The following is a 112,068-nucleotide window of genomic DNA, read 5'->3' on the forward strand; positions in this document are numbered from 1 at the left end:
GCGTGGCAAACAGGACCAGCAGCAGCCAACGTGCCAGCTTCACTTGCCACCTGCCGGGGCCGGGCCCTGCAACGGGAACTGGGCGAGCGCGCCGCGCACGGTATCGCCGATGCCGCGGGTGCTGTTCCCGACCGCGCCCAGTGGGCCACCCAGTGCGCCACCGAGGCTGCTGCCGAGCATGCCGTCACTGCTGCGTCCCAGCGTGCCGCCCAGGGCCTGCTGGGCGACCCGTTCGACGGTGGTGCCCGTGGGGGTCGCGGTCGCAGCCGTGTGCCCCGCCCCCATGCCGGCATAGTCCTCATCGCTCAGCTCGTCCATCGCGTTTGCCGGGGTACCCGCACCGAGCGCCGTCGCAATCTCGCGCTGCGGTTTCGGGTCGGCGATCAGCGCCATGCCCGGGGGCGCCATGCGATAGGCCGGTCGCGCGGCCACATCCCGCAACAGGACGATTTCGCCCGGTTGTGCCTTCACGCCCTGGCGGGCACCGGAGGCAGAGGCGCTCGCGCCAATCGACAGCAAGGTCAGGGCCAGCATTGCCAGCAGGCCGCGAATGGGGGTGATGCCGTCCATGCCGATCTCCCGTGATGGGTGCGGCGGAACCACGCATCATCCGTGCCAACCCTGAAAGGCTTGGCAGCCAGGGGGGCGGGCACTGGCAGGCGTGGGGCGTTGCTGCCATGTCGTTACAGCAGCGTGGGAAAAATGTTGGGATTGCGCAGCGCCAAGCGCCGCAGGGCAAGGCGGGCGCCCGACTGTCGCACGGGTGTTACAGGTGCCGCCGCGGACTGTAACGATGCCGCTTCAGCCAGTGCTTTCTTGACGCGCCGCTCATTGCGCCGCCATTTGGCGCAGCGCTAGGATCCGCGCAACAAAGGCCGCCGCGGTGGCCGTAGAGGTCCCGGCGGAGGGGCGGCACGCCGGTGATTGCCTGACAGTCCGCCAACGGTGTCCGGATGCTGGGGGAAGCATGGCAGCGGTCCCGGAGGCTTCTGCGTCACGATGCGTGCTCTGGTTCGGCGAGCCGCTGGCGAACGAGCGCAGCGCGCTGGCGGCCGCAGGCTGGTACGTGCGTCGCATCCATCCCGACCCGGCGATGGCCATCGGCCTGCGCGGGCGCGACCGGCTGCTCGCCGTGCTGGATCTTCGCCATCTGGATGCGCCGGCCCTGCAATTGCTGGCGCCGTGGATCGAACAGCACGCGCATCTGACGTGGCTGGCGGTGCTGCCGCCTGGCGCAGGGCCCACGCCTGCAGCGTGGCTGCCCTTGTTGCAGCGTTGCATCTCGCGGTTCACGCTTCCTTTCGGCCTGCAGGACCTGGTGGCGGCGATGCGCCAGCAGTTCGACGCGGAGGATACGTCTGCCGACGAAGTGTGCGGCGGGCAGGGGCCGCGCGCATTGATCGGCGAGAGTCCTGCGCTGCATGCGGTGCGCACCGTACTGCACAAGTTCGCGCCGGTCGATCTGCCGGTGCTGGTCACCGGCGAGACCGGCACCGGCAAGGAGTTGGCGGCACATGCACTGCACGCGTTGTCCGGCCGTGCAGGCAAGCCGTTCATCGCGGTCAACTGCGGTGCCATCCCTGCGAACCTGGTGCAGTCGGAGCTGTTCGGCCACGAGCGTGGCTCGTTCACCGGTGCTGACAAGCGCCAGATCGGCGTATTCGAGGCCGCATCCGGCGGAACCGTGTTCCTTGACGAGGTGGGCGACCTGCCGGCCGAAGCGCAGACCAGCCTGTTGCGCGTGCTGCAGGAAGGTACGTTCGAGCGGGTCGGCAGCAGCCAGCCGCTGCGGGCGGACGTGCGTGTACTGGCTGCCACCCATGTGGAACTGGAGCACGCGGTGGCGCAGGTGCGGTTCCGCAGCGATCTCTACTATCGCCTCAACGTGCTGCGCCTGCTGATGCCACCGCTGCGCGAGCGCGGCGCTGATGTGCAGCTGCTGGCGGAGCATTTCCTGCGCTGCTTCCGCCTGCGCCACAGCGTGCGGGCACGTGGCTTTGCACCCGCTGCGCTGCAGGCGATGCGGCGTTTCGAATGGCCCGGCAACGTGCGCGAACTGCTGAACCGGGTGCAGCGGGCGGCGATCATGGCCGAAGGCGAGCTGATCAGCGAGCGTGACCTCGAACTGGGAGGGCCCGTGCATGCGCCGCCGGGGGCGATGCTGCACGATGCCCGCGGCCAGGCCGAACGTGATGTGCTGCTGCAGACGCTGCGGCAGACCGGCTACAACGTCTCCGAGTGCGCGCGGCAGATGCAGATCTCGCGGGTGACCGTGTATCGGCTGTGCCGCAAGCATCGGCTGGAGCTGCCGGCGCAGCGCTGATCAGCCGGCCGGCACGTGCTTGAACAGGCGCAGTGGCGTGCCTGGAAGACGCTCGATCACGCCCTTGGCCTCCAGGTCCAGCTGCACGGCTTTCAGCCACCAACCGGCCGTGGCGCCTTGCGGAAACAGCGATGCGGGCAGGTGCGGCAACAGCGCCTGCTTCGCCTGCGCCACCGTCATCCCGGGAGGTTGCCTGGGCAAGGCACGCAGCAGGGCCGCGCGCATGGCCATGTACTTGGCGCGATCCACGCGCTGGATGTGCCCGGGCGTGTGGATGCTCTCGATCTCGATCCGCTCGGGCTCAGGCATGGCTGTCTCCCGTGATCTCGATGCGTGGGCTGCGGAAGCCCATGGAGATCCACGCCTTCAACAGCCGGGCATGGAACCGCAGCGAGTGGGTCTTCAGGTTGGGCACATCGCCGGGAAGGACAGACGCGTCGGGAAGATCGTTGACCATCGTCCGCATCTCCACGGCGGGGCGTATCGCGTCCGGCCACAACAGCCCATACAGGCTCAGCCAATGGCCACCGCTGAACTCCAGGAAGAGCGGCGTATTGCAGCAGCCCGCCACGACGCGGCGGCTGCCGGCCGTGCTGGACAACCGCCACGCGTGCAGCCGGGAATGCCCGGCATCGATGCGGACGCGATCCTTGCGCTGCATTACGAAATGCGTCTGGCCCTGAGGCCCCAGCACCTGCGGTGCGCCGGGCATCGCCTGCATCCGGGCGCCGGCCCTGCGGCAGCTGTCGCAGCAGCATTCGACGCTGGCGATGGGGCTGCCGGTGGTGGTCAGGCAGACCTGGCCGCAGGCGCAGGCAAGGGACTGTTGGGAAGGCATCTGCATTTTCTCCTGGGGTACTCAACCTCTCGACGAACGGGCGCGTGGGAAATCGACACCCACTGCCTTCAGCGCGGCATCATCCGGTAGCGGACGCGGTACAGGTCCAGTCCCTCACCACCGGCGCGTCGCGCCGAGTAGGTCAGCGTGTCACGGCGCGAGCCATCCAGCATCGCGCCGTAGCTGTCGCCGCTGGGCGCGTTCAAGGGCGATGGCAAGGCATGGCCTGCGTCATAGCGGCCTCCACGTTCGTAGGCAATGAACTGGCGCACCGGTGCGCTGCCGAAGTCCTGGGCGCGGGCAAATACCACCGTTCGGCCGTCGCCCAGGAAGGTGGCATCGAACTCCTGCGCTGCGGTATTGAGGTCTCCCGCCAGCGGCCGTGCCGGCTGCGCGACGGCGCCGATCATCGCCGCGCTGTAGAGGTCATGGCCGCCAGCACCGCCCGCACGATCGCTGGAGAACAACAGCGTACGACCGTCTGGCGAGAGCATCGGCGCGAACTCATCGGCCGCGCTGTTCACTGCGGGGCCAAGATTGACTGGCTCCCCGAATCGACCGTCGCTCCCCATGCTGACCCGATACAGATCGTCACCGCCCTGGCCGCCTGCGCGGTCCGAGCAGAAATACACGACGCGCCCATCTGCGGAAAATGCGGGATCGAAGTCGCGCCCCGGCGTGTTGAACGGCACTGGCGTGGCCGGCCGCCAGCGGTCACCTTCGCGGTGCGAGATCCAGATGTCGTAGCCCCCAGACCCCCCCGGCCGGTTGCGGCTGAACCACAGGGCGGTATTGCCGTCCGGACTCAGGGTCAGCCGGATCTCGTCATGCTGTGTGGAGGCAATGCCGGGGGCGAAGCGCTCGGCGGGGCCGATGATCCGCAGCACCACGGGCGGGGAGGGCAGGGGCAATGCCGATGCCAGCAGCATCACGGCCAGCAGCGCCTTCATGCCTGTCGCTCGAAGTCGCTGACCCAGTTGGTTTCCCAACTGCGTCCACCATCGGCGGAGGCCGCCTGTTCCCAGCGCGCCGAACGCGGGGTGATGCGTGACCAGATCACCCGCGTCTGGATCGCCCGTCCCTCGTGCTGGTCCTCGCCGAAGAAGCGGCCGACACCGGCCTCGAATCCCCCACGCAGTGGCGCGCCGATCCGGGTCGGCGCGCGGCCATCCAGCCACCAGCTCAGCCAGTGCCGCTCGGCCGCATTCCAGGCGCGGATGCCCATGCCGCGTAGCGGTGCTCCAGGCACGTCCATCAGGTTGTCGCCCACGTTGCCGAATCCGCCCAGTACCGGCCAGTTGTGCAGGGTGCCGTTGAACGCGTCCCACGCATCGCTGCCTGCCAGCCGAGCGCGCAGGCGGCGATGGCGCACGTTCCAATGGCCCACCAGGAAATCAAAATCGCCCGGTGCATCCGGCAGCTTCGGAAGCGGAGTGGGGATCGCATCAGTGCGGCGGAACCAGTTGCGCCAGTTCACTTCCCAATGGGCACCGGCATCGTCGGAGAACGCCTGCTCCCACCACGGCTCATCGCCGTGGATGTCATGCCAGCGGAACCAGACCTCGATGGGGCTTCCCTTGAAATCATCGCGACCACGGAAGCTGCCGCCATCGCCTGCGAAGGCGCCGCGCACGGGCGCTTCGATATGGGCAGGGGTGCGCCCATCGATCCACCAGATCGACCAGGTGGAAGACACCGGATCGAAGGCACGCACGCCTAGGCCCCTGTAGGGGCCCGAAGGCAGTGCCATGACGTTGTCATCGATGGTGCCGAGCCCGCCCAGGGTGAGCCAGACCGCGCTGGCGCCGGTGAAGGCGTCCCAGCGGGTATCGCCCACCAGGCGCTCCTTCAGGCGTTGGTGCCGGACCTGCCAGTTGCCCTGCAACCATTTCCAGTCTGCGCTGGGGCTGGCCAGGGCCCACCCGGAGGGCAGGGCGGTGGACGCTGCCGTGGCGGCCAGGGTGGCCAGGAACTGCCGTCGATCCATGTGCGTGATCCCGTGCCGGAGGTGCCTCCATCGTTGGGCGTGCGAGGGGGATTGACCACGCGGAAATCGGGGCTCAGGCTAAGCCACACTTATGGTGACCCAACGCCAGCTGCCATCGCTTGTCGCCATCCGCGCCTTCGAGGCGGCGGCACGGCTGGGCAGCTTCGCCCGCGCCGCCGAGGAGCTCGACACCAGTGCGGCATCGGTGAGTTACCACGTGCGCCGGCTGGAGGCCCAGACCGGGACCTGCCTGTTCCTGCGCCACGCCCAGCATGTGGAATTGACCGCCGCCGGTGCGAGCGTCGCAGTGGAGGCCACCCGGGCCTTCGACGCGCTGCGCGCCAGTTTCATGCGCGCCGCTGACATGGATGCAGCACGACTGCGCCTGTCCGTTCTGCCGACGCTGGGCACCAGCTGGTTGACGCCGCGCCTGGGCAGTTTCCGCGCGCGCCATCGAAGCATCGTGCTGGAACTGGACCTGTCGGCAGAGCCGCAGGACCTGGCCGCCGGGCGTTTCGATGCCGCCATCCGCAACGGGCATGGTGCGTGGCCCGGGCTGCAGGCCACGCCCCTGTTCCCCAGCATTTTCACTCCGCTGTGCGCGCCAGCGCTGCTGCCGGCGGCAGACGGGCTCGGTCGGCGGGCGTTGGAGGTTCCACTGCTCGGCAGGCCTGACTGGTGGGCGCTGTGGTTTTCCGCACATGGTGCTGTTCCGCCACCGGACCCGGAGAGCTTCGTCACCCCCTTTGCGATGGAGCATCTGGATGTCGGTGCTGCCATTGCCGGGCAGGGCATCGCCATCGGCTCGCCGATCCTGTTCCAGGCCGAACTGGACAGCGGGCGGCTGGTGCAGGCACATCCCGGTGTGGCCAGCGACGGGCGTGGTTTCTGGTTCGTGGCACCGACGGCGCGCAGCCGCAGCGCCAAGGTCATCGCATTCGGTGACTGGCTGGGCGAGCAGGCCGCGCAGGCCAGGCGTGCGTCGCGACATCATCTGGCACACGCGGTGACGCCATGAACCAGAGCCCGGAACTGTTGCGGCGCCTGCTGCGTGCCAAGGACCGGATGGACCACGCCAGTCACGAGGACTGGCCGGTGGCCCGCCTGGCCGAGGTCAGTGCGGTATCGCCTGCGCATTTCGCGCGTTCGTTCAAGCAGGCATTCGGCCTGCCGCCGCACCGCTACCTGCTCAGCCGCCGCATCGAACGGGCCGTGGCGATGCTGCGTGACACCGAGCTGCCGGTCACCGAGATCGCCGCGCAGACCGGCTGGAGCAGCCTGGGTACCTTCGGGCGCATCTTTCGTGACATCACCGGCGACAGCCCGGGCAATGTGCGCCAGCGCGAGCGCGCCGGCGAGGCGACGCCAGCCAGCGTGCCGGAATGCCACGCACGTGCCGCGCAGCGACCGGACCTGAACATCGCAGTTTTGGAGAAGCGCCGCCGCGAGGCGGTTGCTAACGTGGATCCCACCTGAGGGAGGTCCCATGACAAACACTGTTAACACGGTCGGCCTGTATGTGCGCAACCAGGATGAGGCGCTCGCGTTCTACGTCGGCACGCTCGGCTTCGAAGTGCATACCGACGTGCGCAATGGCAGCTACCGCTGGCTGACGGTGCGCAGCCCCGGCCAGGACGGATTCCAGCTGGGCCTGTTCGTGCCCGGTCCGCCCACCCACGATGCGGCCACCGCGCAGGCGCTGCAGCAGCTGGTGGCCAAGGGCGCAATGCCGCCGCTGGTGCTGGCCGTGGATGACTGCCAGGCGCGCTACACGCAATGGCTGGCGCAGGGCGTGGAGTTCACCCAGGCGCCGGTCGAACGCTACGGCGCCATCGATGCGGGGTTCCGCGACCCGTCCGGCAATGGCTGGAAGATGATCGAAGCGCGCTCCGAAGCGAGGCGCCGTCAATGAGCCGCGGTGGCTGGGCGCGGCCCGTACATCGCTGGACCTCGATCGTCTTCACCCTGGCGGTGATCGCCAACTTCGTCGTCCGCGGGCTGGGGCAGGGCGAGCCTGCAGCGTGGATCACCTATTCGCCGTTGCCGCCACTGTTCCTGCAGCTGTTCACCGGCCTGTACCTGTTCGTGCTGCATTACGCCGGGAAACGCCGCGGCGCCGCACTGGGCGCTGCGGGCTGAGGCCGCCTCAGGCGGCTGCGTCGGCGGCGTAGGCCGCCAGCACTGCCGGCAGCTGCTCCATGCGCTGGAAGATCACCTTCGCGCCCGCAGCGCGCAGGGCCTCCGGCGTGCTGTGGTGCGGGCCGCCCTCGCTGAAACCAAACACGGTCGCACCTGCCGCGACGCCGGCGGTGGCGCCGGTCACGGTGTCTTCGATCACCGCGCAGCGCGTCGGATCCACGCCCAGCGCTGCGGCGGCGGCCAGATAGACATCCGGGTGAGGCTTGGTGTTCGGCATGTCCTGGCCACTGAACACATGGGCACCGAAGGCATCAAGGATGCCGACCTTGCCCAGCTGCAGCTTCACCTTGAACAGGTCGGCACCGGAGGCGCAGGCAATCCGCCCGCCGGTGGCCGCGGCAATCGCACGCACGGCCTCGGGCGCCCCCTGGATCGCCTCTAGGTCCTGCTCCAGCGCACGGTTGCGCTGCTGGCGGAATTCCTCCAGCCATTGCTCGGTGAACGGCTTGCCGGTGCGCTCTGCGATCAGCCCGGCCAGATGAGCCACGGATTGGCCGAGGAAGACCTCGCCCGCCTGCGCCGGGGTCAGCGGCCAGCCGCGTGCGGTCAGCATTTCCGAGAGCACACGGGCCACCAGCGGCTCGGAATCGACCAGTACGCCGTCGCAGTCGAACAGCACGGCATCGAAGGGGAAACGGGACATCTACTACTCCGGGAACAGCCAAAGGGGCGACGTGCCCGCCATTTTCCCATAGCGGGTCGAGCGGGGCACGCGGGCCACAGGAACGCTAGACTGCCAGGTCAGCCCGCCCAGCGCCTGCACGGGAATACGCCTTGAACCGATTGCGATCATTCTTCAGTGCGTACCCCATCAAGTTCGCGATGGCCGCCAAGCTTTACGTGCTCTGCCTGTATCTGCCCGTAGCCCTCCGCCTGGTCGAATTCGGGCGCCGTCTGGGCCCGCCCGAGGCCTCACGTGAAATCGGCTACGCGCTGGCTGAGCTCGGTTTCAGGCTGAGTCTCTTCGCCGGAGCGGCGGTACTGGTGTCGATGCTGCTGTTCGGGCGTCGCGGCGCGCTGCGGATCCGGCATCCGGTGATCGCTTCGGTCGCCTTTTTCGGGTTGCTGATCGTGCTTGATCGCGCCATGCGCATTCCGATGGCGCAGTTGCCGTTTCCAGTCTACAGCGTCGCAGCCATCGGTCTGATGCCGCTTGCGCATGCACTGGTCCTCACGCTGCTGGCCTTGGTGCCGGCGCTGCTGATGCAGCGGCGCATCCCTGCCGAGGGCGGGCACCATCACCTCATCAGTGCCAGCATCGCCGGCGCGGTGACGCTGGTGGCCGGCAGCTGCCTGCTTCCCATCCTGGTGGCGCAGCTGCCGGTGGGATTCTCGCCCGGCGAGTTCATCATGCCCGTTGCCGACGGCGCCGCGCAGCTGCAGATTGCGAGCCTGATCCTGCTGGTGGCCTACGCGCTGGCCACGTTTGCCGGCCTATGGGCCGGCGCGCCGTCGCCGGAACCCGCATCGACGGCGCGCACGATGGTGGTGTCGCTGATCCTGCTTGCCACGGCGCTGCTGATCATCCCGGCCAGCATGGCTTATCTTCTGCGAGCGCTGTCCGCTGGGGCGCCGACGACAGGTCGCGGGCTTGTCGTTGCCACCGTCGTCGGCGCCGCAGTGCAGTTCCTGCTGGCCAGAGTGCTGGCGTCACGATGGCTGCGCGCACAGGCATCGTGACGTTCCTCTGCCCCCCGATCAGCCCAGGTCACACCCGGCCGGCTGCGGCCAGGTGGTGGCCGGCAGCATGTTCTTCAGCGAGGCCGGCGCGTTGATCGCCACGTAGCTGGCGCCCAGCAGTTCCTCCAGATCCGCAATCGTCACCAGGTAGTTGTCCAGGCTGCCCAGGTTGGCCTCGTTGGGGATGATCCAGCTGATCGCCTTGGCGGTTCCGGTGTTCGGGTCGCGGGTGATGATCGTCTTCCAGAAGAACTCCGGCGTCGGAATGCCATGGCTGGCCAGGAAATAATCGTTGGCGGCATCGCCGTAGACCACGCCACCGTAGACGTCCACCGGCGCGATGTCGCGGTAGCACTCGGCCACGTTCTCGGCCTTCACCCAGATGCCCTGGTTGAAGCTGGACACCTGCGGCACGATGTTGGTCATGTAGTTGGCGCGACGGATGTAGGTCGCGTCGTAATCCATGTGGTTGGACGTCACCAGATGGCCACGGTCATAGCCGGATTTGATGCTGGCGTAGGACGCGGTGCTGGTCTGGCCCAGGCAACCGGCCGGCAGGTCCGGGTCCTTGTAGAAGCTGGACGGCCGTGCGGCCGAACCGGTATCGGCGGTGAGCGTGTACTCGTAACGGGTGGCGCTGTGGATGCCGCAGTCGTAGGTGAGCACGAAGCCGCCCTTGTTGAGGGTGACTACCTGGGCCTGGGCTGCGCCGGCAAAGGCGCTGAGGACGAAGGCAAAGACGAAGCTTGCAAGGCGCATTGCGATTCTCCAGCAAAGAGTTCAGGACGCAGCTGCCCGCCACGACCAGGCCGGGCCTGTGTCATGTGAAGGCGTTGCGGATACGGGTGATGCGGAGTGCAGTAGAGCGAGGCCGCGATGAGGAGGCCCGGAGGGCCGCGCGGTGTCGCAAGCGTCACAAGCTGTCGTCTTTTGGTCAACGACGAGAACGCGAAGCTGTGACCGGGTGCAAGCACTGGTGATGTGTCAGATCACGCGGTCCGTGGCTGACATACGTACGTGCTAAGCACCCTGCAGGTGTGAAGTGCATGCTGGACCGCGCATCCTCCGCGGCCCGGTTCCGCACCGATTGGCTCTACAAGGAAGCCTCTTGCCCAGCATCCGGCGCCAGGCAGGCGGCCCTGCTTTGCTCGCTCGAGTCCGCAATGACCGCCTCGCTGAAACCACTTCGGCTCAAGTACAGGCGATTCCACCGATCCAGGGCATCGCCGTCACGCGCCCAACAGGCGTAGCGCGTAATGGTCTCCAGATTGTCGATGGTCGGGTAGCGCTGTGCGATTTCGTCCAGCCCCTGGCGCATCAGCGGCCAATCGGGTGTCGCCGCGCGGAAGTGATCGGCCGAATACGCGGTGGCTGACCAGTACAGCCGTGCGTAGCGCATGGCCCGCTTTTTCTTCGGGATACTGGCCATCGAGCGCCGTGCGAAGGCTTCCATCTTCTGTGCGCTGCCGCCCCAGGCCGGCGTGAAGTGCTGCAGGGCAATGAAGTGCAGCGGCTCGTAGTCGGGGAAGGCCTTCGCTGCACGGTCGACGAGCGTCAGTAGTTCTTCGTCATCCGCGCCCTCGCGCAGCGCGATCAGCACGCTCATCTCGTGCCAGAACGGGTCGCCGCCGGCAACGCCCTCATGCGATTGCAGGTAGGCCTGCGAAGCCGCGTTGTACTCATGGAACTGAGCCCAGTCTTCGGCATTGACGGTGTTGGCGTAACCATTTCCGCGGTAGCTCCAGGCCAGGTTGAGCGGAATCCGTGCAGTCATCAGGTGGGCTGCCGGCGACTTTGGCGCATGCTGAACCCAGCGCGCCGCCCAGGCCGACCAGCGGTTCCAGGCCTCCACCTCCTGCCGCGCCGTGCCGATTGCACGCGACATGCAGAGGTAGAAACGGCCCAGCCGGGATTCGCCGGCGGCGTTGAGCTCGCCCGTGCGGAGGCGCGCGGCCATCGCGTCCAGTGCCGGAAAGTCGTCGTTGGACATCAACTGCGCGATTTCGCTGCAGTCATCCGTGACGTCAGGGTCCCGGGCCGCCACGACTGAAGGGGCGAACAGACTGGCCACGCTCAAGAGCGTGCCGACGAAGAGCGTCCTGCGCATCGGGGGGCATCCTTGCATTGATGGGAGCCTGCGGAGGACCGCAGTGCCGCGAAGCATACCAAGGTGCGCTTTGCGCCATGCTGCGTCGCAAGGTGCCAGCCACCATTCGCACTGGTACGGTCCGACCCGTTGCACCACCACCGACGGGGAGAGACGACGATGCGCAAGCTTTTGCTGCTGTTGATCCTGCTGACCGGCCTGGCGCCCACCGCCTGGGCCGCCACGGTCAAGACCACCCATCGCACCATTCCCAGCTGGGATGGCACGCCTCTCGGGGCCTTCGTCATCGAGCCGCAGGATGCCGGCAGCGGGCGCTATCCGTTGCTGGTCATGCCCAGCAGCTGGGCGGTGCCCAGCGTGGAGTACGTGGGCGTGGCACAGTCGCTGGCGCAGCGCGGCTATGTGGTCATCAGCTACAGCTCGCGCGGCTTCTGGGAGTCGGGTGGCAGCATCGACATCGCCGGGCCCGCCACGGTCGAGGATGTCAGCGCGCTGATCGACTGGGCGCTGGACAACACCCGCGCCGATCCGGCCAGGATCGGGGTCTCGGGCATCTCCCATGGCGCCGGCACCAGCCTGTTGGCGGCGGCGCGCGACCCCCGCATCAAGGCCGTTGCCGCACTCAGTGGCTGGGCCGACCTGCAGGCGTCGCTGTACAGCCATGACACACCCAGCGCCCAGGGCATCGCCCTACTGGTGGCGGCGGGCCTGGCCACCGGCCGCCCCGGCGCGGAGCTGGCCACCATCAACCGCAATGTGCTGGTCGGCAATTACCAGGGGGCGGTGGACTCGCTGCTGCCGGTGGCCGCACAGCGCAGCCCGGCCAGCAGCCTTGAAGAGATCAACGCCAACCAGCCGGCGGTATTCCTCGCCAATGCCTTCAATGACAGCCTGTTCCCGCCGGGCCAGCTGGTCGATTTCTTCAACCGCCTGAAGGGGCCCAAGCAGCTGCAGTTGCGCCACGGCGACCATGCCCTCAACGAGGCCTTCGGTGCGTTCGGCATTCCCAATGAGGTCTATGCCGCCGTGGGCGACTGGTTCGACCACTACCTGAAGGGCGTGGCCAATGGCATCGATCGCCAGGCAGCGGTGCAGCTGAAGTCGCAGAAGGGCAGCTGGAGCCGCTATCCGGACTGGCAGGCCACCAATGCGGGCGCAGTCAGCTACGGCCTGACCGCACCCTCCGGTTTGCTGCTGCCCACCGGCGGCCTGGCAGAGAACGGTGGCGCTACCGGCTGGAGCTACCGCATCGGCAGCGGGCTGCTGACGGCTGCCAATTCCGGCGTGGTGATGGCCTCCGGTGCACTGCAGATGATCAACCTGCCGCCCGGCGCCTATGTACCGTTCGTCGGCCGCAACGCCGCCGGCGTCTGGCAGGGCCCGATCTACTGGAGCGCACGTCGCCTGGATGGCGCACCGGAAGTGCGGGTGACGGTGACGCCCAGCCGCGCCAATACCACGCTGTATGCCTACCTGTATGCCGAAGACGTGCTGGGCAACGGCCAGCTGGTCAGCCACAAGCCCTACACCCTGCGCGGGGCCACGCCCGGCCAGCCGAAGACAATCGATCTCCGCCTGGAAGCCAGCAGCTGGAACCTCCCGGCCGGCAGCCGCCTGACCCTGGTGGTCGATACCGTGGACCTGCGCTATGCGGGCATCAGCCAGCTGGGCGGTGCGGTGACCTTCAGCTCACCGGCCAACGCGCCTTCGGTGCTGAAGGTGCCCCTGCATTGACGTGGCGCCGCGCCCGTTGCGGCGGGCGCGGCACGACAGACCTGAAAGTTGCCAGACTGGAGCGCAATCCAGTCGAGAGGTGAATCGATGGCGCTCGCATCGTTGCTGGTCGGTGCGGTACTGGCAGCAGGCACCCAAGGCTCTGCCACAGATTGGCCGAGCACGCTGTTGATGGATCTGGAGGCTGCTGACGCGGCCCTGCGCGACGGCCATCCCGGGGTGGTTGACCCGCACAATCCCGGCTTCGTCGCCCAGATGGACGGCGCCCTGTCACTTGCACGGTCGCGCGCGCGCCAGGTCGACAGTTTCGCCGGCTACTGGTGGGCGATGAAGGGCTATGCGGCCACGTTCAACGATGGCCACGTGAGTCTCAATCCATTGGCGGGCGCCCCCATGCTGCCGGCCCGATGGTCCGGGTTCCTGACGGGCTTCGAAGGTGACGCGCAGGTGGTGATGGTCGTGGATGGACGCCCCGGTCGGCCGCCCATGGGCGCGCGATTGCTGTCCTGTGATGGCGTCGATGCACAGGCACTGGCTGAGTGGCGCGTGGGCGACTTCAACGGGCGCTGGAACCTGCAGGCGAGCCGTATCCACGCTGGCGGCGAGGTGCTGCTTGAACAGGGCAACCCGTTCGTGCCGACGTTGCACAGCTGCGTCTTCTGGGTGGATGGGCGCCAGAGCGCCTACACGCTGCAATGGCTTCCGATTGATACGGCAACACGCGAAGCGCGACTGGCCGATACCCGTCGCAGCTTCCGCCCAGCCAATGGCTGGCACACATTGGCCGGTGGCGGCTACTGGATCACCACCAGCAGCTTCAATGCCGATCCAGCCACGCGCAATGCCCAGCAGCTGACCGAGCTTTTGCAGCAACTCACCCCGGTGGCCGACGCACTGCAGCAGGCACCGCGGGTGGTGCTGGACGTGCGCGGCAATACCGGAGGTGCGTCGCACTGGAGCATCGCGCTGGCCCGTTTGATCTGGGGGCCTGCAGCGGTGGATGCATTGCGTGACGAGAGTTGGGCGGAATGGCGGACGTCGGAGGCCAACATCGCGCAGCTGCGCGGCTTCCTGCAGAAGCTGAAGGCAGCACACGACGCGTCGCCCGAACTGCTGCACATGCTGGAAACGGTCACCGCAGGGATGGCCCGTGCCGGTGCGAACGGTGAGGCGCTGTGGCGCGAACCGGCGGACGCGCCGGTTGGGCCGATGCGTCCGCCCGCTGCAGCCGTTCCGGATCGCAGCGGCAGGGTGGTGATCGTGGCGGACGCCTCCTGCGGCTCAGCCTGCCTGGATGCACTGGATCTATGGAAGCGGCTGGGCGCTCTGCAGGTGGGGGTCGAGACGTCCGCCGACAGTGTCTACATGGATATAAGGCCTCAGCCATTGCCCAGTGGGCTGAGCCGGATTTCGGTGCCCATGAAGGTCTACCGCGGTCGCGGGCGCGGTTCGAACGAGCCCTACGTGCCGGATCGCCGCTACGCGGGGGACATGCGGGACACGCAGGCGCTGGAGGCATGGATCCTGGAGGGCAGGGACTGATCGGACCTGATCGGAACCCGCCGCCCGCGCTGCGCTGATGGAGGATCATTCCCCTTGCGGCAACAGCACCCGGATCATCTCGTGCTGCCTGGACAGATTCGCCCGTTGCACGAAACCCTGGACGATCGAGGCTGCTACCTTGCGCTGGTTGTCCATGTCCAGCAACGGTGCGATGGCCTGCCCGGAACCGTCGGGGCTGTCCCGGAACGGGCAACCGACCGGGCCAGCCGTGGTGAATGTCAGGATCGCCTTGGCTAGGCGCGCCGACGGCGAACGCGGCGCATCGAAGATCACCAGCGTTCGCTCGTAACTGATACCCGTCGCACGTACGGTCGAGTGCAGGGAATCCTCGATGGTCATGTGCGCGCCGAGATCCTGGGCAAGCGCATTCAAGCAGTTGGCCGCCGTCGCCCTGCGCAGCGTTGCAGGGTCGGTGCGGATGATCATCGCGCAGTCGACGTCGGAGATCGGCACCTGGGTGACATCCAGGTAGGGGTTCTGCGCCAGCGTCCCGATCAACGCCAGATCGTCGCTGTAGCCACAGGATGCGGCAGATGTCTGCAGGCGTTGCAGCAGCGTTGCGACCCGCTGCGCGACCCACTGCCGCCCCTGCCGCAGGCGATGCGTGTGGGTGGCCGACAGGGCGCCGTGATCGAATCCCGAAGATGACGCCTGCATGCGCATTTTGACCTCACGCATGCAGGCATCGACCTGCTGCATGCAGTCCCTGTCATCGGCGAACACCGGCGCCGCCGAGATGCCATCGATCACCCTGCCGAACGTCGCCAGGTCGCCCTGCTGGTCGCGGTACCAGTCGTGGATGCGCTGCACATTGCGGCGACGCTTCTCCAGCTTGTCCGCACCCGGCCAGCCGGGATAGGCGGCGATCTCGCACAGCATGGTCAGGCCTTCCCACAGGTGGTACTCCATGCTGGGCAGGGGCAGCCGCCAGCGCTCTTCCGCGCCGGCATCCTCGGCAATCACCAGATGGTTGCGGATGATGTCCGACCACACTGTCACGGCCTCCACGGTATCGCGGCGCGGCGTGGTCACATCGATCAGTTCCATCAGGATCGGCCGCGGCGTCACCGGGTCGTCGCCGACAGGCGCCTTCGGATCCTTCACCCATCGCGCGTGCCAGGTGTAGCCCATGCGGTACAGCACGAACGGCTTGATGCCGTCGTTGAGGATGATGCCGGGTGGCGGCGGAGGGGTAGGTGGCGGCTGCACGGGCAGTGGCGGCGGCGGCGGTGGCAGCACGGACGGGCTGGCCAAGGCCGTGGAGGTGCCGATGCCCTTCAGCGGTTCGCTGGTGAACAGATGCAGGCCCGCGCGGTCACGCTGGTAGACCTTCCGGAACGCCTGCGGAGTGTCACAGGTCACCAGACACTGCTGGCCGGGCGGCACATGGATGTCCACCGGTGCAAGATCCACCACTTGGCCGGCCAGCGGATTCTGGTTGGGTGGGAAGACACTGATCTCCAATGCGATGTTGAGGCCGGCGCCGAGCATCACCTCGATCACGATGTCCTCCACGCCGCCGTGCAGGGCGTCCTGGGCCGGGATCGGAATCCAGGGATTGATCACCACCTGCGTATCCCAGTCGGACCGGCCGAAATCGAACAGCGTCGGTGGCGGCTGGGCCGGGCGTTCAAGCAGTGCGTCCAGTGCGTTGCCGCCCTTGACGTAGAAGAACATCAGCGGCTCGTCGGGCTTCAGGCTGTAGTCGCGCCGTACCTTGCTGGACAGGCTGCGCAGCTGGTCCTTGATGTCCGACAGGGCCTTCACCACGACCGAGCGGACGTCGGGATACGCCTGCGCGTTGTTGATCTGCGCGGTGAGCTGCTTGCTGATGTGGCGCCGGGCCTCGCGCTCGGGCGTGCTCTCTTTCATGGAGGGGCCTCGCTGGGGTTGCAGGGGATCACATGGGTTCGCGCTGGAGGCTCAGGCGGGTGACAGCAGAGCGGCGATCTCCCGGTACCAGTCGATCTCCTGGCTACCGGGCCTGGCGCCGGCCAGGGCCTCGTCAACCTCCGGTGTTCCTGCGCCCGGAACCTCCACCCTTGCTCCCAGGATGTTGCGCAGTTCGGTCACCGGCACCCGTCCGATGCTCGCCACCTCCCAGTCGGTCACCAGGCAGGACTGGGGGCGCGCAGGGCTGCTGGCACTGGCCTGGACGTTGTTCTCGGCCTCCTGCGCCATCCGCAGAAGCTCCTCGGCCGTGGTGCGGAAGCGAACCAGGGAGAAGCTGCCTCCCCCATCCGGAAACAGCCGGGCACGCAGATCGCATGCGGCGCGTCCCTGCCCAAGCCAGATGCCGAGCTCCTCCTCGAACTCGCGGCGCGCGGCGCGCTCCTTGCGTTCGTTGTTCAGGCGGCCGCCGCCGGGCAGGGCCCATTGCCCCGCCTGGTTCACCAGCGCCGGGGGCAGGGCATCCGACCACGCTCCGACTTCCGCCACCAGGCGTTGTGCCAGTATCAACGCAGCGGCCCAGTTCGGCGCACCCCGGGTGGGCGGCGGCAACGCGATGGAGAGCTCCCGCAAGGTTGCACGCGCAGCGCTGAACGTGGGAGGGGTTCTTGCGTCCTCGCGGAACAGGCTCTGCAGAGCGGCCAGCGTCTCCATGGCGATGTCATCGGTTTGCGGATGCGTGCGTTCGGCGCTTTCAAGCGCCCGGTCCAGTGCGTCCATGGTGCGGGGCAGCGTGCGTTCGCCGCGGTAGGCGACTGACCCTGCGGCGCGCCAGGCGCCGGAAAGCAGCTTCTTCACCAGATCCCAGTCCTGCTCTGTGCCACCGCCGGACGCGTTGCGGATGGCCAGCACAGCGGCCATCGCCTCGGCAGAAAGCACGACAACGGAATTGCTGCCCCACCAGCTATTGAGCACCCGTTTGCGGACGACCAGATAGTGGGATCCATCCCAGACTGCGACGTAGACCTGGTTCATGGTGCACCCCTCCGTTCAACCTGCGTGGAGGGGGCTGGGCGCATTGCCGCTGTGCCAGCGGTAGTCCGGGAAAGGCATGCCATGTCTCGCTCCTGTGGGCTCGAAAAGTGGGGGCGGCGGCGTTGCCATCGGGGGTGCAGGCCGTGCGTCGCCGCGAATCCACTGTAGGAGCGAGGGGCGAGGGAGGATCGGCGCCAGCCACGATGTATGCGGCGGAACCGACGGAACAGGAGCGCGGGTGCATTGATTTCCCCGCATTGGCGCAGAGCCCGTGGCCGCGCAGGGATCAGCGACTGCCGGCGCCTGCCTCCGGGGCGTGCAGCACGCGCAGCTTCTTCTTGTTGATCTTGCCGACGCTGATCACCTGGCTGTTCCTGAAGCACTACCTGCGTTGAGTGGCAGCCGCTGCAGCGTCAAGCCTGGCGGTCGAGACACCATGCTAGCCTTGCCCTTGGCAGAGGAGTGCCTGACAGGGGGAAGGCATGGACACACGACGCCGCGTTTCCAGCGTATTGACTGCATCCGGCATGCTCGCACTGGCACTGTCCGCCAATGCGCTCGCGCATCCGGGCGGGCTCGACAAGCAGGGGTGCCACACCAACCGGAAAACGGGTGAGTATCACTGCCATCGAGGCGCTCCAACCGCCCCTCGATACGTCGACACTCCGCGCAGCAGTTTCGCCCCCGCGCCCGCGCGCAGTTCCCGGGTGTTTGCCAACTGCGCGGAGGCCCGCGCCGCCGGGGCTGCGCCGGTACGGCGTGGTGATCCGGGCTATGGCCCGCACCTCGATCGCGACAATGATGGCGTGGGCTGCGAACCCTATCGCGGCCGCAGGTAGGGCATGGCCCGCCTGGCTTCAACTCCCGTTTCCCCGCATTCGTCGGCCATCGCCGGGGATCGGTCGCACGATCTCCCCGTATGGCAGGGCCATGCCCTAGGCTGTTGGGATTGAACTGCTGGGATGCAAGCAACCATGAACCGCTGGATTTTCCTGGCATTGGCCACGCTCCCGTTCACTGCCGGTGCCGTGGTCATCCGTGATGATGTGGACGACGCCCGGTATCAGATCGATGCATCGGCCTTCCCCGCGCTGGCCGACATGCCGGGCGAGGGGCACGGCGTCCTGATCGCGCCGCGCTGGGTGCTGACCGCCGCGCATGCCGTGCCGATGGAAGGGAGGGGCGCCACCATCACCATCAATGGGAACGGCTACGGCGTCGAGCGCGTCTTCCTGCACCCCGGCTACCGGAAGATGCCCGAGGCGCTGGGCAAGGAAGCGATGGCAACCGGGAGCGCGTCGAAAATCCACGCGTTCCTGGCAGCATCGGATGACATTGCATTGATCAGACTTGCCGCACCGGTGGGCGATGTGCCGCCGGTCGCACTCTACCGGGGCGCCGACGAGGTCACGCAGGTCGCCGCCCTGATAGGGAGAGGCGCCACCGGCAATGGTGCGACTGGCCTGGTGCCCGGCGGGCCGCATCGTACAACGCTGCGGCGGGCCTGCAACGCGATCACCGGCGGCAACACGCGCTATCTCTGGTACCGGTTTGATCCGCCTCCGCAGGGCCTTCCCCTTGAAGGCGTGCTCGGCAACGGCGACAGCGGCGGCCCGCTGGTGATCGAGAAAGATGGGGCCTGGCAGCTGGTGGGCCTCGGTTCCTGGATCACCGCCGTACCCGAGCATGCGCTGGAAGCGGGTTTCTATGGGCAGGTGGTCTACAACGTGCGCGTGTCCCGCTACATCGAGTGGATCGAAAGCATCATCGAGCGTGACGCGTCACTTTAGTTCTTGTTCCCGTAGCCCGACGGTGCGGAGCAGGCGTAGCGGAAGCAAGCGCGCCTTAACGATTCATGGTCTCGAACAAGCGCACGGTTCGGATCTCAGCCGGTGCGACGGGCGCTCGTATCCTTCCCGGCATGAGTCCTCCCTTCGATCTTCCAGAGTTCATGACGGTCACCCGGCCCTCCGGCTGGGTACAGAGCGGCGAGCGCTGGGACCTGTGGTGGAACGGGCGCTCGGTGGCCAACATCGTGCCGCATGCCGAACTTGGCTTCCGGGTCTACCTGGATGCACGCAGGATGTCCCAGACCAAGGTGGTGGCCGCCACGAATGTGCGGCAGGCCAGGCGCTACGCCGAGCGCTGGTGTGCTGCGCGGCTCTGCCCACAGCTGCGGCTGCGCGAGGCAGTGGCACGCCTGGTGGACGTAGCGCCGGAAACAGGCGCTGCGCCGTTGCCCGCGCTTTCGCGGGAACAACGGCAGCAGGCCCGCCGCCTGGCCGAGGCCGGGGCGGGGGAGGTGGTACGGATCAAGCAGGCACTGGCGCCGCGACAGCCCGCGATGAAGACCCGACCGGAAGTGCAGGGGCGGGGTGGAGCCTGGTCGATACCCGGCCAGGCTCCGTCAAACCGACATTCGAACGGCAATTCCTCCCCAGCCAGGGTTATGCCGAGAGTTCTTCGCGCACGATCCTCGCCCCCGCGCTGAGTGCGCGCAGCTTGCCCCTGGCCACGTCGCGCGCCAGTGGCGCCATGCCACAGTTGGTGCTCGGGTAGAGCTTGTCGGCGTCCACGAACTGCAGCGCCCTGCGCAGGGTGTTGGCCACGTCCTCCGGGGTTTCCACCGTGGTGGAGGCCACGTCGATGGCACCGACCATCACCTTCTTGCCGCGCACCAGCTCGATCAGGTCGATCGGCACATGGGAGTTGTGGCATTCCAGCGAGATGATGTCGAGGCTGGAGGTCTGCAGCTTCGGGAACGACTCCTCGTACTGGCGCCATTCCGAACCCAGCGTCTGCTTCCAGTCGGTGTTGGCCTTGATGCCGTAGCCGTAGCAGATGTGCACCGCCGTCTCGCACTTCAGCCCTTCGATCGCACGCTCCAGGGCGGCCACGCCCCAGTCGTTCACCTCGTCGAAGAACACATTGAAGGCCGGCTCATCGAACTGGATGATGTCAACGCCGGCGGCCTCCAGTTCCTTCGCTTCCTCATTGAGGATCTTCGCGAACTCCCAGGCCAGCTTTTCGCGGCTCCTGTAGTGCGCGTCGTACAGCGTGTCGATCATCGTCATCGGGCCCGGCAGCGCCCACTTGATCGGCTGCGTGGTCTGGCGGCGCAGGAACTTCGCATCCTCCACGAACACCGGCTTCGGGCGGCTCACCGCGCCAACCACGGTCGGCACGCTGGCGTCGTAGCGGTTGCGGATGCGCACGGTTTCGCGCTTCTCGAAGTCGACGCCGCTGAGATGCTCGATGAAGGTGGTGACGAAATGCTGCCGGGTCTGCTCGCCGTCGCTGACGATATCAATGCCGGCGTGCTGCTGTTCCTGCAGGGACAGGCGAAGGGCGTCCTGCTTGCCTTCAAGCAGGGCTTCGTCCTGCAGCTTCCAGGGTGACCAGAGTGTTTCGGGCTCTGCCAGCCAGGAGGGTTTGGGCAGGCTGCCTGCGGTGGAGGTGGGGAGCAGCGTCTTCGTCGGCATTGTGTCGTGTGTCCTGGGGCGGTTGGTAAATCGATGGATCAGCGGGCGGCCCACTGCTCAAGCACGGCACGGTACGGCTTGATGAAGTGCTCTTCGGTGAACCTGCCCTGCTTGACCGCCAGCTGGCTGCGCTCTTCGCGGTCGTAGACGATGCGGGTGGAGGAGTAGTCCTGGTGCTTCAGGCTGGGCTGGTAGACCTTGCCGGCCACGGAATTGGCGTTGTAGATCTCCGGGCGGTAGATCTTCTGGAAGGCTTCCATGGTGCTGATGGTGCCGATCAGTTCCAGGTTCGAGTAATCGCCCAGCAGGTCGCCCTGGAAGTAGAACGCCAGCGGCGCGACGCTGCCCGGTGGCATGAAATAGCGCACCTGCAGGCCCATCTTGTCGAAGTACTGGTCGGTGGGGGAGAACTCACCCTGGCGGTATTCCACGCCCAGGATCGGGTGATGGTTCTCGGTGCGGTGGTAGGTCCTGCTGCTGGAAACACTGATGCAGATCACCGGCCCCTTGCTGAAGTTGGCGCGGTAGGCGTCCGAGCGCAGGAAGTGCTGGAACAGCTTGCCGTGCAGGTCGCCAAAGCCCTCCGGAATGCCGAAGGTGTCCTTGCCCTCGTTGCTGGCCGGCAGCACGACGCTGAAGTCGTAGTCGCGCACGTAGGACGAGAAGTTGTTGCCAACGATGCCCTCGCTGCGCACGCCGGTCTGCGTATCGACGATGGTCGGCCGCAGCACTTCGATCAACGGGAACGGATCGCTGCCGTCGGCGCCGTCGATGTGCATCTCCACGGAGATGATGTCCAGCTCGACCGCATAGCGGTCCGCATTCGGGTTGTCCCAATGTGCCAGGTCGTTGAAGCGGTTGTTGATCATGCTGATCGTGTTGCGCAGGTTCTCCCGCCGCGACGCGCCACGGGCCAGGTTGGCGAAGTTGGTGGTGATGCGCGTGCCCTCGGCCGGCTGGTAATCCTCGTTGAAGGGGATGCGCGTGATGCTGAAGGTGAAGGTATCGGTCGTCATGGCGGCGTTCCGGGTTGCGGGGTGACATCCAGATGCAGGTCGGCGGCGTCTGGCATTCAAAGCGTTGCGGTGGCCTCTGCGGTAGCGGGAGGCGCGGCGCGATGGGACAGCGCCAGCAGGGGCATCGCCCGCTGCACGGCCAGTCGCGCACGCTGGATCAGTGCGTCGTTGTTCACGCGGCCCTCGGCGAAATCGCGGTCGGTGGCGTAGACGCCCAGGGGCAGGGTGCGGGCCTGGAAGAAGCTGAAGAGCGGGCGCAGCTGGTGGTCGATCACGAGGGCATGGCGCTCGCTGCCGCCGGTGGCGGCCAGCAGGATCGGGGTGTCGACCAGCGCATCCTGGTCGATGAAGTCGAAGAAGTGCTTGAACAGGCCGGTATAGGAGCCGCGGTAGACCGGCGTGGCCACCACCAGGACGTCGGCCTGTTCAACCGCAACCAGCTGCCGCTCCACGGCCTCGGGCAGCTGCGAGCGCCACAGCGCACCGGCCAGCTGCGGTGCCAGCTCACCGAGTTCGATCAGCTGCTGTTCGCTGTGGATGTCTTCGCCGATCAGGTCCAGCAGATGCTCGGCCAGGGCGGCGGCCCGGGAGGGGCGTTGCAGTCCGCCGGAAACGGCGACGATACGGAGGGAGCGGGTCATCTGTTCGCTATCAGCGGGGGAGGGGAGCGCCTTCGGGCATCTGCAGGTGCGCAGCCCTGCAGGCCGGCTGGGTCAGCAGGCTGGCAGGCAACCGAAGGCATGACCCGATCCTAGCCATGCCCTTCCATGACGTAAAATGGTATTACTTCACCAATCCATGAATGAGATTCATCGTCATGTTGGAACGGATCCACCTCAGCATCGTGCAGCAGGTCGAACAGCAGGGCTCGCTCACCGCGGCCGCCGGCGTGCTCAACCTGACCCAGTCGGCGCTCAGCCACAGCATGAAAAAGCTGGAGCAGCAGCTGGGCACCGATGTCTGGCTGCGCGAGGGCCGCAGCCTGCGCCTGACCCAGGCCGGGCAGTACCTGCTGGCGGTCGCCAACCGGGTACTGCCGCAGCTGGACCTGGCCGAGGAGCGGTTGGGCCAGTTCGCGCAGGGCGAGCGCGGCGCGCTGCGCATCGGCATGGAATGCCATCCGTGCTACCAGTGGCTGCTGAAGATCGTCTCTCCCTACCTGGCGGCGTGGCCGGACGTGGATGTGGACGTCAAGCAGAAGTTCCAGTTCGGTGGCATCGGCGCATTGTTCGGTTACGAGATCGACCTGCTGGTCACGCCCGATCCACTGCTGAAGCCAGGCCTGAAGTTCATCCCCGTGTTCGATTACGAGCAGGTGCTGGTAGTGGCCAGCAACCACGCCCTGGCCAAGGTGGACCACGTAAAGCCGCGCCAGCTCGGCCAGGAAGTGCTGATCAGCTACCCGGTGCCGTTCGAGCGCCTGGACATCTACAACCAGTTCCTGCTGCCGGCCGGCATCACCCCGCGGCGCCACAAGGCCATCGAAACCACCGACATCATGATGCAGATGGTGGCCAGCGGCCGCGGCGTGGCTGCCATGCCGCGCTGGCTGGTGGAGGAGTACGCCACGCGCATGGACGTGGTGCCCGTACGGCTGGGCGCCAAGGGCATCCCCAAGCAGATCTACCTGGGTGCGCGCGTGGCCGATACCGGTATCGACTACCTGCTGGCCTTCATCGAACTGGCCCGCAACAGCTCGCCGCTTGCCGGCAATGCACGCGAGGCGCGCTGATGCCGGCCGGTACCTCAGCGCACGCGGAAGCCTTCATCAACGCCTTTTCACTGGAAGTCAGCGCGAAGGCCATGCCTGCGCTGCGCGCCGAGGCGGATCGGATCCCGCGCGGTACGGTCATCTCCATTCCCTGGCTGGCCAGCGAGGATGACGACGCCCGCCTGGCCGCCGTGCGCACCGTGCGCGCGCTCGGATTCGAGCCGATGCCGCATCTCTCTGCCCGCCGCATCCGGTCAGCCGCATCGCTTGCGCGCTTCCTGGAGCGTGCGGCCGGCGACGCCGGGGTCGCGCGTTGCCTGCTGATCGCGGGCGACCTGGCCACGCCCGCTGGGCCGTTTGCCGACAGTGCTTCGATCATCCAGACCGGTCTTCTGGAGCACTCCGGGATCAAGGTCGTTGGTATCGGCGGACACCCGGAAGGGCATCCGGTAATGAGCAGTGACGAACGCTGGCAGGCGCTTGAGCGTAAATGCCAGAGCATCGAAGCGCGCGGCATGGCCCCCTTGATCGTCACCCAGTTCGCCTTCGATGCCGATGCCGTGCTGGCCTGGCTGGAGGCACTGCGCGCGCGTGGCATCAGCGTCCTGGTGCTGGTCGGCGTGCCGGGCCCGGCCAGCGTCTCTCGCCTGCTGCGCTACGCCGCGATGTGCGGCGTGGGCGCCAGTGCATCGATGCTGGCCCGGTATGGCATCTCGATCGGCCGGCTGCTCGGCACGGCAGGGCCGGAGGTGTTCGTCGATTGCCTGGTGAAGGGGCTGACCCGCGCCCATGGCCAGGTCAGCCCGCATTTCTTCCCGTTCGGCGGTATTGCGCCGTCGCTGGAGTGGGTGGCGCAGTACCGGCGCCACATTTCCATCAGCCAGCGCCGATGATCTGCGTCATGGCACGGATCGCGTTGTCCGGGTGCCGGGTTGATCCAGCGAAGGCGCCGGCCTGGAAAGCCTCCCATTGCAGCCACGCATGCCCAGGTCGAGGCGCTCTGCAATGCCCTGCGGGTTGATATCTCCGGCGCGATTGATCAGCACGACGAGCGTTCTTCGATCGGTGGGACGGTGCCGGAGATACCCGGTAAAGCCTGCGGTCCCGCCGCCATGGCCGACTACCTTTCCGCCATCGGAAACTTCCCAGCCGGCCCCCCAGCCCGCCTTGCTGCCATTGGCGAGGAGTGTGTCGCACCACATCCGCTTCAGGGCCGACTCGGGCAACAGTCGATGCTGGTCCAGCGCCACAGCAAAGCGCGCCATGTCGTCGATGCTGGCGAGCAGGCCGCCAGCGGCCCATGCCGAGCCCGGAGCAGTGGGTGGCGGTGCGCGCCAGTGGCCATGCTGGAACAGATGCCCCTGGGCAACACGGCGCCGATCGTCGGCACGACGCGGTCCCGCATCGCGCATGCCCAGCGGCGACAGTATCTCCTCCTGCAGAACCCGCCAGTAGTCCATGCCGGTTGCATGCTCGATGGCCAGGCCGAGCAGGATGTAGTTCGTATTGGAATAGGCGTGCCGCGCACCGGGCGCAAACGCCAGCGGCCGCTCGGCCACCTCTGCGAGCAATTCACGGGGGGCTGGATTCGTCGGCATCAACCGCAGGAAGTTGTCTTCATTCAGATAGTTGGGAATGCCTGAGGTATGGCTCAGCAGCTGCAGCAGCGAAGTGGATGCCCATACGGAAGGCAACCCTTCCACGTACTCGCCGATGGGCGCGGTGACGTCGAGCAGATGCCGCTGCTGGAGCCGGAATATCAGCAGGGCCGTGAACAGCTTGGTGATCGACCCCAGTTCGAACACGGTATGGCGATCAATCGGTGCAGGCCGGGTGTCATTGAGCCGCCCGGTCGTGGACAGCGCGGCAATGCGCCCGTGATCGACCAGAACGGCCGCCATGCCAGGCTGCCGTTCGGCCTGCAGCAATGCGGTCAGCGAACCGCATCCCGCCAACGTCGCCCGGCTCGCCAGCGCCGATGGTGCTGACAGGCCGCAGCCGGTAGCCAGCAGCGCCGCACACAGGCGGCGTCGAACAGGGTCGTGGTACATGCACGTGGCTCGCAGCGGCGTCGTGGTGATGGTAGCGCGGACCGAGGGCCGGCCCGCTCAGGGTGAACCGGGTGAATCCACCCCGACAGCTGCCGGGGACGCGCAGCATGCCGGCGGGTCATCCGCGATGGCTGACAGCTGTCACTGGCTGCAACCCGGGCGGAAGCGAATAGTGAGCGCCAAGGCGAGGACACCTCGCCACCACTCAGCCACCACTCACCAGGGGGACCGCTCATGAACATGCTCCAGCAACTCGCCTCGCAGACGCCGATCTGGGTCTGGCTGCTCCTGGCCTTCCTGGTCACCCGTGGCATTGCCGCCATGAAGCCGGCCCAGACCTCGCTGCAGAAGCTGGCGATCGTGCCCGGCCTGTTTGCCGTCTGGGGTGCGTGGTCGATCAGCCATCGTTTCGGCGCGTCGCTGATCGCCTGGAGCGAGTGGCTGGCCGGCATCGCCACGGGGGCCGCGCTTGCCTGGCTGCTGTTGGGTCGATTGAAGCTGACGCTGGACCGCAGCACCGGCAAGCTCTGGCGCAGCGCGGACTTCAGCCTGCTGCCGCTGCTGCTGGTCACCTTCCTGGTGAAGTACGGCTTCGAGGTCGCATTTGCGGTGTCGCCGACGCTGACCGCCAGTGCCGGCTTCAGCGCCGCCTACCTGCTGCTGACCGGCGGGTTCACTGGCGTCTTCGTGGGCAAGTACTGTCGCTACCTGGCCTCGCTGCGGATGGACGCGGCGGGGAAGGGACTGGAAACCGCAGGTTGATTGACCTGGTAGTGCCGGTCGCTGGAGGCTCCGCAGGTCATCGGCAATCGAGTTTGGCGTTACCATCGGAGCGGCTGCACCTCCCGTGAGAGCCCGGGATGGATGGAACCATCTGAGCAGGAATCGATAGTGGAAGCGATATATCCGGTCGGCGTTGCAGGGGGAATGCGGATCATCTGGTTTGCCTGGGTATCAGGTGACCATGATCGGGTGATGTCCAGCAATGGAAGGCCTGTCTGCGATAGCAGCAAGGAAGGGCTGGAGGGTCAGGTTGCCGCGCGCGGCCGAGTCCTGGACTGGGAAGGAGAGTCCGTCATTGACCTCGACTCGCTGATCTCGTCTGTAGATTCAGGGCGGGAGGTCGACCCCGGGGAGGTCGTGGATGCATGGAATTTCATGACGGACCTCTCCAGGGTGATCGACAACGCCCCCAATCAGCTGTTTCATGCCGAGTTGATGGAGACCTATGACATCTTCTTTTCGCAGTGCGAGGTCGCTCAATCGCTTGGTCTGAGATCGATTTCCATTGCAAGGCGCGATCTGGATCGAGCCCTTGTTGTCCTGCGCGACGGAAGGCGAATGGTGCAGGGCATCCAGTTGAACATTGAAAGTCCTGTGCCGTCGCCAACCGTCGGGCGCACGCATGAGATCCATTGATCTGTGGACAATGAAACGGAACGCCAGGAAGGCTGGGTTGCGGGTGGTTGGCAACTTTCTGATTGTTTCGTACACGCGCGATGTGATCTCCGGGTTTGCCATGGACCCAGCGCCGTCCTCCATCTATGTATGGACCTTCGCACTTCCGGTCTATGACGGCCTGCCACACCTGCATATGTCTCTCGGCCAGAGGGTCGCTTGCCCGGAAGATCCAAAGGACTTTTTCCGCGGCACGCACGAGGCTCACCTCGCAATGCTCGAAGGGGTGAGAACAGCTGCGGACCTTCTGATGTATGTTGAAGAGGCCGGTTTCGAGGGCGATTACTGCCAATGGGTGAAGTACCTGTCCACCATTCGCCTGGGCGATTTCCCGGCCGCAGACGCTGCACTGAAGAATCTGCTCGCACTGCCGGTGTCCAGCGCGATCCGCGGAAGACTGGACAGGATGCTGGAGGCAATCGGGCGAGGTGGCGAATCAGGCGCGCGGCAGCTTCTGCAGGAATGGTCGATGCAGACGGCCCGATTGATGGGTGGCAGCAGCACATTCGCCTGGAGTCAGGACAGCACAAGCGCGTGAACCGTGCGGTTGCTCACGCCTCCCCACGCCACTGGCTCATCAGCATCTGAAGGAATCGCTCTGCGGTGGGCGAGAGCAGGGCACCCCGTCGGCGGACGATGCCGATCGTGCGCGACACCACCGGGTTGCCGATCGCGCGCGTCACCAGGGTGGGGTGATCCCCGTCCGGCGTGGCCATCTTCGGTAGCACCGACACGCCGATGCCGGCCTCGACCATGCCCAGTGACGTCGACAGGTGCGTCACCTCGTAGTGCCAGCTCAACTTGAGGTTCTCGCGCGCCAGCGCGCCGTCCAGCAGCGTGCGGTTACCGCTGGTGCGATGCACGGTGATCAGCTGGTGCTCGGCCAGATCAGCCCATTCCACTTTGCGCTTGCGGGCCAGCGGATGATCGCGCCGGCAGGCGAGGACGAAGGGGTCCTCGGCCAGCACGTCGAAGTCGAGATTCGGATCGTTGGCGCCCATGAAGTTGATGCCGAACTCGACTTCACCACGTTCCACTGCCTGCAGACCCTCCGTGGCCGGGATATCCAGAATGCGGAAGCGCACGTTCGGGTGTGCTTCGTGGAAACGCGCCATCACGCTGGGCAGGAAGTAGAACGCCGCCGTCGGCAGGCACGCGATGGTCACGGTGGCGCCGCGGGTGTCTTCGCGGCCGCGCAGCGAGAACAGCGAGCCATCGAATTCCTCCAGCATGCGGCGCACCAGTGGCAGCAGGTTCTCGCCGACAGCGGTGGTACTGACGCTGCGCGTGGTGCGCTCCAGCAGCGGCGAACCCACGGCCTGCTCCAGCTTCTGTATCCGTCGGCTGAGCGCCGGCTGGGAGACGTGCAGGATTTCAGCGGCGCGATGGAAGCTGCGTGTCTCCGATACCAGCAGGAACGCGCGTAGATCCAGGATTTCGCAATTGATGCTCATTGGGTATCAATCATCCAAAAATCAGCAATTCACAGATCAATTAGGGTCATGCCAGTATCGAATCACAGAGGGGTCATTCATCCCCTATACGCATCAATCTAGCACACGTATGTCCAACGATCTGCTCAGCATTCCCTGCGTGCTCATGCGCGGCGGCACCTCCAAGGGCCCGTTCTTCCTGGCCAGCGACCTGCCGGCGGACACCGCCGAACGGGATCGCCTGCTGCTGGAAGTGATGGGCTCGGGCCATCCGTTGCAGATCGACGGCATCGGCGGTGGCAACGCACTGACCAGCAAGGTGGCGATCATCGACCGCTCGAGCCGGGCGGACGCCGACGTGGACTACCTGTTCGCCCAGGTCCGGGTGGAGCAGCAGGTGGTGGATACCTCGCCCAACTGCGGCAACATGCTGGCGGCCGTGGGCCCGTATGCCATCGAGCGTGGGCTGGTGCAGGCGCAGGATCCGCAGACCGAGGTGCGCATCCACAACGTCAACACCGGCAAGCTGATCATCGCCACGGTGGAAACGCCGGGCGGCAATGTGGCCTACCGCGGTGATACGCGCATTGCCGGCGCGCCGGGCGCAGCCGCGCCGGTCAGGCTCTCCTTCCTTGATGCGGCAGGCGCCCGCACCGGCAAGCTGCTGCCCAGCGGGCATGCGCAGGAAACCATCAATGGCGTGCCGGCCAGCCTGGTGGACTGCGCCATGCCGATGATGCTGGTGCGTGCCGAAGACCTGGGCGTGCGCGGTGATGCCTCGCCCGCCGAACTGAACGCGGACGCGGCGTTCATGCGCCGGCTGGAAGCGCTGCGCATCGAAGCGGGCGCCCGCATGGGCATCGCCGACGCCGGCAACAAGGTCATTCCCAAGCCGGTGCTGCTGTCGGCGCCGCAACAGGGCGGCGATCTGCAGGTGCGCTATTTCATGCCGCACCAATGCCACACCGCACTGGCCATTACCGGTGCGGTCGGCCTGGCCACCGCCGCCGTCACGCCGGGCACGCTGGCCCACACTTTGGTCGGATGCCGGTCCGTTCCCGGCAGCATTACCCTCGAACATCCGAGTGGGGCCCTGGAGGTGGGCCTCAGTCGCAGCTCGGGCGATTCGCCGGTGATTGCCAGCGTGGTCCGCACCGCACGTCGCTTGTTCGAGGGGCGCGTGTACGCGACTTCGCCCGCCACGGCCACTGCCACCCAAGCCCGCCAATGGACGTCAGCGGCATGATCTGAACCCGGACGGGCCTGCATAGACGCGCATGCCCGCCATTACAACGTAGATGCTTCACTCCTGGGAGGGATGATGTACAAGCAGTTCTTCTTGGCCGCGCTGTGCGCGGCCGGTCTGGCCGCGGCCGGATGCAGCAACAGCGGGCGCAGCGAAGGCGCATCCGCCGGCGGTGGCGACAATGCCCCGGTTCGCATCAGCGTCGGCTCCTACAACCTCAACAACCTGCCGTTCTTCATCGCCGACGCCAAGGGGTACTTCAAGGACGTCGGCCTGCAGGTGAAGACCGAGAACTTCGCCCAGGGCGGCTCCAAGGTATTGCAGGCGCTGGTGGCCAATTCCACCGACGTGGCCGTCGGCTTCTACGACCACACCATCCAGATGCAGGCCAAGGGCAAGGACGTGGTGGCCTTCGTACTGCTCTCGCGCAACTCCGGCCTGGTGATGGCCGGCCGCGAGGATGCCACCTTCGATCCGGCGCGCCCGGAGACCATCAAGGGCCAGAAGGTCGGGATCACCGCGCCGGGCTCCTCGTCCGACTTCTTCGTCCGTCACTTCCTCGCCCAGCACGATATTCCGGCCGACAGCATCTCGTTGATCGGCGTCGGCTCGGGCGCCGCAGCGGTGGCCGCGCTCGAGCAGGGCAAGATCGACCTGCTCGTCAACTATGATCCTGCCGCCACCCTGATCACCGAGCGCAAGGTCGGCAGGATCATCCTCGACGCGCGCAGCGACGACGGCGCCCGCCAGGTCTATGGCGGCCTGTACCCGACCTCGGTGATGTACGCCAACCAGAGCTTCCTGGACACGCGTCCCGAAGCAGCCGAGAAGATCGCCCGCGCCGAGCAGATGGCCTTGAAGTTCATCGCCGACAACAGTGCTGAAGACATCGTCGCCGCGCTGCCGGACAGCTACGTCTCCGGTGACCGCGCCACCTATGCCCGCGCGGTGGAGAACGCGCGCGCGATCTTCACCCGGGACGGTCACTTCACGCCTGCCGATCTGGAAACACCGCTGAAGGTGCTGCGTGAGTTCAACACGGATGTCGCCAAGGCCGATATCGATCTGTCCCGGACCTATACCAATGCCTTCGTCGAGCGTGCCAACGCTGCGGCGCCGGCTGCCCAACCGTAAGCGGAGGTAAACCATGGCCCTCAATGCCACCGTGCGCCAGTTCAATGGCGCGCCGCAGCTGGAGCCTGCACAGACCATGGTCGCCATCAACAAGGTGACCATGTCCTTCGGCGAATTCACCGCCGTACGCGATGTCGACATCCAGGTGGGTGACGGCGAGTTCCTTGCCATCGTCGGACCCACCGGCTGCGGCAAGAGCACCATCCTCAATTCCGTGGCGGGCCTGCTGAAGCCGTCGTCGGGCCAGGTCAGCATCGATGGCCGTGCCGTCAGCGGCGTGCAGGAGTCGGTCGGCTACCTGTTCCAGCAGGACGCGCTGCTGCCGTGGAAGACCGCGTACCAGAATGTTGAACTCGGCCTGCGCTTCCGCGGTGTGCCCGAGGCCGAACGCAAGGCCAAGGCCAACGCGTGGCTGGCCAAGGTCGGCCTGGCCGGCTTCGAGCATCGCTACCCGCACCAGCTGTCCGGTGGCCAGCGCAAGCGCGTGCAGATGGCCCAGGCGTTGATCGTCGAGCCGAAGGTGATCCTGATGGATGAGCCGTTCTCGGCGCTGGACATCCATACCCGCCACCTCATGCAGAACGAGCTGCTGCGGTTGTGGCAGGAAGACCGGCGCTCGGTGCTCCTGATCACCCACGATCTGGAAGAAGCGATCGCCCTGGGCGACCGCGTGGTGGTGCTGTCCTCCGGCCCGGCCAGCCGCGTGGTGCGCAGTTTCGATGTGGATCTGGAACGGCCGAGGAACGTGGCCGAAATCAAGCTGGATGACCGTTTCACCGACCTGTACCGCGACATCTGGGCCTGCCTGCGCGGCGAAGTGGAGAAGAGCTATGCACGCCAAGACTGACAAGTTCATCCAGCTCGCGCTGGTGGTCGCCGTGTTCGGTGGCTGGGAAGGCGGCATCGCGCTGGGCGTGATCGACCCGTTCTTCTTCCCATCGCCAACCGCCATCGTGCAGCAGGCCTGGACCTGGCTGTCCGATACGTCGTTCTATCAGCATGTCTACATCACGCTGACCGAAACCGCGCTGGGCTACATCATCGGCACCGGCCTGGGTGTGGCCGGCGGCGTCTGGCTCGGCCTGAGCCGCCGCTCGGCACGCATCCTCGATCCCTTCATCAAGGGCTTCAACGCGATTCCGCGCGTGGTGCTGGCGCCGATTTTCGTGCTGTGGCTGGGCCTGGGGCTGTGGTCGAAGGTGGCGCTGGCGGTCACGCTGGTGTTCTTCACCACGTTCTTCAATGCCATGCAGGGCGTGCGCGAGGTGAATCCGGTGGTGCTGGCCAATGCCCGCATCCTGGGGGCGAGCCGCAGTGACCTGCTGCGCCATGTCTACTTCCCCGCAGCGGCGAGCTGGATCCTGTCTTCGCTGCGTACTTCGGTCGGCTTTGCCGTGGTCGGTGCGATCATCGGCGAATACCTCGGCGCCTCGGCGGGCCTGGGCTACCTGATCGCGCAGGCAGAAGGCAACTTCAACGCTGTGGGTGTGTTCGCCGGCATCATCATCCTGGCGGCCTTCGTGCTGGTCATCGACGCGCTGCTGGACGTGGTCGAGAACAAGCTGATCACTTGGCGTCCCAACGCCCAGGCACAGGCCACCAGCTGACCCGGACGGGCTGAGCCCGCCTGCCGCGCCGCCGGGCCGATCCGGCGGCGCGCGCTTCCTTCCCCGATCTTCCCCCGCACCACCGCAACGGGCCAGCGCCAGGCCAGGGGGCCGGCTGGCCGGAGAGAGCCCATGAACCATTCCAACGTGCTGCCGCTGGCAGCGCTGTCGGTCGCGCTCGGCCTGCTGTTGGCCAGTGGCCATGCCGACGCACAGTCCACGTCGTCGCTGCCCGCGCCGCTGAGCCAGGCCGAGCTGTCACGCCTGGTGCAGCAGCAGGCACTGCAGATCCAGCAACTGGAAGCACGCCTCCGCGCCGTCGAGGGCGGGCAGGGCAGTGCGAGGGCACCGTCAACGCCGCCCGCGCCTGCGCTGGAAACGCGGGTGGCCGCACTGGAAACCAGCCAGTCCAAGCTGCCGAAGGTCTCCTGGGCCAAGGGTGCACCGGAGTTCAGCAGTGCCGACGGCACGACGGTGTTCCGCCCCCGTGGCCGCCTGTTCGTCGATGCCTCCAGCACCGACGGTTCGGCGGTCGCCGACCGCAACGTTTCGGGTACCGAGATCCGTTCGGTGCGCCTGGGGGCCGAGGGGCGCTACGGCACCCTGGGCTGGGTCGTGGAGGGCGACTTCGCCGACAACGCGGTGGCGTGGAAGTCGGTCTACGCCACGCTGGACCACACGCTGTTCGGCCTGCCGGCCGATCTCACGATCGGCAACCGCTTGAACGATCGCGGTATCGATGGCTCAAGCAGCACCTCCAACACGCCGTTCCAGGAACGCAACGTGGTCGGCACGCTGCTGCTGCCGCAGCGGGGCCTGTTTGGTGTCGGGCTCACCGAGCGGGTGTATGGAAGGGGCTGGCATGCCAGCCTGTCGGTGGCCGGCAACGACCTCAACAACGCCGGCACCGACAACGACAGCCAGACCTGGGCCACCCGCGTCCACTGGAATCCGCTGGACACCGCCGACGCCACGGTGCATCTGGGCGCATGGGCCTTCCACGAGAAGATTCCCGCCGGGGCCAGCGGCGTGGTGCGCAGTTCGGCCATCGCGGGGCATTTCAACGATCTGGTCAGGATCACACCGGGCACGCTGGTGGGCGCCGAGCGCAGCACCGCCTACGGCGCGGAACTGGCCGGCTTCTTCGGCCCGGCGTGGGCAACCGGCGAGTGGGGTACGCGAAGCCTGCGCGGGGCCGATGCCAGCGGGCGCTATGATCGCGACCACGAAGCGTGGGCGATCTCGGCCGGCTGGTTCCTGGCGGGCGCGCTGCCGTCCTACTCGGGCAAGGCCGGCACGTGGGGCAAGGTAAAGGTGGCCGATCCGGTGACGCGCGGCGGCAGTGGCGCGTGGGAACTGAAGGGCCGCTATGAGGACGTGGACTATGCCGAACTGCCCAGTGGTGGTACCGGTCACGCGTGGACACTGGGCGCGAACTGGTACCTCAACGATTTCAGCCGGGTGATGTTCGAAGCCGTGCGTTGGCAGACCCGCCACCGCAGCGGCAGTGCTGCGGGCAGGGATGAAGGCACCACCTTCAATACCCGTCTGCAGCTGGTCTTCTAGGGCCGGGCCGCCGCCTGCATTCTGGTCACAGCAGCAACAACGCAGCGATGAGTGCAGGCGGCATCACCAGCGCGCCGACGCGCAGGAAGTCGAGCGCGCTGACATGCTCGCCCTCGCGGCGCAGCGCCACCAGCCACAGCATCGTGGCCAGCGAGCCGGTCACCGACAGGTTCGGGCCCAGGTCCACGCCGATCAGCAGTGCGGCACGGGTCTGTGCGGGCAGTTCAGCCATCTGGCCCAGCGAACCGGCGGCCAGGCCGACCGGCAGATTGTTGGCTACGTTGCTCAGCAGTGCAGCGGCGCCACCGGCCAGCCAGCTGGCCTGGTGGGGAGAAGCCTGCGCCATGGCCTGCAGCGCGCTTGCCGCAGCCTGGATGACGCCGGTCTGCGCCACCGCCTCCACCAGCACGAACAGACCGGCCACCAGCGGCAGCACGCCCCAGGCGACATGCCGCAGCAGCGGCAGCGGGCTATGGCGCTGGCGTATCACCACGACCGCCACGCTCAGCGCGCCGGCGCAGAACGTGGCCAGGCCCAGCGGTCCGTTCAGCGCGGACGTCACCAGCAGTACGCTGCCGGTGAACAGCACGCCCAATGCACTCAGTCGGCCACCCTCGGTCAGCGGGCGATGTTCCGGTGCGGCGACCAGCGGCTGCGCGATTTCGCGCCGGTGTACCCAGCGCAGCACCAGGTAGGTGGCACCGATCGCCGCCGCCGACGGCAGCGCGAACTGCGCCAGCCACTGCAGCAGTGGCGGCATGTGCTGGCCGTACACCACCAGGTTGGCCGGGTTGGAGATGGGCAGCACGAAGCTGGCCGCATTGGCAATGAAGGCGCAGACGAACAGGTAGGGCAGGGGATTGGCGCGCGCCGCCTTGCAGGCCGCGTAGACCGCCGGTGTCAGCACCACGGCCGTTGCATCGTTGGACAGGAACACCGTCACCAGCGTGCCGACCAGGAACACCAGGTCGAACAGGCGTCGCCCCGATCCGCCCGCATGCCGCACCGCGTACAACGCCAGCCAATCGAACAGGCCTTCGCGCCGCGCCAGTTCGGCCAGCACCATCATGCCGACCAGGAACAGGTAGACGTCGCGGCCTTCGGCTACCGCGCCCCATGCGGTCTGCAGCGATACCGCGCCCAGCAGTGGCAACAGGGCGGCAGCACCCAGCGCCCACACATACTCGGGGATGCGGAAGGGACGGAACAGCAGGCCGATGGTGGCAACGGCGACCGCTGCCCAGATCACGAGGGGGGAATGGGGGGCGAGCATGGAGTGGGGGCTTCAGCGGCACCGGCAGCGACCCCGGCGCAGGTGCTCCTGGCGCACGCGATCAGCGGATGGGCGGCCGCTGCAATCATCGCAGGTTCCGGGATCGCCGCATCATACCGTGCGCACTGGCATGGCGACTGCTGGGGGGGCCGGGCGCGTTGGTGACGAACCCGGCGTCCGGTGCGGATGGGCAATCAAGCGCGGCGTGACTTCAGGCACTGCAGCGTGACTACATATGTAGTCACACTGGGCGCACACTCACTGGAAGAGAACGCAATGCCAACGTCCTGCTGGTTGTCCTGCGCCCTGGCCCTCGTGATCGGCATCGCGGGGCCCACCCATGCGACGCCGCGTGCCGACGCCCTCGCCACGATCGAGCGCAACGCGCGTGCTTCGCATTCCGATGCGGTGCTCGTGATGCATGACCGGGACACGCTGCTTGAGCTGAAGCCCGCCCCAGCGCAGGAATCCGTGCACCTGATGTCGGCAACCAAGTCCGTCGTCGCGCTGGGCATTGCGTTGCTGCTGGACGAAGGCAAGCTGGCTTCGATCGACGTACCGGTCAGCCAGATCTATCCGGAATGGAAACAGGGCAGGAAGAGCCGCATCACCGTGCGCATGCTGCTGGACCACACCTCCGGCCTGCAGAACGTGGCCAACGCGGGCGCCGAACTGGAAGGGGCCCCGGACCTGGTCAAACTGGCACTGGCAGCCGAGCTGAGTGACGACCCGGGCGCCGTGTTTTCCTACAACAACAAGGCCACCAGCCTGCTGCCCGGCATTGTCGAGCGCCTGGCGGGCGAGCCGCTGGATGCCTACCTGGATGCGCGCCTGTTCAAGCCGCTGGGCATTGCCCACCACACCTGGATGAAGGATGAGGCAGGCACTCCGCTGGGAATGGCGGGCCTGTCCCTGCGCGCCGCCGACCTTGCCGCCATCGGGCAACTGTTGCTGGATGGAGGCGTGGCGCCGGATGGCAAACGACTGTTGAGTGAACGGTCAGTGGCATTGATCACTGCTGAAAGTGCCCGCTCGCCTGAGGTGGGCCTGTTGTGGTGGCGGATACCAGCGTGGGAACGCTATCAGCTCAAACCCCGGCTGGATGACCTGCTGGCCGGGCACGGCGTTGACGATGACGTGCGCCGCGCCGTGCAGGCCAGCGCGGGGCGCACATTCGACAGCCGGGGGCAGTTGATCGCATTCCTCACCGAACGGTTGGGCGCAGACGGGCCGCAGCGTTACGCCAGCCAGATCACCGCGCGCGGCCTGAAGCTCGCCGATCTCTACGACATCACACGGGGACCGGTCGTCGGCTTTGCCGCCAACGGCTACCTGGGCCAATACCTGATCGTCGTTCCGGAACAACGCGTCGTCGCAGTGCGCCTGATCCATCGGCGCGAGAGCCACCGCGCCCCACAGGACGACTACGCGTCCTTCTTCGCCGATGTCCTGCAATTGGCGCGGGCACTGCAGTAGGTGCTGCCATCATCATGTCCACGCGCTCTGAACAACTTCCTGGAGCCTTCTTCACTGTCGTGCCGCCTAAGGTGGGATGACCCCTTGGCCGCCGGGATACTGAAGCATGTTTGATTACCAGGACTGGACCTTCCACGCCAATGGGCGCACGGTGGTGGCGCGCTTGGCGCTGGACGGCGACGGGGGCGGCACCATCAACCGATACCAGCTGATGCCCGGGCCGGCGCAGTCGGGGCTGTGCATCAAGGTCGCCTCCCAGGACGAGGCCGCGCAGAAACTGGAGGTCGAAGTGATGAAGCTGCTGGGACCGGAGTGGTAGCCCCTGCGTAGCACCACGGTGAGCGGCTCATCTGCTCCGTCCACGATCACGGCGTTGGCCGCGAAAACGGCGGAGCCGGACGGAACGAGTACGGCGAGCCGACTGCGGCGACGATGCGCTGGAGAGCGTTCACGGTGCGTTCCTTTCTGGATGACCCGCAGGCGCGGGCATCTTTCCTGCGGCGGGTGAGCGGTGACCGGATGCGGCAGCAGCCCGGTCATCGGTAGCGGGGTGATTCCAGCGCCGCTACGCGCGCTGCCGATTTGCTGCGCTGCATGGTGACAAGCGCGAACCCGGGTGATTACTCTCCGCTGCAACGCGATGGTAGCGCTACCAGTCGGACGGGGATCCAGGGTCCAGGGGCTGCCTTCTTTGCCGCGTGTTTGTCCTGGCAGGCTTGAAAAGCAAGTGTAAGTCGCGGCGTGCTCCAGCAGCCGTGCTGTTCGGTTTGGAATGCGGGCCACGCCCGTGCGTGCCCCTGGGAGGGGGCGGTACATCCATTCGATCGTATGTCAGAGGGGACTTTCATGAGCACTTGCAGTTTCCGTGGCAACCCGGGCCCGAGGTCCGGTTCATGAGCCGCGCGTTGGCGAAGTTCCGGTCCCGGGCCATGTTCACCTTCGTGGGTGGCGCCCTGGTCATCAATCCTGCGTTTGCGCAGGACGCAGCACCGGCGACCGGGCAGCCGCAGAGCCAGTCGCAGCCCACCCAGCTCGATGCAGTGCAGGTCACGGGCATACGCAACAGCCTGAGCCAGGCCATGGACATCAAGCGCGACTCGGCGGGCGTGGTCGACGCGATCAGCGCCGAGGACATCGGCAAGTTCCCCGATACCAATCTTGCCGAGTCGTTGCAGCGCATCACCGGCATCTCCATCGAGCGCCGTGACGGCGAGGGCGCGCAGGTGACCGCGCGTGGCTTTGGTCCGCAGTTCAACATGGTCACGCTCAATGGTCGCCAGATGCCCGGCGCCGATGCATTCGGTGCCTCCGGGCAGGTGGCCATCGGCGGTGTCGACGGCGGCACTCGCGCCTTCAATTTCGCGCAGCTGGCCGCCGAGGCCATCAATGGCATCGAGGTCTACAAGACCAGCCAGGCGCAGGTGCCCAGCGGTGGCATCGGCGCGACGATCAACATCCTGACCTCGCGCCCGCTCGACCACGCCGGCATCGTGGCCAATGCCGGGGCAAAGCTGGTCTCCGACCAGAGCCAGCCGTTCGACAACGACCTGACGCCGGAGCTGTCGGGCATCTTCAGTTACAGCAATCCGGAAAAGACCTTTGGCGTCAGCCTCAGCGCGAGCCAGCAGAAGCGCAAGGGCGGCTCGGTGCAGGCCACGGAGAACTACTGGAACGTGCAGCCCTGGACGGGGTCGATGCCGGGCAACCCGACCGTGGTGAACGCCCCGGCCGTCGGCCAGCTCTATGCGCGGCCCAACGACCTGCGCTACGCGTTCTCCGAATTCGAGCGCGAGCGAGTCAATGGGCAGGCCGTGCTGCAGTTCGCACCGACGGACAGCCTGACCCTGACGATGGATTACACCTACTCGACCAACGAGATCACCGAGAATCGTGGCGAGCAGGGCATGTGGCTGCAGAACAGCAACTACACCAATGTCCAGTTCGACACCTCCGGTGCGGTCGCCACCCCGGTCTACATCCGCGAGATCGCCGGCACCAAGGACTTCGGGCTGGAACAGCAGCGCAGCATGCAGGAGTACAAGCTGGGCTCGCTGGGCTTCAACGCGGTCTGGAATGTCAGCGACCGTTTCAAGCTCAGCTTCGATGCGCACAATTCGAAGAATGAAAGCCGCCCCAATGACCCACTGACCGGCGGCGGCTCCATCTTCATGAGCATTGCCGGCACCAACAACTGCACCCGTGGCCCGCATTGCGGTGGCTCCTGGGTACAGGAGTTGAACTTCAACAATGGCCTGCCGGTCGGCACCCAGGTCTGGTATCCCAGTACTGCCGATGCGATCGCCGGGACCAATGGCGTGGTCAATCCGGGCTTCCAGGAAGGCGAGATCGGCACCCAGGTGCTGCGCGTCAACGCGCAGACCCAGATCAGCAAGATCAAGCAGGCGCGTGTCGACGGCGAATGGAACTTCGACCACGGCCGCTTCCAGTTCGGCGTGGATACGAACAAGTCCACCACCCACCGCATCCAGGCCGCCGAGGCCTATTCGACACTGGGCGACTGGGGCGTGGCCAACGTGGACCGGGATACCGCCGCCGGCCTGATGGACCTGCTGCAGCCAGTCAGCATCGTCGGCCTGTTCGATGACTACAGTGCCAACAGCTGGCCGGCCTGGCGCGGCAATGCCGGGCAGCTCGCGCAATGGGCGTCGCGCGAGTACGGCGTCGGCCTGGGTGTGAACCCGCAACGCGCGGCCGACAACTTCGTGGAAGAGAAGACCAAGGCGGCGTACTTCCAGGTGGAACTGGACGGGGAGCTGGGCGGCATGCGCACCAATACCCGCCTGGGCGTGCGCTATGAAACCACCGACGTGGTGTCGACCTCGGTCATTGCCGTTCCCGAGTCCATCGAGTGGCAGGCCAACAACGATTTCCGCATCGTGCTGTCCGATGAGCAGCAGCCCTTCACCGAGAAGGCGCGGTACAGCTACATCCTGCCCAACCTTGATTTCAGCATCGACCTCACCGAGGAACTGAAGGGCCGCGTTTCGTTCGGCAAGAGCATCGCCCGCGCGCCGTACGGCAACCTGTATGCAGGGCCCGGTGCCCAGCAGCCGTTCGGCTCGGTGCTGATCGATCCGTCGTCGCGCGCCAGCGGCAATTCGCAGAACCCGAGCCTGAAGCCGCTGGAATCGGACAACCTCGACCTGGGGCTGGAGTGGTACTTCGCCGACGCCAGCTATGTGTCATTGACCTACTGGAACAAGTCGGTCAGCAACTTCATCGGCAACACGGTCGTCCAGGAAAGCCTGTACGGCCTCACCGACCCGACCTCCGGGCCGGATGCGCGGGCGGCGTTGGACTTCCTGACCAGCGGCGCCTGCGTGGTCCAGGTCGGGCCGGCCAATGCGGCCGCCTGCTCAGCCAACGACACCTCGCTGTTCACCGCACTGGCGCTGCTGCGCAACAATCCAGCTGGCCTGGGCGCCTACAACGGCACCGATGCGCAGGTGCTGGCCACCGAAGCGGCCTACGATCTGTATGGGCAGGCCAACGACCCGCTGTACCAGTTCAACGTCAATCGCCCGATCAACCAGAACAAATCCAAGCTGCATGGCTGGGAGCTGGGCGGCCAGTACTTCTTCGGTGACACCGGCTTCGGCGTGCTGGCCAACTACACCGTGGTCAAAGGTGATGTCGGCTACAACAATGGCGGCGATCCGGGTATCGACCAGTTCTCGCTCACCGGCCTGAGCGACACTGCCAATGCCATGCTGATGTACGAGAAGTACGGGTGGTCGGTGCGCCTGGCATGGAACTGGCGCGACCAGTACCTGATCCTGGCCAACCAGGGTTCCAGCCGCAATCCGTACTACGTGGAGCCGTACGAGCAGTGGGATCTCAGCGTCAACTACGCGCTGGATGACCACTGGTCCTTCAGCCTGGAGGCGATCAACCTGACCGGCGAGGATGTGCGGTGGCGCTCGCGCACCTCGCAGATGATCGTCAAGCTGGCCGACCAGAGCCCGCGCTACATGCTGGGCGTCCGTTACAAGTTCTGAGCCTGGTTGCCGATGCGTCCGGCACGGCACCGCTGTCCGCGGCGGTGCCGCCCGGGACCATCTCGCCGCACCTGTCGCACGCCTGCGCTACCCTGCTGACCAGCCACCCCGCACTGGACTGGATACCCTGATGGCCCGCTATGAAATGCTCAACAACATCGCGCATCGGGACCTGAAGGTCGCCACCGGATTCGGGCCGCAGTTCGGCGATGCGGTGGGCATGGTGCCGGCCTATCCCAGCGAGTTCGCCGAACTGCAGCGCGAATATCCGATCTTCCTGCGCCGGGAGGCCGGGACCGGGGCGTGGCAGTCGGTGGCCCTGCTGGGTTTCGAGCAGCACGAGAACCTGTACCTGCAGGACGGACGCTGGAATGCCTCCTACCTGCCCGGCGCGGCCGCAAAAGGGCCGTTCCTGATCGGCTTCCAGGAGCACTACGTGGACGGCCTGCTCACCCAGGACGCGGTGATGCACGTCGACCTGGACCATCCGCGTGTCACCTGCGGCGCCGGTGAGCCGGTGTTCCTGCCGCAGGGTGGAAACACGCCTTACCTGGACCACATCGCTGGCGTGCTGCGCGGCATCCACGAGGGCAGTGCCTTCGCGGCCGGCATGTTCACGATGCTCGACGACTGTGGCCTCATCCAGCCGGTCACGCTTGATGTGCAGCTCGCGCCACATCACCGCGTGGGCGTGAGCGGATTGCACGGCATCGACCGCGAGCGCCTGGCGGCGCTGGACAGTTCACGCCTGGCTGCGTTGAACCGCGCCGGTTACCTGGAAGGTGCGTACCTGATGCTTGCCTCGCTGCATAACATGCGCCGCCTGATCGCCGAGAAGCAGCGCCGTCTCCGCGTCCAGGACGGCACCGCGCAGGCGGTCAGGAACTGACCGGTGCAAGCCCGCCTGCCGATACGGAGCCTGGAAGGCATCGATCCTGCCGCCTTGCCATTGGCCGCCCTGGTGGAGGCCGGTGAGCCGGTCGTACTGCGCGGCATCGCCAGCGGTTGGCCACTGGTCCAGGCCGGACTGGGCGGCGTGCGTGACGCGATGGCGTACCTGTGCAGCGTCGATGCGGGTGCGCCCATCCAGTACTCGTTCGGCGGCGCCGAGATCGCGGGCCGCCCGTTCTACAGCGCGGACTTCACCCAGCTGAACTTCGAAGTGCGGCGCGGTGTACTCGCCCAGGTGCTGGAAGAGATCGCCGCGACGCTGCATGCGCCGCGGCCGCCAACCTATTACGTGGCCTCGCTGCCGATCACGCGGGCACTGCTGCCGGCATTCGCGCAGGCCAACGATGCCGGGCTGGCGAAGCACGGCATCGACGCCACCGCCAGCATCTGGATCGGCAACCGGGTGACGGCCTCGTGCCATTTCGACACACCCGACAACCTCGCCTGCTGCGCGGTGGGACAGCGTGAGTTCACGCTGTTCCCGCCCGCCCAGATCGACAACCTGTATCCGGGCCCGCTCGAACCCACGCCGGGGGGGCAGGTGGTCAGCGTGGTGGACTTCGAACACCCCGACTTCGACCGGCATCCACGCTTCCGCGAGGCGCTGGCGCATGCACGCAGCGCGGTACTTGGACCCGGCGATGCGATCTTCATTCCCAGCATGTGGTGGCACCATGTACGCAGCCTGGAGCCGTTCAACGTGCTGGTGAACTACTGGTGGCGAAGCTCGCCGGCCTGGCTGGGGTCGCCGCTGGCGGCGCTGCAGCACGCGATGTGGTCCGTGCGTGACCTGCCAGCGCGTGAGAAGCAGGCCTGGGAAGGGCTCTTCCGTTACTACGTATTCGGCCCCGGCGAGCGCGCCGGGCAACACCTGCCCGACACGGCGCGCGGGGATCTGGCACCGTTCGACGAGCAGCGCGCCCGCCGCATGCGCGCGATGCTGCTGGGCAGGCTCAACCGCTGAGAGAGGGCACCGTGTTGGATACCCAGAGCACGCCTGCAGAGCGCATCCGCAAGGTGGTCATTGCCGGTGGCGGTACGGCGGGATGGCTGGCCGGCTGCGCGCTGGCGCATCAGTTCCGTGACCAGCTGCAGATCACGCTGGTCGAGTCCGAGCAGATCGGCACGGTCGGCGTCGGTGAGTCCACCGTGCCGCCGATCCGCACCTTCCATCGCTTCCTGCAGATCGACGAGCAGGAGTTCCTGCGCGCGGTGGCCGGCACCTTCAAGCTGTCGATCTCATTCGAGAACTGGCGCCTGCCGGGGGAACGCTTCTTCCATCCGTTCGGCACCATCGGCCACGGCACCTGGGCGGCACCCTTCCATCACTTCTGGCTGGACAGCCTGCGCCGCGGCATGCCCTCGGAGCTGGGCGACTTCAGCCTGGAGAGCATCGCATCGCATGGCGACCGCTTCTCGCTGCACACCCAGCCGCAGGCCAGCTATGCGTATCATTTCGATGCCAGCCTGTATGCGCGGTTCCTGCGCCGCAGGGCCGAGGCCCACGGCCTGCACCGGATCGAAGGCAGGATCGCCCAGGTCAGGCAGCACGCGCACGACGGTTCGGTGCAGGCGCTGGTACTGGACGACGGCCAGGTGATCGAGGGTGACCTGTTCATCGACTGCACCGGCTTCCGTGGCCTGCTGATCGAGCAGACGCTGGGCACCGGCTACGAGGACTGGCACGAATGGCTGCCGTGCGACCGCGCCGTGGCGGTGCAGACCGAAGCGGTGGCGCCGCCGGTGCCCTATACCCGGGCGATCGCCCACGAAGCGGGGTGGCGCTGGCACATCGCGCTGCAGCACCGCGTTGGCTGCGGGCTGGTGTATGACAGCCGCCACCTGTCCGATGACGAGGCCGCAGCGAAGCTGCTGCGCGATGCCGGGGCTCCACCTTTGCGCGATCCATGGAAGGTGCCGTTCCGCAGCGGGCGCCGGCTGAAGGCCTGGAACAGGAACGTGGTGTCGCTCGGGCTGGCCAGCGGCTTCATCGAACCGCTGGAGTCGACCAGCATCCATCTGACGATCAGCGCGGTAGTGCGCCTGATCCAGCTGTTCCCGTTCGACGGCATCAGTGCGTCGCTGGTGAAGCTGTACAACGATGTCAGCCGCCAGGAAATGGAGCACGTGCGCGACTTCATCATCCTGCACTACCACGCAACGCAGCGCACCGAACCGATGTGGAAGGCGTGTCGCGAAATGCGCGTGCCCGAATCGCTGCAGCAGCGGCTGAGCGCGTGGCGCGAGCGTGCACATGCGTGGCAGGACCCCGGCGAGGTTTTCCGCGTGGAATCCTGGACCAGCGTGCTGCTCGGGCAGGGCATCGCACCCGGTCCCGCCCACCCGCTGGCGCGGGCCGTGAGCGACGCCGATCTGCGCACCCTGTTGAAGGGCATCCAACAGCCCGTGCAGCAGGCTGCCGCGCAGATGCCGGCGCAGGCGGAGTTCATCGCGCAGTACTGCAGGTCCGGCGTGGACGTGTGGCGTTCGACGGCAGCAAGCGCGTAACAGGGTTTTGCGTTGCAGCACGCTTTTTCCGCTGCAGCTGGTTACAGTGCGGCAACACCGCTGGCGATGACGCGCGCGGTGGCAACGAGGGGGCCGGACACCACGCCCCCTTTTTGAGTCCACGGAATGTTAGCGCTACCTTTTTTGATCGGAGGCGGTTTCGATGGGTCTGGTTGCAGGGATCGATGCAGGGACGCAGAGCCTGAAGGTGCTGGTCTATGACCCGCGGACGCAGGTGGTGGTGGCCTCGGCCAGCGTGCCGCTCGCGATGGACAGCGGTGCCGACGGCAGCCGTGAACAGGCGCCTGCCGACTGGGTGTCGGCCCTGCGCGCCTGCTTTGCCAGGATCGATCCCTCGCTGCGCGCTCGCATCGTCGCGCTGGCGGTATCGGGGCAGCAGCATGGGTTCGTGCCGGTTGATGATGCTGGCGAGGTACTGGCGCCGGCCAAGCTGTGGTGCGACACCAGCACCTCGGCCGAATGCATCCAGATCATGGACGCCGTGGGCGGGTTCCAACGCACCATCGCGCTGGCGGGCAACCCGATCCTGGCCGGCTACACAGCGTCCAAGCTGCCCTGGACCCGGATCCACCGTGCCGACGCCTATGCGCGGCTGGCGACCATCCTGCTGCCACACGACTACCTGAATTTCGTGTTGACCGGGCAACGGTTCTGCGAGCTTGGCGATGCGTCCGGAACCGGCTGGCTGGACGTGCGCACACGCACCTGGTCGCAGGAACTGCTGCGCGCCACCGATCCTGATCGTGATCTTGCTGCCTGCCTGCCGCCGATCGCAGCGCCCGATGCCCTGTTCGATATCGCGCCGAAGGCCGCGGCCGAGTTCGGGCTGCCGGCGGCCGTGAAGATTGCCGTTGGTGGCGGCGACAACATGATGGCGGCAATCGGCACCGGCTGCGTCACGGAAGGTCGGCTGGCGATGAGCCTGGGAACCTCCGGAACGCTGTTCGCCTATTCCGGCTCGCCGGTGATCGATCCGGACGGCGCGTGGGCGGCTTTCTGCTCGTCCACGGGGGGCTGGCTGCCGCTGATCTGCACCATGAACTGCACCGTGGCCACCGAACGCGTGGCCAGCGCCTTCGGTTTCAGCACCCGCGACGGCGATGCGCACCTCCACGCGACGCCGCCGGGCGCAGGGGGGCTGGTGATGCTGCCGTTCCTCAATGGCGAACGTACCCCCGACCTGCCGCTCGGCAAGGGCGTGCTGGCAGGCCTGGACATCGCCAATTTCACCCCGGCGCACCTCTACCGCGCCGCCATGGAGGGCGCGACCTACAGCCTGAAGTACGGCTACGACGCCTTCGTCCGCGCGGGCATGCGGTTCGATCGCATCGTGCTCACCGGCGGCGGCAGCAACAGCGCGGCCTGGCGTCAGCTGGTGGCTGATGTGTTCGGCCTGCCGGTGGACGTCCCGGTGCAGGCCGAAGGCGCGGCGTTTGGTGCGGCACTGCAGGCGCTGTGGGCGCTCGCCCGGGCGCAGGGAGACGCCGCCTCGATCAGCGACATCACCGCGCGCCACGTCACCGTCGATCCGGCGCTGTCCGCACGGCCGGATCCGGCCCGCAGCGATGCCTATGCACGGGCCTACGCACGCTTCCTCAGCCATCTTGATGCCATCACGCCGCTGCAGCGCGGCTGATGACTCCTCCACGACACCCCGTACAACGACAGGAGCACGCACCATGAGCACGCAGCCCTTCATCGGCGCCAAGGAGTACTTCCCCGGCGTCGGCCGCATTCCGTTCGAGGGCAAGGGCTCGGACAATCCGCTTGCCTTCAAGGTCTACGATGCGAACCGGGTCATCGGTGGCAAGACCATGCAGGAGCATCTGCGCTTCGCCGTGTGCTACTGGCACACCTTCTGCAATGCCGGGCACGATCCGTTCGGCCCGGGTACACGGCAGTTCCCGTGGGAGGCAGCCTCGCCACTGGCCACGGCCGAAGCGAAGGTGGACGCGGCGTTCGAGTTCTTCACCAAGCTGGGCGTGCCGTACTGGTGCTTCCACGATATCGACCTGGCGCCGGATGCCGACGACATCGGCCAGTACCAGAAGAACCTCTCGCACATGGTGGCCCTGGCCAAGGCGCGCCAGGAGGCCACCGGCGTCAAGCTGCTGTGGGGCACGGCCAACCTGTTCTCGCACCCGCGTTACATGAACGGCGCATCGACCAACCCCGACTTCGCGGTGGTCGCGCGCGCAGCGGTGCAGGTCAAGGCCGCGCTGGAGGCCACGGTCGAACTCGGCGGCGAGCACTACGTGTTCTGGGGCGGACGCGAAGGTTATGCGTCGCTGGCCAATACCCAGATGAAGCGCGAGATCGAACATTTCGCGCGCTTCCTCACCATGGCCCGCGACTACGGCCGCAGCATCGGCCTGAAGGGCAACTTCCTGATCGAGCCCAAGCCGATGGAGCCGATGAAGCACCAGTATGACTTCGACAGTGCCACGGTGGTGGGCTTCCTGAAGGAGCATGGGCTGGACAAGGACTTCAAGCTCAACATCGAAGCCAACCACGCCACGCTGTCCGGGCACACCTTCGAGCACGATCTGCAGGTTGCGTCCGATCATGGCCTGCTCGGCAGCATCGACGCCAACCGCGGCAACGCGCAGAACGGCTGGGACACCGACCAGTTCCCCAGCGATCTGTACGACACGGTGGGTGCGATGCTGGTGGTGCTGCGCCAGGGCGGCCTGGAAGGAGGCTTGAACTTCGATGCGAAGGTGCGCCGCGAATCGACCGACCTTGAGGATCTGTTCATTGCCCATATCGGCGGCATGGACGCCTTCGCACGCGGACTGGAGGTTGCCCATGCACTGCTGACCGAGTCGCCCTGGGAGCAATGGCGCAAGGAGCGCTACGCGAGTTTCGACAGCGGCGCCGGCCAGGAGTTCGAGCGTGGCACGCTCAGCCTGCCGGACCTGGCGGGCCTGGCCGCTCGCCTCGGCGAACCGCACCAGGCCAGCGGCAAGCAGGAGCGTTACGAAAACCTGCTCAACCAGTACCTGCTGCGCTGAGCGCGGCAACGGTGCACTCGAGGGGACGGGAATGAACCAGGCAGCAGGCAGCGGTGAGAATACCCGGCTGATCGTACTGATCAGCGTGGTAGCGACGATTGGCGGTTTTCTGTTCGGCTTCGACAGCGGCGTGATCAACGGCACCCAGGACGGCCTGCACCAGGCGTTCCGGTCCGGTGAATGGATGCAGGGGTTCGAGATCGCGTCGATGCTGCTGGGCTGTGCGGTGGGCGCGTTCAGTGCCGGCCGCCTGGCCGACCGCCTCGGCCGTCGCAACGTGCTGATCCTGTCGGCGGTGATGTTCCTGCTGTCGGCACTCGGTGCCGGGGCGGCGGCCTCGTCGGGCTGGTTCATTGCGGCGCGGGTGGTGGGTGGGTTCGCGGTAGGCGCGGCGAGCGTGATCTCGCCGGCCTACATTGCCGAGGTCGCTCCGGCCCGCTATCGCGGCCGCCTGGCCACGGTGCAGCAGATCGCGATCATCACCGGGCTCACCGCTGCCTTCCTGTCCAACTACCTGCTGGCGGCCGCAGCGGGCGCGTCGACCGAGCCGCTGTGGGCCGGACAGGCTGCCTGGCGCTGGATGTTCTGGATGCAGGCCGCGCCATCGCTGGTGTTCCTGCTGCTGTTGCTGACCATTCCTGAGAGCCCGCGCTACCTGGTGGTGAAGCGGCGCAAGGACGACGCGCTGCGCGTGCTCACCCGGCTGCTCGGCAACGACAAGGCCCGCGCCACGCTCGAAGAGATCGATGCCTCGCTGTCCAACGACCACCATCGCCCGCGCCTGTCCGATCTGAAGAGCCGGGCGACCGGGCGGATCCGCCCGATTGTGTGGGTCGGCGTCGGACTGGCCTGCTTCCAGCAGCTGGTCGGCATCAACGTGGTGTTCTATTACGGCGCCGTGCTGTGGCAGGCGGTCGGCTTTTCCGAAAACGACGCGCTGCTGATCAACGTGCTGTCCGGCGCGCTGAGCATCGGCGCCTGCGTGGTCACGGTGCTGCTGATCGACCGGATCGGCCGCAAGCCCCTGCTGTGGTTCGGCTCGGCCGGGATGTCGCTGTCGCTTGCACTGGTGGTGGTCGCGTTTGCAAGTGGTTCACTGGCCGACGGGCATCTGCAGCTACCCGGGCGCATGGGCACGCTGGCGCTGGTGGCGGCCAACGCCTATGTCGTGTTCTTCAACCTGTCGTGGGGGCCGGTGATGTGGGTGATGCTGGGCGAGATGTTCCCGAACCAGATCCGCGGTTCGGCACTGGCGGTCGCCGGCGCAGCGCAATGGACCTCCAACTTCGTGGTCACGGTGACGTTCCCGATGCTGCTGGCCGCGGCAGGGCTGGCGGCCACCTACGGCATCTACCTGGTGGCGGCGATCATCTCGGTGATTTTCGTGGTCCGGCATGTGCACGAGACCAAGGGCAAGGAACTGGAGCAGATGGAAGGATGAGCGCCATGACATCGCAGACCTCCTTATCCCGCAGCGGCGTGCTGATCGCCGTGCTGACGCTGGCGTTGCTGGGCTGCCACGGCCAGGACCGGCCCGCCGCCACTGCGGGAGCCGCCAGCGACCCGTGGCCACAGGTCACCTGGCCACTGGCCGCGGATCCTGCGCTGGAGAAGCGGATCACCGACCTGATGGCAGGCATGACGGTGGAGGAAAAGGTCGGCCAGCTCGTGCAGGGCGACATTGCCAGCCTCACCCCCGATGACGTGCGGCGCTACCGCCTTGGTTCGATCCTGGCCGGTGGCAATTCCGACCCCGGTGACCGCTACGATGCGTCGCCAGCCGAGTGGCTGGCGCTGGCAGACGCCTTCTACGACGCCTCCATGGACACGTCGAAAGGCGGCAAGGCCATTCCGCTGCTGTTCGGCATCGATGCCGTGCATGGGCAGAGCAACATCATTGGCGCCACGTTGTTCCCGCACAACATCGGGCTGGGCGCCACGCGCAATCCGGAGCTGCTGCGGCAGATCGGTGGCATCACCGCGCTGGAAACCCGCGTCACCGGCATGGAGTGGACGTTCGCGCCGACCGTTGCGGTACCCCAGGATGATCGCTGGGGCCGCAGCTACGAGGGCTACTCGGAATCGCCCGAGGTGGTGGCCAGCTATGCCGGCGCCATGGTGGAGGGATTGCAGGGCAGGGTGGGAACACCGGAGTTCCTCGATGGCCGCCATGTGATCGCCTCGGTGAAGCACTTTCTCGGTGATGGCGGCACCACCGACGGCAAGGACCAGGGCGACACCCGCATCAGTGAGCCGGACCTGGTGCGCATCCATGCCGCCGGATACCCGCCGGCCATCGCCGCCGGCGCGCAGACCGCGATGGCATCGTTCAACAGCGTCAACGGTGAAAAGATGCACGGGCACCGGCACTACCTCACCGATGTGCTCAAGGGACGCATGAACTTCGGTGGCTTCGTGGTGGGCGACTGGAATGGTCATGGCCAGGTCAAGGGCTGCACCACCACGGACTGCCCGGCCACGATCAACGCGGGCCTGGACATGGCGATGGCCTCGGACAGCTGGAAGGGTTTCTACGAGACGACGCTGGCGGCGGTGAAGGACGGCCGGATAACGCCGCAGCGCCTGGACGATGCGGTGCGCCGGATCCTGCGGGTCAAGTTCCGCCTGGGGCTGTTCGAGGCCGGCAGGCCGTCCACGCGGGCCGTTGGCGGCCAGTTCGCACTGATCGGCGCGCCGGCACATCGCGCGGTGGCCCGGCAGGCCGTGCGCGAATCGCTGGTCCTGCTGAAGAACCAGAACGGCGTCCTGCCGCTGTCGCCGAAGCAGCGGATCCTCGTGGCCGGCGACGGTGCCAACGATGTCGGCAAGCAGGCCGGCGGCTGGACGCTCAACTGGCAGGGCACCGGCACCACGCGCAAGGACTTCCCCAATGCGGACTCCATCTACGAGGGCATCGCGCACCAGGCCAGGGCGGCCGGTGGTGAAGCCGTGCTTGCCGTTGACGGTCGCTATGCAGTGAAACCCGACGTGGCGGTGGTGGTGTTTGGCGAAGACCCCTATGCCGAGTTCCAGGGAGACCGGCCGACGCTGGCCTACAAGCCCGGCAACGAAACGGATCTGGCGCTGCTCAAGCGGCTCAAGGCCGATGGCATACCGGTCGTCGCGGTCTTCCTGAGCGGGCGGCCGCTCTGGGTGAACCGGGAAATCAATGCCGCCGATGCCTTCGTGGCCGCGTGGCTGCCGGGCTCGGAAGGCGCCGGCATTGCCGATGTACTGCTGCGCGGGAGCGATGGCCGGGTGCAGCACGATTTCAAGGGCAAGCTCAGTTTCAGCTGGCCGCGCACCGCCACCCAGTACGCCAACAACGTCGGCCAGAAGGACTACGATCCGTTGTTTGCGTTCGGCTTCGGCCTGACCTACGCCGACAACGGCGACCTGGCCGCGCTGCCGGAGGCATCGGGCGTGACCGGCAACGAGGGCGCGACCGGCGTGTTCTTCGCGCGCGGTGATGCAGGCCCCGGCATGGCGCTGCGCCTTGAGCAGGCCGCAGGCCAGGGCCTGACCGTGACCCGCGTGCCGGACGCATTGCCCGATGATCGGCTGAAGATCACCGGCGTGGATCATCTGGCGCAGGAGGACGGGCGACGCCTGGCCTGGTCGGGCAAGGGCGAGGCCGTTGCTGCACTGCACTCGCACACGGCGCTGGACCTGCAGCGCGAATCCAACGGTGACCTGATGCTGCTGACCACGCTGCGCGTGGACGCTGCGCCGGAGGGTGAGGCGTGGCTGTCGGTCGGGTGCGGCGTGGGCTGCTCGGCACGCATCGCCATCGGGCCGTCGCTGGCGGCGCTTCCCCAAGGCCAGTGGAAGCGCGTTGGTGTGCCGCTGAAGTGCCTGGCCAAGGCGGGTGCAAAGCTGGACGCGATCGACCGACCGTGGTCGTTGGTGACGGCCGATGCGATGACGATCTCCGTGTCACGCGTCGCGCTGGGCGCACTGAACGAAGCCGAGGTCGCCCTTGGATGCGGCGCATGATCGCTGCCGGCCTGACCGGCACCCTGCCGCGTACTGCGCAGGCGCAGGCATGAGGGCGGGGCCTGCGCTACCGGCGCGTGGGCGGTGCGGCTACCGAACCGCGAGCGATCAGCCGATGCGGCATCACATGTTCGCGCAGCACCGTTGCGTCCCCCGCAGGACGGCGGATGGTGCGCAGCAGGATGTCGATGGCCGCGTTGGCCATCGAGGCGATGGGCTGATGGATCGTGGTCAGTTCCGGCCACACGGTGGTGGCGGCCGAGGTGTCATCGAAACCCACCACCGACAGGTCGCGTGGCACTTCCAGCCCGCGCCGATGCGCCACGGAGATGGCGGCGGCACCCATGTCGTCGTTGCTGGCGAAAATCGCGGTCGGTGGCCGGCGCTGGGACAGCAGCTTCTCGGCCGCGGCCAGGCCGGACCGGTAGGTGTAGTCACCGTGCTGGACCAGGCCGGGCTCCACCGCCAGCCCGGCCTCGCGCAGGGCGGTGACGAAGCCGTCGTAGCGGAGCGCACTTGCGCTCAGGTCATCGCGCCCACGGATGAAACCGATGCGGGTGTGTCCCTGCCGGAGCAGGTGATCGGTCATTTCCCTGCCCGCACTGAAATCGTCGATGCGGACGCAGGACAGGGCCTCGCTCAGGCGACCCGATGCGATGGCCACCACCGGAATGCCAGCCTTGACCAGTTCGCTTACGGCGGCCTGCGATTCGCACAGCGGCGGCGGCAGGATCACGCCGTCGACGCGTCCGGCGAGCGCACGCGCCGCCCTGCGTTCGGATTCGGCATCCAGGTTGTCCCAGTAGTCGATGACCAGCTGGATGGCGGAACTGGAGGCGACGCGCAGCAGGCCCACCAGCAGTTCGCGCAGGTAGGCGCCGCTGGGGTTGGTGTAGATCAGCGCAATGCGCGTGTGCTGTGCAGCGGCCAGCGAACTGGCGGCAAGATTGGGCGTATAGCCCAGCTCACGCACGGCGCGCAGCACGCGCTCTCGGGTGACGTCGCGCACCTTGCCCTGGTTGATTACCCGCGACACGGTCATCGGCGAAACGCCGGCAAGGGCCGCAACCTCGTCGATCGTCACGCCTGCGGTTCTGCGGCGAACCGATTTCTTCGGCTTGTCCAATGCACGATCCCTTTGTTCTTGGTGGCGCTGCCGCGCGGGTGCAAAGGACGATGATGCGCTGCCCCGGGCCCGGACGTAGTCTACAAAGGCGCATGTTAACGCCGTTGTTGCGCGCTGTCGGCACGCAGCTGCGGGCCCTGCTCGTGCTGCTGGCCTGTGTTGGCGGGGCACGGGCGGAGGATGGCTATGCGCTGTGGATGCGCTACCAGCCGGTTGCCGCAACGGTCGCTGCCGATTACCGGCGGCAACTGGCCGAAGTGGTGGCCCCGGATCGCACGCCAATGCAGCGCGCCACCCGCGACGAGCTTGCGCGCAGCCTCCCTGGATTGCTGGGAGCGGCGCCGCCAATGCGAACGGCAATCAGTACCGAGCGTGCCCTGGTGCTGGGCACGCCGCAATCTTCGACACTCGTCGCCGCGTACGGCAACGAGATCGCCACGTTGGGCGACGAGGGCTTCCTGATCCGGCGGGTCCGGATCGAGGGGCGCGATGTGCTGCTTGTGGCGGCACGCCAGGATGTCGGCGTGCTGTATGGCATGTTCCATCTGCTGCGCCTGCTGCAGCGTGGCACCCCACTGCAGGCGCTGGATGTGCGTGAGTCGCCGCAGGTCGCACTGCGTGTGCTCAACCATTGGGACAACCTGGATCGTTACGTCGAGCGTGGCTATGCAGGCAGCTCGCTGTGGGACTGGCAGACGTTGCCGCAGTGGCGTGACCCGCGCTACACCGACTACGCCCGTGCCAACGCCTCGCTCGGCATCAACGGCACCGTCCTCAACAACGTCAATGCCAGTGCGCTGAGCCTGTCGCCGGCCTATCTGGCCAAGGCCGCCGCGCTGGCCGACCTGTTCCGGCCCTATGGCATCCGGGTCTACCTGAGCGCGCGCTTCAGTGCGCCCATCGAGCTTGGCGGCCTGGCAACGGCTGATCCGCTGGATCCGGCTGTGCGGCGCTGGTGGCGCGACAAGGTCGATGAGATCCATGCGCGCATTCCGGATTTTGGCGGTTTCCTGGTCAAGGCGAACTCGGAGGGGCAACCCGGCCCGCAGGATTACGGTCGTTCCCATGCCGACGGCGCCAACCTGCTGGCCGAGGCACTGGCGCCCTACAACGGCGTAGTGATGTGGCGCGCCTTCGTGTACTCGCACCAGGTTCCCGAAGATCGCGCCAAGCAGGCGTACAGCGAGTTTGTAGGGCTGGACGGTGCCTTCCGCCCCAACGTGATCGTGCAGGTGAAGAACGGTCCCATCGACTTCCAGCCGCGCGAGCCGTTCCATCCGCTGTTCGGCGCCATGCCACGCACGCCGCTGATGATGGAACTGCAGATCACCAAGGAGTACCTGGGTTTCGCGACGCACCTGGTGTACCTGGGAACGCTTTACGAAGAAGTGCTGCAGGCCGACACCCATGCACGCGGCGAGGGCTCCACGGTCGCCCGCGTGGTCGATGGCTCGTTGGAAGGTCATGCACTGACCGGCATCGCCGGCGTTGCGAACATCGGCGTAGACCGCACCTGGAGCGGCTCGCATTTCGACCAGGCCAACTGGTACGCGTTCGGACGACTGGCATGGAATCCGCAGCAGTCCGCGCGCGGCATTGCCGAGGACTGGGCCGCGCTGACCTTCTCGCCCGACCCGCAGGTGACCGGCCCGATCGTGCGGATGATGATGGACTCGCGCGAGGCGGCGGTGGACTACATGACGCCGCTCGGGTTGCATCACCTCATGGCACGCGGCCATCACTACGGTCCCGGCCCCTGGGTGGACGGCGGCCCGCGTGCGGACTGGACGTCGGTCTACTACCACCGTGCAGACCGCAACGGCATCGGTTTTGACCGCAGCGCAAGCGGAAGCAACGCCGTGGGGCAGTACTTCCCGCCGGTTGCCGGGGTTTATGGCGATCCGGCGCGGGTGCCCGAGTCGCTGCTGCTGTGGTTCCATCACGTGTCGTGGGATCGCCGCATGCGCTCGGGCAGGACGCTGTGGGACGAACTGGTCGGGCGCTATTCGCGGGGTGTGCGCCAGGTGCAGTCGATGCAGGCGACCTGGGCGGGCCTGCGCGACCGGATCGATCCGCAGCGGCACCAGCAGGTGGCGGCGTTCCTGCAGATCCAGCGCGAGGAAGCGCAGTGGTGGCGCGATGCCAGTGTGGCGTACTTCCAGTCAGTCAGCGGCCGACCGCTGCCGGCGGGAGAACGGCCACCGCCACAGCCGTTGTCGTACTACCAGGCATTGCAGTTTCCTTTCGCACCCGGAGATGGGCGATGAACCGGTTCGGATGGTCCGCGCGCGCGGCGGCGTTGATGGTGCTGGCGTGGCTTGCCGCACCGGTGGCGGCCGGCGAAACGACGGGTTTGCTGCACCCGCTGTTCCAGGACCATGCGGTCCTGCAGCGCGACCGGCCGATCACCGTCTGGGGCCAGGCAAGCCCTGGGCAGGCGGTATCGGCCACCTTCGCGGGCCAGGCGGTGGCCACACAGGCCGATAGGGCAGGCCGCTGGCAGGCCATGTTCCCCGCCATCGCCGCAGGCGGCCCGTACACCCTCGAGGCAACCGCCGGGACCCGGCGCGAGACGGCGCGGGATCTTCTGGTCGGCGACGTCTGGTTGTGCGCGGGGCAGTCGAACATGGAGCTGCCGGTCTGGCGCTCGCTCAACGCAGCCAGCGAGATCGCCTCGGCCACGCTGCCACGGATCCGGCTGTTCAGCGTGCCGCAGGACGCGGCCGTGCACGCGCAGGAGAGCTTCAAGGGTCACCCTGGATGGACACGGGCAACGCCCGATTCGGTGCGCGGTTTCTCTGCAGCCTGCTTCTATTTCGCCCGCGAACTGCAGCGCACGGTTACCGTACCGATGGGGCTGATCCAGGCAGCGTGGGGCGGCTCGCGGATCGAGGCCTGGACCAGTACCGATGCCCTGCGCGGGCAAGGTGGCATGGACGAGGCCCTCGATATTCTCGCGCGCTCTGCCCGTGATCCGCTGGAGGCACGCGCAGCCTGGGGCCGCCACTGGCAGCACTGGTGGGAGACGCGCGAAGGGGCGCTGCCCGGCGACGCACCTTGGCGCGCGGATACCGATGACCGCGCATGGTCGCACGCACCGGCCACACTGGGCGCATGGGAGCGGTGGAACGAGCCCGCGCTTGCCGATTACAACGGCATGGTCTGGTATCGCACGCAGGTGGTGCTGAGCGCTGAACAGGCTGCACGCGGCGCGACCCTGGAGCTGGCATCGGCCGACGAGGTGGACGTGACCTGGGTGAACGGGGTCGCCGTCGGCAGCCAGTACGGCGCCGGCCAGAGGCGCTATCCGTTGCCGAGTGGCCTGTTGAAGGCGGGATCCAACAGCATTGCGGTCAATGTGCTGGACACCTACGGCGAAGGCGGCCTGGCCGGCCCCTCAACGGCATACGGCCTGCAGTTCGACAACGGCGAGCGCGTGGCACTGCAGGGCCCCTGGAAATACCGGGTGGCGGCGGGCCAGCAGGCGCCGCCTTTCGCGCCATGGCAGGCCGCCACCGGGCTGTCGACGCTGTACAACGGGATGATCGCACCGCTCGGGGGCTTCGGGCTGCGCGGCATGCTCTGGTATCAAGGTGAATCGAACACCAGCGATGGTGCGGCGTATGCGATGCGGTTGCGTGCGCTGCGCGAGGACTGGCGGCGGCAGTTCGGTGCGCGCACGCCACTGCTGCTGGTGCAGCTGGCCGGCTACGGCCAGCCGTCGGTGGTGCCCGCCGCCAGCGGTTGGGCGCAGGTGCGTGAGGCGCAGCGGCGCGTCGCCGCCGAGGATGCGCGGAGCGGGCTCGCCATTGCCATCGACATCGGCGACGCCTACGACATCCATCCGCCGAACAAGCAGGAGCTCGGGCGCCGCCTGGCGCGCGTGGCGCGCCACGTGGTGTACGGCAAGCAGGACGTGGCGCCGTCGGGTCCGCGAGCGGTAACGGCCGTGCGGACGCCCGCTGGCGTGGCCATTGCGTTCGAGGATGTCGAAGGCGTGCTCACCGCGACCGGCGCGCTGCGTCCGATTGGTTTTGAACTGTGCGGGACCAGGGGTGATACCCGCCACTGCGACTACGGCGACGCCGAACTGGATGGGCGCCGGATCCTGCTGCGCGGCCCGCTGTCGACGCACGCAACGCATGTCCGCTATTGCTGGGCCGATGGCCCGGTGTGCACGCTGCGCGACGGCAGCGGGGCACCGGCAGGCCCGTTCGAACTTCCCATTGCCGAAGCCGAGACGCGACGATGATGACGCTGTCCAAGCAGTCCCCTCCGGTCCGCGACAGGGCCGGCCTGAGGTCGATGGCGCGCCACCTGCTGGCGGCGGCACTCCTGCTGTCGGCCGCAACCAGCCCGGCCAGCGCGCCGCCGGACGCACCGCCGGTGTACTTCGACTGGTTCGAATACCGCGGCCACGACGCGGCCTTCGACACGCCGCTGCCGGCCGGCCACTACCGCAATCCGGTGCTGGCCGGCTTCCATGCCGATCCCAGCATCGTGAGCGCGAACGGCCGGTTCTACCTGGTCAATTCCAGCTTCACCTATTTCCCGGGCATTCCGGTGTTCGAGAGTGCCGACCTGGTTCACTGGAAGCAGATCGGCAACGTGATCGACCGCGCCACGCAGCTGGATTTCGACGGGCTGAGCGTCTCGCGCGGCATCTTCGCGCCCACCATCGAATACCACGATGGGGTCTTCTACGTGGTGACCACGGCCACCGACAGTGGTGGCAACTTCATTGCCACCGCGCGCGACCCGGCCGGTCCGTGGTCCGATCCGCACTGGCTGCCCGGCATCGATGGCATCGATCCATCACTGTTCTTCGATGACGACGGCAAGGTGTACCTGGTCAACAACGACGCGCCGCCCGGCACACCACGCTACGACGGGCACCGCGCCATCTGGATGCAGCAGATCGATCTGGCTGCCTTCAAGCCGGTGGGGCCGCGCCGGGTGCTGGTCGACGCGGGCGTGGAGCCGGCGAAGAACCCGATCTGGATCGAAGGCCCCCACATCTACAAGCGCCAGGGCTGGTATTACCTGTCCGATGCCGAAGGCGGCACCGGGCCGCAGCACTCCCAGGTGGTGCTGCGCAGCCGCACCGTGTGGGGCCCGTATGACCCCTACGCGGGCAATCCGATCCTGACCCAGCGCGAGCTGCCCGACGACCGACCGCTACCGATCACCAATGCCGGCCATGCCGACCTGGTCGAAGGCCCGGACGGTTCGTGGTGGGCGGTGTTCCTGGCCAGCCGCAACTATCAGACGCGGCACTACAACACCGGGCGCGAGACCTATCTGCTGCCGGTGCGCTGGCAGGACGGCTGGCCACGGATCCTGCCGGCCGACCAGCCCATCCCCTACGTGGTCAAGGCGCCGTCGTGGATGCAGGGCGAAGCATCCCAGGCCCCCTCGACCGGCAACTTCGTCGAGCGCGACAACTTCGATGGACCGAGGCTCGATCGCCAGTGGCTGCGCGTGCGGGTGCCCAAGCACGCCTGGGCCGACCTGGCCACGCGCCCGGGAATGCTGGCCGTGCACCCGCTTGCCGAGGATCTGGACACGCTGCGCAATCCCGCGTTCCTTGGCCGACGCCAGCAGCACCTGCGCTTCGAGGCGAGCGCCGCGATGAGCCGGCCGGGGCCTGGCGTGGCGGCCGGCCTGGCGGCGTTCCAGAGCGAGGCGTACTGGTACTTCCTTGGCGTTCGCAGCCTTCCGGACGAGCGACTTTCGCTCTTCCTGGAAGTTCGTGATGGGGGTGGCAGTACGCGCATCGTGGCGACCCGCGAGGTGCGGGCACCGGATGCGTTGCGCCTGAAGATCGCCGGCAACGAGGGCGACTACGCGTTCTCGTTCGATACCGGCGACGGGCAGGGCTGGCAACTGCTTGCAGGCAAGGTGGATGGCACCGTTCTGAGCACGGACCGGGCGGGCGGCTTCGTAGGCGCACTGCTGGGTCCCTTCGCGCGCGATGAGCGCACCGGGAGAAGCAAATGAGGCTGTCGCTGTCGTCCAACGCCCGTCGCCGCACGTTGCGCCGCGGGCTCACTGTGTTCGTTCTGACCTGCATCGCGGCGGCCGCATCCGCAGCCGCGCCGCGGCCCTGGCTGGACGTTTCGGCCAGCTTCGAGCAACGGGCTGCCTCACTCGTCGCGCAGATGACGCTGGAAGAGAAAGCCGCGCAGATGCAGAACGCCGCGCCGGCAATCGAACGCCTGGGTGTGCCCGCCTACGACTGGTGGAATGAGGGACTGCATGGCGTGGCACGGGCAGGGCAGGCCACGGTCTTTCCGCAGGCGATCGGCCTGGCCGCGACCTTCGATGTGCCGTTGATGGGGCAGGTGGCCACGACGATCAGCGATGAGGCCCGCGCAAAGCACCACCAGTTCCTCCGCGAAGGCGCGCACGGCCGTTACCAGGGGCTGACCTTCTGGTCGCCGAACGTCAACATCTTCCGCGACCCGCGCTGGGGCCGCGGACAGGAAACCTATGGCGAGGACCCGTACCTCACCGCGCGCATGGGCGTGGCCTTCGTACGTGGCCTGCAGGGCGACGACCCCGTCTACCGCAAGCTGGACGCCACCGCCAAGCATCTGGCCGTGCACAGCGGGCCGGAGGCCGACCGCCATCACTTCGATGCACGGCCCAGCCGGCGCGACCTGTATGACACCTACCTGCCGGCATTCGAGGCGCTGGTCAAGGAGGGCGACGTCGATGCTGTGATGGGCGCCTACAACCGCGTGTACGGCGAGTCCGCCAGTGCCAGCCGTTTCCTGCTGCGCGATGTGCTGCGACGCGACTGGGGCTTCAAGGGCTACGTGGTCTCGGACTGCTGGGCCATCGTCGACATCTGGAAGCACCACCATATCGTGACCACGCGCGAAGCCGCTGCGGCGCTGGCGGTCAGGAATGGCACCGAGCTGGAATGCGGCCAGGAGTACGCCACGCTTCCGTCGGCCGTGCGTCAGGGTTTGATCAGCGAAGCGGAGATCGACGATGCGGTGACCCGTCTGTTCACCGCACGGATGCGCCTGGGCATGTTCGACCCGCCGGAGCGGGTGCGCTGGGCGCGCATTCCGGCCTCGGTGAACCAGGCCCCGGCCCATGATGCGCTGGCGCTCAAGGCCGCGCAGGCGTCGCTGGTGCTGCTGAAGAACGACGGCATCCTGCCGCTGTCACGCGACATCAAGCGCATTGCCGTGGTCGGTCCCACTGCCGACGACACCATGGCGCTGCTCGGCAACTACTTCGGCACACCGGCCGCGCCGGTCACGATCCTGCAGGGCATACGCGAGGCGGCCAAGGGCGTCGAGGTTCGCTATGCCCGCGGCGTGGACCTGGTGGAGGGCCGCGACGATCCCGGTGCCACGCCGTTGATCGAGCCGACCTTCCTGCGGCCTTCGGCGGACTCGCCCGAGCGTGGCCTGCGTGGCGAGTACTTCCGCACGCCCGACCTGTCCGGTACGCCGGCCCTGGTGCGTACCGACGCGCAGATCGGCTTCCGCTGGGACCGCGGCTCGCCGACCGACAACCTGTTGGCACGGGGCGAAGCGGCACCGGGGCAGGGGATCCCGAACGACCGCTTCAGCATCCGCTGGAGCGGCCAACTGCTGCCACCCGTGTCCGGCCGCTACCGGCTGGAGGTGGCCGGCGATGATGGCTACCGCCTGTACCTGGACGGCAAGCGCGTGATCGATCACTGGGTGAACACAGATCGCCTGCATGCCGAGGGCATCGAACTGGAGCTGCAGGCCGGGCGTGCCTACGCGCTGACGCTGGAGTACTACGACGACGAGCGCGATGCCGGCGTGCGCCTGGGCTGGCGCATGCCCGGCGCCAAGGCGCCGTTCGATGAAGCGCTCGATGCCGCACGCGAAGCCGATGTGGTGGTGTTCGTCGGTGGCCTTACCGGCGATGTCGAAGGCGAGGAAATGACGGTCAACTATCCAGGCTTTGCCGGTGGCGACCGTACCGACCTGCGGTTGCCCGCGCCGCAGCGCACCCTGCTGGAGGCCCTGCACGCTACCGGCAAGCCGGTGGTGATGGTGCTCACCGGCGGCTCGGCGATCGCCGTGGACTGGGCGCAGTCGCATCTGCTGGCGATCCTGATGAGCTGGTACCCCGGGCAGCGCGGCGGCACCGCCGTCGGCCAGGCGCTGTTCGGCGACGTCAATCCCGCCGGCCGGTTGCCAGTGACGTTCTACAAGGCCGGCGAAGCGTTGCCGGCATTCGACGACTACGCCATGGAGGGCCGAACCTATCGCTACTTCCGCGGCACGCCGCTTTATCCGTTCGGTCACGGCCTGTCGTACACGCGGTTCGACTATGGAACGCTCCGCCTCGATGCAGCCAGGCTCCGCGCCGATGGCCGCCTGGGCGTGGCGGTCGATGTGACCAACGCAGGCACGCGCAGCGGTGACGAAGTGGTGCAGCTGTACGTGCGGCGCGAGCACGCTGGCAGCGGCGATGCCGTGCAGGAGCTGCGTGGCTTCCAGCGGATCCATCTGGCCCCGGGCGAACACCGCACGGTGACGTTCACCCTGGAGGCAGCGCAGGCCCTGCGCCACTATGACGAAGCGCGCGCCGCGTATGAGGTGCGGCCCGGTGCCTACGAGGTCAGGGTGGGGGCGTCCAGTGCCGATGCACGCGCGCAGGGCAGGTTCACGGTGGTGTCCGCGCATGACTGATCGCTCTCGCCGCCATCGATTTCCCTCCGCCCAGATCCCTTTTCCAGGACGTCCGCTGCATGGCAAGCACTGAACACGCGCTATCGGTACGCGAGAAGCTCGGCTACAGCCTGGGCGATCTCGCCGCCAACCTGATCTTCCAGACCCTGATCACCTACCTGGCGTTCTTCTACACCGACGTCTACCGCCTGCCAGCTGCGACCGCGGCCACGATCATCTTCGTGGTGGGCCTGCTGGGTGCGTTCGTGTTCACGCCGTTGATCGGCATCGCGGCTGACCGGACGACCACCCGTTGGGGCCGCTTCCGGCCGTGGATCCTGTGGACGGCCATTCCCTTTGGCGTACTGTCCCTGCTGGCGTTCAGCACGCCGGACCTGGGCGAGCGCGGAAAGGTGATCTATGCACTGGCCACCTACGCGCTGCTGGTCTGCGTGTACGCAGCGAACAACCTGCCGTACTCGGCGCTGAGCGGCGTGCTGACCGGCAGCATGGCCCAGCGCAACAGCCTTTCGGCCTACCGCTTCGTGGCCGTGATGATCGCGCAGTTCATCATCCAGGTGCTGCTGATGCCGCTGGTGCTGATCCTGGGTGACGGCGACCGGGTGCGCGGCTTCGAGCAGGTCATGACCGCATTCGCCATCATCGGCACGGCGTTCTTCCTGATCACGTTCGCCACCACCCGCGAACGCATCGTGCCGACGCGTGAACAGACCGGCGGCATAGTGCAGGACCTGTCGGACCTGCTGCACAACCGCCCGTGGCAGGTGATGCTGGCCCTGACCGTGCTGGTGTTCATCAACCTGGCATTGAAGGGCGGTACCTACATCTATTACTTCCAGTACTACATGAGTGAAGCGGCGCTCGCCGGCTTCCTTGAAAACTCGGGGTTCAACGGCCTGGTCAGCGCGTTGAATGCTGCGCTGGCCAGCGCCGGCTTCGCGGCGTTCACCTGGCCGAAGGACGCGGCCACCTCGGCGTTCAGCCTGTTCAACGCGTGCGGCATCCTCTGCATGATCCTGGGTATCGGCGCGTCGCGACGGCTGGCGGACCGCTTCGGCAAGCGCGACGTCTTCGGTGGCGCCCTGTTTGTCTCGACCCTGTTCCTGCTTGCCTTCTACCTGTTTCCACCCACGGCGGTGGCGGTGGCGTTCGGCGCCTTCATGCTGCATGGCTTCTGCTATGGCATCACCATCCCGCTGCTGTGGGCGATGATCGCCGACGTCGCGGACTACTCGGAGTGGAAGAACCATCGGCGGGCAACCGCGATCATCTTCTCGGCGATGCTGTGCGGGCTGAAGATCGGCCTCAGCGTGGGCGGCGCGCTGGTCGCCGCGATCCTCGCCCACTACGGCTACCAGGCCGGCCTGGCGCAGCAGCCTGAGGCCGTGGTGCAGGGCATCCGCCTGACCGTAAGCGTCTACTGCTCCCTTCCTTTCCTGCTCGCCGTGGCGCTGCTGGTCTTCTACAGGATCGACAAGCGCACTGAAACCCGCATCGAGCAGGACCTCCACCTGCGTCGCCGTTCCGCCGACGCCTCCGCGTAACTCCAAGATGACGACCATGATCGACCTCTCTGCCGGCGAAGACGGCCAGGCCAGCGAAGCCCGTCTTGCGCAGCTCACCGCGCACGCCATTTCGCAACCGCTGGTGACCCACATCTATACCGCAGACCCTTCGGCGCATGTGTTCGAGGGGCGCCTGTACATCTATCCGTCGCACGACATCGACGGCGGCCAGCCATTCGACGACGAAGGTGGCCACTTCGGCATGCAGGATTATCATGTGCTGAAGATGGATACGCCCGACGGCACGGCCGTCGATTGCGGCATGGCGTTGCATGTGCGCGACGTGCCCTGGGCCCGCAAACAGATGTGGGCCCCCGATGCCGCCTGCCGTGATGGCCGCTACTACCTCTACTTCCCGGCCAAGGATGCCGAGGGCCGGTTCCGCATCGGCGTGGCGATCGGTGCGCGGCCGGAGGGCCCGTTCGTGCCCCAGCCGGAGCCGATCAAGGGTGCGTACTCGATCGACCCGGCCGTGTTCGAAGACGAGGATGGCAGCCACTACCTGTACTTCGGCGGCATATGGGGCGGGCAGCTGCAGAAGTATCGTGACAACCAGTACAGCGAGGCCCACGAGGAGCCCGAGGGCAGCGCACCGGCGCTGGGCCCGCGCGTGGGCCGCCTGGATGCCGGCATGACCGAGCTGGCCGAACCCACCCGCGAAGTGCAGATCCTGGATGAGCATGGCCAGCCGCTGCGCGCGGACGACCATGCGCGCCGCTTCTTCGAAGGTCCGTGGCTGCACAGGTACCAGGGTCGCTACTACCTGTCGTACTCCACTGGCAACACCCACCAGCTGTGCTACGCCATCGGCGACAGCCCGTATGGACCGTTCACCTACGCTGGCGTGATCCTCACCCCCGTGGTCGGTTGGACCACCCACCACTCCATCTGCCAGTTCGAAGGACAGTGGTACCTGTTCTATCACGATGCACTGATGTCCGGCGGCATCACCCACCTGCGCTCGGCCAAGTGCACGCCGCTGCACATGGAGCCGGACGGAAGCATCCGCACGATCAACCCGTATGGGGCCTGAGCGGATGCTGCCGGTGGATGATGCGCTGGCTCCGCTGCCAGCCGGCGAGCTGCACTGGCTGAGGTGCGGCGAACTGGAGGTTGCGTTCGCCGCAGGGGCGGGCGGGCGCGTGGCGCACCTGCGCTACCAGGGCGTGGAATGGCTGGTGGATGCGCAGCAGGCAGGCCCGGCGGCGATCGCGTGGGGCTGCTACCCGATGGTGCCGTGGGCCGGGCGCATCCGCCGTGGACAGTTCCATTTTGACGGCAGGCCGCATCGGCTGCCGCTCAACTTCGACGGGCACGCCATCCATGGGGTGGGTTTCTCGCGACCCTGGCGGATCGACCGCTTGGACGCGGCGGCAGCCCGGTTGTCGCTGGAGCTGCCGAGCGACGGCTACTGGCCTTTCGGTGGCGCTGCCGTGCTGGACCTGCAGTTGCAGGCTCACAGCCTGCAGATGGACCTCTCGGTCCAGGCCGGCGGCCAGGCGATGCCGGCGGTGCTGGGCTGGCACCCCTGGTTCCGGAAGCCGGAACGACTGCTGTTCAGTCCTCGCTTGATGTATCCGCGGGACAGGGAAGGTATTGCCACGCTGCCCCGCGTGGAGCCCACCACCGGCCCCTGGGATGACTGCTTCATCGCCGACGGTGACGTCACGCTGATACGCGAAGGCCAGCACCTGCGGCTGAGGTCGGACCACGACCACTGGGTGGTCTACGATGGTACGCCGCACGCCACCTGTGTCGAGCCGCAGAGCGGCCCGCCAGATGGCTACACCCTGGCACCGCACCGGCTGGAGCCCGGCCAGCGCCTCGCATTGACATTCGAACTGGCGTGGGCGGCGGACAGCACCTGAAACCCCGGCCAGGGCAGGCGATCACCCGGGTGCCGGGCGGTCGGTACGCCGCCTGGACCGGCCGTGGACCCGGTGCCTGACACGGGCCGCGCCCCAGGACCACCTGACATTTCCTACAGGTTCCAGTCGATCCGCATGCCCGCGATCAGCGCATCCGGCAGGTCGTGCTGGCGTGCGGGCTCATTGAACTGGTCGGGGTGCACGATGTAGTGCAGGTTCGGTGCAACACGAAGCTGCGGGGTGAGCTGGATGCCGTAGCTCAGCTCCATCATCACCTGGCTCCCGTGCGGGGTGCCGCTGCCACCGGCTGCGGCGCGGGCGAGGCGCAGGTCTTCCAGCGCGATGCTGCTGTACTTCTGCTGGGTCACGACGAAAGCGATGCTGTCCTGCGGCCGCCGGGCGAACGTGCCTTTCTGCACCAGCCCGGCCTGCAGGAAATGATCCTCGATCAACTGGCCGGAGGTGCCCTTGAGCGCCGCACCGAAAAGGGTCAGGCCGCGGCCGGCACCATTACTGGTGAGCTGCTGCTCGAAGCGGGCGAACGCACCGGAGCGACCGTGACGCGTCGCGTACTCCTGGCCACTGAGCAGCGCGGGAATGCCGTTGGCATCGCGCAGCGGATCGCGATAGGTCGAGTTGTCCTGCCAACCACCGAGTTCGTAGCGGGCTTTCAGTCGTGCCGAAGCAGGGCTGCGCCAGCCGATCGTGTAGGGCACGATCCAGCCGGTGGCCTGGTTCGTATTCCACTTCAGGCCATGCTGGCCATCCTCGGCCTGGCTGGGATCAACCTGGTAGGCGCCGACGCGGACATAGACATCGGGCGTCACCCAGGCCGTGGCATCGGCCATCCAGCTCGATACCGGCCACCAGGTGAAACTGCTGGTGCGGAATACGTAGGTCGGGTTGCCACAGGCCGAGTTGCCCTGGAAGTACTGGCACAGGTCCGAACCCAGGTGGTGGATGTTGGCGACGCTGCGCCCTGCTTCCAGCACCAACCGGTCGTTGAACAACTTCTGTTCGAGGGTCAGGTTGGCCAGGCGCGTGCCCTGGCCGCCGTAGATTTCCTGCACCGAGGTGCTGTTGCCTGTACTGCTGTTGGCGAGATTGGTGCCATGGCGGTTGATGCCGTAGGCCTTGACCGTCGCACCTCGCCAGCCAAACGCCGCGTCCAGGTCCACGTCGGCACCGAACATCAGCTGGCCGGCATAGGCCGTGCCGCTGCGCTTGCCACCGTCGAGCGTGGCGGCCGCTTCGCCGGTGTAGGCGAGCTTAGGAGCGAAGACGTCGCTCGCGTCGGCGGCTGCGGCCAGTGATGGCAGGGCCAGCAGGATCACTGTCGGCAGCAGGCGGCGGGAAGGGGAGGTCATGGGCGGGTTCCTTTTACAGGGTGGGAGCCGTGACCGGCTTCTTGAGCACGCGCAGCGCGACCGCGGTGACGGCCACGCCGGCCACGAGTGCCAGCAGGTAGATGCCAAGGTGGGTGACTGCGTTCGGGATCGGCAGCACGAACACGCCGCCATGCGGCACCTTCAGTTCGACGCCTGCGGCCATCGAGATCGCACCGGCCACGGCAGAACCAAGGATCAGCGCCGGAATGGTGCGCAGCGGATCACGCGCGGCATAGGGGATCGCGCCTTCGGTCACGAAACTGAGGCCAAGCACGCCAGCGGCACCGGCCGTGCCACGCTCCTCGGCAGTGAAGCGGCTACTGAACAGCCATGTCGCCAGTGCGATACCCAGCGGCGGCGTCATGCCGCCGATCATCGTCGCCGCCATCGGCGTGTAGACCTGGCTGGAAATCAATGCGGTAGAGAAGGCGTAGGACGCCTTGTTGACGGGTCCGCCCATGTCCACCGCCATCATGCCGCCCAGCAGCAGGCCAAGCAGGATCGCGCTGCTGCCTTGCATGCCGCGCAGCCAGTCGGTCAGCCAGGCCAGCAGCCCAGCCACCGGCGTACCGATCACATACATCATCAACAGGCCGACCAGCAGCGTGCCCAGCACCGGCAGGATCAGCACCGGCTTGAGGCCTTCCAGGCTGCGCGGCAGGCGCAGCGCACGGTTGATCCAATGCACGCCGTAGCCGGCGATGAAACCGGCCAGGATGCCGCCGATGAAGCCCGCATCCATGTTGACTGCCACCAATCCCCCGATCATGCCCGGGGCGATGCCCGGGCGATCGGCGATGGAGTAGGCGATGTAGCCGGCCAGTGCCGGCACCATCAGCATGAAGCCGGACTTGGCGCCGATCTGGAACAGCGACCAGGCCAGCGTGCCCTTGTGTGCATCGTCGAAGGCATAGATGCCGCCGAGCGCGAACGCCAGAGCGATCAGCAGGCCGCCGGCAGTGACGAACGGCAGCATGAACGACACGCCGGTCATCAGGTGCTTGTAGGGGCCGGTGACCCTGGCCTTCTCGGTGGTGCGACCTGAAGCCACCGTGCCGGTCTGCACGCCAGCCTCGGCCAGCGCCTTGCGGATCAGGTTCTGGCCGTCATTGATCGCCGGCTTGGTGCCGCTCTTGAACAGGCGTTTGCCAGCAAAGCGCGACAGATCGACTTCGCGGTCGGCGGCGATCAGCACCAGGTCGGCGGCAGCGATCTCGCCGTCGCTCAACGCATCCTGCGCGCCGACCGAGCCCTGGGTTTCCACCCGGATCGCGTGGCCCAGTGCCTTGGCCGCCTGCTGCAGGCCTTCGGCCGCCATGAACGTGTGGGCGATGCCGGTCGGGCAGGAGGTGACGGCGACGATGCGCTTGCCCGCGTCATCCCTGGAAGGGGGTGCCGATGCTGCGGCGAGCTGCGCCAGCACGGCGAGCGGGTCGTCCAGCACTTCACCGAGGCCGGCGCGCACGATCTGGGCATTGCCGAAGCGGGCGCTGTCCGCCTCGCCGTCACCCACCAGCAGCAGCTGCGTTGCGGCGGCAGCCTGCGCGTCGGACAGTGCCCCGGTCACGCCCTGATTGCTGCGGATCTCGATCGCCAATTCGACCCTTTGCTGGCGTGCGGCGCGGCGCAGCGCTTCGGCGGCAAGAACGGCCTCGATGCTGCGTTCGCCAGCGGCGATGACTACGGTGGAAGCTTGCATGGCAACTCCTGGAATTCTTCGGGTTCGTCCTTGCAGCAGGGGCCATCGGTGGCCCAAGGCCAGCCGCAGCCCCCTCTGCAGGGGTTTCAATCCAACCGCTCGATCAGTACATCGCCGGTCCACGCGCGCACCTGCGCCGGGTCCAGCCGTCGCGCGTCGCCACTCTCCAGCCGGCTCATCGAGAACGCCGTGGCCAGTCGCGCACAACCGGCCAGGTCGGGGGAGGGCTCCAACAAGGCGGCGGCGATGCCGGCGACCATGGCGTCGCCGGCACCGACCGTACTGCCCTGCGCCAGTCGCGCCGGTCGTGCGACCAGGGCGCCGCTGCGATCAATGAACAGCGCGCCGTCGGCGCCCATCGAGATCGCTACGAGTGCAACTCCGCGTTCGACCAGGGCCCGGCCCGCGGCGCGCAGGGCGCTGCGATCCAGCAGCGGCGTGCCGGCCCAGGCCTCCAGTTCATGGCGGTTGGGCTTGACCGCGTAGGGCAGTGCACCCTGTGCACCACTCAACGCGGCGGCAAGCGCGTCGCCACTGGTATCCAGCAGTACGCGCGCGCCGGCGGCGCGCACCTGCGCCTGCAGTCGGGCCCATGCATCGGCTTGCAGCCCGGACGGAAGGCTGCCGGACAGCACCACCGGCAGCTGCGGCTGGAGCAGTGCGTCGAGTCGGCGCGATACCGCGTCCAGATCGGCGTCACACAGTGACAGGCCGGGCAGGTTGATGTCGGTGGTCTCGCCGTTGGCGTCTTCCACCAGCTTGATGTTGGTGCGGGTACGGCCCGGAATGCGCAGACACGCGTCTGCGATGCCCCGATCGGAAAACAGTGCGCTGAACACGCCGTCGTTGCCATCGCCGAGCACGCCCAGCGCAGTGGTCGGCACGCCCCAGTCTGCCAGGCAGGCGGCCACGTTGATGCCTTTGCCGCCGGCATCGTCGCGGGAACTGCGGGCGCGATGCACGTGACCCGGTTGCAGGTTCGCCAGCCGCACGGTCTGGTCGATTGCCGGGTTCAGGGTAATGGTGACGGCGCGGGAACTCATGCGCGCGCTCCATCGAGGGCACGCACCTGCTCGGCGGTTTCGCAGTCCAGCGCCGTCGCAGCCAGCGTTCGCAGATCGGCCAGCGCGCTGCCACGCAGGCGTGCTTTCACGGCCGGGATGTCGTTCGGGGTCATCGACAGTTCGTCCACGCCCAGGCCGGCCAACAGCAGTGCGCCGAACGGATCGCCGGCCAGCCCGCCACAGACGCCCACCCAGCGCCCATGCAGTCGTGCGCCTTCCACCGTGGCGCGGATCGCGCGCAGCACGGCCGGATGCAGGCTGTCGGCCTCGGCGGCCAGTTCCGGATTCTGGCGGTCGATCGCCAGCACGTACTGGGTCAGGTCGTTGGTACCGATCGAGAAGAAGTCGGCGTGGCGGGCCAGCACATCGCTCTGCGCCGCAGCGGCCGGCACTTCGATCATGATGCCGATCGGTACCCCGGGCGCCTGCAGTGCTGCGCGCTGGCGCTCGCAGATGGCGCGCAGTGCGACCAGCTCGCTCACCGAGGTGATCATCGGGAACATGATGGACAGGCGCGCGCCGTCTTTCGCCGCGCGGTACAGCGCACGCAGCTGCGGTTCCAGCAGGTCCGGCCGGCGCAGCAGCAGGCGCGCGCCGCGCACGCCCAGGAACGGGTTTTCCTCATGCGGCAGCTCCAGGTGCGCCACCTGCTTGTCGCCACCGATATCGAGCGCACGCACGATCAGTGGGCGGCCGCCGAGTGCCTTGGCCATCGCCACATACGTGGTGTACTGCTCATCCTCGCTGGGCGTACTGCCACGTTCAAGGAACAGGAATTCGGTGCGCATCAGGCCGACGCCTTCCGCGCCTTGCTCCAGTGCCAGCGGCACCTGCTCGGGCAGGTTGACGTTGGCGCCGATGTCGATGCGGTGGCCGTCCGGCGTCTGTGCCGGCTGCGCGCGTTGCGCCGCTTCACGCTCGCGGATCTGCTGCTGTTCGGCGATCCACGCGCGCGCCGAGGCGAGATCGGCCTCGGACGGAGACAGGTAGAGCCGCCCGCAGTTGCCGTCGATGATCGCCTCGCGACCGGCGCTGATCGCGAGCAGCTCGCCCCCCCCGGCGACCAGCGCCGGCAGGCCGAGGGTGCGCGAGAGGATGGCGGTGTGCGAGGTCGGCCCGCCCTGCGCGGTGGCCAGGCCAATCACGCGGGTAGTGTCGAGGTTGGCCGTGTCGGACGGCGACAGGTCCGCCGCGATCAGGATGCACGGGTGCGCGGGCAGGTCGGCCAGGCCGCCACCGGCGGCCGACGGATCAAGCTGCGCCAGCACTCGGCGGCCAACGTCACGCAGGTCGGCGGCGCGCCCGGCCAGCACCGGGTTGCCCAGCGCGGCCAGGCCCGAGGCGATGTGTTCGATGGCCTGATGCCAGGACCATGCGACGCCATGGCCTTCGACCATCAGCTGGCAGGTACGGGTAATCAGGTCGGTGTCGTCCAACAGCGCGGCATGGGCCTTGAAGATGGCGGCGTCCGAGGCGCCAAGCCGGCGCTGGGTGTCATCCTGCAGCGCGGCCAACTGCTGGCGGGTGCGGGCGAGCGCGTCCTGCAGACGCGCCCCGCCTTCGCCGAGCGGGGCCGGGCGGTCGGCGACCTCGGCCTGCGTGCTGGCCAATACATGCACCGGGCCGATTGCCAGCCCAGGGCTGGCACCGATGCCGACGATGGCAGCCTGTGCCTCGGGCGGATTCCAGCCTGCCACCGGCGCGGCCTTGCGTTGTGCTGCGCGCTCGGCGTCGGCCTTTTCCTGTGCCACCAGGTCCTCCATGACCCTGCGCAGCGCGGTCAGCAGGGCGGGGGCATCCGCCCCCTCGGCAGACACGCTGACGGCATCGCCATGACGCAGGCCAAGTTGCAGCAGCGCGACCAGACTCTTGGCGTCCGCTGCCTGGTCGCCGGCACGCACCTGGGCGCGGGCCGCAAAGCGGCGCGCCGTCTCTGCCCAGCGCGTGGCCGGGCGCGCGTGCAGGCCGCTGGGGTAGGCAATGGTCCAGTCAAAGCGCTCGGCCAGATCGGTGGCCGTTACCTGGGCGGTCGTGATCGCAATGTCGCCGGTCAGCGCGTTGACGATCTCACCCGCATCGGTGGTCGCAAACAGGCGCTGCAGCGTTGCCTCATCCTGGATCAGCCGGGTCAGGCGGCGCAGCAGGGTAATGTGGGTATCGGACTGGGCAGCGATGCCAACCACCAGACGGGTGACCTGCCCCGGATTCCATTCCACGCCTTCCGGCAACTGCAGCACGGCAATGCCATCGCGGCGCACCAGATGGCGGTCCTCGCCAAGCCCGTGGGGGATTGCCACGCCATGGCCGAGGAAGGTGTTGGCCAGCGCTTCGCGCCGTCCCATGCTGGCCTCGTACCCCGGCGCCACGCAGCCGGCCGCGACCAGCATCTGCGCGACCTGGGCGATCGCATCGGTCTTGTCCTGCGCCCGCGCGTCCAGGCGGATCAGTTCCCGGCTGACGGGGGAGGGGAAGGTCTGGGGCGACAAAGGGCGGCTCCGGCAAAAGGATGGCTGGGCATATTGGGAACGTTCCCACCGCCTATTTCAATGTGCACTGCACAAAATGCCAATAGCTCTTTGGCGTTAGCATTGTCCTGAACAGCCGCCGGGCCATGGCAGGCGCACTTTTCCGGGAACGTTTCCAATGAGTATCAGCATCAATGACGTCGCGCGTGTAGCGGGGGTATCCAAGTCCACCGTGTCGCGGGTTCTCGGGGGCGGCCCGGTCAGCGAAGAGGTTCGCGGCCGGGTCGAGGTGGCGATCCGCCAGACCGGCTATCGGCCGAACCTGCAGGCAAGGCGGCTGCGCTCCCGGCACACCGGCATCATCGGGTTGATCGTTGCGGATATCCGCAACCCGTTCTTCACTGCGCTTATCCGTGCGGTGGAGGAGGTCGCCTATCGCGAAGGCCTGCGCGTCACGCTCTGCAACACCGACGAAGACCCCGAGCGCGAGGCGCTGTACCTGCAGTTGATGCACGAGGAGCGCATCAGTGGACTGATCTTTGCGCCCACACGGACCGCGGTGGGGCGGCTGGAACGGCTCACGCTGGACTTCCCGACGGTACTGGTGGACCGCGCCGCGGCCAGCGGGTCGATCGACAGCGTGGTGCTGGACAATCCCGCGGCGATGGGCGCCCTGGTCGAGCATCTCGTCGAGCGTGGCTATCGCCGCATCGGCGGCCTGTTCGGCAGCACCAGCACCACGGCGGCCGAGCGCCGCGACGGCTATCTTGCTGCGATGCGCACGCACGGATTGGAGCCGGATTACCGTGAAGTCGAGCCAACGGCCGAGGCCGCCATCGCAACGGTCGACCAATGGCTGGCCGGCCCTTCGCGTCCCGACGCGCTGGTCACCAGCAACAGCCTGCTGCTCATGGGTGCATTGAAGGCGGCACGCAGCGCCGGTCTCGCCATTCCAGGAGAGCTGGCGCTGGCAGGGTTCGACAACGAGCGCTGGACCGAGCTGGTCGAACCTGGCATTACCGTGGTCGAGCAGCCGGTTGAAGACATGGGGCGCGCTGCGATGTCGCTGTTGCTGGAACGCCTGCGCATGCCGGAGCTGCCCGTGCGCAGACTGGTGATGACGGGAAGGTGCGTGGTGAGAGGGTCGACGGCTGGGCGATAGTCCGGCACCGGCCTGCGGCAGCCGCCAGATGTTGGCGGGTCATGCGTTGTCTGCTACAAGCCAACTGTACGCAGACACAGTGGAGGATCGCCTTGTCAGAGCACTGCTCCGCCTGCAGGCATCCCACCACGATCCTTCCAGATGGCTGGCAGCGCCCGTGCCTTCAGCATCCCGCTGGTCCGACTGGCGACGCATCTCCGGGCAGTGGCGCATGGAAAACGGCCAATACGACGTATTCTGGAAGCCTCTACGATCTCATCGCGTTTCTCGGCCAGCTTGATCGGCTTTGACCTCTGCCGCGTGGCATCCATGAAAGCAACAGCCAGGGCCTCAACATGAAGGGACATCACCAACCCCAGGCGCGCCGCGTCATGCCTCGGCTCCTCGCACTTGGCCTCTGCGCGCTGGCTGGGTCCGCTGTGGCCGGAACAACGCAGCCGGCACGGACCTGGCTTGTCAGCGGCACGGAACTCATCACCCTCCTGCAGGGGAAAGGCGATGACGGGTTCTGCGACGGCGAACAGTGCCGGAGCCTGTCCAGCGCTCGCGCCAGCGGCTATATCCTGGGCGTCGCCGCTGCCAGCCGCGGACAGTGGTGCGGGCAGGGCCAGATCCTTCCGCATGAACTGGTCGACCATGTGTCTTCCCATCTCCGGCAACTGCCCCGCGAGCGATTGCAGCAGGATGCGTCGCCACTGGTTGTCGAAGGGCTGCGCACGGCGTTTCCCTGTGGTCGCGGCACACCACGTGGCAACAGTGCCGAGCCCGGCAATGACCAATGAAGCATGCCGCGCCCGCTTGGCGACGATGCGGACGTCCTACACCCTCGCGACACGGTGCATTCACGGCCACCGACATTCGCGCTGCCACACTGCATGTTCCTTCCACAGCACGAGGTGCCCCATGGCTACCTGTGATGTCTGCGGCAACAACTACGACAAGAGCTTTACCCTGCAGCAGGGCGGGCGCAGCGGCACGTTCGATTCGTTCGAGTGCGCGATCCACGCATTCGCACCCCGCTGCGCACACTGCAAATGCGCGGTCATTGGGCATGGCGTTGAAGGAAATGGCCAGATCTTCTGCTGTGCACATTGCGCCGGTCATGCCGGCGTACAGGGTATAGCCGACCGGGCCTGAGCTGCCTTCAGCGCCCTCCTGCTTCCTGCCCAGAGACAAGCGAAGAAAGCCGCGCGATCCGGGCTGCGCCCGAATCAGTCAGCAGCGCCAGTGCGCGCCGCTTCCGGGAAGGCAGCCCCGCCACGACCTCCGGTGCCAACACGACGTCGAACTCTCTGGCGTTGGCATCCAGCGCGGTGGCCAGAACGCACGAATCGGCCGTCATGCCACTCAGGCACAGGCGGCGCACGCCCAATTTGGCCAGCAGAATCGGCAAGGGACTGGCCAGGAACGCCGAGTGCTTGGGCTTGAGCACGAAGTAATGACCGGGCAAGGGCGAGAGAAGGCTGGCAATTCGCCCCGCCGGACCGCCGTCGCGCCGGCACTGTTCCACCTGCTGGCGGAAATCGCGCTTCCAATCCGAGAAATTGTCATTGGCGTAGATGACCGGCCACCCGCGTTCGTCGAAGTGATCCCTCAGGCGCCGGATCTGCCGGGCCGCCCGCTCTGCCGCGGGCGCCAGCTCCTGCGCGCCCGGGAAATCGAAACGGCTGAACATGTCGATGATCAGCAAGGCCGTCGACGGATCATCTGCCATGGTTCAATCTCCTGTCTGGGTATGCGGCGCCTCGACCGGCTTGGACTGCGGCGAATCTTTCTGGCGCAGGAAGATCGTCAGCACCACCAGAGACAGCACGGCCAGGAACTCGCTTTGCCAGTTCTGCATGGATTCGAACCAGAATGTGCTGCTGGCGAGGTGCTCCACAAAGCCTGGCGGCGGCAATCCCTTCAACTGCTGTTCGGCCTCCTCGGCGCGCCAGCTCCCCAATGCATGCAGCGTAAAACTGCACAGGAACAACAGCCCGAACGCAATCGCCAGCGAATGACCGTAAAGAACCTTCCACAGGCCACCGCGCCTGACTGGCCAGGGCGTGGGGCCGGGTTCGATGCGATTCTGTTCCTGCGCAGGGTCCAGCGGCCGCGATTCGGCCGAACCGCGCTGGCGCAGGCTGACCGTCAGCAGAACGTACATCCCCATCTGCAGGAACTCGCTCTCCCAGTTCTCGAACGTGGCGCTGACGAAGTGCCCGGTAGCCAGGTAGTGCCAGAAATCGATCGGCACGCGTCCGTGCTCGACCAGTTCCTGGTTGTGCACGTGATGCCCCGCAACTGCCTGGCCCACAATGAACACCAACGTGAGCGCAAGCAGCACCAGCGAGAGACCGTTGCGTTTCCACATGCAACACCTCGTTCAGGCCGTTCCAAAGATCGTCCATGAAGCTTGCGTGGGCAAAGGGCCATGCCTCGTGATTGCTGCGCATCCGGGATGTGAGGCGGACTCAACGCTTTCCCGTCGGATCGGGATCAGGGCGCTCGTAGTCCTCCGGTACCGCCTTGGGGCCGTCGCCGTCGTCGGGCATGTCGTGCTCCTTCCATCTGGCTCGATCGTTGCGCCGTTTGTCCGGCGTGTGCGCTTTTGACTGATCGTCCACATCCGTCGTTGGATTGAAGGGCAGTTTGTCGTTCATGGGCAGCTCCTGCGGCGAGAGAGTGAAGCCTGCGCCGCGCCGGGTTAACGCCACGACGCTGCAGAATGAACGCCGCGCACACCGGGATGTCACTGCAGCCGGATGGCGGCCTTGCGATGCTGAAGACCCGAGCTCCTGGAGCAGCACGATGCAGGCATTGACCTATCACGGCCGCAGGGATGTGCGCGTCGAGACTGTGCCCGACCCGGTACTGGCGGCGGATGACGATCTGATACTGCGGGTGACCGCCACCGCCATCTGCGGTTCGGACCTGCACCTCTACCGCGGCAAGATTCCTGATCTGCACGATGGCGATGTACTGGGCCACGAATTCATGGGCGTGGTGGAAGAGGTCGGCAGCGGCGTGACCCAGGTGAAGCCGGGCGATCGCGTGGTGATTCCGTTCGTGATCGCCTGTGGCGAGTGTTTCCACTGCAGGCTGGCCGAATATGCCGCATGCGAGACCACCAATCCTGGCAAGGGCGCGGCGCTGAACCAGAAAGGGCTGCTGCCTCCAGCTGCTTTGTTCGGATACAGCCATCTGTATGGCGGCGTAGCCGGTGGCCAAGCCGAATTCGTACGCGTGCCGAAGGCCAACGTGGGCCCGTTGCGCATTCCGGAAGGCGTGGCCGATGAGCAGGTGCTGTTCCTGTCTGACATTCTCCCGACCGGCTATCAGGCCGCGCTGAACGCGGGTGTGAAGCCCGGCTCGACGGTGGCCATCTTCGGCGCCGGTCCGGTTGGGCTGATGAGCGCGGCCTGTTGCCGACTGCTGGGAGCAGAGACCATCTTCATGGTCGACCACCTTCGTTACCGCCTGGACTATGCACGCCGTGCTTACGGCGTGACCCCCATCGACTTCAAGGAGATAGAAGACCCGGCCGATTACATCCTTACCCAGACCAGTGGGCGGGGCGTAGACGCCTGCATCGAGGCCGTAGGCTTCGAGGCCGAGGGCAGTGCGCTGGAGTCAGCGTTGACCGCTGTAAAGCTGGAAGGCAGCAGTGGCGTGGCGATACGGCAATGCATCGCGGCAACGCGCCGTGGCGGCGTGGTCAGCATTCCAGGCGTCTATGCCGGCTTCATCCATGGTTTTCTGCTGGGTGATGCGTTCGATAAAGGTCTGACATTCAAGATGGGCCAGACCCATGTGCAGGGGCTGATGCCGGAACTGCTTGACGCAATCATGGAAGGAAAGCTGGATCCGGGTGACATCATCTCGCACCGGATGCGCCTGGCCGACGCTGCGCAGGGCTACGCGATATTCGATGCCAAGGATGACGACTGCCGCAAGATCGTGCTGACACCCTGAGCATGCTGCCATGAGCGCGATTGCCGCCGGTGTCTACGCACTGTGGCTGGCTGCCGGCTGGCTGGACTTCCATTTTCACCGGCGGACCGACCTTCCACACACCTCTGCGATGCGCGAAAGCCTGTTGCATGGGGTGCAGTTGCTGCTGATCGGAAGCGGGGTGCTCGCATGGCTCCTGCTGGAAAACACGCTGTCGCTCGTCACGTTTCTGGCACTTCTGGTCCTCGCGCACGCAATCGCCGGCTACTTCGACACCGTCAGCGCGGACGGCAGACGACGCATCAGTCCGGCAGAGCAGCATGTGCACAGCGTGCTCGATGCCGCGCCGTGGGTCCTGCTGGGCTGGGTGGGCTGGCAGGTCCACCCCCGGTGGTCGCTCGAAGTGAAGCCTGCAGCACCGGGCGTCTGGTGGCTGGTCCTGCTGCCGGCGCTGGGCGTGGTCGTGCTGCCATGGTTGTGGGAGCTGCTGCAGTGCCTGCGCGCACGACGGCAGCGCGGGCAAGCGAGCGCGTGAGGATCATCGCGCAGAGAATTCATGCGCCGGCTACGCCTCCCAGACAGTGATGTGACCGCTTGCCGCCTACGTTCGACATGTCTCTCCATTTCAGGCCCCTTCATGCAGCATGTGACGCCGCCATCCCCGCTGGAGAGCCGCGCTCGCGAGGTAGTGGTCCAGCGGCCCGACCTGCCATTGCCCGGAAGCGGCCGCACGCTGCGGCGGTGGCAGGCGCTGGCGGCATGGGGGGCGGAAGACCTGTGCCTGGCCAAAGTGCTTGAGGCGCACTACGACGCCCAAGCGATCATTGCCGAACTGAACGCGCCCGCCCTGGCTGAAGGCCAGCTACTGGCGGTCTGGGCCGCGGAAGGTCCAGCCAACACACTCCGCTTCGATGTCCACGGTCAGCTCCATGGTGACAAGCCCTGGTGTTCCGGCAGCGCGTGGGTGGATGCGGCATTGGTAACCGTCCGCAACGCGCAGGGCGTGTGGCTGTGCCAGGTGGCAGCGAAGCACTGGCGCACGCTTGCAGATGAGCCCTGGCCGGCCGTTGGCATGGCCGGCGTTCCGTCCACCACGGTGCGGTTCGACGGCGCACCGATGGCGCTTCTGGGAACGCGCGATGAGTACCTGCAGCGACCGGGTTTCTGGCACGGCGGTGCGGGGATCGCGGCAGTCTGGTTCGGCGCGGCGGCCGCCCTGGCCGAGCGCATGCGGCCAGCCTGCACCGAGGGGAATCGCGCGCGATTACTGGGTGAAGTGGACCTCGCCTTGGGCCCGGCGGCGGCGCTGCTTCGCGAAGTGGCGGCGCGCATCGACGCCGCGCCGGAATCGGCGCACCGCGAAGAGGTCGTGCGCCTGCGCTGCGTGGTCGAGCGCGCGGCGACGCGTGTCCTGGATCTGGCGGGGCGCGCACTGGGCCCGGCGCCGATGTGCCTGGAAGATGCCCACGCCCGTCGCTGCGCGGACCTGACCGTGTTCCTTCGGCAGAGCCACGCAGATCGCGATTGGGAATGGCTGGGCGGCCAGCGGGCGAGCCAGGAGGCGACATGGGCGCTGTAGCCAGGACACCCCTGCAGGGGGAAGGAACGCAGGAGCAGGCATGGCTGCGCTGCGATTGGCTGTGGCAGCGGCCGGCAACATCGGCCAATGCCCTGTGCGCCGGCCATGATCGCGTCGTGGTGGTCGCACCCCATCCAGACGACGAGATCCTCGGCTGTGGTGGACTGCTCCGTCACGCTGCGGAGCAGGGCATGGAAGTACGCGTCGTCGCCGTGACTGATGGCGAATCGTGCTATCCGGACGAGCACTGGTGGACGCCAGAACGCCTGCGCTCGGCGCGACGCGCCGAGCTTGCCGCAGCGCTGGGCGAACTCGGTATCCGGCCTGGATCCGCGTTTCATCTCGGCATCGCCGACGGCGCGGTCAGTGCGCACGAACAGGGCCTGGAAGATTGGCTGCAGCAGCACCTCCAGCCGAGCGACCTGGTCCTGGCACCCTGGCGCTTTGATGGGCATCCCGATCATGAAGCCGCAGGGCGTGCTGCCTGCAGGGCGGTGCGGACAGTGGGCTGCCGACGCCTGGAGTACCCGGTGTGGGGCTGGCACTGGCTTGACCCCGCCTGCGCACACATGGCGTGGGAGGTTCCCAGGCTGATCGACATTTCAGCAGTGGCTGCCGCAAAACGAAACGCCATCGCGCACTTCCGGACCCAGACCGGCGAGGTGCCGGAATTGAACAGCCCGCCGGTGCTGCCCGCACATGTATTGACCCGATTCTTCCGGAACTACGAGGTATTCCTGGCATGAGCGCGCAACCGTACTTCGATGAACTGCATGAGCAGGAGGATCCCTTCGGCTATCGCAGCCGATGGTATGAAGAACGCAAGCGTGCGCTGCTGCTGGCCAGCCTGAGCCAGCGCCAGTTCATTCGGGGCTGGGAGCTGGGATGCTCCAACGGCGTGCTGACCGAGGCCTTGGCCGCCCGCTGCGAGCGCCTGCTGGCCACCGACATCAGCCCACGCGCAGCGTTCCGGGCCCGCCGCAACCTGGCCCACCTGCCGCATGTGCAGGTCCATTGCGCCAGCCATCCCGAGCAATGGCCGCCGGGCCGCTTCGACCTGATCGTCTGCGGGGAAATGGGCTACTACCTGGGTGCAGCAGCGCTACACGAGCTGCGCGCCGGCATCGATTCGGCCCTTCGCGACGACGGACTGCTGGTCGCCTGCCATTGGTTGCCTTCGTTCCATGGGCGCGCAAGTCGCACCGACGTCGTGCATCGGTGCCTTGGCCAAGGCCTGCACGAAGCCTTCCACTATCGTGATGCGGACTTCGTGCTGCAGGGCTGGACGCGCAGCGCACTATCGCTGGCCCGCAACGAGGGCCTGCGATGATCGGCATCCTGGTTCCGGCCCATGACGAGGCAGCCAGCGTGGAGCGCTGCCTGCAATCGATCCGAAGGGCAGCCCTGCATCCCGGGCTTCACGGCGAAGCAGTGCAGGTGGTGGTTGCACTGGACAGCTGCTCGGATGCCACCGCGTCCATCTGCCAGCAGCAGCGGGTCGATACGGTGCGCCTGGAAGCACGCTGCGTCGGCGTTGCCAGGGCAGCGGCCGCCGCTGAGCTGCTCGGACGCGGTGCGAGATGGCTGGCGAGCACCGATGCCGACAGCGAGGTACCTCCCGAATGGCTGGTTGCCCAGCTTGAAGGCCGGTGCGACGCCTTCTGCGGACTGGTGGACATAGCAACCACCTCCAGGACGGAGAAGCGCCTGCGACGCGCGTTCCAGAAACGGCAGCAGTGGGGCGACGATCATGGGCGCATCCACGGTGCCAATTTCGGCGTCTCCGCCCAGGCCTATCTGGCGGCCGGGGGATTTGCTCCCCTGCGCTGTGGAGAGGATGTTGCACTGGTGAGGAGGCTGCAACGCCTCGGCGCTGACGTAAGGTGGGCCGGCGCTCCCATCGTCATGACCAGTGCCCGCCTGGTGGGACGCGCGACCGGAGGGTTCTCCGCCTACCTGGCCGGAATGGAGGGTGCGCGCCCCGCCACGGCGGCAGATCGGCGGATGGCGGTACCTGGAAGCGCCTCGAAAACCACGCTGAATTGGGCGTGATGTGATGTTTTCCCGGCCGGCGTTTACGGTTTCGCCACGATGCCCGTCCTAGAGTGAAGCGCTGGGAAGCAGGAGTGGCACCATGCCGAATCGAGCCATCGTCTACGTCAGCGAGGCCGTCAGTGGATTCTCGCCGGAACGTCTGAAAGCGCTGATGGACGATGCCGCGCGCTTCAATCGGGGCGCAGGGGTGACCGGGGTGCTGCTGTTCGACGGCGAACGCTTCCTGCAGTACATGGAGGGCCCTGCCGATGGACTGGATGTGGCCTTCTCCCGTGTCGCCGGCGCCAGCAGTCACATCCACCTGATCGAACTTGCGCGGGGGCGTGTCGGCCAGCGGCGGCTGCCGTTCTGGCCCATGCGTTGCCTGTCCGTCACTGCAGATGAGCTGCGCGAGATCGCCTGTGCCGACTGGACCAGCTTCATCCAGCGGGCAGCGACCGAACAGGCCGATGCCACGGCGATGGGCAAGCTGCTGCTGATTGTCGAGCCCTACGCAAAGGCCGCCTGAGCCGGAAACCTGTTACTGCCGTGTGCCGCAGGGGAGAGGATGGAGCGAGGCAGGTTGTGAGCCGCCTCATTTGGCTCTACGGCAAGGGCAGCATCATGGAAGGGCAGGAAACTTCCTGCGTCAGAAGGAATCAACGTGCCCCTCCGCGCAATCGCTTACGCAAGTGAGGCGATACCGGGGCTTTCCATGGACCCTGTGGACGACCTCGCCAGGGCCGCTGCCCGCTTCAACTTCGAAGCAGGCGTGACGGGTGTGCTTCTTTACGATGGGCACCGCTTCCTCCAGTACATCGAGGGACCGGAAGACAGCATCAACGTGGTATACAGCCGCATCCTCGGTGCCCGCAGCCATTGCGAACTGCTTGAGCTGGGCCGGGGCAGGGTGTCCGGCCGGTTCTTTCCCTATTGGTCGATGCGGCTGCTCTGGACCGACCCTGCCGACATCCGCAGCGTCGCTCGTGGCAACTGGAGCGGGCTCTCCCGCGGTGGTGCGCTGCGCCAGCTGGGCCAGGTGGTAGCCCCACACCTGGCGTAATCCCGGCGTCTGCCGCTCAATGCGTGGCAGGGGGCGCGCAGGCGTCTCCCACGACCTGCTGGACGGCTTCCTGCAACTGGTCGATGTGGAACGGCTTGGCCACGAAGGTTGCGCGGCGGTGGCGCAGCGGCACCAGCTGGTCATAGACCGCAGACACGAACAGGTAGGGAATGCCGAGTTCCGCCAGTCGATCGGCCACCGGGAACACCACGCCATCGCGGAGCTCCACATCCAGAACCGCGCCATCGAAACGTTGCGTATCCAGCAACCCCAGCGCATCGAACACGCTGTAGGCGTGGGTCACCCGGCCGCCGCCGTCTTCCAGCGCCTGTTCCATCAGTGCAGCCAGGTCGAGCTGGTCTTCAACCAGCAGCAGGTTGCACCTGCGCTGGTCCATTTCCGATTGCATGCGCGCATGCCTGTGTTGCCTTGGGAACTGCAGTGTGTGCTGTATTGCATCAACGGCGCGCGTGGGCCGTGTCAGCCCAGCGCGAAGCCGCCCCGCGCAGGTGCTCCATGCCGTCGATGCGGCGTGGAAGGCGGTGCGCCTTTTTTGACGGCGCGTTGGCGGCGGCCATGGATACTGCCGCCGTCCCCCAGCACTGGAGCCATGACCATGCCTCGATCCGCCACCGACCCCACCGCCCCCTGCGCATTGCGCGTGGAGTGCATGTCCCTGGATTGCGGCGGCGCTGCGATCGTCGTGGAGCTGGATCGCACCCCCGAACGGGCATGGATGAAGTCGCTCAAGCGCGCCCTGCAGGAGGATGACGTGCTGGAGGGTGCCCAGGCCAAGTTCGATGGCCGCTTTGTCTACGTGGTGGGCGTGGAAGGTGGCGCGCACCGTGCGCAGCACCGGGTGATCCAGGCGTTGAAGGCGTCCGCAGGCGCGCGCGCACCCGCAGCAAGCCCCCGTCGCGACGGCGGCATCGGAGTAGTGTCCGGCGCGATGCCCGCCTGAGTTCGCGGCAGGCGTTGCCACGCAACAGCGGATGTTATGACCGCATCAGCGCCAGGTGCAGCGCGCACGCCCGCCGGCTCACGCCGGCCGACGGGGCAGTGATTGCTGCCTCGCCACCATGGTCTCCGGAGGCATGTCGCCCCACTACCGGAGACCGTGATGGCAGACCAGAACACCGTCCGCAGCGAGCGCCTGCTGAAATGGCTGCAGGATGCCTACGCCATGGAGCAGGAGGCGGAGACCATGATGAAGGCCATGGCTTCGCGCATCCAGAACTATCCCCATCTTGCCGCACGCATCGGCCAGCACGTGCTGGAGACGCAGCAGCAGGCCGCCTCCCTGCGCGAGTGCATTGAAGCGCTCGGCGGAAGCGTGCCCACCGCCAAGGGGCTGTTCGCGAGCATGACCGCAGCGATCCACGCCGCCGGCAACACCCTGATGGAGGACGAGGTCGTCAAGAGCATCGGCATCTCCTTTGGCTTCGAGAACACCGAGATCGCCACCTACCGGGCACTGGTGATCGCGGCCGAGCGGGCCGCCGCGCCGGATATCGCGGCCGTGTGCGGCCAGATCCTGCAGGAAGAGATCGCCATGGCGCGCTGGCTGGAAGAGCACCAGGACAGCCTGGTCGGCGCCTTCCTCAACCGTGACGAAACGCCTGGTGCCCAAGCCAAGCGTTGATCCCGATCCCGCCTGCCATACACAGGAGACAGTCCCATGTTCTTTCACCACAAGAAGCTGATGTACACCGTGCGCGTGCGCGAATCCAACCCGCAGCTTGCCAGCCTCATGCTGGAACAGTTTGGCGGCCCGCAAGGCGAACTGGCGGCTGCAATGCGTTACTTCACCCAGGGACTCGGTGAATGCGATCCGGGCCGTAAGGACCTGCTGATGGACATTGCCACCGAAGAGATCAGCCACCTGGAGATCATCGGCACCATCATCGCCATGCTCAACCGCGGCCCGAAGGCCATCCAGTCCGAGGGTCTTGCCGAAGCCGAGGACATGCGGCTGCTGGGCCAGAACAGCACCAGCCATACCGAACAGATCCTGTATGGGGGCGGCCCGGCGCTGGTCAATTCCAGCGGGGTGCCGTGGACGGCGGCCTACGTCGATTCGATCGGGGAGCCCACCGCCGACCTGCGCTCGAACATCGCCGCCGAAGCCCGCGCCAAGCTGGTCTACGAACGACTGATCACGGTGACCGATGATCCAGGCATCAAGGACGCACTGCGCTTCCTGATGACGCGCGAAATCGCCCACCAGAAGTCCTTCGAAAAGGCATTGCACAGCATCCAGCCCAACTTCCCGCCGGGCAAGCAGCCGGGTGACCCCGCCTTTACCGACCTGTACATGGACATGTCGCAGGGCGACGGCGCCGATGACCTGCTGGGCAGCTGGAACAGCGGCGAGCTGTGGGAGCGGGTCAGCGACCGCGAGGCCCAGGCCGCTGTGGACGGCGGTGACGGCAGCGCCACGGTGGGCCTGGACCCACGCGAGCAGGCGGCGGTGCAGGCCATGACCCTGCGAACGCTTTCCGATCCCGAAGCACGGCCGACAACCGGTGCCGAGCTGGGCGCCGGGCCGGGCGCCGGTGCGCTCGACCTGCCGCCACGGGAGCCTTGACGCGGGACAGGCCGGGGCGGGCCTCCGCCCCACGTTTCGCGTGAAAAAAAAGTGGGCGGACACGCTGTCCGCCCACATGGGGTGCAACCGGTCAGTCTCGATCAACGCTGCTGGCCACCGCGATTGTTGTTGCCGCCACGTTCCTGCTGTTGCTGCCGACCGCCCTGGTTGCCACCCTGGTTGCCGCCGCCATGGCTGTTCTGGCCGCCTTCGCGGCCGATGTCGGCCATGTGCTGGCGATCCTGGCTCACCGCTTCGCCGCCCTTGCGACCGGCTTCGCGCGCTTCTTCAGAGCTGAATTCATGGGCGTTGCCCGACTCATGCGCGGCGCGGCCGCCCTTGGCGGCGATCTCGCGCTGCTTGTCTTCGTCCATCGAGGCGAAGCCGCGGTTGCTGCTGCCCTGGTTCTGGTTCTGGTTGGCCATGGAAAGTCTCCTTGGAGTGAGCCGCCCGATTGGCGGCAGCGACCATCTTCCAGATCCGCCGCTAGACGGCGGTGGCACCACCGCCAACGTGATGTCATGCGCAGGCACGCGCTTCCTCATGCATTCTCCACGAAAGCAAATCCATCGGCGGGGGACACGGCATGCCGGTCGTGGTGCTCTAGCCGGGTGTCAACGCAGCGCGGCGTCGGTACGTACAGGTTCAACGCCGCCTCCACGCCGGTGTCACCGCGCGTTTGATTCGCATCGCTAAGGTAGAGCCATCTGCAACAACCCGGTGCTGTCATGCCTCTTCGTGCCATTGCATATGTAAGTGAAGCCACCCGAAACCTGACTGCAGAACGGCTGCAGCAGCTTGTCGCGGACGCGATGCTGTTCAACGAGTCGGTTGATGTGACCGGCGTCCTCCTGTTCGACGGCACGCGCTTCCTGCAATATCTCGAAGGCCCGGAGTCCGGTGTCAGCGCGGCGTACACCCGCATCCTGGCGGCCGGCAGCCACAACGGTCTGGTCGAACTCAACCGGGGCAGGGTGGGGCGGCGGCAGTTCCCGCACTGGCGCATGCACAGCGTGCGCGTGGATGAGCTGGCGCTGGGAAAGATCGCGATCTCCGACTGGACCGGCTTCGTGCGCAGCGCCTCCGCGCTCGCTCCTGGCACCAGTGCGCTTGATCGACTGCAATCGGTGGCGCAGGCGCCGCCAGGCGCCGGCGATGGCCGGTTGCTGGAACCGGACGGACCGGTGGCACGATGAGCGCAGCCGGCGCCCCGGGCACGCCAGGACAGGTACGCATCGGCTGCGCAGGCTGGTCGCTGTCGCGCGCGGCGCAGGCGGCGTTCGGCGCAGGCGACAGCGTACTGCAGCGCTATGCCACCCGCCTGCCGATGGTCGAGATCAATTCCTCGTTCTACCGCCCCCACCAGGCGGCCACCTACGCCCGGTGGGCGGCGAGCGTGCCCGCGGGTTTCCGCTTCGCGGTGAAACTGCCGCGCGTGATCAGCCATGAACGCCGGCTGCGCGACGCGATGCAGCCGCTGGCGCTGTTCCTTGATGGCGTGATCGCGCTGGGGGACAGGCTGGGGCCGCTGCTGCTCCAGCTGCCGCCCAGCCTGGCGTATGAGCCGGCGACCGTAACGGCATTCCTGCACGGACTGCGCGCACGCACCTCGGTTGATGTCGCCTGCGAACCGCGCCATCCCAGTTGGTTCACTGCGGACGTCGACACGCTGCTGAGCGACCATGGCATCGCACGGGTCGCGGCTGACCCGGCCCGGGTACCGGCAGCAGCTGTCCCGGGCGGTGACCGCACGTGGAGCTACTGGCGCTGGCACGGGCAGCCGCAGATCTATCGCAGCCCCTACAGCGAACAGGCGCTGGCGGGGCTGGCCCAGCACCTGCAGCGTGAAGCCGCTGCGCAGCGCCGCGCCTGGTGCGTACTGGACAACACCGCGCTGGGCCACGCGACCGGCAACGCCCTGCACCTGCAGGCACTGCTGCAGGAGAACGCGCATGCCTGAGGGCCCGTCCATTGTCCTGCTGCGCGAAGCCGCCAGCCGCTTCAAGGGTCACGTCGTGCGCGGCGTCTCCGGCAACAGCCGCATCGACCTGTCACCGCTGCAGGGACGCAGGGTCAAGGCGGTTCGCAGCTGGGGCAAGCACTTCCTGCTGGAGTTCAGCCACCACACGCTGCGCATCCATCTGATGATGTTCGGCAGCTGGCGCATCGACGAACGGAAGCCAGCTCCTGCACGGGTGTCGCTGGCATTCGACAACGGGGAACTGAATTTCTACGCGTGTTCCGTCCGGCTGATCGACGAGCCGTTGGACGACGTCTACGACTGGCGGGCGGACGTGATGAACGACGCCTGGGATCCAAAGCTGGCCCGGCGCAAGCTGAAGGCACTGCCGGACACCCCGGTCTGTGATGCGCTTCTGGACCAGACCATCTTCGCCGGCGTCGGCAATATCATCAAGAATGAGGTGCTGTTCCGCATCCGCGTGCATCCGGCCACGCGACTGGGCGACCTGCCACCGCGCAAGCTCACCGCCCTGATCACCCAGGCCCGTGCCTACAGCTTCGACTTCCTGGAGTGGAAACGGCGCTTCGAATTGAAGAAGCACTGGCAGGTGCATACGCGCAAGGTGTGCCCGCTCTGCGGTGGCCCGGTCAGCAAGCTGTACATGGGTACGACGCGGCGACGCACGTTCTTCTGCCCAAACGATCAGGTACTCTACCCGCCGTGAGGCCGCCGTCCATGGCGGCCTGCGATTCGACTCAGGCGGCCTGCGCGGCCTTGGCATTGCCGCCGCCCTTGGCCAGCAGGGTCAGCTTCTCATCGGTCGCCTTTTCTTCCTCCAGCGTCTCCAGCAGCAACGGCAGGGCATCCTTGTAGCCCAGCTGCTTGGCCAGCGCGGCGATGGTGCCGTAGGAGGCAATTTCATAATGCTCGACCTTCTGCGCGCCACCGATCAGGGCAGCGTCGCGCACCGGCCCCTTGTCGATGCTGTCGATCACCTCCTTGCCTTCCTCGACCAGGCCTTCCATCGCCGCGCACTTGATGCGCTTCAGGCGGATGCCGAGCACCTCGACCACCTGGTCGATGCGTTCGATCTGCCCCTGGGTTTCTTCCAGGTGCGTTTCGAACGCTGCGGCCAGATCCGGATTCTCGGCCGCACGGGCCAGGCGCGGAAGCGCCTTGGTCAGCTGCTTCTCGGCGCTGTAGATGTCCGAGAGCTCGTGGATGAACAGATCTTCCGCCGTCTTGATAGCCATGCTGGGCTCCGCTGTGAATGGAGTGCCCAGAGTAGGTCCCGTCCGGTTGCGATCAGGCGGGGAAGGAGTGAAGGCGGCATGTGAATTCCCACGCGGACCCTGCGCGCTGCCTTCACGAAGCAGCGTCTTTCGCGCATCGGCAGGACGCCGTGCCGGCGGCCTTCGCCATGGCTTCACAGTGGCATCGCTCCGTGCCCATGGAGTGGCCGGTACGGTCAGTTCACCCCCGATCACGCTGGAGACTCCCATGAGCGATGACAAGAACAACGCCGGCAGCCCGGACCGGGACCGCATCAACGTCAATGAGGATTACGAACTGCGGTACTGGACCACGACGCTGGGCGTGTCCGCCGACGAACTTCGCGCGGCCGTCGCGGCAGTCGGGCCCACGGCGGTTGCTGTCCGGAAGCACCTGGGCAAATAGCGCGGAGCTGGCCATGTCCCTGGTCGAGTATCGCCGCAAGCGTCGTTTTGACCAGACCAAGGAGCCCGAGCCGGGCAAGGCGCTGCCGAAAGGCCAGCGCGCCATTTTCGTGGTGCAGCTGCATCATGCCAGCCGCAGGCACTATGACTTCCGCCTGCAGGTTGGCGATGCGCTGAAGAGCTGGGCGGTGCCCAAAGGCCCCAGTTACGACCCGAAGGTCAAGCGCATGGCGGTGGAAGTGGAAGACCACCCGGTGGACTACGCGGCGTTCGAGGGTGATATTCCCAAGGGCCAGTACGGCGGCGGCCATGTCGCCCAGTTTGACCACGGTGTATGGGCCACGCAGGGCGATCCGGAAGCCCAGCTCGCCAAGGGCCATCTGCGCTTCGAGCTGTTCGGTACCAAGTTGAAAGGCGGCTGGCATCTGGTCCGGTCGGGAAAGCCCGCGCGCCAGCCACAGTGGCTGCTGTTCAAGGACGACGACGAATTTGCCAGCGATATCGAGGCAGACGATCTGCTGGGGGACGTCGCTGAAGCGCCACCGGAGGATCTGAAGCGTGCCGGCGCTGGCAAGGCCGCGAAGAAGCGGCTGACGGCGGTACCTGCCAGACGCGCCCGGCGAAAGAACTGGGCGAAGAAGGCCCTGGCGCTCAGCAAGGCGAAAAGGGCGGCAGCGCCGTCCGGGCCGTTTGAGCCGCAGTTGGCCAAGCTGGGCGAAGCGCCGCCCCAAGGCGGGCAGTGGGTGCATGAGATCAAATGGGACGGGTACCGCATCCTTGCTACGGTGGCTGAGGGCAACGTGCAGCTGTGGTCACGGAACGCGCTGGAATGGACCGCCAAACTTCCCGAAATACGTGACGCGATCGCGGCCCTGGGCCTGACTTCGGCGGCACTGGACGGCGAGCTGATCGCCGGCGCCGGCACCAAGGAAGACTTCAACCTGCTGCAGGCCACGCTTTCCGGCGAGCGGCAGGGCGTCCTGACGTATGCACTGTTCGATCTGCTGCATCTTGATGGCGTGGATGTGGCCGATGCGCCCCTGCTTGAGCGCAAGACCCTGCTGCAATCGGTGCTGGAGGGGCAGGGCAGCCCATTGGCCTTCAGTTCGCATGTACAGGGGGATGGCGACCAGGCCTATCGTCTGGCCGGTGAGCAGCACTTCGAGGGCATCATTTCCAAGCGCGCCGATCGCAGCTACCACAGCGGCCGCAGCGAGGACTGGCGCAAGACGAAGCAGCTGGCCAGCGACGAGTTCGCGGTGGTGGGCTACACCGCACCCAAAGGCAGCCGCACCGGCTTTGGTTCGCTGCTGCTGGCCCGGCCAGACGCAACGCATGGCTGGCTCTACGCAGGGCGCGTCGGGTCCGGGTTCTCGGATGAACTGATTGGCGACATCAGCAAGCGCATCAAGGGCGGCGGCGGCCGCAAGCCAACCGCGTACGTGCCCACGCAGGGCACCGATCTGCGCGCTGCGACCTGGTTCGAACCGCGTTTCGTGGTGGAGGTCTTCTACCGCGGAATCGGTGGGCAGCAACTGTTGCGCCAGGCGTCGCTGAAGGCGGTGCGGGCAGACAAGGATATCGCCGACCTCGCCGATTCCGATCGGGCCGGAACGGTCCCGGCCGCCGCGCGGTCGCAAGCGCCCGCGCGGCGTGGGCGCCGGGTGGAAAGAGCGCCGGCAACGGATCGCGCGCCCCCCGTGCTGTCGTCCCCAGGCAAGATCCTGTTTCCCGGCGACGGCTACACCAAGCAGGACGTGTGGGATTACTACGCAGCAGTGATGGAGCACCTCCTGCCCGAGGTGGTGGATCGTCCGCTGTCGATCATCCGCTGCCCCAGCGGCACCGCAAAGCCCTGCTTCTTCCAGAAACACCATACGGCCGGGCTGGCGCTGGTCGATTCGGTAAGGCTGAAGGAGGAAAGCGGCATCAACGCCCGTTACCTGGTGGTGCGGGACGCAGCCAGCCTGCTGGAACTGGTGCAGTTCAACGCGTTGGAGTTCCACCCTTGGGGCAGCCACGCCGAGGCGCCCGACAGGGCCGACCGGGTGGTGTTCGATCTGGATCCCGGACCGGATGTGCCCTTTGCCGAAGTCAAGAAAGCGGCAACCGATATCCGGAAACTGCTGGCGCAGCTGGAGCTGGAATCGTTCCTGCGAGTCTCCGGCGGAAAGGGCCTGCACGTGGTCGTGCCGCTCAACCCAGGGTGCGATTGGGACCTGACCAAGCGTTTTGCGAAGGGTTTCGCCGATGCATTGGCACAGTCCGAACCGCAGCGGTTCCTGGCAACCGCCACCAAGAGCCTGCGCAACAAGCGGATCTTCGTCGACTATCTGCGCAATGGGCGCGGTGCGACGGCGGTTGCGTCCTATTCGTTGCGCGCCCGGCCGGGCGCGCCGGTGGCACTGCCGATCGCCTGGGGTGATCTGGCGAAACTCAAGCGCGCCAACGCCTTCACGATCAAGGACGTGCCCGCAAAGCTCAGACGTCGCCGCAAGGACCCTTGGGCCGGCATCGCGGAAGTGAAGCAGAATCTCGCCCGATGGGCCCGGGCAGACCCGTAGGCCAGGCCCGTGCTGCGTACCGTCTGTCAGCCCGAACCCAACTGATTCGCAGAATACACAGGGCCGGAACATATCGTCGGCGCGGTTGGCCTATGCTTGCGGTACGGAATCTGGGGGGATTCGCTACAGGAGCAGCCAATGCCGATCAGGGCAGTCGCATACATAAGTGAGGCGGGCCCGGCCGTTGCCGGTGACCCGTTGGGCCTGCGCTGCGGGAAGCTGGACGACCTGGTCGATGATGCCGCCCGCTTCAACCGGAATGCCGGCGTTACCGGCGTACTGCTGTTCGATGGCGCCCGGTTCCTGCAGTACATGGAAGGACCCGAAGATGGCTTGAACGTGGCGTACTCGCGGGTACTCGGTGCTGCAAGCCACACGGGACTGATCGAGCTGCAGCGCGGCAGGGTAGGCAACCGGCGTCTCCCGTTCTGGCCGATGCGCTGGCTGCCGACGCAACCCGAGCAGTTGAAGAGTCTTGCCCGCGCGGACTGGTCAGGGTTCGCCCAGCGGACCGGTGACGATGTGCCAACCGAGACGGCGATGGATGTCCTGGCCAGGTTGGTGGAACCCCATGCCGTCGCAGCGTGATCGATCGGCCTAGCGGCCTCCATAGCGCGCCGCCCAGGGGATCTCGCCGCTGCACGAATCGAGGTGCCCGGTGCGCATCACGCAGTGCAGGCGGGCATCCGGGTCCGCACTGGCAGCGATGTAGTCCAGCGCCTCGGCGAGCATGCGGATGAACTGCGGCTCGGGATAGAACGCCGCCCAGGTCGGCAGCATTTCCTCCAGTTGCGCGATCATCAGGTCGATTTCCAGATGCGTGCTCACTGCCTGGCCCTCCATGCAGCCACGTTAGCAATCACGCTGCAAGCAAAGGGTCGCGGTTCGCACAGGCGACGCTGGCATCGTGTCCATGCGGCACTCACCCCGTCTTGATCCTCACCGCGGCAGTGCCACGCACGTGAGCATTTCCTGCACGGACACGCCACCGCCGTTTCACCGGGCAGGGCGTATCAGGAAAGGCCCTCCGCTGAACCTGCAAGGATCGATTTCATGACCGACCCATTCCCGCGCGCCAGCCTATGGTCAGCGGATTCCGATCCGCACGGCTTCCGCCCCCTGGCCGGGACCACGCGGGCGGACGTGTTGGTGGTCGGTGCAGGCATGACCGGCCTGTTGACCGCCGCCCGCCTGGCCGACAGCGGCCTGGACGTGGTGGTGGTCGACGCCGGCCCGATCGGCGGGCGAAACACGGTGATGTCGACCGGCAATCTTTACGCTCCCGTCTCGCGGCTGGCAGACCTGGTCGCGCGTTGGGGCGGTGACACGGCACGTCGTGTCGTGCAGTGGCGGCAACACGCGGTGCGTTCCATCGAAACACTGGTCCACCGCTACGATCTGCACTGTGGCTTCGAGCGCGTGGCCATGCAGTACGGCGTGCAGGAGCGTTCGCGCGAGGCCACGGCGCAGTTCGAACGCGAGCTGCAGGCCTACCAACGCGTTGGCCTGCATTGCGAGCACCGCCAATCCGGGCTGCCGTTCACCTTGGGCCACGCTTTCCGCGTTCCCGACCAGGCGCAGTTGCATCCGGCGGCGTTCTGCAGGGAACTGGCCCGTCATCTGGTGGGCCGCGTGCGCATCCACGACTGGACCCGGATCACCCGCATCGAGGCTTCAGCCGGAGTGGCGACGGCCCCTGGTGCCCGCATCCATGCCAGGCACTTTGTGCTGGCCACCCACTCGCCAGCAGGATTCAACCTGGTGCAGGCCGAGATGGAGGTGTACCGCGAATACGGCGTAGCGGTACCGGTGGCCAATCCGCCAGCGGCAGGGATTCACTGGATCGCCGACCGGCACCGCTCGCTGCGCGGGGTGCATGGCGCTGATGGCCGCGACTGGCTGGTGCTGGTCGGTGAGACACATCGCACTGGCGAAACCCCGGCGATGGATCCGGCCCAGCATCTGGTCGCCGACGCGCGTCGCAACTTCAGCGTGCAGGGCGAGCCGCTGTGCTGGTCCGCGCAGCAGTTCCGGGCCGCGGATCAGCTGCCCTACATCGGCAGCAGCGCGCACGACAATGTATGGGTCGCTACCGGCTATGGGCCGGACGGATTGACCTGGGCGGGCGTGGCCGCGCGCGCGATCACGGAGGGAATCACGGGAACGACCAGCGAGATCGAGCAGCTGCTCAGCCCCATGCGCTTTACTCCGCTGCGCTCGGCTGCAGGCTGGGCCCGCACCAACGCCACGGTTGCGCGGCACATGGTGGGCGATCGCCTTGGAACCGCGTCGTCGCGCGCTCCCAGCGAGCTGGGCCGCGGGTGCGGTGCGCTGCTGGACGTGGACGGAGAGCGCACCGCGATCTACCGCGATGATGATGGCCAGCTGCACGCAATGTCGGCGCTGTGCCCGCACCTGAAGTGCGTTGTCCAATGGAATGGCCATGAGCGCACCTGGGACTGCCCCTGCCACGGCAGCCGCTTTTCCGCCACCGGAGCGCTGCTGGAAGGCCCTGCCAGACAGGGCCTCACACCAGAACAGCTGTAGGCGCAGGCATCCACCTCAGGCTTCGGCGGCTGCATCCGCATCGCAGGGCATGCAGCGCTCCTTCTTGGACTTGATGTCTGCAGCGGTCTTCGCCAGTGCCTCGTAACGCTGGCGTATCTCTTCAAGATGGGCCGGCTCCATCGACTCCAGGTTCAACAACTCCTGGTTGGCGTCCTTGCTCACCCGGATCAGTTCATCCAGCTTGATGTGCAACGCAGCGGTATCGGCGTTCTGCGTATGCTGGATCAGGAACACCATCAGGAAGGTCACGATAGTGGTTCCTGTATTCACCACCAGCTGCCACGTGTCATTGAAGTGGAAGGCCGGCCCGCTGGCAGCCCAGGTGATGATCACCCCCAGCGCTGCGACAAATGCCCCCAGGCTGCCGGACAATCGCGCCGTCGCCGCCGCGACGCGGGCGAAACCGCGCCGGATCACTGGTCACCTCCCGCGGCCTCCTCATCCGTGTGACGGTCTGGCAGTTTGACCCGCTCCCCGAGGCGTTTGGCCTGTTCGTCCGGCGTGGGCGCAGCGACGAAGGGGGAGATCGGGTCACTGGCGGGGAAGGTTTCCTGCAGCGCCTCGTCATGATTGCGGCGGTTGTGCAGCGTCGCCTGCAGCGGACTGACAGGATCGGGGCGCTGCGCCTCCGGGTCCGGATGGGGAAGGTCTTTCTGGTCGCGTTGCATGGTGCATCTCCAGGTTGATCACCACCTCGCAGGTGGCGGGCCCAGCATAGGAATGCGCTGTGAGCGGCCCCATCAAGGGCGGGGCAACGTGATGTCAAACCTTCAGGCAATACGCGTTAACAATCAGCGCGGCGGCGCGGTCTGCGTCGGCCATGGCGTTCTGATGCGGCACGTGGTTGCGCACCCCCTCACGCCATTCACCCCGCAACAGCGAGAATGGCCTACCGGGCGCACCATGCGCGAGCCGCCCACCGATTGCAGGAATGCTGAGATGTCCAACACCCCCTATGGCGAGTCGTCATGTGCTGCCGCAGCCAGCGGCTGCATCGAGGTCCGCGGTGCGCGCGAGCACAACCTGAAGAATGTCGATGTCTCCATTCCGCGCAATGCACTGGTGGTGTTCTCCGGCGTGTCGGGATCCGGCAAGTCCTCGTTGGCCTTCGGCACGGTTTTCGCCGAGGCGCAGCGGCGCTACTTCGAATCCGTCGCACCCTATGCGCGCCGCCTGATCGACCAGGCGGGCGTGCCCGATGTGGATGCCATCGACGGGCTGCCCCCGGCGGTCGCCCTGCAGCAGCAGCGCGGCGCCAGCAATGCGCGCTCCTCGGTGGGCAGCGTGACCACGCTGTCCAGCCTGGTGCGCATGATGTTCTCGCGGGCGGGAGCCTACCCGGCCCACCAGCCCATGCTGTACGCCGAAGACTTCTCGCCCAACACCCCACAGGGCGCCTGCAGCACCTGCCATGGCCTGGGGTATGTCTACGAAGTGACTGAAGCACTGATGGTTCCGGACCCGTCGCTGAGCATCCGCGAGCGCGCCATCGCGTCCTGGCCACCGGCATGGCATGGCCAGAACCTGCGCGACATCCTGGTCACGCTGGGCTACGACATCGATGTGCCGTGGAAGAAACTGCCGAAGAAGGACCGTGAGTGGATCCTGTTCACCGAGGAGACGCCCACCGTGCCGGTCTATGCCGGCTTCACGCCGGCCGAGACCCGTACCGCACTCAAGCGCAAGCAGGAGCCCAGCTACATGGGCACGTACACCGGCGCACGCCGCTACGTGCTGCACACCTTTGCCAACACCCAGAGCGCCCTGATGCGCAAGCGTGTGTCGCGCTACATGGAAGGCAAGCTGTGCCCCGCCTGCCACGGAAAGCGCCTGAAGCCGGAGGCGCTTTCGGTCACCTTTGCCGGTGTGGATATCGGCGAGTTCATGCGGCTGCCATTGGACCAGCTGGCGGCGTTGCTCGAGCCCATCGCGCGGGGCGACTTCAGTGCACACAGCCACGGCGCGCGTTCCAGCAGGCGTGCAACGCCCCGCGATCGCGCCAAGCGGGCAGCAAGTGACCGCGCGACCCACGAAGGCGCACCCGACGTGCGCCTGACCTCAGCCTTGTCTGAGGAAAAGCGCCTGGCGGCACAACGCCTGGCGGGCGGGGTCATGTCGCGGGTACGGCAACTGCGCGAGCTCGGCCTGGGCTATCTATCACTTGATCGCGCCACGCCCACGCTGTCGGCCGGCGAACTGCAGCGCCTGCGGCTGGCCACGCAGCTCAGCTCGTTGCTGTTTGGCGTGCTGTACGTGCTCGACGAACCCTCGGCCGGCCTGCATCCGGCCGACAGCCAGGCGCTGTACGACGCACTGGAACGGCTGCGCGACGGCGGTAACTCGGTGTTCGTTGTTGAACATGATCTGGAGCTGATGCGCCGCGCGCAGTGGCTGGTCGATGTGGGCCCGCAGGCAGGGGAGCATGGCGGACGCGTTCTCTACAGTGGCGAGCCCGATGGCCTGCGCGACGTTCAGGATTCGCGCACGGCGCAGTACCTGTTCGACCAGGTGCCTGCGCCCGCCAGCCGGCAGCGCAGTGTCATCAGCTGGCTGGAGCTGAAGGGTATCCACCGCCACAACCTGCAGGGCGTGGACGCACAGGTGCCGCTGGGGCTTCTGACCGCAGTGACCGGCATTTCCGGGTCGGGCAAGTCCAGCCTGATGGCGCAGGCGCTGCCCGAGCTGATGCTGCTGCACCTGGGGCATGAGCCGGTGGACGACAGCGCCGACAGCACGCCCGCGGATGGGCCGACCGTGATCGAAGCCACGCGGGGCCAGCTGGCCGGCGACGTGGACGCCATCCAGCGCGTAGTGCAGGTAGACCAGAAGCCCATCGGCCGCACGCCACGATCCAATCTGGCCACCTACACCGGCCTGTTCGATCACGTGCGCAAGCTCTTCGCCGCGACACCCGACGCGCGCCGCCGCCGATTCGACGCGGGCCGCTTTTCGTTCAACGTGGCCAAGGGCCGGTGCGAAACCTGCGAAGGCGAGGGCTTCGTCAGCGTCGAACTGCTGTTCATGCCGAGCGTCTATGCGCCGTGCCCCACCTGCCATGGCGCCCGCTACAACGAGGCCACCCTGAAGGTGCTGTGGAATGGTCGCACCATCGCCGAGGTCCTGCAGATGACGGTGGACCAGGCGCAGGCGTTCTTCGCCGAAGAAGACGCCATTGCCCGCCCGCTGCAGTTGCTGCAGGAAATCGGTCTGGGCTACCTGCGGCTGGGCCAGCCGGCCACCGAGCTTTCAGGCGGTGAGGCACAGCGCATAAAGCTGGCGACCGAGCTGCAGCGCAGCCAGCGCGGGCGCACGCTGTATGTGCTGGATGAGCCCACCACCGGCCTTCATGCATCTGACGCGGACAGGTTACTGGCGCAGCTGCAACGGCTGGTGGAGGCTGGCAACACCGTGGTGATGATCGAGCACGACATGCGTTCTGTCGCACAGGCGGACTGGGTGATTGATGTCGGGCCAGGTGCAGGCGGCGCGGGTGGCACCATCGTGGCGAAGGGCACGCCGCAACAGGTGGCCCGCGCCAAGGGAAGCAGGACTGCGCCGTTCCTTGCGCGCGAGCTGGGGCAGGCCAGCTGACGCCATCTCATCCGGGGCTGCATGCATTCTGTTGTACTGTGGGAGTACTCGCAGCGCCCATCAGCGAGAGGATGGTCAGGTGAACGCTTCCATGCTCCCAAGAATCGTCGGCTTCGATGTCCCGTTGTTGCATGAGCGTGTAGACGCATCCACCGACGAAGCCATCACCGCGCTGCTGGATGTGGCGCCGGGCGCTCGCTGGACAGAGATGTTCCTCATCAAGTGCAGGGCACTGGCGTCCCAGCTCCAGCTGGCGGATGTTCGCATTGAAGGCGCCAGGATCTACTTCTACGGATCCATAAGCGATTCCCGTGGACTTGCCGACGCGGTGATGTCCATTGTCCACGTACTGAATGATGAGTTGATGCGCGAGCGGAATCACGCAGCCAGCCGCGCCTAGGCGCAGCCAAGCAGGGACCAGCACCGATCGGCAATCTCCGCTGCGCCAGGATGGCCGCGCAGGCTCGATCGCTTCGCAAGCCTGCCCTGCAGATCGTCGATCCATGCCGACCGGGTGCCATGCGGATCTCTCACATAGATATCGCAGGCAAGCCGGATAACGGGCGCCACTTCATATCGGAAGCTCATCGCGGGCAGGGCGCCCAGGTTGAACGCGATTTTCCAGTGGGCCAGCTCGCGCTCGACGTCGACAACGTGCTTGCTTCTTCCATGGATCATGGCGTTACCCCTTTTCGAAACTCCACTGTACACGCTTGTTGCTGCGGGCCTGTTCATGACCCTTGTTCATATGGGACGCGTCCCCGTACGTTCCCGTAACGGTGACACGCCCACAGTCAATCGGCAGCAGACTTGCTGCGGCGGAGAATCGAAATGAACAGCGTCCCCGAACAGAACAGGAATGACCGCTCCAACGCGTCCGCTGAAGCAGAACAGCCTGCACAGCAGGGGCAGGGCGAGGGGGGCGAACCCGGCGGGGAGGAGCCCGGCAAGCAAGGACAGCAACAGCAGCAGGACAACAAGGATCGCGAGAGCCCGAAGCCAGCGGATGAAAAGAAGGGCGGTCTCGGCGGCGATACCCGCCGCTGAGGAACAGGAGGAGCCGCGCGCCGCGCGGCTGCTTCCGCAGCAGACAGGGAGCGTGCATGTCCGCACAAAGCCAGGCGATCAGCCTGATGACCAAGATCATGTACCAGTGTCGCCCGGAGAAAACCACAACAATGGCGCAATGCCGTTGCTGCCACGCGCCCAGCCCTGGCGGGATGGAGTGCGCACGGTGCCTGACCGGCAGGCTCGGCGATACGATTCACAATCGTGGTGCAGCGTTCGGCTGGCTGGAATCGTTCCGCAGGGTCCAGCAGGACGAAGCACACGTATTCGAATGCGCAAAGCGCGCCGATGTGGCATCTCCCTAGGCGTCGCATCCGGACCTGACATCGCGCAGGCGTATGCTCGAGTCATTCAGGAGCAACGCGATGACTTTTCCGATCTGCATCTACGATAGAACGGGCACAGGGCTCCGGCTGCCTGCGGGATGGTGGATCGACCTTCAGTCCGATCTGCCTGCACTGGTGAAGGGTGCCGCGCGCATTGACCTTCCGCGATCTTCAAAAGACGAGCATCCACGATTGGATCCTGAGGTTCTCACGGATCTCTTCCGGCGCATTGGAGGCTCTCAGTGGCTAGGTTGAATCCAGCCCATTCCCTGGGAGTGCGCTGGCTGTTCTTTCGCCTTCGCAACGGGCAGTCCATCAGTCCGGCCAGGCTGATGTCTGTCTGGTCCGAGGCGGCGGAATCCAACGACTGCGCCGTGCGCCGTGAAATCATCGACGGCGCCGGCTACGTCTACGCCTTGTATGCGCCCAACAGCCTGCTTTCACCCAGGCGCGTGGAGCTGCGCATGAGAGCGCTGCTGGAGGAGGCCGGCTACGCCTTCACGATGGGCAGCCTGGCGGGGCGGCACCCGGGCGACGGCTGAGGCGCGGCGCTGAGGCGCCGGCCGAAGAGTCCATGACAGCCGCTCTCATTCGGGGACACCAGGCTCCAGTGGTTCGTCAGGCGCGGGATCGAAGAGCGCCAGCATCCGCTCACGCCGGCACTGTTCGAGCCAGTGGTGCCATATCTCCACCTCGTCCATCAGCCCCGTGGCACCGCACGCTGGGCACGTGAGCGTCGTGCCCGATGGACTCGTCTTGATGCCCTCGTCCTGAGTCATTGATGAGCGCAAGCCGCAACTCTTGCAGGTGGATCGCAACTGATCGAGGCGAACGATGGCGCCATTGCGCGCAAGAAGGGGCTGGATCGCATGGATCCGGAAGGCATTGGGAGGGTGCATGGCCGTGTCGTCTTGGGCTGGACACGGGAGCAAAGGATTCTGCGCCGGAGAAGAGCCGTGAGGGCGCAGTGTCCTCCGTTGGAGGTTAACCCTTCATCAAAGTGCGGAACACGCTCCATCGTTGGCCTGAAATCCTACGCCCGCAATCGTGCACTGACGCGGCACCTGGCGCTTCTCCGGTGCCAGCCCTGCTTCTGGGAAGGAAGGGCTCTGCCATCACAACAGAGCCCCGGTCACTCACTTTTCCTGCAGGAACGCCAGCAGATCCTGGTTGACCTTGTCCTTGTGGGTGTCGGTCAGGCCGTGCGGCGCACCCGGGTAGACAATCATCCTGGCGCCCTTGATGAGCCTTGCCGATTGGCGGCCTGAGATATCGATCGGCACGATCTGATCGTCGTCACCGTGGATCACCAGGGTAGGAACATCGAACTTCTTCAGGTCGGCGCGGAAATCGGTGGCCGAGAACGCGGCGATCGAGTCGTAGGTGTTCTTGTGGCCGCCCTGCATGCCCTGCGCCCACCATGCGTCGATCAGCCCCTGCGACACCTTCGCGCCTGGGCGGTTGAAGCCATAGAACGGGCCCGACGGAATGTCGCGGTACAGCTGCGCGCGGTTCTCCATCTGTGCCTTGCGGATGCCGTCGAACACTTCGATCGGGAGGCCGTTCGGGTTGTCGGCGGTCTTCAGCATGAACGGCGGCACCGAGCTGATCAGCACGGCCTTCTTCACCCGCCCGGTGCCGTGCCGGCCGATGTAGCGCGCCACTTCGCCGCCACCGGTGGAGAAGCCCACCAGGGTCACATCGTGCAGGTCCAGCGTATCGATCACCGTGGCCAGGTCATCGGCGTAGTGATCCATGTCGTTGCCGTCCCATGGCTGGCTGGAGCGCCCGTGGCCGCGACGGTCATGCGCGATGACGCGGTAGCCATGGTTGGCCAGGAAGATCATCTGCGACTCCCAGCTGTCCGAATTCAACGGCCAGCCATGGCTGAAGGTCACGACCGGGCCGTCCTTCGGGCCCCAGTCCTTGTAGTACAGCTGCACGCCGTCGGCGGTGGTGATGTAGCTGGCGGTGCGCGCGATGGTGGTGACCGGGGCCGGCTTGGCCGGTTCGGCGGCCTGCGCGGACAGGCCGGCCTGGACCGAGAGGGCGAGGGCGGCAACCGCCAGCGTACGGGCGAAGGTGTTCATGCGGGAACTCTCATGGGTGGGTGGTGAGACGTACTTTGCGCCTGTGATCAGGCGCCCGGGTGATGAAGTGTCCGGATTTCTTGATAGATCGTCTTGCATGGATGTGCGCGCCCCCATCGCTCGCGATTGTCTGTTGACAGTGTAGAACGACCGTTCTACCTTGCAGCCATGAGCAAGGTCACCACCGACACCCAACAGAAGATCCTGGCCACGGCCGAGGCGCTGATCTACCAGAACGGGATCCATGCCACCGGCATGGACCTGCTGGTGAAGACCTCGGGCGTGGCGCGCAAGAGCATCTACCGCCACTTCGAGAACAAGGACGACGTGGCCGCCGCCGCGTTGAAGGCGCGCGACGTGCGCTGGTTGGCCTGGTTCCGGCAGGAGTGCGACAAGGCCGACAGCCCGGAAGCGCGCATCCTCGGCATGTTCACCGCGCTCAAGAGCTGGTTCCAGTCCGAGGGCTATCGCGGGTGTGCGTTCATCAATACCGCGGGGGAGGTCGGCGATCCGGCCGATCCGATCCGGCAGATCGCGCGGAATCACAAGCAGAAGCTGCTCGATTACACGCTGGAACTTACCGAACAACTGGATGTGGAGCAGCCGGCGGACCTGGCCCGCCAGTTGCTGATCCTGATGGAAGGCGCCATCACCCTGTCGCGCGTGATGGGTGATCTCGACGCCGCAGACACCGCGAAGGATGTCGCGAAGCTGTTGTTGGAACAGGCCAAGCGTTAGCGCCTGGGTACGCCAGATCCTTTGAAGCAACCCGTGTATCCATTTCGATTGGAGGTCTCCCCGTGTCCGCAGAACAACCCCGTCCGCCGCTTCCTCCGTTCACCCTCGAATCGGCCACGCAGAAGGTGCGCCTTGCCGAGGATGGCTGGAATTCCCGCGATGCCGACAAGGTGTCGCTTGCCTATTCGCTCGACACCCAGTGGCGTAACCGTGCCGAATTCACCAACGGCCGGGAGGAAGCCCGGCAGTTCCTGGCACGCAAATGGAACAAGGAACTCGAGTACCGCCTGATCAAGGAGCTCTGGGCCTTTACCGAAAACCGCATTGCGGTCCGCTACGCATACGAATGGCGCGACGACTCCGGCAACTGGTTCCGTTCCTATGGCAACGAAAACTGGGAATTCGGCGAGGACGGCCTGATGCAGCGCCGCTTCTCGTGCATCAACGACCTGCCGATCAAGGAAAGCGACCGCAAGTTCCATTGGCCGCTGGGGCGTCGCCCGGATGATCACCCGGGGTTGTCGGAGCTGGGCATGTGATTCCCGCTGGGGCGCCTTTCGAAGCGTGCTCAGGTACGATGGGGCGGCCGGCATCTGCGCCGGCCGGGGCAGGGGTGCAATGGACATGCAGGCAGGGGGCGGCGTCGATCCGCCGGCAACGACCGATTCGCAGGAACTGACATTCCACTGGCTCTATCAGCGGGTGCAGGGGCTGGTTGAGCACAGCATCTACCCGAAGGCGGGCAGGGTGGAGACGTGGGCGTTCCGCATCGGCATGGGGGCGGCGGTCATCGGCATTCTCACTGGCCAGCTTCCGGATCGATGGCTGCCTGTTGGCGCAGTGCTTCAGGTGGTTGTTGCCTGCCTGGCAATCGAAATCGGAGGGTTCATTGTCGGTGGCGTCCTGGCCGCCCGCAGAGGTATCCGCCAGTTCAGCCAACCGCGGCTCTCGCACGCCCGGGAGATGGATGAAGACTTCGCTCACTGGCAATCGGTGGTGACCGAGCTTCGCGGATTCCCGCGCGTCCAGCGCGAGCGGCGACTCAAATTCGTCAGCACCCTGCGCACAAACATGATTGAGCGCATGGGCATGATGTATGGCGGGCTGCAGCGGCTCGGGCCATTCCCGCTGTTGATTGCCCTCTACCTGCAGTTCCGCGGATGGAAATGGGGCGACTGGGCGGGCGCTTTCGATGTTGGATTGCTAGGCGCACTGCTTATCTTCGCCATGGTGCTGCTGTACCTGCTGGGCTGGATGCTGATCGGCCTTCGCACCCGGCTGGATACCTACGTTGCCTTGTTGGAGGGCTCCGTCCACGAGCCCGAACCCTCGAAGCCAGCGCCGTGAGAGACAAGCAGAACTGTGAGCCATCCAATGAGGCATGCGCATGGTTCAAGAGTGCCGCGCTGAAGAGTAAAAGTCGCGGTTGCCTGCCTTGGCAGGGTCGCACATTTCGCCGACTTCACAGGCCTGTACCCCGCAGATGGGCATAGTGCCCCTTGGGTAGTGTGAGCGCGTCCATCCAGCCACGGGATTTTCCCGAACGCCAGGAGGTCACTGTGCCAAGTTGTGATGAAGGAATGAAGTTGACGCGTCGCCAGGTGATCGCCGGCGGCGTCACGACCGTGGCAATGTCCGCCGCACCGGGGGCGTCATCGCTCGCCGCCGAACTGGCGACGCCCCCGCCGCCCAGGCCGCCGGTCATCAGCACGGTGGCGTTGACCGTCAACGGCAAGCGGCGGGAGCTTGAGCTCGACACCCGGACCACGCTGCTCGATGCGCTGCGCGAACATCTGAAGCTGACCGGGACCAAGAAGGGCTGCGATCACGGTCAATGCGGTGCCTGTACCGTGCTGGTCAACGGTGAGCGCATCAATGCCTGCCTCAGCCTGGCGGTGCAGCACCAGGGTGATGCCATCACCACCATCGAAGGCCTCGGAACCCCCGATGACCTGCATCCGATGCAGGCCGCCTTCATCAAGCATGACGGCTACCAGTGCGGGTACTGCACGCCGGGGCAGATCTGCTCGGCGGTGGCGGTACTGGACGAGATCAAGCGGGGTGTCCCCAGCCATGTACAGGCAGACGTCAGTGCACGGCCCCGCGCCACCAACATGGAAATGCGCGAACGCATGAGCGGCAACCTCTGCCGCTGCGGTGCCTATTCCAACATTGCCGAGGCGATGGAAGAGGTCGCTGGCGTGACCTCTGCAGGGAGGCGCTCATGAGGGCCTTCAGTTACGAACGCGCGAAATCCCCAGCCGAGGCCGCCAAGGCCGTCGCTGGTACCGAGGGCGCGAAGTTCCTGGCCGGAGGGACCAACCTGCTCGACCTGATGAAGCTTGAGGTCGAGACGCCAGCGCACCTGGTCGATGTGCAGGACATCGGCCTGGACAGGATCGAAACCACCGACGAGGGCGGCCTGCGCATCGGCACGCTGGTCACCAATACCGCGCTGGCCTCGCATGAGCGCGTGCGCCGCGACTACGCGGTGCTGACCCGCGCGATAGTGGCAGGCGCCTCCGGGCAGCTGCGCAACAAAGCCACCACCGGCGGCAACCTGCTGCAGCGCACGCGCTGCCCGTATTTCTACGACCCCCATCTGCCCTGCAACAAGCGCCTGCCCGGATCAGGCTGCGGCGCGCTCGAGGGATTCTCCCGGCAGATGGGCGTGATCGGCACCTCGGACAGCTGCATCGCGACCTATCCGGGCGACATGGCGGTGGCCCTGCGGGTGCTGGACGCCTCGATCCAGACCGTCAGCGGTGACGGCAGTACGCGCAGCATCCCGATTGCCGATTTCCATCGTTCCCCCGGCGATAGGCCGCAGCAGGACAACGTGCTGCAGCGCGGTGAGCTGATCACCCACGTCACGCTGCCGAAGCCCCTGGGCGGTCGGCACGTGTACCACAAGGTACGTGACCGCGCGTCCTATGCGTTCGCACTGGTGTCGGTCGCCGCGGTCGTGCAGCGAGACGGCTCGGCGCGGTTCGCCTTCGGTGGAGTTGCGCCCAAGCCGTGGCGCGTCGAGGCAGCCGAACCGCTGCTGCGCGACGGCGTAAAGGCCGCGGCCCTGCAGGTGTTCGCCGGTGCCCGTCCCACGCGGGAGAATGCGTTCAAGATCGCGCTCGCCGAGCGCACCCTCGCAGCCGTGCTGGTGGAAGGAGAGCGCTGATGCCCCTTGAATTCAACGCCCCCGCCGGCGACAACCTGTTCGACAAGGCCAAGGTCGTCGGCAAGTCGACGCCGCGCATCGACGGTCCACGCAAGACCACCGGCACCGCCCCCTATGCCTACGAGCGCCATGACGTGGCGCCGAACCAGGCCTACGGCTACATCGTCGGTGCGGGCATCGGCAAGGGGCGCATCATTTCGATGGATGCCTCCCGCGCACGTGCCGCGCCCGGCGTACTGGCGGTCATCACCGCACCGGAAACCAAGCCGGTCGGCAAATCGAACTGGAACAACGCGCCGTTGTTCGGCGGACCCGAAGTGGCCCACTACCACCAGGCCATCGCCTGCGTGGTGGCAGAGACTTTCGAGCAGGCCCGCGCCGCCGCGGCGCTGATCCGCACCCGCTACGAGCGCAGCAAGGGCCGCTTCGATTTCCCGGCCCTGGCACCGACCGCGCCGCTGGCAAAGGGGCGTGACGGCAAGCCCGACCGGCAGGCGCTGGGCGATTTCGACACCGCCTACGCGAGCGCCGCGGTCAAGCTCGACGAGACTTATCACACCTCCGACGAAAGTCATTCGATGATGGAGCCGCACGCCACCATCGCCGCCTGGGAGGGTGACACGCTCACGCTGTGGACGGCGAACCAGATGATCGACTGGGCCAGGCAGGGCATGGCGGCGATCCTCGGCATCGATCCTGCCAAGGTGCGCGTGGACTCGCCCTATGTCGGCGGCGGCTTCGGCGGCAAGCTGTTCATCCGCGCCGACGCGGTGCTGGCCGCGTTGGCGGCCAAGCAGGTGGGGCGACCGGTGAAGATCGCGCTGCAACGCCCGTTGATGCCCAACAACACCACGCACCGGCACGCCACCCTCCAGCGCGTGCGGATCGGCTGCGGAAAGGATGGCCGGATCTCCGCCATCGCCCATGAGAACTGGTCGGGCAACATCAACGGCGAGGATGGCGAAAACGGCACCCTGCAGACGCCCAAGCTCTATGCAGGCGCCAACCGCCTGGTGGCCAACTACATCGCCACGCTCGACATGCCCGAAGGCAATGCGATGCGCGCACCGGGTGAAGCACCGGGCCACATGGCGCTGGAAGTGGCGATGGACGAAATGGCCGAGAAGCTGGGCCTCGATCCGATCGCGTTCCGCATCCTCAACGAGCCCGAGGTCGTGCCCGGCGATCCGTCCAAGAAGTTCTCCGACCGCAACCTGGTGCGCTGCCTGCGCGAAGGCGCGGAGCGCTTCAACTGGAACAAGCGCAATGCCAAGCCGGCGCAGGTCAGGGAAGGGCATTGGCTGGTCGGCATGGGCGTGTCCGCGGGCTATCGCGGCGCACCGACGATGAAGTCGGCGGCGCGGGTCCGGCTTGACGGCCAGGGCGGGGTGGTTGTCGAGACCGACATGACCGACATCGGCACCGGCTCCTACACGATCATCGCGCAGACGGCAGCCGAGACCATGGGCGTGCCGCTGGACCAGGTCCAGGTCACCCTCGGTGACTCCCGTCATCCCGCCTCCGCCGGTTCCGGCGGCCAGTGGGGCGCGGCAAGCTCCACCGCGGGCGTGTACGCGGCGTGCGTCAGCCTGCGCCGCAAGGTGGGCGAGAAACTCGGCTTCGACGGCGACACCGCAAACTTCGCCAATGGCCGCATCCAGGCGGATGGGCGGACCATCACGCTGGCGGAGGCGGGAACCCTGTCGGCGGAGGACGGCATTGCCTTCGGCGACTTCAAACAAGGCTACGACGTCGGCACCTATGCAGGACATTTCTGCGAGGTCGCCGTGCATGCCTACACTGGAGAAACGCGCATTCGCCGCATGCTTGCCGTATGCGATGGCGGCCGGATCCTCAATCCGCTCTCCGCACGCAGCCAGGTCATCGGCGGGATGGTGATGGGTGCGGGCGCGACCCTGATGGAGGAGCTGGTGGTCGACAAACGGCTTGGTTTGTTCATCAACCACGACCTGGCCGGCTACGAGGTTCCCGTGCACGCCGACATCCCGTACCAGGAGGTGGTCTTCCTCGACACGCTGGATCCGGTGATCTCGCCGATGAAGGCCAAGGGTGTGGGTGAACTGGGCATCTGCGGGGTTGGCGCCGCGATCGCCAATGCGATCTACAACGCAACCGGCGTGCGCGTGCGCAGCTATCCCATCACCCTGGACAAGCTGTTGCCCGGCTTGCCCGACATAGGCTGACGTTGCGCATGGACCGACCCGTAGCCTCGCCCACTCTGGAGGTCTCCGCCGCAGGCGGAGGGGAGCCCGGCGATCTTGCCGAGGACCTGTCCGCAGCGCCGGGCTTCCTCGCCGAAGGCAGCCCGCGCGGCGTGCTCGAGACGGCCTTGACGCGCATGCGTGCGGGGGAGCACGCCGTGCTCGCGCTGGTGCTGGAAACCGATGGCTCCACCTACGCCGGTGCCGGCGACATGGTGCTGTTCTGCAACGGCAGCCAGGTCGGCTGGCTGAGCGGCGGATGCCTGGAGCCCGAGCTCGCGCGACGCGCGGAGCAGGTGAGCGCGGCAGGGCGGGTCGACTGGATCGAGATCGACACCCGCAGTGACGACGACCTGTTGAGCGGATCCGCGCTCGGCTGCCGCGGCCGGCTTCGGATTGCGCTGCTGCCATTGCGTGCCATGGCAGGCATCGACGACGTGATCGAGGCTTGGTTGCGCGAGGGCGTGTCACTCCAGCGCGACCTTCGCACGTCGGGGCAGGTCGTTTTCCGTACCGGCCATCGCGAGCAGGCGTGGCAGCTGCATCCGATGGAGGGTACGCAGCCCTTTGGCGAGGGTGCGTGGTGTTTGCCGTTGCCTCGGCTTCCGCGGGCCCTGGTGTTGGGGGGCGGTCCCGAAACGCCCTTCCTGGTTCCGCTGCTGCGCGGCCTGGGGTGGCGGGTCAGCGTGGCCGAACGTCGAGCGCGCTGGGCCTCAGCCGGGCAGTGCGCGGATGCGCATCTTCAGACCAGCCCGGCCGAGGCCCTTCATGGCGACCCGTGCGACGCGGCACTGGTGATGCATCACGATTTCGAACTGGACCGGGAGGCGCTGGTGGCCCTGGCTGATACCAACGTCGCGTTCATTGGACTGCTGGGTCCGCGGCGAAGGCGCGAGGACCTGTTCAAGCTGCTGACACCGGATCAGCGCCACCGCCTTTCCCCGAGACTTCGATCACCGGTCGGCCTGAACATCGGCGGCCGAGGGCCAGAGGCGATTTCGCTCAGCATCGCCGCGCAGCTGCAGCAATGGCGAGGCGCGCACGGCAGGTGACTGACGCGCATGCGATCGTCGTGCTTGCTGCCGGCGGGAGCACCCGACTTGGCCAGCCCAAGCAGCTTCTGACCCGGCAGGGCGAGACCCTGGTACATCGCGTGGTGCGGTTGGCGCGGGATCTCGCACCAGCGCAGGTACTGGTCGTGGTGGGCGCGAACGCACAGGCAGTGACATCCAGCATTGCCGGGCTGGATGCCACGCCGGTAACCAATCCCCACTGGGAACGCGGCCTGGCGAGCAGTCTGCAGGTTGCCGGCGCACACCTGCTGCCCACGGTGACCGCGGTGATGGTCGTGGCATGCGACCAGCCCGCAATCGAGAGCTTGCATCTGCAGGCGCTGCTTTCGGGTGCCCGCGCCGCAGCGTCAACGTGCGCGGGCACCCGCCACGCAAATGCGCTTGGCGTTCCCGCAGTCGTGCCGCGCGCCTGGTTCACCCCTGTCGGTACAGCCGGTGACCGGGGCTTCGGAGCGCGCCTGCGGCAACTTCCTGTCGATACGGTGCATGTCCTGCAGGCACCGGAACTGGGCCTGGATATCGATACGCCAGAAGATCTTGCGCGTGCGCGCGATGCGGGCTGGATCGATGCCGGGAGGTGACCCGCATGGTCACTTGGCCAATGCCTGTCGCGCAGGTGACCAGTGTGGGCCACATCGCGCGCCCTCAGGCACCCCGCCCCCGAACATCTGCAGCACCCGATCCGACAGAACAGGTTCCGGCACGTCAGCCAGCACCTGCTCCAGATAGCCCACCGGCTCCAGCTGCCATTGAAGCAACGTACCAAGCTGCACAATGGCGGGCGCCCGCTGCTCCGCGTCCAGTGAGACCTGCAACAGCAGATGGTGCGAGCGCCTCTCCAGCCACAGCACGGGTATGCCCCGGCAAAGAACCTGGAACTCGGCATCTCGGTGCCGCTCTACGAACTGGAAGCCCTGTCGTGGCCGAGAGTCCACGAACTGCATCGCCTGGCGGCGCAGTTGTGAGAATCGATCGTCGTTGATGTTTTGGAACGCGACAGGCGAGGGCACTAGCGTCGCCGGCCACTGCGCCTGTGCCGCAACCACCACCACAAGACAGAGCGCGTTGGCCGCCCAGCGGCACCACGCCACTCACCCCTCCGGATGCAGGCGCGTACTGGCGTGTGCGGCGAGGCCGAGTCCGGCCATGATCAGGCCCTCCATGACGCGAGGGCCAACATACTGCTCCAGCTCGCCGTTCTCGCGGGCGCGCTGCGCGGCCAGCAGAATCTCCAGCACCACCCGAAGGCCCGCCAGAGAGCAATCGGTATCTGCCAGGGCGATGCGTCGGCCGGGCATCTGATGGCGTTCCGGCCACGGCTGGCCATCGGAGGCGGCGCCCGAGCCGATACTGTGCAGCAGGGCGATGAGGGTGTTCGGGTCCAGCGCAGGGCCATTCGCAAGCGTGTCGCGAATCGGGGGCGGGGCAGGGGAGTGGGGCTGGGTCATGGCTGGGCTCCTTGCGTGCATGCAGAAGCCGCCACCGATAAAGGTGGCGGACGGTGCGAGGTTCGAAACCCGGTGTTCGCTAGACCGGCAGGCACAAGGCCTCCACGCACCGCCCGCCATAGCCGGCCGACGGATTGCCAGCCGGCACCACACAGGGTGATGCCGGCTGGCAAGCGTTTACTTCAGCGAACTACCGGGGTTTCGAATCCCGGCCACCTGTTTTCGGTGGCACGGAGAGGAATACGCCCGGCTGTGCGCGATGCCAATGCAGTAAGGCCGATGCCGTCACCACATTCAACATTTTCAGAATCGTTGCATATGGCGCAACGGGCCTGGAGCCTTGTGCCGCAAGGCTGTTGTCGATGTCGGCGGTGCACGCCTGACGAGTGTCGGCATCCGCCCGGCGAGGCCGTGAACGAGGCGGATGCGACAGGGTTGCCAAAGGCCGCCAGGCGTCAGTAGCCCTTCAACGCGACCTTGGTCCGCTCCAACCATGCGGCATTGTGGCTGCGTGCGTGGCGCGACCAGTGCTGGGCATCATCGATGATGCTGGCGAACAGGCTGCGGGCCTGCTCACGATCGGCGGGCTGCGGCTGTGCCATCAACCACTCGGCGTACAGGCAGCGGGCGGCGGCATCGTTTCCGCATTCCACGGCTCGCTCGAACGCGGCACGGGTGCCGGGCGCTTGGGCAGCCGCCAGTGCCTGCGCGTAAAGCAGGGTCTGTTCCGGCTTGCGGCGCACATCCGGATGGCGGGCGAACAGGCCGTCCAGCGTCTCCGCCGCAAGCGCGGGCTGCCCGGAATCGAGGCGGGCACGGGCAAGGCCGGTCAGGATGTAGGGATCGTCGCCCAGCGGCGAGCTGGCCGCCTGCTCCAGCAGGGTTCTGGCTTCCTCGGCCTGGCCGGCATCCAGCAGCGTCATGCCCAGGCGAACCCGATTCTGCACGGTGGGCGTACGCGCCAGTTCGGCACGCGCGTTGCGCAGGTCCTGGCCCGGGTCCATGAGCTGCTTGGCGGAGCGGATTGCCTGCCGCGCGCCGCGCGAGTTGCGGGCTTCCGGGAAGTAGATCGCCAGGAAGTAGACGATGCTGCCTAGCAGTGGGAAGGAGAAGAGCAGGATGAGCCAATAGAGGCTCTGGCCCGAGCGGATGGCGTGCACCGCGAAGTAGATGGCCGCCAGTACGTGGAGTCCGATTCCGATATAGGGCATGTGTGCCGCCTCGTTCCTTGTGAGGGGTGGAACTATAGTGGGGGAGGGGTGGGGCGCCAATGGGCGGGGTGATCGGGCGTGACGCGTCACGTTAATAGAGTGGATTCTGCAGAGCGGAGCGCAGCATGCCACTATGTGGCCGAGCTGCATTGATGGAAGGGGGATACATGGAGCGTACGAAAAAGACACTGACGATGGCCGATGTTGCTGGATGGGGTTCGGCGCTCGTCACCTTTGGATTGATTCAAGGCGCCTTCTATCTGAAGGCGTACTGGGGCCATTTCGGACTGGATCCCTTTCAGTTTGTCGCCGTAAGCGAGCTTGCGCTGGCGGGCCTTGCGAGCATTGGCATGGTGTTGTTGTTCCTGCCGGTTGCGTTGCTACTTGGTGGCTGGATCGAAGGAAAGGTGACGGCGAGCAAGTCTAAATCCAGCCTGCTGGCGTGGTTGGCGATGGTGCTTTGTCTTGTGGGTCTGGTGGCAGTGCTTTGGTGGTCGAACGGATGGTCCCTTCTGATAGGTGCAGCCTCGGTGGGCATATATGCAATAGCTGTGCGCCTGTCACCAGTGCTCCCAACCGCCGTAAAGGACTCGCCGTGGCTGATCTATGCTCTCGTAATGCTTGTCTACGTGTCGATTTCTTCGAGTTGGCTTGGATCGCGGCGCGCCAAGGAGATCACTGCCAGCGGAAACCCGTCCACGGTGAGTGTGACAATTGATGGCAAAGTACAAGGCGGCCTGGGACTTGCGGGTCGCTTAGGTGATAGTTACGTGCTGTGGGAGCCAGCGGGGAAAGTTGTGCTTCTTGTGCCTGCGGAGGACGTCAATAAGCTGGAGATCGCGCAAAAGCGTGTGATGCCTGTCAAGTCAACCCAATCGTGATGAGGAATTTCTATCTGAGGTGGTGAATGGCCGCAGATGCTCGAGATCAACGCAGGGTGGTCAGTTGATCCTTGGAGATACTCAGCACCGCACCTCTCTCAGCTAGCTAGATGGAAAAAAAGGCACCTGCATTTCAGCAGCAAGAACCCTTTAAATAATTGGAAATCTCGTGAAAACTCAGGCTCAGCCTCTCCTTTGGAATGACAGATGGACCGCCGTCGAGGGCGTAAAAAAACGTGGCGGCGGACAGGGCTCCATTACGCAAGTTCGCGGAAACGTCTGTGGACGGCTTGGCGCACTGAAAGAAATGCTCCCAGATCCACAAGATCGTGACGAGCGCCGGAGGCGAATGAAGCAAGAGGTTGCGGGACTAATAAAAGTTCAAGGGGACGGCGTCCCCCAAATCTTTGAATCTAACGTTAGCCAAGCCGCAGATGACGAAGAGCTTTACCTCGTCCAGGCCTGGATTGACGGTAATAACCTGCAGCAGTACGTGACAGCGCCCATGCCCATCGACGAATCGCTGGAAATTGCACTGTCACTAGCGCGCATTGTTGAAAGATGTCATGCCAATGGCGTCCTGCATCGCGACATCAAGCCAGAGAACATTATTGTTGACACAGCAGGGAAGCTGCATCTGGTCGACTTCGGCATCGCCTGGCTCCCCCTCGAAGATCGCGAGGACGGGTGGCATACGCGAGCAGGGCAGGAACTCGGGAATCGCTTTGTGCGCCTGCCGGAGATGACCGCTGGCCAGCTGCGCAATGACCCCAGATCGGACGTTACCTTCGTGGTTGCAATACTTTTCTACCTTCTGACAAACGAATACCCGCGAACGTTGTCGTTCGGCGGGGGCGGCGAACCACCCCATAAGCGCCTGCGCAATTCTTTTCCGACTACAACTAAAGATGACCCCAGGATGGATAGGCTAACCAGCATCTTTGATGTCGGTTTCCAGCTTGCGCCAAATCTGCGCTTCCAATCAATCGACAATCTAATCGAGCGCATTGATGAGATTCAACACCCTCGCCAGACCGCTCAACCCGTCGACATGGCGGAATCGGTGGCGCGATATCAGGAAATGATGAGTGAGCACGAGACGGCACAGCGCCACATCGTCCTCATGTCCATGCGAGGGGCCGCTGTTGCCTTTGAGCAGCGTATTCGAGAGCTTAGCGAATCACAGCAACTCGTTCCGTCGATGATGGCGGGCAGCCCGCTTCGAGAGAACGACTCTTGGGTTACGTCCGTGACTTTTACACACGCCACAGGGGGGCAGGAAGTGTCATCACGACACGTGATACAGATGGACGAGGCGGATATCGTCTGCACATTCAGCGTTGACGGCGAGCGTAGCGATTACTACCAAGGGCACGCAGTAGACACCATCAGGTTGAACGAAGAGGTGCGCCACCACGCAGACATTTTCTTCGCCCTGGTGCTAGGCGCGTTCGTACGGAAGGTGGCTGCCCAGCGTGCATTCATGAATCTACTTGAGTACTGAGTAAATGAATAGCCTAGATGAGCTTTCGGCGGCCGATTGATGAGCAGTCTGTTTCGACCGCCGAGCGCATCAGGGCTGCAGCGGGACGTCTGTGACGAGCGCGAGCGAGACACGGCCGGCTGCCGCCGCGGCAAATGGGAACGGCCTGATCGTACGTTGGCAAATGCCCTTCTGCACGTTCCCAGAAGGCCCGCCGCATCCGGCCATTCTCAAATTACCGTGGCCCATCCGTCGGCACAAAATTTCTTAGAAGCCCTCCGCCCAATATTGTCGGTGAAGTAGGTCTCACCGTTTTACGGGTATACCTCCAACATGAGTAGCGTCCGCCGCCGCCATAGACCCATGTCCAGTCCGGGGGTGTAACATCGACAAAGAATGCCTGACCCAGCAATGATTCTCCTGCGCGAAGACGGTCCCCGCAGAATA

The 112,068-nt window shown here is 66.5% G+C and carries 111 protein-coding genes (1 of these 111 running past the window's edge); 74 read left to right on the forward strand and 37 right to left on the reverse strand.

Features of this window, described 5'->3' with window-relative positions:
* Positions 1-39: 39 nt before the first annotated feature.
* On the reverse strand, positions 40-570 hold the full coding sequence (locus VG566_RS01035; protein ID WP_241883910.1) for a hypothetical protein: 531 nt from the start codon (positions 568-570) through the stop codon (positions 40-42).
* A gap of 397 nt (positions 571-967) precedes the next feature.
* Here VG566_RS01035 and VG566_RS01040 point away from each other — a divergent pair, with 397 nt between their 5' ends.
* Positions 968-2,323, forward strand: a complete 1,356-nt coding sequence (locus VG566_RS01040) for a sigma-54 interaction domain-containing protein (protein WP_032957575.1) — start codon at positions 968-970, stop codon at positions 2,321-2,323.
* Here VG566_RS01040 and VG566_RS01045 read toward each other — a convergent pair whose 3' ends face one another.
* From VG566_RS01045 to VG566_RS01060, 4 genes are all read right to left on the reverse strand, one after another.
* Positions 2,324-2,632 carry a DUF6958 family protein gene (locus VG566_RS01045; protein ID WP_164109329.1) on the reverse strand — a complete coding sequence of 103 codons (309 nt, stop codon included), beginning with the start codon at positions 2,630-2,632 and terminating at the stop codon, positions 2,324-2,326.
* On the reverse strand, positions 2,625-3,167 hold the full coding sequence (locus tag VG566_RS01050; protein WP_241883909.1) for a hypothetical protein: 543 nt from the start codon (positions 3,165-3,167) through the stop codon (positions 2,625-2,627). The genes VG566_RS01045 and VG566_RS01050 overlap by 8 nt, the downstream gene beginning before the upstream one ends.
* Before the next feature lie 62 nt (positions 3,168-3,229).
* Positions 3,230-4,111 (reverse strand): hypothetical protein, encoded by an 882-nt coding sequence (locus VG566_RS01055; protein WP_241883908.1) that lies wholly within the window; start codon positions 4,109-4,111, stop codon positions 3,230-3,232.
* On the reverse strand, positions 4,108-5,148 hold the full coding sequence (locus tag VG566_RS01060) for a hypothetical protein (protein WP_241883907.1): 1,041 nt from the start codon (positions 5,146-5,148) through the stop codon (positions 4,108-4,110). The genes VG566_RS01055 and VG566_RS01060 overlap by 4 nt, the downstream gene beginning before the upstream one ends.
* 91 nt (positions 5,149-5,239) lie before the next feature.
* Here VG566_RS01060 and VG566_RS01065 point away from each other — a divergent pair, with 91 nt between their 5' ends.
* From VG566_RS01065 to VG566_RS01080, 4 genes are read left to right on the forward strand one after another with little or no spacing between them, the layout of a single operon-like run.
* Positions 5,240-6,166 (forward strand): LysR substrate-binding domain-containing protein, encoded by a 927-nt coding sequence (locus tag VG566_RS01065; protein ID WP_241883906.1) that lies wholly within the window; start codon positions 5,240-5,242, stop codon positions 6,164-6,166.
* Positions 6,163-6,624 carry a helix-turn-helix domain-containing protein gene (locus VG566_RS01070; protein ID WP_014647242.1) on the forward strand — a complete coding sequence of 154 codons (462 nt, stop codon included), beginning with the start codon at positions 6,163-6,165 and terminating at the stop codon, positions 6,622-6,624. The genes VG566_RS01065 and VG566_RS01070 overlap by 4 nt, the downstream gene beginning before the upstream one ends.
* Positions 6,625-6,634: 10 nt before the next feature.
* Positions 6,635-7,060: a VOC family protein gene (locus tag VG566_RS01075; protein ID WP_241883905.1), complete on the forward strand. Its 426-nt coding sequence runs from the start codon at positions 6,635-6,637 to the stop codon at positions 7,058-7,060.
* A complete protein-coding gene (locus tag VG566_RS01080) occupies positions 7,057-7,287 on the forward strand; it encodes a hypothetical protein (RefSeq protein ID WP_032957563.1) in 231 nt (76 codons plus the stop codon). The genes VG566_RS01075 and VG566_RS01080 overlap by 4 nt, the downstream gene beginning before the upstream one ends.
* A 7-nt stretch (positions 7,288-7,294) precedes the next feature.
* On the opposite strand, the gene VG566_RS01085 is transcribed toward VG566_RS01080, so the two are convergent.
* Positions 7,295-7,990, reverse strand: coding sequence for an HAD family hydrolase (locus VG566_RS01085; protein ID WP_241883904.1), 696 nt, complete (start codon positions 7,988-7,990; stop codon positions 7,295-7,297).
* 179 nt (positions 7,991-8,169) lie between these two features.
* Here VG566_RS01085 and VG566_RS01090 point away from each other — a divergent pair, with 179 nt between their 5' ends.
* The gene (locus VG566_RS01090; RefSeq protein ID WP_241883903.1) at positions 8,170-9,027 is read left to right on the forward strand and encodes a hypothetical protein; all 858 of its coding nucleotides are present in this window, start codon (positions 8,170-8,172) and stop codon (positions 9,025-9,027) included.
* An 18-nt stretch (positions 9,028-9,045) separates the two neighbouring features.
* Here VG566_RS01090 and VG566_RS01095 read toward each other — a convergent pair whose 3' ends face one another.
* Both VG566_RS01095 and VG566_RS01100 read right to left on the reverse strand, forming a co-directional pair.
* Complete coding sequence (locus tag VG566_RS01095) at positions 9,046-9,786, reverse strand: DNA/RNA non-specific endonuclease (protein WP_032957559.1); 741 nt, start codon at positions 9,784-9,786, stop codon at positions 9,046-9,048.
* Positions 9,787-10,120: 334 nt separating this feature from the next.
* On the reverse strand, positions 10,121-11,134 hold the full coding sequence (locus VG566_RS01100; protein WP_164109320.1) for a DUF4034 domain-containing protein: 1,014 nt from the start codon (positions 11,132-11,134) through the stop codon (positions 10,121-10,123).
* A 159-nt stretch (positions 11,135-11,293) separates the two neighbouring features.
* On the opposite strand from VG566_RS01100, the gene VG566_RS01105 reads away from it, so the two are divergent.
* Entirely contained in the window at positions 11,294-12,868 is a 1,575-nt protein-coding gene (locus tag VG566_RS01105; protein WP_241883902.1) for an alpha/beta fold hydrolase, read from the forward strand.
* A gap of 87 nt (positions 12,869-12,955) precedes the next feature.
* Entirely contained in the window at positions 12,956-14,410 is a 1,455-nt protein-coding gene (locus tag VG566_RS01110; RefSeq protein ID WP_241883901.1) for a S41 family peptidase, read from the forward strand.
* A gap of 45 nt (positions 14,411-14,455) precedes the next feature.
* Here the strand turns inward: VG566_RS01110 and VG566_RS01115 are convergent, their stop codons facing one another.
* Together VG566_RS01115 and VG566_RS01120 are read right to left on the reverse strand one after the other, a co-directional pair.
* Complete coding sequence (locus VG566_RS01115; protein WP_241883900.1) at positions 14,456-16,303, reverse strand: hypothetical protein; 1,848 nt, start codon at positions 16,301-16,303, stop codon at positions 14,456-14,458.
* Positions 16,304-16,354: 51 nt separating this feature from the next.
* A complete protein-coding gene (locus VG566_RS01120) occupies positions 16,355-17,356 on the reverse strand; it encodes an NUDIX hydrolase (protein WP_241883899.1) in 1,002 nt (333 codons plus the stop codon).
* Positions 17,357-17,838: 482 nt separating this feature from the next.
* Between VG566_RS01120 and VG566_RS01125 the strand changes: the two genes are divergently transcribed.
* The 3 genes from VG566_RS01125 (at position 17,839) to VG566_RS01135 (ending at position 19,847) form a co-directional block, all read left to right on the forward strand.
* Entirely contained in the window at positions 17,839-18,195 is a 357-nt protein-coding gene (locus VG566_RS01125) for an excalibur calcium-binding domain-containing protein (protein WP_088123868.1), read from the forward strand.
* 135 nt (positions 18,196-18,330) lie between these two features.
* The gene (locus tag VG566_RS01130) at positions 18,331-19,146 is read left to right on the forward strand and encodes a S1 family peptidase (protein WP_423172610.1); all 816 of its coding nucleotides are present in this window, start codon (positions 18,331-18,333) and stop codon (positions 19,144-19,146) included.
* A 65-nt stretch (positions 19,147-19,211) separates the two neighbouring features.
* Positions 19,212-19,847: a hypothetical protein gene (locus tag VG566_RS01135; RefSeq protein ID WP_241883897.1), complete on the forward strand. Its 636-nt coding sequence runs from the start codon at positions 19,212-19,214 to the stop codon at positions 19,845-19,847.
* Here VG566_RS01135 and VG566_RS01140 read toward each other — a convergent pair.
* From VG566_RS01140 to msuE, 3 genes are read right to left on the reverse strand one after another with little or no spacing between them, the layout of a single operon-like run.
* Positions 19,804-20,838 (reverse strand): methionine synthase, encoded by a 1,035-nt coding sequence (locus tag VG566_RS01140; protein ID WP_014647229.1) that lies wholly within the window; start codon positions 20,836-20,838, stop codon positions 19,804-19,806. The genes VG566_RS01135 and VG566_RS01140 overlap by 44 nt on opposite strands.
* A 38-nt stretch (positions 20,839-20,876) precedes the next feature.
* Positions 20,877-21,854 (reverse strand): DUF1852 domain-containing protein, encoded by a 978-nt coding sequence (locus VG566_RS01145; protein ID WP_049406286.1) that lies wholly within the window; start codon positions 21,852-21,854, stop codon positions 20,877-20,879.
* Between the two features lie 56 nt (positions 21,855-21,910).
* Positions 21,911-22,495 (reverse strand): FMN reductase, encoded by a 585-nt coding sequence (gene msuE / locus VG566_RS01150; RefSeq protein WP_241883896.1) that lies wholly within the window; start codon positions 22,493-22,495, stop codon positions 21,911-21,913.
* A 176-nt stretch (positions 22,496-22,671) separates the two neighbouring features.
* Between msuE and VG566_RS01155 the strand changes: the two genes are divergently transcribed.
* Positions 22,672-23,586, forward strand: a complete 915-nt coding sequence (locus tag VG566_RS01155; RefSeq protein ID WP_241883895.1) for a LysR family transcriptional regulator — start codon at positions 22,672-22,674, stop codon at positions 23,584-23,586.
* Positions 23,586-24,458 carry a methylenetetrahydrofolate reductase gene (locus VG566_RS01160; protein ID WP_241883894.1) on the forward strand — a complete coding sequence of 291 codons (873 nt, stop codon included), beginning with the start codon at positions 23,586-23,588 and terminating at the stop codon, positions 24,456-24,458. Before VG566_RS01155 ends, VG566_RS01160 begins: the two co-directional genes overlap by 1 nt.
* Positions 24,459-24,464: 6 nt before the next feature.
* On the opposite strand, the gene VG566_RS01165 is transcribed toward VG566_RS01160, so the two are convergent.
* Positions 24,465-25,616 carry a serine hydrolase domain-containing protein gene (locus VG566_RS01165; RefSeq protein ID WP_241883893.1) on the reverse strand — a complete coding sequence of 384 codons (1,152 nt, stop codon included), beginning with the start codon at positions 25,614-25,616 and terminating at the stop codon, positions 24,465-24,467.
* A 234-nt stretch (positions 25,617-25,850) separates the two neighbouring features.
* Between VG566_RS01165 and VG566_RS01170 the strand changes: the two genes are divergently transcribed.
* From VG566_RS01170 to VG566_RS01180, 3 genes are all read left to right on the forward strand, one after another.
* The gene (locus tag VG566_RS01170) at positions 25,851-26,378 is read left to right on the forward strand and encodes a DUF6622 family protein (protein ID WP_241883892.1); all 528 of its coding nucleotides are present in this window, start codon (positions 25,851-25,853) and stop codon (positions 26,376-26,378) included.
* 129 nt (positions 26,379-26,507) lie between these two features.
* On the forward strand, positions 26,508-27,035 hold the full coding sequence (locus VG566_RS01175; RefSeq protein ID WP_180834645.1) for a hypothetical protein: 528 nt from the start codon (positions 26,508-26,510) through the stop codon (positions 27,033-27,035).
* A gap of 10 nt (positions 27,036-27,045) precedes the next feature.
* The gene (locus VG566_RS01180) at positions 27,046-27,612 is read left to right on the forward strand and encodes a hypothetical protein (RefSeq protein WP_032958916.1); all 567 of its coding nucleotides are present in this window, start codon (positions 27,046-27,048) and stop codon (positions 27,610-27,612) included.
* Between the two features lie 13 nt (positions 27,613-27,625).
* Here the strand turns inward: VG566_RS01180 and VG566_RS01185 are convergent, their stop codons facing one another.
* Positions 27,626-28,528 carry a LysR family transcriptional regulator gene (locus VG566_RS01185; protein ID WP_010485668.1) on the reverse strand — a complete coding sequence of 301 codons (903 nt, stop codon included), beginning with the start codon at positions 28,526-28,528 and terminating at the stop codon, positions 27,626-27,628.
* 109 nt (positions 28,529-28,637) lie between these two features.
* Here VG566_RS01185 and VG566_RS01190 point away from each other — a divergent pair, with 109 nt between their 5' ends.
* The 5 genes from VG566_RS01190 to VG566_RS01210 all read left to right on the forward strand — a co-directional run bounded on the left by VG566_RS01190 (position 28,638) and on the right by VG566_RS01210 (position 34,060).
* A complete protein-coding gene (locus tag VG566_RS01190; protein WP_241884046.1) occupies positions 28,638-29,753 on the forward strand; it encodes a 4-oxalomesaconate tautomerase in 1,116 nt (371 codons plus the stop codon).
* Between the two features lie 75 nt (positions 29,754-29,828).
* Complete coding sequence (locus tag VG566_RS01195; RefSeq protein WP_041864185.1) at positions 29,829-30,887, forward strand: ABC transporter substrate-binding protein; 1,059 nt, start codon at positions 29,829-29,831, stop codon at positions 30,885-30,887.
* A 13-nt stretch (positions 30,888-30,900) separates the two neighbouring features.
* Positions 30,901-31,734, forward strand: a complete 834-nt coding sequence (locus VG566_RS01200; protein WP_241883891.1) for an ABC transporter ATP-binding protein — start codon at positions 30,901-30,903, stop codon at positions 31,732-31,734.
* Positions 31,718-32,494 (forward strand): ABC transporter permease, encoded by a 777-nt coding sequence (locus tag VG566_RS01205; RefSeq protein WP_005409726.1) that lies wholly within the window; start codon positions 31,718-31,720, stop codon positions 32,492-32,494. Before VG566_RS01200 ends, VG566_RS01205 begins: the two co-directional genes overlap by 17 nt.
* 132 nt (positions 32,495-32,626) lie before the next feature.
* Positions 32,627-34,060, forward strand: a complete 1,434-nt coding sequence (locus tag VG566_RS01210) for an OprO/OprP family phosphate-selective porin (protein ID WP_241883890.1) — start codon at positions 32,627-32,629, stop codon at positions 34,058-34,060.
* Positions 34,061-34,085: 25 nt separating this feature from the next.
* Here VG566_RS01210 and VG566_RS01215 read toward each other — a convergent pair whose 3' ends face one another.
* Positions 34,086-35,333 carry an arsenic transporter gene (locus VG566_RS01215; RefSeq protein WP_241883889.1) on the reverse strand — a complete coding sequence of 416 codons (1,248 nt, stop codon included), beginning with the start codon at positions 35,331-35,333 and terminating at the stop codon, positions 34,086-34,088.
* 276 nt (positions 35,334-35,609) lie between these two features.
* On the opposite strand from VG566_RS01215, the gene VG566_RS01220 reads away from it, so the two are divergent.
* From VG566_RS01220 to VG566_RS01265, 10 genes are all read left to right on the forward strand, one after another.
* Complete coding sequence (locus VG566_RS01220; protein ID WP_241883888.1) at positions 35,610-36,809, forward strand: serine hydrolase domain-containing protein; 1,200 nt, start codon at positions 35,610-35,612, stop codon at positions 36,807-36,809.
* A 106-nt stretch (positions 36,810-36,915) separates the two neighbouring features.
* On the forward strand, positions 36,916-37,128 hold the full coding sequence (locus VG566_RS01225) for a hypothetical protein (protein WP_241883887.1): 213 nt from the start codon (positions 36,916-36,918) through the stop codon (positions 37,126-37,128).
* A 574-nt stretch (positions 37,129-37,702) separates the two neighbouring features.
* Positions 37,703-40,828: a TonB-dependent receptor gene (locus VG566_RS01230; RefSeq protein WP_241883886.1), complete on the forward strand. Its 3,126-nt coding sequence runs from the start codon at positions 37,703-37,705 to the stop codon at positions 40,826-40,828.
* Between the two features lie 130 nt (positions 40,829-40,958).
* Positions 40,959-41,717, forward strand: a complete 759-nt coding sequence (locus VG566_RS01235; RefSeq protein ID WP_241883885.1) for a SapC family protein — start codon at positions 40,959-40,961, stop codon at positions 41,715-41,717.
* A 3-nt stretch (positions 41,718-41,720) separates the two neighbouring features.
* Positions 41,721-42,743 carry a cupin-like domain-containing protein gene (locus VG566_RS01240; protein ID WP_241883884.1) on the forward strand — a complete coding sequence of 341 codons (1,023 nt, stop codon included), beginning with the start codon at positions 41,721-41,723 and terminating at the stop codon, positions 42,741-42,743.
* Positions 42,744-42,754: 11 nt separating this feature from the next.
* Complete coding sequence (locus VG566_RS01245) at positions 42,755-44,287, forward strand: tryptophan halogenase family protein (protein ID WP_241883883.1); 1,533 nt, start codon at positions 42,755-42,757, stop codon at positions 44,285-44,287.
* A gap of 163 nt (positions 44,288-44,450) precedes the next feature.
* Entirely contained in the window at positions 44,451-45,944 is a 1,494-nt protein-coding gene (gene xylB, locus VG566_RS01250; RefSeq protein WP_241883882.1) for a xylulokinase, read from the forward strand.
* Between the two features lie 43 nt (positions 45,945-45,987).
* Positions 45,988-47,322 carry a xylose isomerase gene (gene xylA / locus VG566_RS01255; protein WP_043395866.1) on the forward strand — a complete coding sequence of 445 codons (1,335 nt, stop codon included), beginning with the start codon at positions 45,988-45,990 and terminating at the stop codon, positions 47,320-47,322.
* 31 nt (positions 47,323-47,353) lie between these two features.
* A complete protein-coding gene (locus tag VG566_RS01260) occupies positions 47,354-48,763 on the forward strand; it encodes a sugar porter family MFS transporter (protein ID WP_046430740.1) in 1,410 nt (469 codons plus the stop codon).
* Positions 48,760-51,318 (forward strand): glycoside hydrolase family 3 protein, encoded by a 2,559-nt coding sequence (locus VG566_RS01265; protein WP_241883881.1) that lies wholly within the window; start codon positions 48,760-48,762, stop codon positions 51,316-51,318. Before VG566_RS01260 ends, VG566_RS01265 begins: the two co-directional genes overlap by 4 nt.
* 67 nt (positions 51,319-51,385) lie before the next feature.
* Here VG566_RS01265 and VG566_RS01270 read toward each other — a convergent pair whose 3' ends face one another.
* Positions 51,386-52,444, reverse strand: coding sequence for a LacI family DNA-binding transcriptional regulator (locus tag VG566_RS01270; RefSeq protein ID WP_014647205.1), 1,059 nt, complete (start codon positions 52,442-52,444; stop codon positions 51,386-51,388).
* Between the two features lie 92 nt (positions 52,445-52,536).
* Between VG566_RS01270 and VG566_RS01275 the strand changes: the two genes are divergently transcribed.
* Genes VG566_RS01275 through VG566_RS01305 form a run of 7 tightly spaced genes read left to right on the forward strand, consistent with a single transcriptional unit; the run spans position 52,537 to position 64,567 of the window.
* Positions 52,537-54,711, forward strand: coding sequence for an alpha-glucuronidase family glycosyl hydrolase (locus VG566_RS01275; RefSeq protein ID WP_423172611.1), 2,175 nt, complete (start codon positions 52,537-52,539; stop codon positions 54,709-54,711).
* Complete coding sequence (locus tag VG566_RS01280; protein WP_241883880.1) at positions 54,708-56,696, forward strand: sialate O-acetylesterase; 1,989 nt, start codon at positions 54,708-54,710, stop codon at positions 56,694-56,696. The genes VG566_RS01275 and VG566_RS01280 overlap by 4 nt, the downstream gene beginning before the upstream one ends.
* Positions 56,697-56,749: 53 nt before the next feature.
* Entirely contained in the window at positions 56,750-58,444 is a 1,695-nt protein-coding gene (locus VG566_RS01285) for a glycoside hydrolase family 43 protein (protein ID WP_100450080.1), read from the forward strand.
* Positions 58,441-61,134, forward strand: a complete 2,694-nt coding sequence (locus VG566_RS01290; protein ID WP_241883879.1) for a glycoside hydrolase family 3 protein — start codon at positions 58,441-58,443, stop codon at positions 61,132-61,134. The genes VG566_RS01285 and VG566_RS01290 overlap by 4 nt, the downstream gene beginning before the upstream one ends.
* Positions 61,135-61,193: 59 nt before the next feature.
* Positions 61,194-62,678, forward strand: a complete 1,485-nt coding sequence (locus VG566_RS01295; RefSeq protein ID WP_241883878.1) for an MFS transporter — start codon at positions 61,194-61,196, stop codon at positions 62,676-62,678.
* Positions 62,679-62,694: 16 nt separating this feature from the next.
* Positions 62,695-63,732 (forward strand): glycoside hydrolase family 43 protein, encoded by a 1,038-nt coding sequence (locus VG566_RS01300; RefSeq protein WP_049439693.1) that lies wholly within the window; start codon positions 62,695-62,697, stop codon positions 63,730-63,732.
* Positions 63,722-64,567 (forward strand): aldose epimerase, encoded by an 846-nt coding sequence (locus VG566_RS01305; protein WP_414934458.1) that lies wholly within the window; start codon positions 63,722-63,724, stop codon positions 64,565-64,567. Before VG566_RS01300 ends, VG566_RS01305 begins: the two co-directional genes overlap by 11 nt.
* Positions 64,568-64,680: 113 nt before the next feature.
* Here the strand turns inward: VG566_RS01305 and VG566_RS01310 are convergent, their stop codons facing one another.
* The 4 genes from VG566_RS01310 to ptsP form a co-directional block, all read right to left on the reverse strand.
* Complete coding sequence (locus VG566_RS01310) at positions 64,681-65,934, reverse strand: carbohydrate porin (protein WP_032959029.1); 1,254 nt, start codon at positions 65,932-65,934, stop codon at positions 64,681-64,683.
* Between the two features lie 13 nt (positions 65,935-65,947).
* The gene (locus tag VG566_RS01315; protein WP_241883877.1) at positions 65,948-67,654 is read right to left on the reverse strand and encodes a fructose-specific PTS transporter subunit EIIC; all 1,707 of its coding nucleotides are present in this window, start codon (positions 67,652-67,654) and stop codon (positions 65,948-65,950) included.
* Between the two features lie 86 nt (positions 67,655-67,740).
* Positions 67,741-68,697: a 1-phosphofructokinase family hexose kinase gene (locus VG566_RS01320; RefSeq protein ID WP_032955983.1), complete on the reverse strand. Its 957-nt coding sequence runs from the start codon at positions 68,695-68,697 to the stop codon at positions 67,741-67,743.
* Entirely contained in the window at positions 68,694-71,204 is a 2,511-nt protein-coding gene (gene ptsP / locus VG566_RS01325; protein WP_049407378.1) for a phosphoenolpyruvate--protein phosphotransferase, read from the reverse strand. Before ptsP ends, VG566_RS01320 begins: the two co-directional genes overlap by 4 nt.
* A 157-nt stretch (positions 71,205-71,361) precedes the next feature.
* Here ptsP and VG566_RS01330 point away from each other — a divergent pair, with 157 nt between their 5' ends.
* The 3 genes from VG566_RS01330 to VG566_RS01340 all read left to right on the forward strand — a co-directional run bounded on the left by VG566_RS01330 (position 71,362) and on the right by VG566_RS01340 (position 73,482).
* On the forward strand, positions 71,362-72,345 hold the full coding sequence (locus VG566_RS01330; protein ID WP_241883876.1) for a LacI family DNA-binding transcriptional regulator: 984 nt from the start codon (positions 71,362-71,364) through the stop codon (positions 72,343-72,345).
* A 335-nt stretch (positions 72,346-72,680) separates the two neighbouring features.
* The gene (locus tag VG566_RS01335) at positions 72,681-73,127 is read left to right on the forward strand and encodes a Rap1a/Tai family immunity protein (RefSeq protein ID WP_241883875.1); all 447 of its coding nucleotides are present in this window, start codon (positions 72,681-72,683) and stop codon (positions 73,125-73,127) included.
* A 121-nt stretch (positions 73,128-73,248) separates the two neighbouring features.
* On the forward strand, positions 73,249-73,482 hold the full coding sequence (locus VG566_RS01340; RefSeq protein ID WP_014647190.1) for a hypothetical protein: 234 nt from the start codon (positions 73,249-73,251) through the stop codon (positions 73,480-73,482).
* 7 nt (positions 73,483-73,489) lie between these two features.
* Here VG566_RS01340 and VG566_RS01345 read toward each other — a convergent pair whose 3' ends face one another.
* The 3 genes from VG566_RS01345 to VG566_RS01355 form a co-directional block, all read right to left on the reverse strand.
* Positions 73,490-74,059: a cysteine hydrolase family protein gene (locus VG566_RS01345; protein WP_053494322.1), complete on the reverse strand. Its 570-nt coding sequence runs from the start codon at positions 74,057-74,059 to the stop codon at positions 73,490-73,492.
* A gap of 3 nt (positions 74,060-74,062) precedes the next feature.
* A complete protein-coding gene (locus tag VG566_RS01350) occupies positions 74,063-74,701 on the reverse strand; it encodes a DUF6766 family protein (RefSeq protein ID WP_241883874.1) in 639 nt (212 codons plus the stop codon).
* A 100-nt stretch (positions 74,702-74,801) separates the two neighbouring features.
* Complete coding sequence (locus VG566_RS01355; protein WP_014647187.1) at positions 74,802-74,990, reverse strand: hypothetical protein; 189 nt, start codon at positions 74,988-74,990, stop codon at positions 74,802-74,804.
* A 148-nt stretch (positions 74,991-75,138) separates the two neighbouring features.
* On the opposite strand from VG566_RS01355, the gene VG566_RS01360 reads away from it, so the two are divergent.
* The 8 genes from VG566_RS01360 (at position 75,139) to VG566_RS01395 (ending at position 80,957) form a co-directional block, all read left to right on the forward strand.
* Complete coding sequence (locus tag VG566_RS01360; protein ID WP_049407369.1) at positions 75,139-76,302, forward strand: zinc-dependent alcohol dehydrogenase; 1,164 nt, start codon at positions 75,139-75,141, stop codon at positions 76,300-76,302.
* 10 nt (positions 76,303-76,312) lie between these two features.
* On the forward strand, positions 76,313-76,816 hold the full coding sequence (locus tag VG566_RS01365; RefSeq protein ID WP_014647185.1) for a hypothetical protein: 504 nt from the start codon (positions 76,313-76,315) through the stop codon (positions 76,814-76,816).
* Between the two features lie 102 nt (positions 76,817-76,918).
* Positions 76,919-77,860: an acyl-CoA dehydrogenase gene (locus tag VG566_RS01370; protein ID WP_197556520.1), complete on the forward strand. Its 942-nt coding sequence runs from the start codon at positions 76,919-76,921 to the stop codon at positions 77,858-77,860.
* Entirely contained in the window at positions 77,848-78,606 is a 759-nt protein-coding gene (locus VG566_RS01375; RefSeq protein ID WP_423172612.1) for a PIG-L deacetylase family protein, read from the forward strand. The genes VG566_RS01370 and VG566_RS01375 overlap by 13 nt, the downstream gene beginning before the upstream one ends.
* A complete protein-coding gene (locus tag VG566_RS01380; RefSeq protein ID WP_032955967.1) occupies positions 78,603-79,190 on the forward strand; it encodes a class I SAM-dependent DNA methyltransferase in 588 nt (195 codons plus the stop codon). The genes VG566_RS01375 and VG566_RS01380 overlap by 4 nt, the downstream gene beginning before the upstream one ends.
* Positions 79,187-79,912 carry a glycosyltransferase gene (locus VG566_RS01385; protein ID WP_049407360.1) on the forward strand — a complete coding sequence of 242 codons (726 nt, stop codon included), beginning with the start codon at positions 79,187-79,189 and terminating at the stop codon, positions 79,910-79,912. Before VG566_RS01380 ends, VG566_RS01385 begins: the two co-directional genes overlap by 4 nt.
* A gap of 82 nt (positions 79,913-79,994) precedes the next feature.
* A complete protein-coding gene (locus tag VG566_RS01390; protein WP_049407359.1) occupies positions 79,995-80,423 on the forward strand; it encodes a BLUF domain-containing protein in 429 nt (142 codons plus the stop codon).
* A 135-nt stretch (positions 80,424-80,558) separates the two neighbouring features.
* Positions 80,559-80,957 (forward strand): BLUF domain-containing protein, encoded by a 399-nt coding sequence (locus VG566_RS01395; RefSeq protein WP_032955963.1) that lies wholly within the window; start codon positions 80,559-80,561, stop codon positions 80,955-80,957.
* A gap of 16 nt (positions 80,958-80,973) precedes the next feature.
* Here VG566_RS01395 and VG566_RS01400 read toward each other — a convergent pair whose 3' ends face one another.
* Positions 80,974-81,366, reverse strand: coding sequence for a response regulator (locus VG566_RS01400; RefSeq protein ID WP_014647178.1), 393 nt, complete (start codon positions 81,364-81,366; stop codon positions 80,974-80,976).
* A 207-nt stretch (positions 81,367-81,573) separates the two neighbouring features.
* Between VG566_RS01400 and VG566_RS01405 the strand changes: the two genes are divergently transcribed.
* The 3 genes from VG566_RS01405 (at position 81,574) to VG566_RS01415 (ending at position 83,544) form a co-directional block, all read left to right on the forward strand.
* Positions 81,574-81,918 (forward strand): hypothetical protein, encoded by a 345-nt coding sequence (locus tag VG566_RS01405; RefSeq protein ID WP_241883873.1) that lies wholly within the window; start codon positions 81,574-81,576, stop codon positions 81,916-81,918.
* Positions 81,919-82,077: 159 nt separating this feature from the next.
* Positions 82,078-82,599, forward strand: a complete 522-nt coding sequence (locus tag VG566_RS01410; protein ID WP_046430683.1) for a ferritin-like domain-containing protein — start codon at positions 82,078-82,080, stop codon at positions 82,597-82,599.
* 36 nt (positions 82,600-82,635) lie between these two features.
* Positions 82,636-83,544, forward strand: a complete 909-nt coding sequence (locus tag VG566_RS01415) for a manganese catalase family protein (protein WP_100450071.1) — start codon at positions 82,636-82,638, stop codon at positions 83,542-83,544.
* Positions 83,545-83,645: 101 nt separating this feature from the next.
* On the opposite strand, the gene VG566_RS01420 is transcribed toward VG566_RS01415, so the two are convergent.
* Entirely contained in the window at positions 83,646-83,969 is a 324-nt protein-coding gene (locus tag VG566_RS01420; protein WP_046430680.1) for a KGG domain-containing protein, read from the reverse strand.
* A 303-nt stretch (positions 83,970-84,272) separates the two neighbouring features.
* Between VG566_RS01420 and VG566_RS01425 the strand changes: the two genes are divergently transcribed.
* Genes VG566_RS01425 through VG566_RS01435 form a run of 3 tightly spaced genes read left to right on the forward strand, consistent with a single transcriptional unit; the run spans position 84,273 to position 86,231 of the window.
* Positions 84,273-84,740 (forward strand): BLUF domain-containing protein, encoded by a 468-nt coding sequence (locus VG566_RS01425; RefSeq protein WP_014647173.1) that lies wholly within the window; start codon positions 84,273-84,275, stop codon positions 84,738-84,740.
* The gene (locus VG566_RS01430) at positions 84,737-85,504 is read left to right on the forward strand and encodes a DUF72 domain-containing protein (RefSeq protein WP_241883872.1); all 768 of its coding nucleotides are present in this window, start codon (positions 84,737-84,739) and stop codon (positions 85,502-85,504) included. The genes VG566_RS01425 and VG566_RS01430 overlap by 4 nt, the downstream gene beginning before the upstream one ends.
* On the forward strand, positions 85,497-86,231 hold the full coding sequence (locus VG566_RS01435; protein WP_241883871.1) for a DNA-formamidopyrimidine glycosylase family protein: 735 nt from the start codon (positions 85,497-85,499) through the stop codon (positions 86,229-86,231). The genes VG566_RS01430 and VG566_RS01435 overlap by 8 nt, the downstream gene beginning before the upstream one ends.
* 31 nt (positions 86,232-86,262) lie before the next feature.
* On the opposite strand, the gene VG566_RS01440 is transcribed toward VG566_RS01435, so the two are convergent.
* Positions 86,263-86,760 (reverse strand): ferritin-like domain-containing protein, encoded by a 498-nt coding sequence (locus VG566_RS01440; protein ID WP_005416567.1) that lies wholly within the window; start codon positions 86,758-86,760, stop codon positions 86,263-86,265.
* 247 nt (positions 86,761-87,007) lie between these two features.
* On the opposite strand from VG566_RS01440, the gene VG566_RS01445 reads away from it, so the two are divergent.
* The 3 genes from VG566_RS01445 to VG566_RS01455 all read left to right on the forward strand — a co-directional run bounded on the left by VG566_RS01445 (position 87,008) and on the right by VG566_RS01455 (position 90,335).
* Positions 87,008-87,184, forward strand: a complete 177-nt coding sequence (locus VG566_RS01445; RefSeq protein ID WP_014647169.1) for a DUF3606 domain-containing protein — start codon at positions 87,008-87,010, stop codon at positions 87,182-87,184.
* Positions 87,185-87,197: 13 nt separating this feature from the next.
* Complete coding sequence (ligD, locus tag VG566_RS01450; protein WP_241883870.1) at positions 87,198-89,747, forward strand: DNA ligase D; 2,550 nt, start codon at positions 87,198-87,200, stop codon at positions 89,745-89,747.
* A gap of 138 nt (positions 89,748-89,885) precedes the next feature.
* On the forward strand, positions 89,886-90,335 hold the full coding sequence (locus VG566_RS01455; protein WP_241883869.1) for a BLUF domain-containing protein: 450 nt from the start codon (positions 89,886-89,888) through the stop codon (positions 90,333-90,335).
* Positions 90,336-90,344: 9 nt separating this feature from the next.
* Here VG566_RS01455 and VG566_RS01460 read toward each other — a convergent pair whose 3' ends face one another.
* A complete protein-coding gene (locus VG566_RS01460) occupies positions 90,345-90,575 on the reverse strand; it encodes a hypothetical protein (RefSeq protein ID WP_241883868.1) in 231 nt (76 codons plus the stop codon).
* Positions 90,576-90,800: 225 nt separating this feature from the next.
* On the opposite strand from VG566_RS01460, the gene VG566_RS01465 reads away from it, so the two are divergent.
* Entirely contained in the window at positions 90,801-92,294 is a 1,494-nt protein-coding gene (locus tag VG566_RS01465) for an FAD-dependent oxidoreductase (protein WP_241883867.1), read from the forward strand.
* Positions 92,295-92,309: 15 nt separating this feature from the next.
* Here the strand turns inward: VG566_RS01465 and VG566_RS01470 are convergent, their stop codons facing one another.
* Together VG566_RS01470 and VG566_RS01475 are read right to left on the reverse strand one after the other, a co-directional pair.
* A complete protein-coding gene (locus tag VG566_RS01470; protein ID WP_019336571.1) occupies positions 92,310-92,732 on the reverse strand; it encodes a low affinity iron permease family protein in 423 nt (140 codons plus the stop codon).
* A complete protein-coding gene (locus tag VG566_RS01475; protein WP_049481227.1) occupies positions 92,729-92,983 on the reverse strand; it encodes a hypothetical protein in 255 nt (84 codons plus the stop codon). The genes VG566_RS01470 and VG566_RS01475 overlap by 4 nt, the downstream gene beginning before the upstream one ends.
* Before the next feature lie 271 nt (positions 92,984-93,254).
* Here VG566_RS01475 and VG566_RS01480 point away from each other — a divergent pair, with 271 nt between their 5' ends.
* Together VG566_RS01480 and VG566_RS01485 are read left to right on the forward strand one after the other, a co-directional pair.
* Complete coding sequence (locus VG566_RS01480; RefSeq protein ID WP_197561102.1) at positions 93,255-95,906, forward strand: excinuclease ABC subunit UvrA; 2,652 nt, start codon at positions 93,255-93,257, stop codon at positions 95,904-95,906.
* 79 nt (positions 95,907-95,985) lie between these two features.
* Positions 95,986-96,306: a hypothetical protein gene (locus tag VG566_RS01485; RefSeq protein WP_241883866.1), complete on the forward strand. Its 321-nt coding sequence runs from the start codon at positions 95,986-95,988 to the stop codon at positions 96,304-96,306.
* Here VG566_RS01485 and VG566_RS01490 read toward each other — a convergent pair.
* Positions 96,303-96,584: a hypothetical protein gene (locus VG566_RS01490; RefSeq protein WP_010485730.1), complete on the reverse strand. Its 282-nt coding sequence runs from the start codon at positions 96,582-96,584 to the stop codon at positions 96,303-96,305. The genes VG566_RS01485 and VG566_RS01490 overlap by 4 nt on opposite strands.
* Positions 96,585-96,737: 153 nt before the next feature.
* Here VG566_RS01490 and VG566_RS01495 point away from each other — a divergent pair, with 153 nt between their 5' ends.
* The 3 genes from VG566_RS01495 (at position 96,738) to VG566_RS01505 (ending at position 97,842) form a co-directional block, all read left to right on the forward strand.
* Positions 96,738-96,953 carry a hypothetical protein gene (locus VG566_RS01495; RefSeq protein WP_044570206.1) on the forward strand — a complete coding sequence of 72 codons (216 nt, stop codon included), beginning with the start codon at positions 96,738-96,740 and terminating at the stop codon, positions 96,951-96,953.
* A 56-nt stretch (positions 96,954-97,009) separates the two neighbouring features.
* Positions 97,010-97,279: a hypothetical protein gene (locus VG566_RS01500; RefSeq protein ID WP_012480276.1), complete on the forward strand. Its 270-nt coding sequence runs from the start codon at positions 97,010-97,012 to the stop codon at positions 97,277-97,279.
* A gap of 263 nt (positions 97,280-97,542) precedes the next feature.
* Complete coding sequence (locus VG566_RS01505) at positions 97,543-97,842, forward strand: hypothetical protein (RefSeq protein WP_012480275.1); 300 nt, start codon at positions 97,543-97,545, stop codon at positions 97,840-97,842.
* A 45-nt stretch (positions 97,843-97,887) separates the two neighbouring features.
* On the opposite strand, the gene VG566_RS01510 is transcribed toward VG566_RS01505, so the two are convergent.
* Entirely contained in the window at positions 97,888-98,199 is a 312-nt protein-coding gene (locus VG566_RS01510) for a hypothetical protein (RefSeq protein ID WP_010485735.1), read from the reverse strand.
* A gap of 237 nt (positions 98,200-98,436) precedes the next feature.
* Positions 98,437-99,390 (reverse strand): alpha/beta fold hydrolase, encoded by a 954-nt coding sequence (locus tag VG566_RS01515; RefSeq protein ID WP_197561101.1) that lies wholly within the window; start codon positions 99,388-99,390, stop codon positions 98,437-98,439.
* Between the two features lie 168 nt (positions 99,391-99,558).
* Between VG566_RS01515 and VG566_RS01520 the strand changes: the two genes are divergently transcribed.
* From VG566_RS01520 to VG566_RS01555, 8 genes are all read left to right on the forward strand, one after another.
* Entirely contained in the window at positions 99,559-100,128 is a 570-nt protein-coding gene (locus VG566_RS01520) for a TetR/AcrR family transcriptional regulator (protein WP_103282336.1), read from the forward strand.
* Positions 100,129-100,190: 62 nt separating this feature from the next.
* Complete coding sequence (locus VG566_RS01525; protein WP_064238549.1) at positions 100,191-100,667, forward strand: DUF1348 family protein; 477 nt, start codon at positions 100,191-100,193, stop codon at positions 100,665-100,667.
* 79 nt (positions 100,668-100,746) lie between these two features.
* Positions 100,747-101,475 (forward strand): hypothetical protein, encoded by a 729-nt coding sequence (locus VG566_RS01530; RefSeq protein WP_197561100.1) that lies wholly within the window; start codon positions 100,747-100,749, stop codon positions 101,473-101,475.
* A gap of 233 nt (positions 101,476-101,708) precedes the next feature.
* The gene (gene paoA / locus VG566_RS01535) at positions 101,709-102,356 is read left to right on the forward strand and encodes an aldehyde dehydrogenase iron-sulfur subunit PaoA (RefSeq protein WP_014647154.1); all 648 of its coding nucleotides are present in this window, start codon (positions 101,709-101,711) and stop codon (positions 102,354-102,356) included.
* A complete protein-coding gene (locus VG566_RS01540) occupies positions 102,353-103,303 on the forward strand; it encodes an FAD binding domain-containing protein (RefSeq protein ID WP_241883865.1) in 951 nt (316 codons plus the stop codon). The genes paoA and VG566_RS01540 overlap by 4 nt, the downstream gene beginning before the upstream one ends.
* Positions 103,303-105,507, forward strand: coding sequence for an aldehyde oxidoreductase molybdenum-binding subunit PaoC (paoC, locus tag VG566_RS01545; protein WP_241883864.1), 2,205 nt, complete (start codon positions 103,303-103,305; stop codon positions 105,505-105,507). Before VG566_RS01540 ends, paoC begins: the two co-directional genes overlap by 1 nt.
* 8 nt (positions 105,508-105,515) lie before the next feature.
* Entirely contained in the window at positions 105,516-106,577 is a 1,062-nt protein-coding gene (locus tag VG566_RS01550) for an XdhC/CoxI family protein (protein ID WP_241883863.1), read from the forward strand.
* Positions 106,553-107,179: a nucleotidyltransferase family protein gene (locus VG566_RS01555; protein ID WP_277877566.1), complete on the forward strand. Its 627-nt coding sequence runs from the start codon at positions 106,553-106,555 to the stop codon at positions 107,177-107,179. Before VG566_RS01550 ends, VG566_RS01555 begins: the two co-directional genes overlap by 25 nt.
* A 9-nt stretch (positions 107,180-107,188) precedes the next feature.
* Here VG566_RS01555 and VG566_RS01560 read toward each other — a convergent pair whose 3' ends face one another.
* The 3 genes from VG566_RS01560 to VG566_RS01570 all read right to left on the reverse strand — a co-directional run bounded on the left by VG566_RS01560 (position 107,189) and on the right by VG566_RS01570 (position 109,257).
* On the reverse strand, positions 107,189-107,689 hold the full coding sequence (locus VG566_RS01560; protein WP_241883861.1) for a hypothetical protein: 501 nt from the start codon (positions 107,687-107,689) through the stop codon (positions 107,189-107,191).
* On the reverse strand, positions 107,690-108,046 hold the full coding sequence (locus tag VG566_RS01565) for a hypothetical protein (protein ID WP_241883860.1): 357 nt from the start codon (positions 108,044-108,046) through the stop codon (positions 107,690-107,692). It lies immediately after the preceding gene.
* A 455-nt stretch (positions 108,047-108,501) separates the two neighbouring features.
* Entirely contained in the window at positions 108,502-109,257 is a 756-nt protein-coding gene (locus VG566_RS01570) for a tetratricopeptide repeat protein (RefSeq protein ID WP_241883859.1), read from the reverse strand.
* Positions 109,258-109,424: 167 nt separating this feature from the next.
* On the opposite strand from VG566_RS01570, the gene VG566_RS01575 reads away from it, so the two are divergent.
* Positions 109,425-110,138 carry a hypothetical protein gene (locus VG566_RS01575; RefSeq protein WP_241883858.1) on the forward strand — a complete coding sequence of 238 codons (714 nt, stop codon included), beginning with the start codon at positions 109,425-109,427 and terminating at the stop codon, positions 110,136-110,138.
* 169 nt (positions 110,139-110,307) lie between these two features.
* Entirely contained in the window at positions 110,308-111,642 is a 1,335-nt protein-coding gene (locus VG566_RS01580; protein WP_241883857.1) for a protein kinase domain-containing protein, read from the forward strand.
* A gap of 214 nt (positions 111,643-111,856) precedes the next feature.
* Here the strand turns inward: VG566_RS01580 and VG566_RS01585 are convergent, their stop codons facing one another.
* A protein-coding gene (locus VG566_RS01585; RefSeq protein ID WP_241883856.1) for an adenylate/guanylate cyclase domain-containing protein crosses the window boundary here: on the reverse strand, positions 111,857-112,068 show its 3' portion. 610 nt of this gene lie beyond the right edge of the window; only the last 212 of its 822 coding nucleotides appear in the window; its start codon lies beyond the right edge, outside the window; the stop codon is at positions 111,857-111,859.

It is taken from the genome of Stenotrophomonas sp. CASM114 (assembly GCF_049384325.1).
In the GTDB taxonomy this organism is placed as follows: Bacteria; Pseudomonadota; Gammaproteobacteria; order Xanthomonadales; family Xanthomonadaceae; genus Stenotrophomonas; species Stenotrophomonas muris.

Bases quoted from the DNA above. Each gene is read 5' to 3' on its own strand.
- VG566_RS01035 (WP_241883910.1), bottom strand. From the start codon at position 570: ATGGACGGCATCACCCCCATTCGCGGCCTGCTGGCAATGCTGGCCCTG.
- VG566_RS01040 (WP_032957575.1), top strand. From the start codon at position 968: ATGGCAGCGGTCCCGGAGGCTTCTGCGTCACGATGCGTGCTCTGGTTC.
- VG566_RS01045 (WP_164109329.1), bottom strand. From the start codon at position 2,632: ATGCCTGAGCCCGAGCGGATCGAGATCGAGAGCATCCACACGCCCGGG.
- VG566_RS01050 (WP_241883909.1), bottom strand. From the start codon at position 3,167: ATGCAGATGCCTTCCCAACAGTCCCTTGCCTGCGCCTGCGGCCAGGTC.
- VG566_RS01055 (WP_241883908.1), bottom strand. From the start codon at position 4,111: ATGAAGGCGCTGCTGGCCGTGATGCTGCTGGCATCGGCATTGCCCCTG.
- VG566_RS01060 (WP_241883907.1), bottom strand. From the start codon at position 5,148: ATGGATCGACGGCAGTTCCTGGCCACCCTGGCCGCCACGGCAGCGTCC.
- VG566_RS01065 (WP_241883906.1), top strand. From the start codon at position 5,240: ATGGTGACCCAACGCCAGCTGCCATCGCTTGTCGCCATCCGCGCCTTC.
- VG566_RS01070 (WP_014647242.1), top strand. From the start codon at position 6,163: ATGAACCAGAGCCCGGAACTGTTGCGGCGCCTGCTGCGTGCCAAGGAC.
- VG566_RS01075 (WP_241883905.1), top strand. From the start codon at position 6,635: ATGACAAACACTGTTAACACGGTCGGCCTGTATGTGCGCAACCAGGAT.
- VG566_RS01080 (WP_032957563.1), top strand. From the start codon at position 7,057: ATGAGCCGCGGTGGCTGGGCGCGGCCCGTACATCGCTGGACCTCGATC.
- VG566_RS01085 (WP_241883904.1), bottom strand. From the start codon at position 7,990: ATGTCCCGTTTCCCCTTCGATGCCGTGCTGTTCGACTGCGACGGCGTA.
- VG566_RS01090 (WP_241883903.1), top strand. From the start codon at position 8,170: ATGGCCGCCAAGCTTTACGTGCTCTGCCTGTATCTGCCCGTAGCCCTC.
- VG566_RS01095 (WP_032957559.1), bottom strand. From the start codon at position 9,786: ATGCGCCTTGCAAGCTTCGTCTTTGCCTTCGTCCTCAGCGCCTTTGCC.
- VG566_RS01100 (WP_164109320.1), bottom strand. From the start codon at position 11,134: ATGCGCAGGACGCTCTTCGTCGGCACGCTCTTGAGCGTGGCCAGTCTG.
- VG566_RS01105 (WP_241883902.1), top strand. From the start codon at position 11,294: ATGCGCAAGCTTTTGCTGCTGTTGATCCTGCTGACCGGCCTGGCGCCC.
- VG566_RS01110 (WP_241883901.1), top strand. From the start codon at position 12,956: ATGGCGCTCGCATCGTTGCTGGTCGGTGCGGTACTGGCAGCAGGCACC.
- VG566_RS01115 (WP_241883900.1), bottom strand. From the start codon at position 16,303: ATGAAAGAGAGCACGCCCGAGCGCGAGGCCCGGCGCCACATCAGCAAG.
- VG566_RS01120 (WP_241883899.1), bottom strand. From the start codon at position 17,356: ATGAACCAGGTCTACGTCGCAGTCTGGGATGGATCCCACTATCTGGTC.
- VG566_RS01125 (WP_088123868.1), top strand. From the start codon at position 17,839: ATGGACACACGACGCCGCGTTTCCAGCGTATTGACTGCATCCGGCATG.
- VG566_RS01130 (WP_423172610.1), top strand. From the start codon at position 18,331: ATGAACCGCTGGATTTTCCTGGCATTGGCCACGCTCCCGTTCACTGCC.
- VG566_RS01135 (WP_241883897.1), top strand. From the start codon at position 19,212: ATGGTCTCGAACAAGCGCACGGTTCGGATCTCAGCCGGTGCGACGGGC.
- VG566_RS01140 (WP_014647229.1), bottom strand. From the start codon at position 20,838: ATGCCGACGAAGACGCTGCTCCCCACCTCCACCGCAGGCAGCCTGCCC.
- VG566_RS01145 (WP_049406286.1), bottom strand. From the start codon at position 21,854: ATGACGACCGATACCTTCACCTTCAGCATCACGCGCATCCCCTTCAAC.
- msuE (WP_241883896.1), bottom strand. From the start codon at position 22,495: ATGACCCGCTCCCTCCGTATCGTCGCCGTTTCCGGCGGACTGCAACGC.
- VG566_RS01155 (WP_241883895.1), top strand. From the start codon at position 22,672: ATGTTGGAACGGATCCACCTCAGCATCGTGCAGCAGGTCGAACAGCAG.
- VG566_RS01160 (WP_241883894.1), top strand. From the start codon at position 23,586: ATGCCGGCCGGTACCTCAGCGCACGCGGAAGCCTTCATCAACGCCTTT.
- VG566_RS01165 (WP_241883893.1), bottom strand. From the start codon at position 25,616: ATGTACCACGACCCTGTTCGACGCCGCCTGTGTGCGGCGCTGCTGGCT.
- VG566_RS01170 (WP_241883892.1), top strand. From the start codon at position 25,851: ATGAACATGCTCCAGCAACTCGCCTCGCAGACGCCGATCTGGGTCTGG.
- VG566_RS01180 (WP_032958916.1), top strand. From the start codon at position 27,046: ATGAAACGGAACGCCAGGAAGGCTGGGTTGCGGGTGGTTGGCAACTTT.
- VG566_RS01185 (WP_010485668.1), bottom strand. From the start codon at position 28,528: ATGAGCATCAATTGCGAAATCCTGGATCTACGCGCGTTCCTGCTGGTA.
- VG566_RS01190 (WP_241884046.1), top strand. From the start codon at position 28,638: ATGTCCAACGATCTGCTCAGCATTCCCTGCGTGCTCATGCGCGGCGGC.
- VG566_RS01195 (WP_041864185.1), top strand. From the start codon at position 29,829: ATGTACAAGCAGTTCTTCTTGGCCGCGCTGTGCGCGGCCGGTCTGGCC.
- VG566_RS01200 (WP_241883891.1), top strand. From the start codon at position 30,901: ATGGCCCTCAATGCCACCGTGCGCCAGTTCAATGGCGCGCCGCAGCTG.
- VG566_RS01205 (WP_005409726.1), top strand. From the start codon at position 31,718: ATGCACGCCAAGACTGACAAGTTCATCCAGCTCGCGCTGGTGGTCGCC.
- VG566_RS01210 (WP_241883890.1), top strand. From the start codon at position 32,627: ATGAACCATTCCAACGTGCTGCCGCTGGCAGCGCTGTCGGTCGCGCTC.
- VG566_RS01215 (WP_241883889.1), bottom strand. From the start codon at position 35,333: ATGCTCGCCCCCCATTCCCCCCTCGTGATCTGGGCAGCGGTCGCCGTT.
- VG566_RS01220 (WP_241883888.1), top strand. From the start codon at position 35,610: ATGCCAACGTCCTGCTGGTTGTCCTGCGCCCTGGCCCTCGTGATCGGC.
- VG566_RS01225 (WP_241883887.1), top strand. From the start codon at position 36,916: ATGTTTGATTACCAGGACTGGACCTTCCACGCCAATGGGCGCACGGTG.
- VG566_RS01230 (WP_241883886.1), top strand. From the start codon at position 37,703: ATGAGCCGCGCGTTGGCGAAGTTCCGGTCCCGGGCCATGTTCACCTTC.
- VG566_RS01235 (WP_241883885.1), top strand. From the start codon at position 40,959: ATGGCCCGCTATGAAATGCTCAACAACATCGCGCATCGGGACCTGAAG.
- xylB (WP_241883882.1), top strand. From the start codon at position 44,451: ATGGGTCTGGTTGCAGGGATCGATGCAGGGACGCAGAGCCTGAAGGTG.
- xylA (WP_043395866.1), top strand. From the start codon at position 45,988: ATGAGCACGCAGCCCTTCATCGGCGCCAAGGAGTACTTCCCCGGCGTC.
- VG566_RS01260 (WP_046430740.1), top strand. From the start codon at position 47,354: ATGAACCAGGCAGCAGGCAGCGGTGAGAATACCCGGCTGATCGTACTG.
- VG566_RS01265 (WP_241883881.1), top strand. From the start codon at position 48,760: ATGAGCGCCATGACATCGCAGACCTCCTTATCCCGCAGCGGCGTGCTG.
- VG566_RS01275 (WP_423172611.1), top strand. From the start codon at position 52,537: ATGTTAACGCCGTTGTTGCGCGCTGTCGGCACGCAGCTGCGGGCCCTG.
- VG566_RS01280 (WP_241883880.1), top strand. From the start codon at position 54,708: ATGAACCGGTTCGGATGGTCCGCGCGCGCGGCGGCGTTGATGGTGCTG.
- VG566_RS01285 (WP_100450080.1), top strand. From the start codon at position 56,750: ATGGCGCGCCACCTGCTGGCGGCGGCACTCCTGCTGTCGGCCGCAACC.
- VG566_RS01290 (WP_241883879.1), top strand. From the start codon at position 58,441: ATGAGGCTGTCGCTGTCGTCCAACGCCCGTCGCCGCACGTTGCGCCGC.
- VG566_RS01295 (WP_241883878.1), top strand. From the start codon at position 61,194: ATGGCAAGCACTGAACACGCGCTATCGGTACGCGAGAAGCTCGGCTAC.
- VG566_RS01300 (WP_049439693.1), top strand. From the start codon at position 62,695: ATGATCGACCTCTCTGCCGGCGAAGACGGCCAGGCCAGCGAAGCCCGT.
- VG566_RS01305 (WP_414934458.1), top strand. From the start codon at position 63,722: ATGGGGCCTGAGCGGATGCTGCCGGTGGATGATGCGCTGGCTCCGCTG.
- VG566_RS01310 (WP_032959029.1), bottom strand. From the start codon at position 65,934: ATGACCTCCCCTTCCCGCCGCCTGCTGCCGACAGTGATCCTGCTGGCC.
- VG566_RS01315 (WP_241883877.1), bottom strand. From the start codon at position 67,654: ATGCAAGCTTCCACCGTAGTCATCGCCGCTGGCGAACGCAGCATCGAG.
- VG566_RS01320 (WP_032955983.1), bottom strand. From the start codon at position 68,697: ATGAGTTCCCGCGCCGTCACCATTACCCTGAACCCGGCAATCGACCAG.
- VG566_RS01330 (WP_241883876.1), top strand. From the start codon at position 71,362: ATGAGTATCAGCATCAATGACGTCGCGCGTGTAGCGGGGGTATCCAAG.
- VG566_RS01335 (WP_241883875.1), top strand. From the start codon at position 72,681: ATGAAGGGACATCACCAACCCCAGGCGCGCCGCGTCATGCCTCGGCTC.
- VG566_RS01340 (WP_014647190.1), top strand. From the start codon at position 73,249: ATGGCTACCTGTGATGTCTGCGGCAACAACTACGACAAGAGCTTTACC.
- VG566_RS01345 (WP_053494322.1), bottom strand. From the start codon at position 74,059: ATGGCAGATGATCCGTCGACGGCCTTGCTGATCATCGACATGTTCAGC.
- VG566_RS01350 (WP_241883874.1), bottom strand. From the start codon at position 74,701: ATGTGGAAACGCAACGGTCTCTCGCTGGTGCTGCTTGCGCTCACGTTG.
- VG566_RS01355 (WP_014647187.1), bottom strand. From the start codon at position 74,990: ATGAACGACAAACTGCCCTTCAATCCAACGACGGATGTGGACGATCAG.
- VG566_RS01360 (WP_049407369.1), top strand. From the start codon at position 75,139: ATGCAGGCATTGACCTATCACGGCCGCAGGGATGTGCGCGTCGAGACT.
- VG566_RS01365 (WP_014647185.1), top strand. From the start codon at position 76,313: ATGAGCGCGATTGCCGCCGGTGTCTACGCACTGTGGCTGGCTGCCGGC.
- VG566_RS01370 (WP_197556520.1), top strand. From the start codon at position 76,919: ATGCAGCATGTGACGCCGCCATCCCCGCTGGAGAGCCGCGCTCGCGAG.
- VG566_RS01375 (WP_423172612.1), top strand. From the start codon at position 77,848: ATGGGCGCTGTAGCCAGGACACCCCTGCAGGGGGAAGGAACGCAGGAG.
- VG566_RS01380 (WP_032955967.1), top strand. From the start codon at position 78,603: ATGAGCGCGCAACCGTACTTCGATGAACTGCATGAGCAGGAGGATCCC.
- VG566_RS01385 (WP_049407360.1), top strand. From the start codon at position 79,187: ATGATCGGCATCCTGGTTCCGGCCCATGACGAGGCAGCCAGCGTGGAG.
- VG566_RS01390 (WP_049407359.1), top strand. From the start codon at position 79,995: ATGCCGAATCGAGCCATCGTCTACGTCAGCGAGGCCGTCAGTGGATTC.
- VG566_RS01400 (WP_014647178.1), bottom strand. From the start codon at position 81,366: ATGCAATCGGAAATGGACCAGCGCAGGTGCAACCTGCTGCTGGTTGAA.
- VG566_RS01405 (WP_241883873.1), top strand. From the start codon at position 81,574: ATGCCTCGATCCGCCACCGACCCCACCGCCCCCTGCGCATTGCGCGTG.
- VG566_RS01410 (WP_046430683.1), top strand. From the start codon at position 82,078: ATGGCAGACCAGAACACCGTCCGCAGCGAGCGCCTGCTGAAATGGCTG.
- VG566_RS01415 (WP_100450071.1), top strand. From the start codon at position 82,636: ATGTTCTTTCACCACAAGAAGCTGATGTACACCGTGCGCGTGCGCGAA.
- VG566_RS01420 (WP_046430680.1), bottom strand. From the start codon at position 83,969: ATGGCCAACCAGAACCAGAACCAGGGCAGCAGCAACCGCGGCTTCGCC.
- VG566_RS01425 (WP_014647173.1), top strand. From the start codon at position 84,273: ATGCCTCTTCGTGCCATTGCATATGTAAGTGAAGCCACCCGAAACCTG.
- VG566_RS01430 (WP_241883872.1), top strand. From the start codon at position 84,737: ATGAGCGCAGCCGGCGCCCCGGGCACGCCAGGACAGGTACGCATCGGC.
- VG566_RS01435 (WP_241883871.1), top strand. From the start codon at position 85,497: ATGCCTGAGGGCCCGTCCATTGTCCTGCTGCGCGAAGCCGCCAGCCGC.
- VG566_RS01440 (WP_005416567.1), bottom strand. From the start codon at position 86,760: ATGGCTATCAAGACGGCGGAAGATCTGTTCATCCACGAGCTCTCGGAC.
- VG566_RS01445 (WP_014647169.1), top strand. From the start codon at position 87,008: ATGAGCGATGACAAGAACAACGCCGGCAGCCCGGACCGGGACCGCATC.
- ligD (WP_241883870.1), top strand. From the start codon at position 87,198: ATGTCCCTGGTCGAGTATCGCCGCAAGCGTCGTTTTGACCAGACCAAG.
- VG566_RS01455 (WP_241883869.1), top strand. From the start codon at position 89,886: ATGCCGATCAGGGCAGTCGCATACATAAGTGAGGCGGGCCCGGCCGTT.
- VG566_RS01465 (WP_241883867.1), top strand. From the start codon at position 90,801: ATGACCGACCCATTCCCGCGCGCCAGCCTATGGTCAGCGGATTCCGAT.
- VG566_RS01475 (WP_049481227.1), bottom strand. From the start codon at position 92,983: ATGCAACGCGACCAGAAAGACCTTCCCCATCCGGACCCGGAGGCGCAG.
- VG566_RS01480 (WP_197561102.1), top strand. From the start codon at position 93,255: ATGTCCAACACCCCCTATGGCGAGTCGTCATGTGCTGCCGCAGCCAGC.
- VG566_RS01490 (WP_010485730.1), bottom strand. From the start codon at position 96,584: ATGATCCATGGAAGAAGCAAGCACGTTGTCGACGTCGAGCGCGAGCTG.
- VG566_RS01495 (WP_044570206.1), top strand. From the start codon at position 96,738: ATGAACAGCGTCCCCGAACAGAACAGGAATGACCGCTCCAACGCGTCC.
- VG566_RS01500 (WP_012480276.1), top strand. From the start codon at position 97,010: ATGTCCGCACAAAGCCAGGCGATCAGCCTGATGACCAAGATCATGTAC.
- VG566_RS01510 (WP_010485735.1), bottom strand. From the start codon at position 98,199: ATGCACCCTCCCAATGCCTTCCGGATCCATGCGATCCAGCCCCTTCTT.
- VG566_RS01515 (WP_197561101.1), bottom strand. From the start codon at position 99,390: ATGAACACCTTCGCCCGTACGCTGGCGGTTGCCGCCCTCGCCCTCTCG.
- VG566_RS01520 (WP_103282336.1), top strand. From the start codon at position 99,559: ATGAGCAAGGTCACCACCGACACCCAACAGAAGATCCTGGCCACGGCC.
- VG566_RS01530 (WP_197561100.1), top strand. From the start codon at position 100,747: ATGGACATGCAGGCAGGGGGCGGCGTCGATCCGCCGGCAACGACCGAT.
- paoA (WP_014647154.1), top strand. From the start codon at position 101,709: ATGAAGTTGACGCGTCGCCAGGTGATCGCCGGCGGCGTCACGACCGTG.
- VG566_RS01540 (WP_241883865.1), top strand. From the start codon at position 102,353: ATGAGGGCCTTCAGTTACGAACGCGCGAAATCCCCAGCCGAGGCCGCC.
- paoC (WP_241883864.1), top strand. From the start codon at position 103,303: ATGCCCCTTGAATTCAACGCCCCCGCCGGCGACAACCTGTTCGACAAG.
- VG566_RS01550 (WP_241883863.1), top strand. From the start codon at position 105,516: ATGGACCGACCCGTAGCCTCGCCCACTCTGGAGGTCTCCGCCGCAGGC.
- VG566_RS01555 (WP_277877566.1), top strand. From the start codon at position 106,553: ATGGCGAGGCGCGCACGGCAGGTGACTGACGCGCATGCGATCGTCGTG.
- VG566_RS01565 (WP_241883860.1), bottom strand. From the start codon at position 108,046: ATGACCCAGCCCCACTCCCCTGCCCCGCCCCCGATTCGCGACACGCTT.
- VG566_RS01570 (WP_241883859.1), bottom strand. From the start codon at position 109,257: ATGCCCTATATCGGAATCGGACTCCACGTACTGGCGGCCATCTACTTC.
- VG566_RS01575 (WP_241883858.1), top strand. From the start codon at position 109,425: ATGGAGCGTACGAAAAAGACACTGACGATGGCCGATGTTGCTGGATGG.